The 115,343-nt window shown below is 65.6% G+C and carries 89 protein-coding genes, 1 rRNA gene and 1 riboswitch (1 of these 91 running past the window's edge); of the genes, 65 read left to right on the plus strand and 25 right to left on the minus strand.

The features are described from left to right. From rrf to JFY56_RS23185, 4 genes are all read left to right on the plus strand, one after another. Positions 1-77: ribosomal RNA gene (gene rrf, locus JFY56_RS24820) — 5S ribosomal RNA — on the plus strand; the annotation flags it as partial. 188 nt (positions 78-265) lie between these two features. Then, positions 266-1,279, plus strand: coding sequence for a class 1 fructose-bisphosphatase (locus tag JFY56_RS23175; protein WP_208316632.1), 1,014 nt, complete (start codon positions 266-268; stop codon positions 1,277-1,279). After that, positions 1,279-1,887 (plus strand): DUF924 family protein, encoded by a 609-nt coding sequence (locus JFY56_RS23180; protein WP_208316633.1) that lies wholly within the window; start codon positions 1,279-1,281, stop codon positions 1,885-1,887. Before JFY56_RS23175 ends, JFY56_RS23180 begins: the two co-directional genes overlap by 1 nt. Before the next feature lie 66 nt (positions 1,888-1,953). After that, positions 1,954-2,208 (plus strand): hypothetical protein, encoded by a 255-nt coding sequence (locus tag JFY56_RS23185; RefSeq protein WP_208316634.1) that lies wholly within the window; start codon positions 1,954-1,956, stop codon positions 2,206-2,208. A gap of 65 nt (positions 2,209-2,273) precedes the next feature. Here the strand turns inward: JFY56_RS23185 and JFY56_RS23190 are convergent, their stop codons facing one another. Continuing rightward, complete coding sequence (locus tag JFY56_RS23190; RefSeq protein WP_208316635.1) at positions 2,274-3,638, minus strand: formimidoylglutamate deiminase; 1,365 nt, start codon at positions 3,636-3,638, stop codon at positions 2,274-2,276. A 103-nt stretch (positions 3,639-3,741) separates the two neighbouring features. On the opposite strand from JFY56_RS23190, the gene hutC reads away from it, so the two are divergent. Beyond that, positions 3,742-4,494: a histidine utilization repressor gene (gene hutC / locus JFY56_RS23195; RefSeq protein ID WP_208316636.1), complete on the plus strand. Its 753-nt coding sequence runs from the start codon at positions 3,742-3,744 to the stop codon at positions 4,492-4,494. Then, complete coding sequence (locus JFY56_RS23200) at positions 4,491-5,075, plus strand: HutD/Ves family protein (RefSeq protein WP_208316637.1); 585 nt, start codon at positions 4,491-4,493, stop codon at positions 5,073-5,075. The genes hutC and JFY56_RS23200 overlap by 4 nt, the downstream gene beginning before the upstream one ends. An 81-nt stretch (positions 5,076-5,156) precedes the next feature. Here JFY56_RS23200 and hutH read toward each other — a convergent pair whose 3' ends face one another. Then, entirely contained in the window at positions 5,157-6,686 is a 1,530-nt protein-coding gene (hutH, locus tag JFY56_RS23205; protein ID WP_208316638.1) for a histidine ammonia-lyase, read from the minus strand. Between the two features lie 409 nt (positions 6,687-7,095). On the opposite strand from hutH, the gene hutU reads away from it, so the two are divergent. From hutU to hutG, 6 genes are all read left to right on the plus strand, one after another. After that, complete coding sequence (gene hutU, locus JFY56_RS23210; protein ID WP_208316639.1) at positions 7,096-8,775, plus strand: urocanate hydratase; 1,680 nt, start codon at positions 7,096-7,098, stop codon at positions 8,773-8,775. A 10-nt stretch (positions 8,776-8,785) separates the two neighbouring features. Continuing rightward, on the plus strand, positions 8,786-9,958 hold the full coding sequence (locus tag JFY56_RS23215; protein ID WP_208316640.1) for a CaiB/BaiF CoA transferase family protein: 1,173 nt from the start codon (positions 8,786-8,788) through the stop codon (positions 9,956-9,958). Further along, the gene (locus tag JFY56_RS23220; protein WP_208316641.1) at positions 9,955-11,100 is read left to right on the plus strand and encodes an acyl-CoA dehydrogenase family protein; all 1,146 of its coding nucleotides are present in this window, start codon (positions 9,955-9,957) and stop codon (positions 11,098-11,100) included. The genes JFY56_RS23215 and JFY56_RS23220 overlap by 4 nt, the downstream gene beginning before the upstream one ends. 70 nt (positions 11,101-11,170) lie before the next feature. Continuing rightward, positions 11,171-12,565, plus strand: a complete 1,395-nt coding sequence (locus tag JFY56_RS23225) for a purine-cytosine permease family protein (RefSeq protein ID WP_208316642.1) — start codon at positions 11,171-11,173, stop codon at positions 12,563-12,565. A 12-nt stretch (positions 12,566-12,577) separates the two neighbouring features. Further along, the gene (gene hutI, locus JFY56_RS23230) at positions 12,578-13,786 is read left to right on the plus strand and encodes an imidazolonepropionase (protein WP_208316643.1); all 1,209 of its coding nucleotides are present in this window, start codon (positions 12,578-12,580) and stop codon (positions 13,784-13,786) included. Beyond that, positions 13,779-14,582 (plus strand): N-formylglutamate deformylase, encoded by an 804-nt coding sequence (gene hutG, locus JFY56_RS23235; protein ID WP_208316644.1) that lies wholly within the window; start codon positions 13,779-13,781, stop codon positions 14,580-14,582. The genes hutI and hutG overlap by 8 nt, the downstream gene beginning before the upstream one ends. 181 nt (positions 14,583-14,763) lie before the next feature. Here hutG and JFY56_RS23240 read toward each other — a convergent pair whose 3' ends face one another. Then, complete coding sequence (locus JFY56_RS23240; RefSeq protein WP_208316645.1) at positions 14,764-15,240, minus strand: NUDIX domain-containing protein; 477 nt, start codon at positions 15,238-15,240, stop codon at positions 14,764-14,766. 260 nt (positions 15,241-15,500) lie between these two features. On the opposite strand from JFY56_RS23240, the gene pip reads away from it, so the two are divergent. The 7 genes from pip to JFY56_RS23275 all read left to right on the plus strand — a co-directional run bounded on the left by pip (position 15,501) and on the right by JFY56_RS23275 (position 24,017). After that, the gene (gene pip, locus JFY56_RS23245) at positions 15,501-16,472 is read left to right on the plus strand and encodes a prolyl aminopeptidase (protein WP_208316646.1); all 972 of its coding nucleotides are present in this window, start codon (positions 15,501-15,503) and stop codon (positions 16,470-16,472) included. Further along, entirely contained in the window at positions 16,469-16,906 is a 438-nt protein-coding gene (gene dtd / locus JFY56_RS23250) for a D-aminoacyl-tRNA deacylase (RefSeq protein WP_208316647.1), read from the plus strand. The genes pip and dtd overlap by 4 nt, the downstream gene beginning before the upstream one ends. 191 nt (positions 16,907-17,097) lie before the next feature. Then, positions 17,098-18,669 (plus strand): glucan biosynthesis protein G, encoded by a 1,572-nt coding sequence (locus JFY56_RS23255; protein WP_208316648.1) that lies wholly within the window; start codon positions 17,098-17,100, stop codon positions 18,667-18,669. After that, the gene (gene mdoH, locus JFY56_RS23260) at positions 18,662-21,232 is read left to right on the plus strand and encodes a glucans biosynthesis glucosyltransferase MdoH (RefSeq protein ID WP_208316649.1); all 2,571 of its coding nucleotides are present in this window, start codon (positions 18,662-18,664) and stop codon (positions 21,230-21,232) included. Before JFY56_RS23255 ends, mdoH begins: the two co-directional genes overlap by 8 nt. A 224-nt stretch (positions 21,233-21,456) precedes the next feature. Further along, positions 21,457-22,254, plus strand: a complete 798-nt coding sequence (locus JFY56_RS23265; RefSeq protein ID WP_208316650.1) for a transporter substrate-binding domain-containing protein — start codon at positions 21,457-21,459, stop codon at positions 22,252-22,254. A gap of 73 nt (positions 22,255-22,327) precedes the next feature. After that, entirely contained in the window at positions 22,328-23,290 is a 963-nt protein-coding gene (locus tag JFY56_RS23270) for an amino acid ABC transporter permease (protein ID WP_208316651.1), read from the plus strand. Beyond that, positions 23,283-24,017: an amino acid ABC transporter ATP-binding protein gene (locus tag JFY56_RS23275; protein WP_208316652.1), complete on the plus strand. Its 735-nt coding sequence runs from the start codon at positions 23,283-23,285 to the stop codon at positions 24,015-24,017. Before JFY56_RS23270 ends, JFY56_RS23275 begins: the two co-directional genes overlap by 8 nt. A 185-nt stretch (positions 24,018-24,202) precedes the next feature. Here JFY56_RS23275 and JFY56_RS23280 read toward each other — a convergent pair whose 3' ends face one another. The 3 genes from JFY56_RS23280 to ahcY all read right to left on the minus strand — a co-directional run bounded on the left by JFY56_RS23280 (position 24,203) and on the right by ahcY (position 28,730). Beyond that, positions 24,203-26,221, minus strand: coding sequence for a DEAD/DEAH box helicase (locus tag JFY56_RS23280; RefSeq protein WP_208316653.1), 2,019 nt, complete (start codon positions 26,219-26,221; stop codon positions 24,203-24,205). Between the two features lie 153 nt (positions 26,222-26,374). Then, entirely contained in the window at positions 26,375-27,220 is an 846-nt protein-coding gene (gene metF / locus JFY56_RS23285) for a methylenetetrahydrofolate reductase [NAD(P)H] (RefSeq protein ID WP_208316654.1), read from the minus strand. A gap of 100 nt (positions 27,221-27,320) precedes the next feature. Beyond that, a complete protein-coding gene (gene ahcY, locus JFY56_RS23290; protein WP_208316655.1) occupies positions 27,321-28,730 on the minus strand; it encodes an adenosylhomocysteinase in 1,410 nt (469 codons plus the stop codon). Positions 28,731-28,755: 25 nt separating this feature from the next. After that, positions 28,756-28,862: riboswitch (S-adenosyl-L-homocysteine riboswitch) on the minus strand. Between the two features lie 281 nt (positions 28,863-29,143). Here ahcY and JFY56_RS23295 point away from each other — a divergent pair. The 3 genes from JFY56_RS23295 to JFY56_RS23305 all read left to right on the plus strand — a co-directional run bounded on the left by JFY56_RS23295 (position 29,144) and on the right by JFY56_RS23305 (position 33,205). Then, complete coding sequence (locus tag JFY56_RS23295) at positions 29,144-29,650, plus strand: sigma-70 family RNA polymerase sigma factor (protein ID WP_208316656.1); 507 nt, start codon at positions 29,144-29,146, stop codon at positions 29,648-29,650. Next, entirely contained in the window at positions 29,637-30,617 is a 981-nt protein-coding gene (locus JFY56_RS23300; protein ID WP_208316657.1) for a FecR domain-containing protein, read from the plus strand. The genes JFY56_RS23295 and JFY56_RS23300 overlap by 14 nt, the downstream gene beginning before the upstream one ends. Before the next feature lie 128 nt (positions 30,618-30,745). Continuing rightward, on the plus strand, positions 30,746-33,205 hold the full coding sequence (locus JFY56_RS23305) for a TonB-dependent siderophore receptor (RefSeq protein ID WP_208316658.1): 2,460 nt from the start codon (positions 30,746-30,748) through the stop codon (positions 33,203-33,205). 123 nt (positions 33,206-33,328) lie between these two features. Here JFY56_RS23305 and JFY56_RS23310 read toward each other — a convergent pair whose 3' ends face one another. Together JFY56_RS23310 and JFY56_RS23315 are read right to left on the minus strand one after the other, a co-directional pair. After that, positions 33,329-34,552: a CaiB/BaiF CoA transferase family protein gene (locus JFY56_RS23310; RefSeq protein ID WP_208316659.1), complete on the minus strand. Its 1,224-nt coding sequence runs from the start codon at positions 34,550-34,552 to the stop codon at positions 33,329-33,331. 114 nt (positions 34,553-34,666) lie between these two features. Beyond that, entirely contained in the window at positions 34,667-35,848 is a 1,182-nt protein-coding gene (locus JFY56_RS23315; protein WP_208316660.1) for an acyl-CoA dehydrogenase, read from the minus strand. A gap of 230 nt (positions 35,849-36,078) precedes the next feature. On the opposite strand from JFY56_RS23315, the gene JFY56_RS23320 reads away from it, so the two are divergent. From JFY56_RS23320 to JFY56_RS23345, 6 genes are all read left to right on the plus strand, one after another. Then, positions 36,079-36,987: a LysR family transcriptional regulator gene (locus JFY56_RS23320; protein WP_208316661.1), complete on the plus strand. Its 909-nt coding sequence runs from the start codon at positions 36,079-36,081 to the stop codon at positions 36,985-36,987. Between the two features lie 57 nt (positions 36,988-37,044). After that, positions 37,045-37,452: an acyl-CoA thioesterase gene (locus tag JFY56_RS23325; protein ID WP_208316662.1), complete on the plus strand. Its 408-nt coding sequence runs from the start codon at positions 37,045-37,047 to the stop codon at positions 37,450-37,452. Between the two features lie 78 nt (positions 37,453-37,530). Then, positions 37,531-38,361 (plus strand): EamA family transporter, encoded by an 831-nt coding sequence (locus JFY56_RS23330; RefSeq protein WP_208316663.1) that lies wholly within the window; start codon positions 37,531-37,533, stop codon positions 38,359-38,361. Between the two features lie 60 nt (positions 38,362-38,421). Then, positions 38,422-38,808, plus strand: coding sequence for an MAPEG family protein (locus JFY56_RS23335; RefSeq protein ID WP_208316664.1), 387 nt, complete (start codon positions 38,422-38,424; stop codon positions 38,806-38,808). A 117-nt stretch (positions 38,809-38,925) separates the two neighbouring features. After that, a complete protein-coding gene (locus tag JFY56_RS23340) occupies positions 38,926-39,387 on the plus strand; it encodes a c-type cytochrome (protein ID WP_208316665.1) in 462 nt (153 codons plus the stop codon). A 197-nt stretch (positions 39,388-39,584) separates the two neighbouring features. Then, positions 39,585-40,547: an alpha/beta hydrolase family esterase gene (locus JFY56_RS23345; RefSeq protein WP_208316666.1), complete on the plus strand. Its 963-nt coding sequence runs from the start codon at positions 39,585-39,587 to the stop codon at positions 40,545-40,547. Between the two features lie 102 nt (positions 40,548-40,649). Here the strand turns inward: JFY56_RS23345 and JFY56_RS23350 are convergent, their stop codons facing one another. The 4 genes from JFY56_RS23350 to JFY56_RS23365 form a co-directional block, all read right to left on the minus strand. Next, positions 40,650-41,393 carry a metallophosphoesterase gene (locus JFY56_RS23350; protein ID WP_208316733.1) on the minus strand — a complete coding sequence of 248 codons (744 nt, stop codon included), beginning with the start codon at positions 41,391-41,393 and terminating at the stop codon, positions 40,650-40,652. A 60-nt stretch (positions 41,394-41,453) separates the two neighbouring features. Continuing rightward, positions 41,454-43,127 (minus strand): NAD-dependent DNA ligase LigB, encoded by a 1,674-nt coding sequence (gene ligB, locus JFY56_RS23355; protein WP_208316667.1) that lies wholly within the window; start codon positions 43,125-43,127, stop codon positions 41,454-41,456. Between the two features lie 135 nt (positions 43,128-43,262). Then, positions 43,263-44,453, minus strand: a complete 1,191-nt coding sequence (metK, locus tag JFY56_RS23360; RefSeq protein WP_208316668.1) for a methionine adenosyltransferase — start codon at positions 44,451-44,453, stop codon at positions 43,263-43,265. Between the two features lie 16 nt (positions 44,454-44,469). Further along, positions 44,470-45,471 carry a metalloregulator ArsR/SmtB family transcription factor gene (locus tag JFY56_RS23365; RefSeq protein WP_208316669.1) on the minus strand — a complete coding sequence of 334 codons (1,002 nt, stop codon included), beginning with the start codon at positions 45,469-45,471 and terminating at the stop codon, positions 44,470-44,472. 238 nt (positions 45,472-45,709) lie between these two features. Between JFY56_RS23365 and tkt the strand changes: the two genes are divergently transcribed. The 6 genes from tkt (at position 45,710) to JFY56_RS23395 (ending at position 52,470) form a co-directional block, all read left to right on the plus strand. Then, the gene (gene tkt, locus JFY56_RS23370; protein WP_208316670.1) at positions 45,710-47,707 is read left to right on the plus strand and encodes a transketolase; all 1,998 of its coding nucleotides are present in this window, start codon (positions 45,710-45,712) and stop codon (positions 47,705-47,707) included. A 108-nt stretch (positions 47,708-47,815) separates the two neighbouring features. Then, entirely contained in the window at positions 47,816-48,862 is a 1,047-nt protein-coding gene (gene epd, locus JFY56_RS23375; protein WP_208316671.1) for an erythrose-4-phosphate dehydrogenase, read from the plus strand. A 30-nt stretch (positions 48,863-48,892) separates the two neighbouring features. Continuing rightward, entirely contained in the window at positions 48,893-50,056 is a 1,164-nt protein-coding gene (locus tag JFY56_RS23380) for a phosphoglycerate kinase (RefSeq protein WP_208316672.1), read from the plus strand. A gap of 346 nt (positions 50,057-50,402) precedes the next feature. Continuing rightward, on the plus strand, positions 50,403-50,732 hold the full coding sequence (locus tag JFY56_RS23385; protein ID WP_208316673.1) for an MliC family protein: 330 nt from the start codon (positions 50,403-50,405) through the stop codon (positions 50,730-50,732). 110 nt (positions 50,733-50,842) lie between these two features. After that, positions 50,843-51,907: a class II fructose-bisphosphate aldolase gene (gene fba, locus JFY56_RS23390; protein WP_208316674.1), complete on the plus strand. Its 1,065-nt coding sequence runs from the start codon at positions 50,843-50,845 to the stop codon at positions 51,905-51,907. 71 nt (positions 51,908-51,978) lie between these two features. Continuing rightward, positions 51,979-52,470 (plus strand): M48 metallopeptidase family protein, encoded by a 492-nt coding sequence (locus JFY56_RS23395; protein ID WP_208316675.1) that lies wholly within the window; start codon positions 51,979-51,981, stop codon positions 52,468-52,470. Between the two features lie 188 nt (positions 52,471-52,658). Here the strand turns inward: JFY56_RS23395 and JFY56_RS23400 are convergent, their stop codons facing one another. Next, positions 52,659-55,094 (minus strand): penicillin-binding protein 1A, encoded by a 2,436-nt coding sequence (locus JFY56_RS23400; protein ID WP_208316676.1) that lies wholly within the window; start codon positions 55,092-55,094, stop codon positions 52,659-52,661. A gap of 185 nt (positions 55,095-55,279) precedes the next feature. Here JFY56_RS23400 and JFY56_RS23405 point away from each other — a divergent pair, with 185 nt between their 5' ends. From JFY56_RS23405 to hemE, 11 genes are all read left to right on the plus strand, one after another. Further along, positions 55,280-56,344 carry a pilus assembly protein PilM gene (locus JFY56_RS23405; protein ID WP_208316677.1) on the plus strand — a complete coding sequence of 355 codons (1,065 nt, stop codon included), beginning with the start codon at positions 55,280-55,282 and terminating at the stop codon, positions 56,342-56,344. Continuing rightward, positions 56,344-56,937, plus strand: coding sequence for a type 4a pilus biogenesis protein PilN (gene pilN / locus JFY56_RS23410; RefSeq protein WP_208316678.1), 594 nt, complete (start codon positions 56,344-56,346; stop codon positions 56,935-56,937). The genes JFY56_RS23405 and pilN overlap by 1 nt, the downstream gene beginning before the upstream one ends. Next, positions 56,934-57,581, plus strand: a complete 648-nt coding sequence (gene pilO, locus JFY56_RS23415; RefSeq protein WP_208316679.1) for a type 4a pilus biogenesis protein PilO — start codon at positions 56,934-56,936, stop codon at positions 57,579-57,581. Before pilN ends, pilO begins: the two co-directional genes overlap by 4 nt. Next, positions 57,578-58,102, plus strand: coding sequence for a type 4a pilus biogenesis lipoprotein PilP (pilP, locus tag JFY56_RS23420; protein WP_208316680.1), 525 nt, complete (start codon positions 57,578-57,580; stop codon positions 58,100-58,102). Before pilO ends, pilP begins: the two co-directional genes overlap by 4 nt. Before the next feature lie 52 nt (positions 58,103-58,154). Continuing rightward, entirely contained in the window at positions 58,155-60,284 is a 2,130-nt protein-coding gene (gene pilQ / locus JFY56_RS23425) for a type IV pilus secretin PilQ (protein ID WP_208316681.1), read from the plus strand. Continuing rightward, positions 60,284-60,811 carry a shikimate kinase AroK gene (aroK, locus tag JFY56_RS23430; protein WP_236033072.1) on the plus strand — a complete coding sequence of 176 codons (528 nt, stop codon included), beginning with the start codon at positions 60,284-60,286 and terminating at the stop codon, positions 60,809-60,811. The genes pilQ and aroK overlap by 1 nt, the downstream gene beginning before the upstream one ends. Positions 60,812-60,861: 50 nt before the next feature. Continuing rightward, complete coding sequence (gene aroB, locus JFY56_RS23435) at positions 60,862-61,968, plus strand: 3-dehydroquinate synthase (protein WP_208316683.1); 1,107 nt, start codon at positions 60,862-60,864, stop codon at positions 61,966-61,968. A 7-nt stretch (positions 61,969-61,975) separates the two neighbouring features. After that, entirely contained in the window at positions 61,976-63,631 is a 1,656-nt protein-coding gene (locus tag JFY56_RS23440; protein WP_208316684.1) for an AAA family ATPase, read from the plus strand. Between the two features lie 220 nt (positions 63,632-63,851). Next, positions 63,852-68,297: a glutamate synthase large subunit gene (gene gltB, locus JFY56_RS23445; RefSeq protein ID WP_208316685.1), complete on the plus strand. Its 4,446-nt coding sequence runs from the start codon at positions 63,852-63,854 to the stop codon at positions 68,295-68,297. 30 nt (positions 68,298-68,327) lie between these two features. Beyond that, positions 68,328-69,746, plus strand: a complete 1,419-nt coding sequence (locus JFY56_RS23450) for an FAD-dependent oxidoreductase (protein ID WP_208316686.1) — start codon at positions 68,328-68,330, stop codon at positions 69,744-69,746. A 272-nt stretch (positions 69,747-70,018) separates the two neighbouring features. Then, positions 70,019-71,086 carry a uroporphyrinogen decarboxylase gene (hemE, locus tag JFY56_RS23455; RefSeq protein ID WP_208316687.1) on the plus strand — a complete coding sequence of 356 codons (1,068 nt, stop codon included), beginning with the start codon at positions 70,019-70,021 and terminating at the stop codon, positions 71,084-71,086. A 182-nt stretch (positions 71,087-71,268) separates the two neighbouring features. Here the strand turns inward: hemE and gabP are convergent, their stop codons facing one another. Continuing rightward, entirely contained in the window at positions 71,269-72,663 is a 1,395-nt protein-coding gene (gene gabP / locus JFY56_RS23460; protein ID WP_208316688.1) for a GABA permease, read from the minus strand. Positions 72,664-72,841: 178 nt separating this feature from the next. After that, positions 72,842-74,158 (minus strand): MFS transporter, encoded by a 1,317-nt coding sequence (locus JFY56_RS23465; protein ID WP_208316689.1) that lies wholly within the window; start codon positions 74,156-74,158, stop codon positions 72,842-72,844. Positions 74,159-74,323: 165 nt separating this feature from the next. Here JFY56_RS23465 and JFY56_RS23470 point away from each other — a divergent pair, with 165 nt between their 5' ends. Both JFY56_RS23470 and JFY56_RS23475 read left to right on the plus strand, forming a co-directional pair. Further along, a complete protein-coding gene (locus tag JFY56_RS23470; RefSeq protein ID WP_208316690.1) occupies positions 74,324-75,232 on the plus strand; it encodes a LysR family transcriptional regulator in 909 nt (302 codons plus the stop codon). Positions 75,233-75,317: 85 nt separating this feature from the next. Beyond that, positions 75,318-76,088: a ParA family protein gene (locus JFY56_RS23475; RefSeq protein WP_208316691.1), complete on the plus strand. Its 771-nt coding sequence runs from the start codon at positions 75,318-75,320 to the stop codon at positions 76,086-76,088. A 36-nt stretch (positions 76,089-76,124) separates the two neighbouring features. On the opposite strand, the gene trxC is transcribed toward JFY56_RS23475, so the two are convergent. Continuing rightward, positions 76,125-76,559 (minus strand): thioredoxin TrxC, encoded by a 435-nt coding sequence (gene trxC / locus JFY56_RS23480; protein ID WP_208316692.1) that lies wholly within the window; start codon positions 76,557-76,559, stop codon positions 76,125-76,127. A gap of 129 nt (positions 76,560-76,688) precedes the next feature. Next, positions 76,689-77,966 carry a bifunctional O-acetylhomoserine aminocarboxypropyltransferase/cysteine synthase gene (locus JFY56_RS23485; protein WP_208316693.1) on the minus strand — a complete coding sequence of 426 codons (1,278 nt, stop codon included), beginning with the start codon at positions 77,964-77,966 and terminating at the stop codon, positions 76,689-76,691. Between the two features lie 231 nt (positions 77,967-78,197). Here JFY56_RS23485 and JFY56_RS24560 point away from each other — a divergent pair, with 231 nt between their 5' ends. Further along, positions 78,198-78,872 (plus strand): hypothetical protein, encoded by a 675-nt coding sequence (locus JFY56_RS24560; protein WP_208316734.1) that lies wholly within the window; start codon positions 78,198-78,200, stop codon positions 78,870-78,872. 19 nt (positions 78,873-78,891) lie between these two features. Here JFY56_RS24560 and selO read toward each other — a convergent pair whose 3' ends face one another. From selO to JFY56_RS23510, 4 genes are all read right to left on the minus strand, one after another. Next, positions 78,892-80,352, minus strand: coding sequence for a protein adenylyltransferase SelO (selO, locus tag JFY56_RS23495; RefSeq protein ID WP_208316694.1), 1,461 nt, complete (start codon positions 80,350-80,352; stop codon positions 78,892-78,894). 73 nt (positions 80,353-80,425) lie between these two features. Then, positions 80,426-83,791 carry a mechanosensitive channel MscK gene (mscK, locus tag JFY56_RS23500; protein WP_208316695.1) on the minus strand — a complete coding sequence of 1,122 codons (3,366 nt, stop codon included), beginning with the start codon at positions 83,789-83,791 and terminating at the stop codon, positions 80,426-80,428. Positions 83,792-83,910: 119 nt separating this feature from the next. Next, entirely contained in the window at positions 83,911-85,653 is a 1,743-nt protein-coding gene (locus tag JFY56_RS23505; protein ID WP_208316696.1) for a potassium/proton antiporter, read from the minus strand. Positions 85,654-86,197: 544 nt separating this feature from the next. Further along, positions 86,198-88,015 (minus strand): acyl-CoA dehydrogenase, encoded by a 1,818-nt coding sequence (locus JFY56_RS23510; RefSeq protein ID WP_208316697.1) that lies wholly within the window; start codon positions 88,013-88,015, stop codon positions 86,198-86,200. 135 nt (positions 88,016-88,150) lie between these two features. Between JFY56_RS23510 and JFY56_RS23515 the strand changes: the two genes are divergently transcribed. The 8 genes from JFY56_RS23515 (at position 88,151) to JFY56_RS23550 (ending at position 96,440) form a co-directional block, all read left to right on the plus strand. Further along, on the plus strand, positions 88,151-88,996 hold the full coding sequence (locus JFY56_RS23515; protein WP_208316698.1) for a 23S rRNA (adenine(2030)-N(6))-methyltransferase RlmJ: 846 nt from the start codon (positions 88,151-88,153) through the stop codon (positions 88,994-88,996). Between the two features lie 215 nt (positions 88,997-89,211). Continuing rightward, the gene (locus tag JFY56_RS23520) at positions 89,212-90,027 is read left to right on the plus strand and encodes a DUF364 domain-containing protein (RefSeq protein WP_208316699.1); all 816 of its coding nucleotides are present in this window, start codon (positions 89,212-89,214) and stop codon (positions 90,025-90,027) included. Between the two features lie 137 nt (positions 90,028-90,164). Further along, complete coding sequence (locus tag JFY56_RS23525; RefSeq protein ID WP_236033074.1) at positions 90,165-92,090, plus strand: TonB-dependent receptor plug domain-containing protein; 1,926 nt, start codon at positions 90,165-90,167, stop codon at positions 92,088-92,090. A 182-nt stretch (positions 92,091-92,272) separates the two neighbouring features. Further along, positions 92,273-92,803, plus strand: a complete 531-nt coding sequence (locus JFY56_RS23530; RefSeq protein ID WP_208316701.1) for a DUF2478 domain-containing protein — start codon at positions 92,273-92,275, stop codon at positions 92,801-92,803. Positions 92,804-92,835: 32 nt separating this feature from the next. Beyond that, positions 92,836-93,861 carry an ABC transporter substrate-binding protein gene (locus JFY56_RS23535; protein WP_208316702.1) on the plus strand — a complete coding sequence of 342 codons (1,026 nt, stop codon included), beginning with the start codon at positions 92,836-92,838 and terminating at the stop codon, positions 93,859-93,861. Positions 93,862-93,899: 38 nt separating this feature from the next. Then, positions 93,900-94,880: a FecCD family ABC transporter permease gene (locus tag JFY56_RS23540; RefSeq protein WP_208316703.1), complete on the plus strand. Its 981-nt coding sequence runs from the start codon at positions 93,900-93,902 to the stop codon at positions 94,878-94,880. Further along, the gene (locus tag JFY56_RS23545; RefSeq protein ID WP_208316704.1) at positions 94,877-95,656 is read left to right on the plus strand and encodes an ABC transporter ATP-binding protein; all 780 of its coding nucleotides are present in this window, start codon (positions 94,877-94,879) and stop codon (positions 95,654-95,656) included. The genes JFY56_RS23540 and JFY56_RS23545 overlap by 4 nt, the downstream gene beginning before the upstream one ends. Further along, the gene (locus JFY56_RS23550; RefSeq protein ID WP_208316705.1) at positions 95,643-96,440 is read left to right on the plus strand and encodes a class I SAM-dependent methyltransferase; all 798 of its coding nucleotides are present in this window, start codon (positions 95,643-95,645) and stop codon (positions 96,438-96,440) included. The genes JFY56_RS23545 and JFY56_RS23550 overlap by 14 nt, the downstream gene beginning before the upstream one ends. Before the next feature lie 20 nt (positions 96,441-96,460). Here JFY56_RS23550 and msrA read toward each other — a convergent pair whose 3' ends face one another. From msrA to aceE, 4 genes are all read right to left on the minus strand, one after another. Next, complete coding sequence (msrA, locus tag JFY56_RS23555) at positions 96,461-97,108, minus strand: peptide-methionine (S)-S-oxide reductase MsrA (protein WP_208316706.1); 648 nt, start codon at positions 97,106-97,108, stop codon at positions 96,461-96,463. A gap of 83 nt (positions 97,109-97,191) precedes the next feature. Beyond that, positions 97,192-99,891, minus strand: coding sequence for a sensor domain-containing protein (locus JFY56_RS23560; protein ID WP_208316707.1), 2,700 nt, complete (start codon positions 99,889-99,891; stop codon positions 97,192-97,194). A gap of 357 nt (positions 99,892-100,248) precedes the next feature. Further along, a complete protein-coding gene (gene aceF, locus JFY56_RS23565) occupies positions 100,249-101,889 on the minus strand; it encodes a dihydrolipoyllysine-residue acetyltransferase (RefSeq protein WP_208316708.1) in 1,641 nt (546 codons plus the stop codon). 11 nt (positions 101,890-101,900) lie between these two features. Beyond that, positions 101,901-104,549 carry a pyruvate dehydrogenase (acetyl-transferring), homodimeric type gene (gene aceE, locus JFY56_RS23570; protein ID WP_208316709.1) on the minus strand — a complete coding sequence of 883 codons (2,649 nt, stop codon included), beginning with the start codon at positions 104,547-104,549 and terminating at the stop codon, positions 101,901-101,903. Positions 104,550-104,794: 245 nt separating this feature from the next. On the opposite strand from aceE, the gene glnE reads away from it, so the two are divergent. From glnE to JFY56_RS23615, 9 genes are all read left to right on the plus strand, one after another. After that, positions 104,795-107,743 carry a bifunctional [glutamate--ammonia ligase]-adenylyl-L-tyrosine phosphorylase/[glutamate--ammonia-ligase] adenylyltransferase gene (glnE, locus tag JFY56_RS23575; protein ID WP_208316710.1) on the plus strand — a complete coding sequence of 983 codons (2,949 nt, stop codon included), beginning with the start codon at positions 104,795-104,797 and terminating at the stop codon, positions 107,741-107,743. Positions 107,744-107,776: 33 nt separating this feature from the next. Next, entirely contained in the window at positions 107,777-108,700 is a 924-nt protein-coding gene (gene ilvE / locus JFY56_RS23580) for a branched-chain-amino-acid transaminase (RefSeq protein ID WP_208316711.1), read from the plus strand. 110 nt (positions 108,701-108,810) lie between these two features. Then, on the plus strand, positions 108,811-109,851 hold the full coding sequence (gene waaF / locus JFY56_RS23585; protein WP_208316712.1) for a lipopolysaccharide heptosyltransferase II: 1,041 nt from the start codon (positions 108,811-108,813) through the stop codon (positions 109,849-109,851). A 1-nt stretch (position 109,852) separates the two neighbouring features. Further along, entirely contained in the window at positions 109,853-110,923 is a 1,071-nt protein-coding gene (waaC, locus tag JFY56_RS23590) for a lipopolysaccharide heptosyltransferase I (protein ID WP_208316713.1), read from the plus strand. Continuing rightward, positions 110,920-112,041 (plus strand): glycosyltransferase family 4 protein, encoded by a 1,122-nt coding sequence (locus JFY56_RS23595; protein ID WP_208316714.1) that lies wholly within the window; start codon positions 110,920-110,922, stop codon positions 112,039-112,041. The genes waaC and JFY56_RS23595 overlap by 4 nt, the downstream gene beginning before the upstream one ends. Continuing rightward, positions 112,038-112,859, plus strand: a complete 822-nt coding sequence (gene rfaP / locus JFY56_RS23600) for a lipopolysaccharide core heptose(I) kinase RfaP (protein ID WP_208316715.1) — start codon at positions 112,038-112,040, stop codon at positions 112,857-112,859. The genes JFY56_RS23595 and rfaP overlap by 4 nt, the downstream gene beginning before the upstream one ends. After that, positions 112,859-113,593, plus strand: a complete 735-nt coding sequence (locus JFY56_RS23605) for a lipopolysaccharide kinase InaA family protein (protein WP_208316716.1) — start codon at positions 112,859-112,861, stop codon at positions 113,591-113,593. The genes rfaP and JFY56_RS23605 overlap by 1 nt, the downstream gene beginning before the upstream one ends. Continuing rightward, positions 113,590-114,345, plus strand: a complete 756-nt coding sequence (locus tag JFY56_RS23610; protein ID WP_208316717.1) for a lipopolysaccharide kinase InaA family protein — start codon at positions 113,590-113,592, stop codon at positions 114,343-114,345. Before JFY56_RS23605 ends, JFY56_RS23610 begins: the two co-directional genes overlap by 4 nt. Next, on the plus strand, positions 114,342-115,343 hold the 5' portion of the coding sequence (locus JFY56_RS23615; protein ID WP_208316718.1) for a lipopolysaccharide kinase InaA family protein. The gene runs 471 nt beyond the window's last position; the window shows 1,002 of its 1,473 coding nt (coding positions 1-1,002); its start codon is at positions 114,342-114,344; its stop codon lies off the right edge, out of view. Before JFY56_RS23610 ends, JFY56_RS23615 begins: the two co-directional genes overlap by 4 nt.

Raw genomic sequence — 115,343 nt, forward strand, 5'->3', positions numbered from 1 at the left:
CCGAACTCAGCAGTGAAACGACGCATCGCCGATGGTAGTGTGGGGTCTCCCCATGTGAGAGTAGGTCATCGTCAAGCACCTATCCCGAAACCCCTGGTCAGCAATGACCGGGGGTTTTGCTTTTGCGTGCGGAAAAAGCCAATTTGGTGGAACTGCCCGTGGTGCAAGAGCATCAAAGCGAGTGGCGATGCTACGTACCCTTACAGCGCAGGCGCAGATTCCACGCTAGAATGCGCCCAGTTTTTTCCTTGTTCCGGAGCCTTCCATGTCCCGTGTTACCCTGAGCCGCTACCTGATCGAGCAGACCCGCAGCCACAACACCCCGGCCGACCTGCGCTTCCTCGTCGAGGTAGTAGCGCGCGCCTGCAAGGAAATCAGCCATGCGGTGTCCAAGGGCGCGCTCGGCGGTGTGCTTGGCAGCATGGACACCGAGAACGTGCAGGGTGAGGTGCAGAAGAAGCTGGACGTGATGTCCAACGAGATCCTTCTGGAAGCCAACGAATGGGCCGGCAACCTGGCTGGCATGGCCTCCGAGGAAATGGATCATCCCTACCAGATTCCCGGCCGCTATCCGAAAGGCGCCTACCTGCTGGTATTCGATCCGCTGGACGGTTCCAGCAACATCGACGTCAACGTCTCGGTCGGGACCATCTTCTCGGTGCTGCGCTGCCCGCAGGAGTACCTGAGCCAGAACGACAGCCTGCATGAGAAAGCCTTCCTTCAGCCGGGCACTACCCAGGTCGCCGCTGGCTATGCCATCTACGGCCCGCAGACCATGCTGATGCTGACTCTCGGCAACGGCGTCAAGGGTTTCACCCTGGATCGTGAACTGGGCAGCTTCGTGCTCACCCACGAGAACGTCACCGTGCCGGAAAGCACCGCAGAGTTCGCCATCAACATGTCCAACCAGCGTCACTGGGAAGAGCCGGTGAAGCGCTATGTCAGCGAACTGCTGGCCGGCAAGGAAGGCCCGCTGGGCAAGAACTACAACATGCGCTGGATCGCCTCGATGGTGGCCGACGTGCATCGTATCCTCACTCGCGGCGGTGTCTTCATGTACCCGCGCGATGCCCGTGAGCCGGAGAAGCCCGGCAAGCTGCGCCTGATGTACGAGGCCAACCCGATGTCCTTCATCATCGAGCAGGCCGGCGGCGCCGCCACCAACGGTCATCAGCGCATCCTCGACATCCAGCCGGAGAACCTGCACCAGCGCGTGGCCGTGTTCCTCGGTTCCAAGGAAGAAGTCGAGCGCGCCACTGCCTACCATCGCGAGGCCTGATGAGCGAAGCGACGCCCTGGCAGCCACTGCTGGACTGGTGGTTCGGCGATGAGCTCGGTGCGACCGAGGTAGCCGCGCAACGCGGCCGCCTCTGGTTTGGCAAGAATGCCTGCCAGGATGTCGATGCCGACAACCGTTTCGGCGCTCTGGTACGCCAGGCGCTGGATGGTGGTCTGGATGAGTGGAGCCAGTCGGCTGATGGCTGGCTCGCGCTGATCCTGCTGCTCGACCAGTTGCCGCGCATGATCTTCCGCGACACGCCACGCGCCTATGCCGGTGATGCTCGCGCGCAGCTACTGGTTCGCCGTGGATTGGCCGAGGGACTGGACCGAAAGCTGCGGCGAATCGAGCGGGTGTTCGTCTCTCTCGTCCTGGAACATGCCGAAGATATCCACAGCCAGGCACTCAGCGTGAAGTTGCACCAGGAGCTGTGCGACGAGGCTCCAGAGGATGAGCGGGCGCTGTTCGACGACTATCTGGACTGGGCGCAGCGGCACCAACGGGTGATCGAACGCTTTGGCCGTTTCCCCCATCGCAACGCGATTCTCCAGCGCGCATCGACCGAAGCGGAACTGCGTTTCCTCACGGAACCCGGCTCGCGTTTCTGACTCCAAGGCTGCATTCTTCTGCCTGGTGCCAATATGGCATGGGCTGCCCCGCACAAGGAGTTTCCAATGTCTTTCCGTCGTATCGCACTGGTTGCGCTGTGTATTGTCCTGGCCGCCTGCAGCAAGGTGAACCAGGAGAACTTCTCCAAGCTGAAGACCGGCATGCTCAAGAGCGAAGTGGAAGACCTGCTCGGCAAGCCGGCTGAGTGCTCCGGTGCGCTCGGCTTTTCCAGCTGTACCTGGGGTGACGACAAGGTATTCATCAGCGTGCAGTACGCCGGGGACAAGGTGCTGCTGTTCTCCGGCCAGGGGCTGAAGTAAGAAGTGGATGCCTGAATGCAGCGAGGCCCAACATCATCGTTGGGCCTCGCTGCATTCGGACCTGATCAGTTCAGCAATTGCCGCAGCACTCCGGCGAACTCCGCCGCGCTGCGTTCCTCCAGGTCATGGCGACCGTCGCGGACCTGCCACTTCCCGCCCACCATCACATCCCGTACCTGACGATCACCGCCAGCGAACAGCCAGCGGTTGAGAGTCGCATCGCCCTCGGCGGTTGCCAGGTAGGGATCGCGGCCATCGAGCACCAGCAGGTCGGCACGCTTGCCGACTTCCAGCGCTCCGGTCGGCTGGCCGAGCGCCTGGGCGCCGCCAATCAGCGCGGAGTCATACAAGGTGCGGCCAACCATTGGCTGATCGCTGCCATACAGCCGATTGCGCCGCTGGTCTCGCAGCCGCTGGCCGTATTCCAGCCAGCGCAGTTCCTCGACCACGCTGAGAGATACGTGACTGTCCGAGCCGATGCCGAAGCGTCCGCCCTGGGCCAGGTAGTCCACCGCGGGGAAGATACCGTCGCCGAGGTTGGCTTCGGTGGTCAGGCAGAGTCCGGCCACCGCCCTGCTTCGAGCCATCGCCGTCACTTCGTCCGCTTCGGCATGGGTGGCGTGGACCAGGCACCAGCGCGAGTCCACCTCCACGTTTTCGTACAGCCATTGCAGCGGACGGCGGCCGCTCCAGGCCAGGCAGTCGTCGACTTCCTTCTGTTGCTCGGCGATATGGATGTGGACCGGGCAGTCGCTGCGGTCGCTGACCAGCACCTCGGCGATCTGCTGCGGAGTGACCGCGCGCAGCGAGTGGAAGCACAGACCCACGTCCTGCAACGGCTGGCCGGAGAACTGCGCGCGCAGACGTTCGATCAGCGCGAGGTAGGCATCGGTGCCGTTGATGAAGCGGCGCTGTCCTTCGTTCGGCGCCTGTCCGCCAAAGCCGGAGTGGGAATACAGCACCGGCAGCAGGGTCAGGCCGATTCCGCTGTCGGCGGCAGCCTGGCTGATACGCAGGGACAGCTCGGCCGGGTCGGCATAGGGCTTGCCGTCGCGATCATGGTGCACGTAGTGGAATTCGGCGACGCCGGTGTAGCCGGCCTTGAGCATCTCGATGTAGAGCTGGCGGGCGATGATGCCGACCTGCTCCGGATCGAGCCGGCCGACCAGGCGGTACATCAGCTCGCGCCAGGTCCAGAAGCTGTCGTTGGGATTGCCGGCGACTTCGGCCAGGCCAGCCATCGCACGCTGGAACGCATGCGAGTGGAGGTTGGGCATGCCCGGCAGCACCGGACCGGACAGGCGTTCGGCACCTTCCGCGGAGCCATCGATCTCTACTGAGCTCAGCAGGCCTTCGGGAGAAACCTCGAAACGAACATTCCGCTCCCAGCCCGTGGGGAGGAGGGCGCGTTCGGCGTAATAGGCGGGCATAATCTATGCTCCTGCACGCATGGACTTATTTGTATATACATATACAGATGTTCATGGGGTGCGTAAACTGCTGTTCAGCGCCATCTCGCCAAGGAGCGCCCAGATGCCGAAACCTCAGTCCACGCCAACGCCGCTGGCGGCGCAGCTCGGGGAAATGCCTGCGCCGCTCTATGCGCGGGTCAAGCAGATGATCACCCAGCAGATCGCCAGCGGCGCCTGGCCACCGCATTACCGCGTGCCGTCGGAGAGCGAACTGGTCAGCGAACTGGGTTTCAGCCGCATGACCATCAACCGCGCGCTGCGGGAGCTGACTGCCGATGGCCTGCTGGTGCGCATGCAGGGCGTCGGCACCTTCGTCGCCGAGCCCAAGGGCCAGTCGGCGCTGTTCGAAGTGCACAACATCGCCGACGAGATCGCCAGTCGTGGTCATGTCCATCGCTCCGAGGTGATCGTCCTCGACGAGGTCAAGGCCACGCCTGAGCGCGCCATGGCCATGGATCTGCGCGAAGGCCAGCGGCTGTTCCACTCGCAGGTCGTGCATTTCGAGAACGAAGTGCCGGTGCAGATCGAGGAACGCTACGTGAATCCCCAGGTGGCGCCGGACTACCTGAAGCAGGACTTCACCCGGATCACGCCGAATGCCTACCTCACCGCCCTTGCGCCGATGACCGAGGGCGAGCATGTGGTCGAGGCGGTGCTTGGCTCTGCCAGCGAATGCAAGTTGCTGAAGATCGAGCGCGGCGAACCCTGCCTGCTGATCCGCCGGCGCACCTGGGCCGGTCGCGTGGTGGTGGCGAGTACCCGGCTGCTCTACCCGGGCTCGCGTTACCGACTGGAGGGAAAATTCCACTCATGATTCGTTTGCTCCGCGCCGCGGACTACCCGCGCATGCCCTGGAAGAACGGGGCCGGCACCACCCTGGAAATCACCCGTGACGCCGGCGACGGGCTGGACGGCTTCGGCTGGCGGCTGTCGATCGCCGATGTCGGCGAGTCCGGCGGATTTTCCGCGTTCAACGGCTACCAGCGGATCATCACCGTGCTGGAAGGCGAAGGTATGAGCCTGACGGTCGATGGCGTGGAGTCGCGGCCGCTGCATGCGCTCGATCCGTTCGCCTTTTCCGGCGATAGAGCCGTGCAGTGCCGGTTGCTGGGTGGCGCGATCCGCGATTTCAACCTGATCTATGCGCCGAAGCGCTACAGCGCGCGCCTGCAATGGCTGCGTGTCGACGGCACGCAACGGTTGTTTTCCTCGGCGCCGACCGTGCTGCTGTTCAGTGCAGGGAATGGCCTGGCGGTGCGGCTGGATGGTCAGGAATGTGGCGCCCTTGAGCGTCACGATTGCCTGCAGGTCGAGCGTGGGGATGGGTTGGCGGAGCTGGTTCTGAGCTCCATACAGCCATCCGATTGCTGCCTTATCGAATTGACACCTACGTAGGTTGGCGCTGAGCTTGCGAAGCCCAACATCACCATAGCCGGATGTTGGGCTTCACTTCGTTCAGCGCCAACCTACGTGAGCTCAGGCATGCAGCCGGGAGTACGGCACCCAGCGCTCGAACGTCCCTTCCTCCACCCACGCCCGCGCCGCAGCGATATCCGGGGCGAAGTAGCGATCCTGCTCGTAGTGCGGGACCTGGCTGCGAATCAGCGCGATCACATCATTCAACTGCGGCGAACTCTGTAGCGGCCGATGGAATTCCACGCCCTGCGCAGCCGCCAGCAATTCGATGGCGACCACTGCCGAGCTGTTGCCGGCCATGTCCAGCAGGCGGCGGGCAGCGAAGGTGGCCATCGATACGTGGTCTTCCTGGTTGGCCGAGGTCGGCAGGCTGTCCACCGAGGCCGGATGGGCCAGGGTCTTGTTCTCCGAGGCCAGCGCCGCCGAGGTGACCTGGGCGATCATGAAGCCGGAGTTCAGGCCGCCTTCCTTGACCAGGAACGCCGGCAGGCCGGACAGCGCCGGATCGACCAACTGCGCAATGCGTCGCTCCGATAGCGCGCCAACTTCCGCGATTACAAGCGCCAGCACATCCGCCGCCATCGCCACCGGCTCGGCGTGGAAGTTGCCGCCGGACAGCACGTCGCCGTCGGCGCTGAACACCAGCGGGTTGTCCGACACCGCGTTGGCCTCGCGCAGGAACACCCCGGCGGCGAAGCGCAGGTGGTCGAGGCAGGCGCCCATCACCTGCGGCTGGCAGCGAAGCGAGTACGGGTCCTGCACGCGCTTGCAGTCGATGTGCGACTTGTTGATCTCGCTGTCGTGCAACAGCTCGCGGTAAAGCGCGGCGACGTCGATCTGCCCCGGCTGGCCGCGCACCGCCTGGATGCGCGGGTCGAACGGAGCATAGGAGCCCTTCAGCGCTTCCACCGTCAGGCTGCCGGCCACCACGGCTGAGACGAACAGCTTCTCGGTGGCGAACAGCCCGCGCAGGGCGAGTGCGGTGGATACCTGGGTGCCGTTGATCAGCGCCAGGCCTTCCTTCGGCCCTAGCGTCATCGGTTCGAGACCGGCAATGGCCAGGCCTTCGACGGCATCCATCACCCGCCCCTCGTGGCGCACCTCGCCGACGCCGATCAGCACGGCCGACATGTGTGCCAGTGGCGCCAGGTCGCCGGATGCTCCGACCGAACCCTGGGACGGAATGCACGGATAGACCCGCGCCTGATGGAGCTTGTGCAGCGCCTCGATAACCTCCCAGCGCACGCCGGAGAAGCCGCGCGCCAGCGAGGTCATTTTCAGCGCCAGGATCAGGCCGACGGTGGCATCGTCCAGCAGCGGACCGGTGCCGGTGCAGTGCGACAGCAGCAGGTTACGCTGCAAGGTGACCAGTTGGTCATCCGGAATCGAGGTGCGCGCCAGCAGGCCGAAGCCGGTGTTGATGCCATAGACGGTGCGCTGGCTGGCGATGATCTCGTTCACCGTGCGGGCACTGGCCTCGATCGCGGCGCGGCAGGCCGGGTCGAGCTGGATGTCGGCGGATCGCTGGTGGATGGCGCGAAGCTGGTCGAGAGTCAGTTGGCCGGGAGTGATGAGCAGGGAGTGGGTCATGGGTACATCCTGGAAAACGCAAATGGATAGATACATTCCTGTATAGACAGGATAGGCAATATCCAGACCACTCGGTCACAGCACGGTCGCCGGCCGTTCCCCGGCGAGACCTGGCAACAGGTCGAGCGCTTCCTGCAAATGTGTTACCGCGTGCCCTGGAACAGTGCCGCGTGCTGCAAAAAGTGGCAGCCATGTCCGTTTTGGTAACACTAGCCTCACTTTCCCCTATCCCGTTCCGCCATTCGTCCGCACCGGCGAAAAGCTCCGGAAAACGCGCGCTTCCTTATATGCACAGGCGTTTTTTCAAGCCCATCGGCAAGGTTGGCCCTCATCATGCATATGCTTGTATGTACAAGTTAATACGTGTGCAGAAATTCCTCCCTGCCACCCCCAGTCAGGAGCCGCTTCCATGAACAACCCGAGCAACAAATTCCGTGACGTCGAGATCCGCGCCCCGCGTGGCACCCAGCTGAGCGCCAAGAGCTGGCTGACCGAAGCGCCGCTGCGCATGCTGATGAACAACCTCGATCCGGAAGTGGCCGAGAACCCGAAGGAACTGGTGGTCTACGGCGGCATCGGCCGCGCCGCGCGCAACTGGGAGTGCTACGACAAGATCGTCGCCACCCTCAAGGAACTGAACGACGACGAAACCCTGCTGGTGCAGTCCGGCAAGCCGGTCGGCGTGTTCAAGACCCACGCCAACGCACCGCGCGTGCTGATCGCCAACTCCAACCTGGTACCGCACTGGGCGACCTGGGAGCACTTCAACGAACTGGACGCCAAGGGCCTGGCCATGTACGGCCAGATGACCGCCGGCAGCTGGATCTACATCGGCAGCCAGGGCATCGTCCAGGGCACCTATGAAACCTTCGTCGAGGCGGGCCGCCAGCACTACGACGGCAACCTCGCCGGCCGCTGGGTACTGACCGCCGGCCTCGGCGGCATGGGCGGCGCCCAGCCGCTGGCCGCGACCCTGGCCGGTGCCTGCTCGCTGAACATCGAATGCCAGCAGAGCCGCATCGACTTCCGCCTGAAGACCCGCTACGTCGACGAGCAGGCCAAGGACCTGGATGACGCCCTGGCGCGCATCGCCAAATACACCGCCGAAGGCAAGGCGATCTCCATCGCCCTGCACGGCAACGCCGCGGAAATCCTGCCGGAACTGGTACGTCGCGGCGTGCGCCCGGACATGGTCACCGACCAGACCAGCGCCCACGACCCGCTCAACGGCTACCTGCCGATCGGCTGGACCTGGGAACAGTATCGCGACCGCGCGCAGTCCGAGCCGGCCGCCGTGGTGAAGGCCGCCAAGCAGTCCATGGCCGTGCACGTGAAGGCCATGCTGGACTTCCAGAAGCAGGGCATCCCGACCTTCGACTACGGCAACAACATCCGCCAGATGGCCAAGGAAGAGGGTGTGGATAACGCCTTCGACTTCCCCGGCTTCGTCCCGGCCTACATCCGCCCGCTGTTCTGCCGTGGCATCGGCCCGTTCCGCTGGGCCGCGCTGTCCGGCGATGCCGAGGACATCTACAAGACCGACGCCAAGGTCAAGGAGCTGATCCCGGACGACGCCCACCTGCACCGCTGGCTGGACATGGCCCGCGAACGCATCAGCTTCCAGGGCCTGCCGGCGCGTATCTGCTGGGTCGGCCTGGGCCAGCGCGCCAGGCTCGGCCTGGCGTTCAACGAGATGGTCCGCAGCGGCGAGCTGAAGGCACCGATCGTGATCGGCCGCGACCACCTCGACTCCGGCTCGGTTTCCAGCCCGAACCGCGAGACCGAAGCCATGCAGGACGGCTCCGACGCCGTGTCCGACTGGCCGCTGCTGAACGCCCTGCTGAACACCGCCAGCGGCGCGACCTGGGTTTCGCTGCACCACGGCGGCGGCGTGGGCATGGGCTTCTCCCAGCACTCCGGGATGGTGATCGTCTGTGACGGCACCGACGAAGCCGCCGCGCGTATCGCCCGCGTACTGACCAACGACCCAGGCACCGGCGTGATGCGCCACGCCGACGCCGGCTACCAGATCGCCATCGATTGCGCGAAAGAGCAGGGCCTGAATCTGCCGATGGTCACCGGCAAGTGAGGGGGCAGGAATGAGCACAGTGACTGAAATGCCCTCTGCCCGGCCGCTGCTTGGCGTGCGCGTGCTGGACCTGAGCCGCGTGTTGGCCGGTCCGCACTGCACCGCCATGCTCGCCGACCTGGGCGCCGAGGTGATCAAGTTCGAAGTGCCGGGGCATGGCGACGACAGCCGCCATCTCGGCCCGTTCAAGGACGGCGAAAGCGTCTACTTCGGCCTGATCAACCGCGGCAAGCGCAGCGTCGAGTTGGACTTCAAGGCGCCCGCCGACCTAGCTCGCTTCCAGCAGATGGTCGCCGACGCCGACGTGGTGGTGGAGAACTTCCGCCCCGGCGTCACCCAGCGCCTGGGCATCGACTTCGACAGCCTCAAACAGCACAACCCGAAGCTGATCTACGCGAGCATTTCCGGCTTCGGCCAGAACGGCCCACTGTCGCGCCGCCCGGCCTACGACATCGTCGCCCAGGCGATGTCCGGGCTGATGAGCGTGAGCGGCTTCCCCGAAACCGGCCCAACCCGCAGCGGCGAGGCGCTCGGCGATCTCTGCGCCGGCGTCTACGCGGCCTGGGCGATCAGCAGCGCGCTGTTCGCCCGCGAGCATCAGGGCAGCAGCGCGCAGTACATCGACGTCGCCATGTTCGACGTGCTGGTGAGCATGCAGATGACCGGGCTTTCCAACCTGTTCGCCAACGGCGTCGCGCCGGGACTGGTGGGCAACCGTCACCCGGTATCCACGCCGTTCGACACCTATCGCGCCGCCGACGGGCTGGTGGTGATCGCCGTGGCCAGCGACAAGCTGTTCCGCCGCTTCTGCGAAAGCATCGGCCGCTCCGAACTGGCCGACGATCCGCGCTTCGCCGACGACCCCTCGCGCACCCGCAACGAGCAGGCCCTGCGCGCCGAGCTCGAGGCATGGACCGGCCAGCGCAGCGTGGAACAGGCCTGCGACCTGCTGCTGGATGCCGGCGTGCCCGCTTCGCCGGTGTGGAACCTCGCCGAGGCCACCGGCAGCGAGCAGGCGCAGGTGCGCCAGCTGCTGTTGCAACAGGACGACGGCGAGCCACCGCTGGTGCCGCAGCCGGTGTTCTTCAACGGGCGCAAGCCTCACGCAACGACGCGCGCGCCCCGCCTGGGCGAAGCCAATGCCGCGTTCGGTCTCGATCACGCAGTTGGAGCAGTGCAATGAATTTCACCATCGACGCCACCGAGCAGGCGATCATCGACTCCGCCGAGCGCGTCTGCCGCGACGTGCTGGCCGCCAATGCGCAGCGCTACGACGAAAGCGAAAGCTTCTGCGCCGAGAGCATGCAGGCGCTCGGCGAGCTTGGCTTCATGGGCATCAACCTGCCGGAGACCTACGGCGGCTTCGGCATCGGCAGCCTGGCGATGAGCGCGGTGGTCGAGGCGGTCTCCGCCGCCTGTGCCTCCACCGCATCGGCGCTGACCGCGCACTTCCTCGCCACCGATTCGATCCTCATCGGCGGCACCGAGGAACAGCGCCAGGAGCTGCTGCCGCGCTGCGCCAGCGGCGAACTGCTCGGCGCCTTCGGCCTGACCGAGCCGGCCGCCGGCTCCAATCCGGCGGACATGCGCACCCGCGCCGTGCGCGAGGAAGGCGGCTGGCGCATCCGTGGCAGCAAGCACTACATCACCAACGCCCGCGAAGCCGACTTCATCGTGCTCTACGCCAAGACCGACGCTGACGCCGGCGCCCGCGGCATCAGCGCCTTCGTCATCCCGAAGGGCACCGCCGGCGTGACCTTCGCCAACCCGGAAAAGACCATGGGCCTGCGCGGCAGCACCATCTACGAGCTGGCGCTGGACTGCTGGCTGCCGGCATCGGCGCTGCTCGGCGAGGAAGGCAAGGGTTTCCACACCGCCATGGAAGTGCTGGATCGCGGCCGCGTGGAAGTCGCCGCCATGTCCCTCGGCATCGCCCGTGCGGCCATGGAATACGCGTTGAAATGGGTGGACGAGCGGCAGATCGGTCCGAAACCGCTGGCCGCCTACCAGGGCACCCAGTGGCGCATCGCCGATATGCACGCCCAGCTGGAAGCCGCGCGCATGCTGACCATGAAGGCCGCAGCCCGGCGCGACAGCGGCGAACGCTTCAGCCTGGAATCGGCCACCGCCAAGCTGTTCGCCGCCGAAGCCTGCGGCTTCATCACCGATGCCGCGCTGCAACTGCATGGCGGATACGGCTACATCCGCGACCTGCCGCTGGAGCGCTTCGTCCGCGACGCCCGCATCCTGCGGATCTTCGAGGGAACTTCGGAAGTACAGAAGATCATCATCTCCCGCGCCGTACTGGAGGCCGCCCGCCAGTAATGGCGTGCATACGACTCGGATAACTACAACAGGCGCGGCCGCACGCCGGCCGCGCACGAGGAGAGCGTCAATGGCTGGCAATTCACTGATCGAAACCCGCTCGATCGACTACATCCCCGAAGGCGAACGGCACGGCAGCCTGTTCAGCCAGTTCACCCTGTGGTTCGGCGCCAACCTGCAGATCACCGCCATCGTCACCGGCGCGCTGGCGGTGGTCCTCGGCGGCGACGTGTTCTGGTCGCTGATCGGCCTACTGATCGGGCAGATCTTCGGCGGCGCGGTGATGGCCCTGCACGGCGCCCAGGGGCCGAAGCTCGGCTTGCCGCAGATGATTTCCAGCCGCGTGCAGTTCGGCGTGTTCGGCGCGGTGATCCCGCTGGTGCTGGTGTGCATCATGTACGTCGGCTTCAACGCCACCGGCACGGTGCTCGCCGGCCAGGCCATCGGCCAGCTGGCGCATGTCAGCGACACCGCCGGCATCCTGATCTTCGCCGCCGTGATCGTGATCCTCACGGTGTGCGGCTACCGGGTCATCCACATCCTCGGCAAGGCGGCCAGCGTGCTCGGCATCCTCGCCTTCGCCTACCTGTTCGTGCGCCTGCTGTCGGTCAACGACATCGGCGCGCTGCTGGACAACCGCCACTTCTCCTGGAGCACCTTCCTCCTCGCGGTATCGCTGGCGGCGTCCTGGCAGATCGCCTTCGGCCCGTACGTGGCCGACTACTCGCGCTACCTGCCGAGCGCCACGTCGGCGCCGAAGACCTTCTTCGCCGTCGGCCTCGGCTCGGTGATCGGCTCCCAGGCCTCGATGGTGCTCGGCGTGTTCGCCGCGGCGCTGGCCGGCAAGGAGTTCTCCGGGCAACCGGTGGCCTATGTGGTCGGCCTCGGCGCCAGCGGGCTGATGGCGGCGGCACTGTTCTTCAGCGTGGCATTCGGCAAGGTCACCATCGCCACCCTCAATGCCTACGGCAGCTTCATGTGCATCGCCACCATCATCAGCGGCTTCCGCGGCCACCTGACCATCACCCGCCTGCAGCGCCTGGTGTTCGTGCTCGGCATCGTCGGCCTGTCCACCGCGCTGGCGCTGGCCGGGCAGCATTCGTTCCTCGCCGCGTTCAAGTCGTTCCTGCTGTTCCTGCTGGCGTTCTTCACGCCGTGGAGCGCGATCAACCTGGTCGACTACTACTGCATCACCCGCGAGCGCTACGACATTCCGGCGCTGAGCGATCCGGACGGGCGCTACGGGCGCTGGAACTGGACCGGCATCGGTGTCTACCTGTTCGGCGTGCTGGTGCAGATGCCGTTCATCGATACGGCCTTCTATGCAGGCCCGCTGGTGGCTCAACTGGGAGGTGTGGATATCTCCTGGCTGGTCGGCCTGCTGCTGCCGGCGCTGATCTACTACCCGCTGGCGCGCCGCGACGCCCGCCACGTACCGGCGCGGCTGGTACTGCCGACCGCCTGAGTGGAGGAACCGATGAAACAGCTCTGGCAGAACTGCCACGCGGCGACCATGGCCGGTGGCAAGTACTCGATCATCGAGGACGCGGCGATTCTCACCGACGGCGCGAAGATCGCCTGGATCGGCCCGCGCGCGGAAATGCCCCTGCATGAAGTGCAGCGCAGTCATGACCTCGGCGGCGCCTGGGTCACGCCGGGGCTGATTGACTGCCACACGCACCTGGTGTTCGGCGGCGACCGCAGCGGCGAGTTCGAACAGCGTCTGGAAGGCGTCAGCTATGCGGAGATCGCCGCCCAGGGCGGCGGCATCGCCAGCACCGTGCGTGCGACCCGCGAGGCCGGCGAGGACGAACTGCTGGCCAGTGCGGTCAGACGCGCCCGTTCGTTGCTGGCCGATGGCGTGACGGTGCTGGAGGTGAAATCCGGCTACGGCCTCGACCTCGCCAGCGAGCGCAAGATGCTGCGCGTCACCCGCCGGCTCGGCGAGGCGCTGCCGGTGACGGTGCGCGCCACCTGCCTGGCGGCCCATGCATTGCCGCCGGAGTATGCCGGTCGCGCCGACGACTACATCGAGCTGGTCTGCCGGGAAATCCTCCCGGCGCTGGCCAGTGAAGGGCTGATCGACGCGGTGGATGCCTTCTGCGAGCACCTGGCGTTCTCGCCGGCACAGGTGGAGAAGGTGTTCCAGACAGCTCAGCGCCTTGGCCTGCCGGTCAAGCTGCATGCCGAGCAGCTGTCCTCGCTGCACGGTTCCAGTCTCGCCGCGCGCTACCACGCGCTGTCCGCCGACCATCTGGAATTCATGACCGAGGAAGACGCCATCGCCATGGCCACCGCCGGCACCGTCGCCGTGCTGCTGCCGGGCGCCTTCTTCGTCCTGCGCGAGACCCAGCTGCCGCCGATGGATGCCCTGCGCAAGCACGGCGTGGCCATCGCCGTGGCCAGCGACCTCAACCCCGGCACCTCGCCGGCGCTGTCGCTGCGCCTGATGCTGAACATGGCCTGCACCGCCTTCCGCCTCACGCCGGAAGAGGCGCTGGCCGGCGTCACCCTGAATGCGGCGAAGGCCCTCGGCATGGGCGACAGCTATGGCAGCCTGGAAGCCGGCAAGGTCGCCGACTTCGTCGCCTGGGACATCCAGCGCCCGGCGGAGCTGGCCTACTGGCTCGGCGGCGATCTGCCGAAACGCATCATCCGACACGCAGAGGAAGTCACCTGTGGATAACGTATTGAGCTTCAGCCGCGGTCGCGTGCCGCTGCTGATCAGCATGCCGCACCCCGGCACCCGCCTGACTCCGGCGGTGGAAGCCGGCCTGGTGGACGAGGCGCGCGAGCTGGCCGATACCGACTGGCACATCCCGCGCCTCTACGACTTCGCCGTCGAAATGGGCGCCAGCGTGCTGGCCGCGCAGTATTCGCGCTATGTGGTCGACCTCAACCGGCCTTCCGACGACAAGCCGCTGTACGCCACCGCCACCACCGGTCTTTATCCGGACACCCTGTTCGACGGCCGTCCGCTGTACCGCGAGGGCATGACGCCGTCGAAGGAGGAGAGGGCGCGCTACCTGGCCGAAGTGTGGACGCCCTATCACCGCACGCTGAGCGAGGAGCTGGCGCGGATGAAGGCGGAGTTCGGCTATGCGTTGCTGTGGGATGCGCATTCCATCCGCTCGCTGATTCCGCACCTGTTCGAAGGCCGCCTGCCGGACTTCAACCTGGGCACCAACGCCGGCGCAAGCTGCGCGCCGGAACTGGCCGAGCGCCTGCAGGCGGTGTGCGCCGGGGTGTCGAACTACAGCCATGTGCTCAACGGCCGTTTCAAGGGCGGCCATATCACCCGCCACTACGGCCAGCCGGAGCAGGACGTGCATGCGGTGCAACTGGAGCTGGCGCAGTGCAACTACATGGATGAAAGCGCGCCGTTCGGTTATCGGGAGGATCTCGCAGGGCCGACGCGGGAGGTGATCCGCCAGTTGTTGCAGGCATTCATCGATTGGGGGCGGGAGCGGTACGGGCGTTGATCGCGGCTACGCCGCATGGGTATCGCTGCGCTCAACCCATCCTACGAAACCTCGTCGTGGCCGATCCGTAGGTTGGGTTGAGGAGCGAAGCGACGAAGCCCAACGAGAGGAGCCCGGCGCTACATCGTCGCCGGGTAGTTGGGCTTCGCTGCGCTCAGCGCCAACCTACGCGGCGCACCCGTCAGGCTTGCAACCCTAGATGCCGTATCACCGGCTCCGCCGTCGCCAACCTGTCCCAGACATCGTCAAGCAACTCCGCCGGGTAGAACGACTCCAGCCGCGGCAGCTCCGCGCGCGGCACCCAGGCCACGTCGAGGATTTCGAACTCGTCGCCGCCCAGGCCGAGCAGGTTGCGCATGCCCAGTTCGCCACGCCAGGCGTCCACGCGATAAAACAATTCCATGTGGAAGCGCCCGGCCAGCGGCTCGGCGAATTCGCGGACGTACACCAGCGGGCCGACTTCCACCTCCAGGCCGGTTTCCTCCATGCACTCGCGCTGCACCGTGTCCCGCGTCGAACGGTCGCTGACGGATTCGAAGCCGCCGCCCGGTGGAATCCAGTAGATGTCGTCGCGCAGCCGGTGCTTGACCAGCAGGATGCGATCATCCTGCAGCAGCAGGCCGGCGGCGCGGATACGGTGTTGCAGGGCGGGATTCATCGCTGGTCGGGCCTCATCGGTTGCCGGGCGTCATGTCGGGCGCGAAAGGCGATTCGTGGCGCCTTTCCCTCTATATAGAGCGTCGCGTTCCATCTGGCCTGGTCCGGAGTCCCACTGAACCGAAAAAAAGAATCAACTTCTTTTGCAGAGTGCACGAACTCCTTTATCGGTTTTGCTCCGGCCCTAGTATCATGCCCGGCAGAGCCAGGGATGGGCATCCGGTCGAGGGACGACCGCACGCACTGATTCGGGAGCGCGCCATGCAATCTTTGTATCCGGAAATCAAGCCTTACGCCCGGCACGAGCTGCCTGTCGAGGAACCGCACGTCCTGTATGTGGACGAGAGCGGCAGCCCCGACGGCCTGCCCGTGCTGTTCGTCCATGGTGGCCCGGGTGCAGGCTGCGATGCCATGTCGCGGCGCTTCTTCGATCCCAACATCTACCGCATCGTCACCTTCGACCAGCGCGGCTGCGGCCGTTCCACCCCGCACGCCAGCCTGGAGAAGAACACCACCTGGGACCTGGTGGCGGACATGGAGCGCATCCGCGAGCGGCTCGGCATCGACAAGTGGGTGCTGTTCGGCGGCTCGTGGGGCTCGACCCTGTCGCTGGCCTACGCGCAGACGCATCCGGAGCGCGTCCATGCGCTGATCCTGCGCGGCATCTTCCTGTGCCGTCCGCAGGACTTCCTCTGGTTCTACCAGGAGGGCGCCAGCCGCCTGTTCCCGGACTACTGGGAGGACTACCTGGCGCCGATCCCGGCGGACGAGCATGGCGACCTGATGAAGGCCTTCCACAAGCGCCTGACCGGCGCCGACCAGATCGCCCAGATGCACGCCGCACGCGCCTGGTCCACCTGGGAAGGGCGCACCGCCACGCTGCGGCCGAACCCGGACCTCGTCGACCGCTTCGCCGACCCGCACCGTGCGCTGTCGATCGCGCGCATCGAGAACGACTACTTCGTCAACGGCGGCTACCTCGAACCGGACCAACTGCTGCGCGACATGCACAAGATCGCCCACCTGCCGGGCGTCATCGTGCACGGCCGCTATGATGTGGTCTGCCCGCTGGACAACGCCTGGGCACTGCACAAGGCCTGGCCGAACAGCGAGCTGCAGATCGTCCGCGACGCCGGCCACGCGGCGGCGGAACCGGGGATCACCGATGCGCTGGTGCGCGCCACCAGCGAGATCGGCCGGCGCCTGCTGAACGTGCCGCCGGAGGCCGAATGAAAGGTCTGATCCAGCGCGTGCGCGGCGCGCGGGTGGAAGTGGCGGGGGAAGTCGTCGGTGCCATCGATCATGGCCTGCTGGCGCTGGTCGCTGTCGAACCTCGGGACGATGAGGAGTCTGCGGCGAAATTGCTGCATAAGCTGCTCAATTATCGGGTGTTCGCCGACGATGAAGGTAAAATGAATCTTTCGTTGAGCGATGTCGGCGGCGGCCTGCTGCTGGTTTCGCAGTTCACCCTGGCTGCCGATACCCGCAAGGGGCTGCGGCCGAGCTTTTCCAGTGCGGCGTCGCCGGAGCGGGGCGCCGAACTGTTCGATCATCTCGTTGAACAGGCGCGAGTCCGTCATCCGCTGGTCGCTACCGGACGTTTCGGCGCCGACATGCAGGTTCACCTGGTCAACGACGGGCCGGTCACCTTCCTGCTGGAGGTCTGAGCGAACGGTTGTTTGTCATCGAACCGTAGGACGATGGTCATGCGCTTGCACGCAAAACAATGGTTCCCCGGGAGGACGCCGTCACGCACGGTGAATCATTCCTGCCGACCGGGGTCGGAACTCAATAGCCGGCATCCTGGCACTGCCTTTGCTGGCCTCAGAAATTTTTCGTACACGGACGAGGGGGACTCGTGATTTTCCGTTCCGTTCAGTTAACCGCTTCTCGCACTTTCTTCGGGGGGCTGTTGCTCGGCTCCGCACTCCTGGCGTTGAGCGCCGGCCAGGCGTGGGCATTCAACCTGGACGACGTCGGCGAGAAGGCAAAGAAACTCGCCGGCGAGCAGTACAAGGCTCCCAGCAGCAATCTGCCGTCGGAGTTCAGCGAGATGAAGTTCGCCGACTACCAGCAGATCCGCCTGCGCCTGGAGAAGGCCTACTGGACCGACCAGAAGACACCGTTCAAGCTCGGCTTCTATCACCAGGGCATGCACTTCGACACGCCGGTGAAGATCAATGAAGTGACCAGCACAGCCGTGAAGGAGATCAAGTACGATCCCTCGCAGTTCGACTTCGGTTCGCTGAAATTCGACGAGAGTGCCACCAAGGATCTCGGCTACGCCGGCTTCCGCATCCTCTACCCGATCAACCAGGCCGACAAGCAGGACGAGATCGCTTCGTTCCTCGGCGCCAGCTATTTCCGCATCGTCGGCAAGGGCCACGCCTGGGGGCTTTCCGCCCGCGGCCTGGCGCTGGACACCGCGCTGCCGTCCGGCGAGGAATTCCCGCGCTTCCGCGAATTCTGGATCGAACGGCCGAAGGCGAAGGACAAGCACCTGGTGATCTTCGCCCTGCTCGATTCGCCGCGCGCCACCGGCGCCTACCGCTTCATCCTGCGCCCGGGCGTCGAGACCGTGGTCGACGTGAAGGCGCGCGTCTACCTGCGCGACAACGTGACCAAGCTGGGCCTGGCGCCGCTCACCAGCATGTTCCTGTTCGGCTCCAACCAGCCGTCCGAACAGCACAACTTCCGCCCCGAGCTGCATGATTCCACCGGCCTGCAGATCCACTCCGGCAACGGCGAGTGGATCTGGCGTCCGCTGAACAATCCGAAACACCTCTCGGTCAGCGCCTACAGCGTGGAGAATCCGAAGGGCTTCGGCCTGCTCCAGCGCGGCCGCGAATTCTCCCGCTACGAAGACCTCGACGACCGCTACGAGCTGCGTCCGAGCGCCTGGGTGGAGCCGCAGGGCGACTGGGGCAAGGGCACCGTCGAACTGGTGGAAATCCCCACGCCGGACGAGACCAACGACAACATCGTCGCCTTCTGGAATCCGGAGAAGCGCCCGGCCGCCGGCGAGCCGCTGGACTTCGCCTATCGCATGCACTGGACCCTGGACGAAGCCGGCCTGCATGACCCGCAGTCGGCCTGGGTCATGCAGACCCTGCGCTCGATCGGCGACGTCAAGCAGAAGAACCTGATCCGCCAGCCCGACGGCACCACCGCGCTGGTCGTCGATTTCGTCGGCCCGTCGCTGAAGGCCCTGCCGCCGGACGCGCCGGTGAGCAGCCAGGTCAGCACCGACAAGAATTCCGAGGTGAAGGAAAACAGCCTGCGCTACAACCCGGTCACCCAGGGCTGGCGCCTGACCCTGCGGGTCAAGGTCAAGGACCCGAAGAAGCCGGTCGAGATGCGCGCTGCGCTGGTCAACGGCGAGAAAACCCTGTCTGAAACCTGGAGCTACCAGCTGCCTGCCGATGAATAACCCGACGCCCATCAAGTCCCCGCTGAGCGAGTATCTCGAACATCTGCCGATGACGGCGGATGAGCGGGAGGAACTGGCGCGCGCCGGTTCGTTCAGCGAAATGCACCAGCGCCTGGCCGGCGAGGAGGGCACCGCCGAAGGTGCCATGGCATCGGTCGGTTCGCGCCTGGTCCACGGTTTCGGCCGCGAGCTGGACGACGCCGACATGCTCGGCCTGGACGACAACGGCCGCGCCTACCTGAAGGCCGCGCCGCCGATCCAGCGTACCAAGGTGCTGCCCGAGCCCTGGCGCACCAACCTGCTGGTGCGCGGCTGGCGCCGGCTGTTCGGCCGCAGCAATCCGCCCAAGCCGACCCGGGACCTGCCGAAGGCGCGCTGGCAGCGGGTCGGCTCGCTGCGCCGGTTCATCCTGGTGCTGCTGATGCTCGGCCAGACCACCATCGCCACCTACTACATGAAAGGCATCCTGCCGTACCAGGGCTGGGCCTTCGTCGACTTCGACGAGATCATGCAGCAGTCCTGGCTGGCCAGCCTGCAGCAGGTGCTGCCGTACCTGATCCAGTTCGGCGTGCTGTTCCTCTTCGCCGTGCTGTTCTGCTGGGTGTCGGCGGGCTTCTGGACCGCGCTGATGGGCTTCCTCGAACTGCTCACCGGCCGCGACCGTTACCGCATCTCCGGCAGCAGCGCGGGCAGCGAGCCGATCGCCGCCGAGGCGCGCACCGCCATCGTCATGCCGATCTGCAACGAGGATGTGCCGCGCGTCTTCGCCGGCCTGCGGGCGACCTACGAATCGGTGGCCGCCACCGGCGAGCTGGACCGCTTCGACTTCTTCGTCCTCAGCGATACCAACCAGCCGGACGTCGCCGTGGCCGAGGAGAACTCCTGGCTCGAGCTGTGCCGCGAGGCCGGCGCCTTCGGCCGCCTGTTCTACCGCCGCCGTCGGCGCCGGGTGAAGCGCAAGAGCGGCAACATCGACGACTTCTGCCGCCGCTGGGGCAGCCAGTACAAGTACATGGTGGTGCTGGACGCCGACAGCGTGATGAGCGGCGAGTGCCTGACCAGCCTGGTGCGCCTGATGGAGGCCAACCCCGAGGCGGGCATCATCCAGACCGCGCCCAAGGCGTCGGGCATGGACACCCTCTATGCGCGCATCCAGCAGTTCGCCACCCGCGTCTACGGCCCGCTGTTCACCGCCGGCCTGCACTTCTGGCAGCTCGGCGAATCGCACTACTGGGGCCATAACGCGATCATCCGGGTGAAGCCCTTCATCGAGCATTGCGCGTTGGCGCCGCTGCCGGGCAAGGGCTCGTTCGCCGGGGCGATCCTCTCCCACGACTTCGTCGAGGCCGCGCTGATGCGCCGCGCCGGCTGGGGCGTGTGGATCGCCTACGACCTGCCGGGCAGCTACGAGGAACTGCCGCCGAACCTGCTCGACGAGCTCAAGCGCGATCGCCGCTGGTGCCACGGCAACCTGATGAACTTCCGCCTGTTCCTGGTCAAGGGCATGCACCCGGTACACCGCGCGGTATTCCTCACCGGCGTGATGTCCTACCTGTCGGCGCCGCTGTGGTTCACCTTCCTGGTGCTGTCCACCGCGCTGCTGGCGGTGCATTCGCTGATGGAGCCGCAGTACTTCATGGAGCCGGGGCAGTTGTTCCCGATCTGGCCGCAGTGGCACCCGGAGAAGGCCATCGCGCTGTTCTCCACCACCCTGACCCTGCTGTTCCTGCCCAAGCTGCTCAGCGTCATGCTGATCTGGGCGAAGGGCGCCAGGGGCTACGGCGGCGTGATCAAGGTGACCCTGAGCATGCTCCTGGAAATGCTTTTCTCGGTGCTGCTGGCGCCGGTGCGCATGCTCTTCCACACACGCTTCGTGCTGGCCGCGTTCCTCGGCTGGGAGGCGGTATGGAAGTCGCCGCAGCGCGACGACGACGCCACGCCGTGGAGCGAGGCGGTGCGCCGCCACGGCCCGCAGACGCTGCTCGGCGTGGCCTGGGCTGCGCTGGTGGCCTGGCTCGACCCGCTGTTCCTCTGGTGGCTGTCGCCCATCGTTGGCTCGCTGCTGCTGTCGATCCCGGTGTCGGTGATCACCAGCCGCGTCAGGCTGGGGCTGGGTGCGCGCGACAACGCGCTGTTCCTGATCCCCGAGGAATACGACACGCCGCGCGAACTGCGCGCCACCGACGAGTACAACTACCAGAACCGCTGGCAGGCGCTGAAGGATGGCTTCCTCCGTGCGGCGGTCGATCCGCAGCTGAATGCCCTGGCCTGCGCCATGGGCACCGCGCGCCATGGTCAGGCGGACGTGATCGAAGCACTGCGCAGCGAGCGCGTGCGCCGCGCCCTGGAGACGGGACCGGAACCGCTCGATGGCCCGACCAAGCTGGCGCTGCTCAGCGACCCGGTAGCGCTGTCGCGCCTGCACCTGCAGGTGTGGGAAGGCGGCCGCGACAACTGGCTGGCGCCCTGGCGCCAGTCGCTGCAGGCCGATGCCCATGCGCCGGCCGTGCCGCTGGCGCCGCTGCCGGGCAGCGAAGCCGTCCCGCTGGCTTCCCAGGCCTGATGCCGCCGCCCCCGCCAATGTCTGGCGGGGGCGGCGCGTTTGCCTTTCACGGCGCTGCTGTTAACCTTCAGCCTTCGATCCACAAAGTCTTGTGATGTCCGGCGAATTGGGTAGCATCTGCACCCTTTCGCGCCCGGCGAGGCTTTGCACGGGATACGCCGGATGCAGGCAACGGAAACCGCCGCATCGGCAACGGAACTCATTGACTATTAGGGGTATGGGGAATGAAGAAACTTCTGGCATCGCTGGTGATGGGCGTCTGCGCCCTGGTCGGCGTGAGCGCGGCCAACGCCGGCGCGGTGGACGAGGCGGTCAAGCGCGGCACGCTGCGCGTGGGCATGGACCCGACCTACATGCCGTTCGAGATGACCAACAAGCGCGGGCAGATCGTCGGCTTCGAGGTGGACGTGCTGAAAGCCATGGCCAAGGCCATGGGCGTCAAGCTGGAACTGGTCTCCACCGGCTATGACGGCATCATCCCGGCGCTGCTGACCGACAAGTTCGACATGATCGGCTCGGGCATGACCCTGACCCAGGAACGCAACCTGCGCATCAACTTCACCGATCCCTTCATCGTCGTCGGCCAGACCCTGCTGATCCGCAAGGAACTGGAAGGCACCATCAAGTCCTACAAGGACCTGAACGATGCGAAGTACAGCATCACCTCGAAGATCGGCACCACCGGCGAATTCGTCGCCAAGAAGCAGCTGAGCAAGGCCCAGTACCACGGCTTCGACAACGAGCCGGAAGCGGTGATGGACGTGGTCAACGGCAAGGCCGACGCGTTCATCTACGACTCGCCGTACAACGTCGTCGCGGTCAGCAAGTTCGGCGCCGGCAAGCTGGTCTACCTCGACCAGCCGTTCACCTACGAGCCGCTGGCCTTCGGCCTGCGCAAGGGCGACCACGACAGCATCAACTGGATCAACAACTACCTGAAGCAGATCCGCGAGGACGGCACCTACGCCCGCCTGCATGACAAGTGGTTCAAGAACACCGACTGGCTGAAGGACATGGAATAACCCGCGTCCCAAGGTACGTCCACCCGACGCGCAGGCCTGGCCTGCGCGTTCGCTTTTTATACGGTATGGATTCGTGGCAAAAACCAAACGCGCAACCTGGCCCTGGCACGGGCTGACCGGGCTGATCATCCTGCTGATCGGCGTGGGCATCTGGTATTCCACTTCGCTGATCTCCTACGAGTGGCGCTGGAACCGCGTGCCGCAGTACTTCGCCTACCAGGCGGAGGAACCGCAGCGGGCGGACAACATCTCCCGCGTCGAGAAGATCGAGGAGAGCGGCAAGGACGTCCGCGTCACCCTGGTCGATGACGATGGCAGGCAGCAGGTGCTCAGCGTCGCCAGCGACAGCCTGCAGTTCTCCGAGAACGACGACGTGGCCGAAGGCGACGTGGTCGGCGTGCAGCGCCACTGGGCGGCCGGCCCGCTGGCCTGGGGTCTGTGGACCACGCTGTGGATTTCCTTCGTCTCCGGCGCCGTCGGCCTGGTGATCGGCCTGTTCACCGGGCTTTGCCGGCTGTCGAAGAACCCGACCCTGCACGACCTGTCGACGCTGTATGTCGAGCTGGTACGCGGCACGCCGCTGCTGGTGCAGATATTCATCTTCTACTTCTTCATCGGCACCGTGCTGAACCTGTCCCGCGAATTCGCCGGGGTCGCCGCGCTGGCGCTGTTCACCGGCGCCTACGTGGCCGAGATCGTCCGCGCCGGCGTGCAGTCCATCGCCCGCGGGCAGAACGAGGCGGCCCGCTCGCTGGGCCTGAACGCCGCCCAGTCGATGCGCCACGTGATCCTGCCGCAGGCCTTCAAGCGCGTGCTGCCGCCGCTGGCCGGGCAGTTCATCAGCCTGGTCAAGGACACCTCGCTGGTCTCGGTGATCGCCATCACCGAACTGACCAAGAGCGGCCGCGAGGCGATCACCACCTCGTTCTCCACCTTCGAGATCTGGTTCTGTGTCGCCGCGCTCTATCTCGTGATCAACCTGCCGCTGTCGCACATGGCCAGCCGGCTGGAACGGAGGCTCGGGCAAAGTGATTGAAGTCCGCAACCTGACGAAAGTGTTCGATACCCGTGGCCAGGTGGTGCGTGCTGTCGACGACGTCACCACCAATGTCACGCGCGGCGAGGTGGTGGTGGTGATCGGGCCTTCCGGCTCGGGCAAGTCCACCTTCCTGCGCTGCCTGAACGGCCTGGAGGAGTTCGACTCCGGCTCGGTGAGCATCGACGGCGTCGACCTCGCCAACCCGAAGACCGACATCAACGCCTACCGCCGCGAAGTCGGCATGGTGTTCCAGCACTTCAACCTGTTCCCGCACATGACCGTGCTGGAAAACCTCTGCCTGGCGCAGAAGGTCGTGCGCAAGCGCGGCAAGGCCGAGCGCGAGGAGAAGGCGCGGGCGTTGCTGGCCAAGGTCGGCATCAGCCAGAAGGCCGACGAGTATCCGTCGCGCCTGTCCGGCGGCCAGCAGCAGCGCGTGGCCATCGCCCGTGCGCTGTGCATGGAACCGAAGGTGATGCTGTTCGACGAGCCGACCTCGGCGCTCGACCCGGAAATGGTCGGCGAAGTGCTCGATGTGATGAAGGCGCTGGCCGTGGAAGGCATGACCATGGTCTGCGTCACCCACGAAATGGGCTTCGCCCGCGAAGTGGCCGACCGCGTGCTGTTCTTCGATCACGGCAAGCTGCTGGAAGACGCGCCGCCCGCGCAGTTCTTCGACCAGCCCCAGGACCCACGCGCGCAGACCTTCCTGCGGCAGGTGCTGTAACGTAGGTTGGCGCTGAACGCAGTGAAGCCCAACATTGCCGGGCCGGACGTTGGGCTTCGCAAGCTCAGCGCCAACCTACGGGGTGCATCTCCGCGGTAGGTTGGGTTGAGTCGCGAAGCGACGAAGCCCAACGAGAGGAACCTGGAAACAAGAACGCCGCTCTTTCGGAGCGGCGTTCTTGTTTGTCAGCGATTGCGCGTCAGCAGCGCCGGGCGTTCGCCCTTGCGGCGCGGTTCCAGCTCTTCCAGCTGCTCCGCCGTCGGGAAGCGATCGCCGCGGATCAGGTCGCGCTTGTTGATCACCACCGGCTGGCGGGTCGGCTTGTTCACGTTGTACTCGGACGGCTCGCGCAGGGGAGCGTCGCTCATCCGCGAGATGTCGCTGCGACCCTGGCCGCCGCGCTTGCTCTTCGCGGCGCGCTGCTTGCCCTGGCCTTGGCCCTGCTGGCCGCTGCGCGCGGAACCGGAGCCGGAGCCCTTGCCGCGTCCGCCGCCCTGACCGCCACGAGCCTGGCCCTGCTGCTGGCCTTGGCCTTGGCCCTGACCCTGTCCGCGGGCGCGCGGCTGCTGGCCACCCTGGCCCTTGCCCTGGGCTTGGCCTTGACCTTGGCGCTGCCGCTGTCCGCGCGCTTTGTCCTTGTCCGGGAACGGGCTGACGTAATCGGCGCGGTTGCCGAAGTTGTCGTAATCGTCGTCGAGGAACTCTTCGGGATCACGGTCCGTGTTGGGCGCCGGCGGGCGAGCCGGTTTCTGCGGCTTGGCGGCGTGCGGCTGCTGCTGGCGCGGCTGACGCTGCTCCTGCTGCTGAGCTTGCTGGCCTTCGGGCTTGTTCTTGCCCTTGCCGCCGCGACGACGACGCTTGCCGGCGGGCTTTTCGCCCTGGGGCGTGTCGGCTACGGCTTCGCCTTCGGCGGTGACAGCGGCGGCCTGTGCCGGCTGCTGTTCCCTGTTGCGCTCCTTGCGCTCGCCGCGCTCACCACGCTTTTCCTTGTTCTTGCGCGGCTGCCGTTGCGGGGCTTCCCGGGTTTCCGGCTGGGCGACTTCCGGCAGCACCATGTCCGGGTCGAAGCCCTGCATGTCGCCGTCGGGAATGCGTTGCTTGGTCAGGCGCTCGATGGCCTTGAGCAGCTTCTCTTCGTCCGGGGCGACCAGCGAGATGGCCTCGCCGCTGCGTCCGGCGCGGCCGGTGCGGCCGATGCGGTGGACGTAGTCTTCCTCGACGTTAGGCAGCTCGTAGTTGACCACGTGGGGCAACTGGTCGATATCCAGGCCGCGCGCGGCGATATCGGTGGCGACCAGGATGCGCACGTCATTGGCCTTGAAGTCGGCCAGCGCCTTGGTGCGCGCGTTCTGGCTCTTGTTGCCGTGGATCGCGGCGGCCGGCAGGCCGTGCTTGGTCAGGTATTCGGCCAGGCGGTTGGCGCCGTGCTTGGTGCGGGTGAACACCAGCACCTGTTCCCAGGCGCCGAGGGTGACCAGATGCGCCAGCAGCACGCGCTTCTGTACCGCGGGCACGCGGAATACGCGTTGCTCGATGCGCTCGACGGTGGTGTTCGGCGGGGTGACCTCGATGCGCTCCGGGTTGTGCAGCAGCTTGTTGGCGAGGTCGGTGATGTCTTTCGAGAAGGTCGCCGAGAACAGCAGGTTCTGGCGCTTCGGCGGCAGCTTGGCGAGGACCTTCTTGACGTCGTGGATGAAGCCCATGTCGAGCATGCGGTCGGCTTCGTCGAGGACGAGGATTTCCACGTGGGACAGGTCGATGCTGCCCTGGCCGGCAAGATCGAGCAGGCGGCCGGGGCAGGCGACCAGAATATCGACGCCCTTGGATACGGCCTGGACCTGCGGGTTCATGCCGACGCCGCCGAAGATGCAGGCGCTTTTCAGCGGCAGATCGCGGGCGTAGACCTTGAAGCTCTCATGCACCTGGGCAGCCAGCTCGCGGGTCGGGGTCAGTACCAGGACGCGGGCCTGGCGCGGGCCGTGGCGATGCTCACGGTCGGGGTGGCCGGCGGGGAACAGGCGTTCCAGGATCGGCAGGGCGAAACCGCCCGTCTTGCCGGTGCCGGTCTGGGCGGCAACCATCAGGTCGCGGCCTTGCAGTACGGCGGGAATGGCCCGTTGCTGGACGGGCGTAGGGTGCGCGTAGCCGGCAGCTTCTACTGCATTGGCCAGGGCCTCGGAGAGACCGAGGGAAATAAAGGACATGCGGGGTTCCTGTATGTCGGCAACCTGCCGACTCTAGGGCGCGTGATTATCGCTCGGGGCGAGTGCCTGGCCGGGAGGCCAGCAGCACCCCGCCCACGATTCACCGGCTCTGCGCTGGCCGGGAATCTGGGCGGTGAGCCCGGAGCAGTGACCTCAGCGTGGAAGCTTGAGGTTGTTCCAGATTGCCAGGCTGGGTTCAGCCTGGTTCAGTGTATAGAAATGCAAACCCGGTGCGCCGCCAGCCAGCAGGCGTTCGCACATCTCGGTGATCACTTGCTCACCGAAGGACTGGATGCTGCCGACATCGTCGCCATAGGCTTCCAGTTGCTTGCGGATCCAGCGCGGAATTTCCGCACCGCAGGCATCCGAGAAGCGCGCCAGCTTGGTGTAGTTGGTGATCGGCATGATCCCCGGCACTACCGGGATATCAACGCCAAGCTTTTCCACACGGTCGATGAAGTGGAAATAGCTGTCGGCGTTGAAGAAGTACTGGGTGATGGCACTGTCTGCGCCGGCCTTGGCCTTGCGCACGAAGTTAGCCAGATCATCCTCGAAGTTGCGGGCTTGCGGGTGAACTTCCGGATAAGCGGCAACTTCGATGTGGAAATGATCACCGGTTTCGTTGCGGATGAACTCTACCAGTTCGTTGGCATAACGCAACTCGCCACTGGCCATGCCCATGCCCGAAGGCAGGTCGCCGCGCAGTGCAACGATGCGGCGGATGCCGGCTTCCTTGTACTGGGCGAGGAGGGTGCGCAGTTCTTCGCGGGAGTCGCCAACGCAGGACAGGTGCGGTGCGGTGGAAACCTTCACCTCGCCATCCAGCTGCAGCACGGTGGTCAGGGTGCGGTCGCGGGTGGAACCACCGGCGCCGTAGGTGCAGGAGAAGAAGTCCGGCTTGTAGCTGGCCAGCTGGCGTGCAGTGGCCAGGAGTTTTTCATGCCCGGCTTCGGTCTTCGCGGGGAAGAATTCGAAGCTGTAGCGGCGTTCTTGGGACATTTCGAAAGTCCTTCTTGGCGTAGGGTGGAAAACGGGCCTTTCCCACCGTCAGGCTGAGTGACGGTGGGAAAGCGCTACGCGCGTTTCCCACCCTACGGTATCAGTAGCGATAGGTGTCCGGCTTGAACGGGCCTTCCACGGTGACGCCGATGTATTCGGCCTGTTTCGGGGTCAACTGGGTGACGACACCGCCAAAGCCCTTGACCATTTCCAGGGCGACTTCCTCGTCGAGCTTCTTCGGCAGCACTTCGACGGAGAGGTGCTTGGCCTTCTCGGCGGCCGGCAGGTCGGCGAACTTGCGCTCGAACAGGTGGATCTGCGCCAGCACCTGGTTGGCGAAGGAGCCATCCATGATACGCGACGGGTGGCCGGTGGCGTTGCCCAGGTTCACCAGGCGGCCCTCGGCGAGCAGGATCAGGTAGTCGTCGTTGTGCGGATCGAAGCCGTCGTTGCCGGTGCGGTGGATCTTGTGCACCTGCGGCTTCACCTCTTCCCATGCCCAGGTCTTGCGCATGAAGGCGGTGTCGATCTCGTTGTCGAAGTGGCCGATGTTGCACACCACGGCGCGCTTCTTCAGCGCCTTCAGCATGTTGGCGTCGCAGACGTTGACGTTGCCGGTGGTGGTGACGATCAGGTCGATCTTGCCCAGCAGCGCGGCGTCGACGCTGGCTTCAGTGCCATCGTTCAGGCCGTTCTTGTACGGCGAGACGACTTCGAAGCCGTCCATGCAGGCCTGCATGGCGCAGATCGGGTCGACTTCCGAAACCTTGACGATCATGCCTTCCTGGCGCAGCGACTGCGCGGAGCCCTTGCCCACGTCGCCGTAGCCGATCACCAGCGCCTGCTTGCCCGACAGCAGGTGGTCGGTGCCGCGCTTGATGGCGTCGTTCAGGCTGTGGCGGCAGCCGTACTTGTTGTCGTTCTTGCTCTTGGTCACCGAGTCGTTGACGTTGACCGCCGGGACTTTCAGGGTGCCGGCCTTGAGCATGTCGAGCAGGCGGTGCACACCGGTGGTGGTCTCTTCGGTGATGCCGTGGATCTTGTCCAGCATCGCCGGGTATTTCTTGTGCAGGATCTCGGTCAGGTCACCGCCGTCGTCCAGCACCATGTTGGCGTCCCACGGCTGGCCGTCCTTGAGGATGGTCTGCTCGATGCACCACTCGTACTCTTCCTCGGTTTCGCCCTTCCAGGCGAATACCGGGACGCCGGCGGCGGCGATGGCGGCAGCGGCCTGGTCCTGGGTGGAGAAGATGTTGCAGGAGGACCAGCGCACTTCGGCGCCCAGGGCGACCAGGGTCTCGATCAGCACGCCGGTCTGGATGGTCATGTGGATGCAGCCGAGGATCTTGGCGCCTTTCAGCGGTTGCTGGCCGGCGTACTTGCGGCGCAGGCCCATCAGCGCGGGCATTTCCGACTCGGCGATGATCAGCTCGCGGCGGCCCCAGGCGGCCAGGGAAATGTCGGCAACTTTGAAATCTTTGAAACCGGCAGGCGTCATGACAGCGCTCATTAAATGAGATCTCCATTCGTATTGGTGCGAATGGGCGCCGTTGGTGCGTTGACAGGGCGGCGAGACTGCCCTGTGAGCGCGCTCCATTCGAGCCTGACTGGTTTGCTACCAGCTGCAGCGCCCCTCGAACGGAAGGCGGGAGCGACCGGACGGCCGCTTGAGTTGGCGATTATAGCGGCGCCGCCGGGATCGCCCAAGCATGACGTGCGCCGCCCGGCGGTCGGAACGGTAAATTTTGTTCTTCGCGGAGCTCCGGGAGGGGGCGGGTAGGGCGGGTGCAACCCGCCAGCCCAGGAGTGTCATGGCGGGTTGCACCCGCCCTGCTGCGTTCGAATCCTGTGAGCTCTACCGGAAACCGTACTCTCTTTGTTAAAATAAGAAGTATTATCAATTGCAATTGATCGGGGGCCGTCATGCCAAGCGATCAGGACAGCGCCATCGGCCTCCTCTACAGCGGCCACCATAGCTGGCTGCACAACTGGTTGAACCGCCGTCTCGGCTGCCGGGAGAGTGCCGCCGATCTGGCCCAGGACGTTTTCGTCCGCCTGCTGCGCAGCCGCCAGCCGCTCTCGCTGCATGAGCCCCGCGCCTACCTGAGCAGCATCGCCCGCGGTCTGCTGATCGACCACTACCGGCGCCGCGCCATCGAACAGGCGTATCTGGAAAGCATCGCGCTGCTGCCTCCGCCGGAGGTGCCCTCGGAAGAGGAGCGGCGACTGATCCTCGATACCCTCGAACGCCTCGACCAATTGCTCGACCGGCTCAAGCCACGGGTGCGCCAGGCCTTCCTGCTGGCACAGCTCGACGGCCTGAGCTGCCCGCAGATCGCCGAACGGCTCAGCGTGTCGCGCGCCACCGTGGAGCGCGACCTGGCCAAGGCCCTGCACGCCTGTTACCGACTTCGTTATGCCGACGCCTGATTCCCGCCCCCTCGACCCGGCCATCGTCGACCAGGCCATCCACTGGCTGGTGCGCCTGCGCTTCAATCCGGCCGACGCCGAAACCAGCCATGCCTTCGAACACTGGCATTGCCAGCACCCCGAGCACGCCCTGGCCTGGCAGCGGGTGGCAGGGCTGGGGGACGACTTCGCCAGGCTGCCGCCGGCCCTTGCCCGCGACACCCTGCAAGGCGCCCGGCGGCGCATGAGCCGCCGCGACAGCCTGAAAGTGCTCGGCTTGCTGCTCGGTTCCGGCAGCCTGGCCTGGCTGGGACGCGAACACACGCCGCTGCCCGAACTGTTCGCCGAGCAGCGCACCGGCACCGGCGAGCGGCGCCGGGTAACGCTGGACGACGGCTCCCGCCTGCAACTCAACAGCGGCAGCGCCGTGGACCGGGAGTTCGACGACGCGCGACGGCTGCTGGTATTGCGCCGTGGCGAGCTCATCGTCGAGACCGGGGCCGACCCGCGCAGCAGTCATTTGCGGCCGCTGTGGGTGCGCACCCGCGACGGCTACCTGCGCGCCCTCGGCACGCACTTCCTGGTCCGCGAGCGGCAGGACGGCACCCTGCTTTCCGTGCGCGAGGGGGCGGTCGCGGTATTTCCCGGCCAGGGGCAGCGACAGCCCGCACAGGTGATCCGCGCGGGCCAGTCGATCCTCTTCGACGAACGGGGAATGCACTCGCCGCCCGACCTGGGCCTCGATCCCTGGTCCTGGAGCGACGAGGTGCTCAGTGCCCGCAACGCCCGCCTCGCGGATTTCCTCGCCGAGCTTGCCCGTCACCGTCCCGGCCTGCTGCGTTGCAGTGCCGCGGCGGCCGACCTGCGGGTGTCCGGCGTCTACCAGTTGGCCGACACCGGCCAGGTGCTGGCGCTGCTGGCCCGCGCCCTGCCGATCCGGGTCGACACCTTCACGCCCTACTGGGTCAGCGTCGACTCATTGGCTTGAGCGCCTTCCTGGGGCTGCCGGAATCTGCCGAAAAATAAATGAGGGGGTTTCTCATTCTTATCCGACCTGTAGAGGAAGGCCGCACGACAGGCCCATCGCCATCCCTATCGAAAGAGCATCTACAGGCAATGAGAACCCTTTCCGCCACACCCTTGAGCAGTGCCATCGGCGCCGTGCTGCTCGGTCTGTCCCTGAGCGCCAGCATGCTGCCCCTTGCCGTCCAGGCCCGGGAGGCCACCGGTCTTGGCCAGGTACGGAGCTGGAGCATCCCGGCCGGCGAGCTGGCCGCCGTGCTCGACATCTATGCTCGCCAGTCCGGCGTCAGCCTGTCCTATGAGGCCGCTGCCGTGGCGGGCAAGCGCAGTGCGGGAGTTTCCGGCAGCTACGACAACCGGCAGGCGCTCGATATCCTGCTAAGCGGCTCGGGGCTGGAGGTGCTGCCGCAGACGGCCAACAGCTTCCTGCTGGCTCCGAAAAGGGACAGTGCCGAAGTCCTGGAACTCAGCGCCACCGACATCACCGGCCAGCGGCTTGGCGAAGTCACCGAAGGCAGCGGCTCCTACACCACCGGGCTGATCTCGATCGGCAAGACGCCGCAGTCGCTGCGGCGCACGCCCCAGTCGGTGACGGTGCTGACCGAGCAACGCCTGCAGGACCAGAACCTCACCAACCTGACCCAGGTGCTCGAACAGACGCCCGGCATCGCCGTCAACTACACCGACAGCGAGCGGGTCAACTACTACTCGCGCGGCTATGCGATCGATGCCGTGCAGTTCGATGGCGCGACCGTAGCCCAGAGCACCGGCAACGGAAACTTCATCCAGCCCGACTCGGCGCTCCTCGACCATGTCGAAGTCCTTCGCGGCGCCAGCGGCATGCTGCGTGGTTCGGGCAACCCGTCCGGTACGGTGAACCTGGTGCGCAAGCGGCCGACCCGCGAGGCCCATGGCTCCGTCAGCGCCACCGCCGGACGCTGGGACGCCCAGCGCTACGTGGCCGACATTTCCGGCCCGCTGGCCGCCGACGGCGCCATCCGTGGCCGCATGATCGCCGTGCACGACGACCGCGACCTGTTCCAGGACGGCCGCTCGGAGCGCAAGAGCGTGCTGTATTCGGTGCTCTCCGCCGACCTGGGCGACAGCACCACGCTGACCGGCGGCCTGGAATACACCGATCTGGACGCCACCGGCGCCTGGGGCGGGCTGCCGGCCGACTTCGACGGTTCGCCGCTGGGCCTGTCGCGCGACACCTTCCTCGGCGCCGACTGGGCGCGCTGGGATCGCAGCAATTTCCAGATGTTCGGCGATCTGGAGCATCTCTTCGACAACGACTGGCGGCTCAAGCTTTCCGCCTCCCGCACCCGCTTCGCCTACAACGACCGCGGCTTCTACCAGACCTTCATCTCCCGGGCCAGCACCACCAATCCCTACCTGATGAACATGTCGGTAACCCGCAGCGACGGCGGCAGCAAGACCGCCCACACCAACCTCGGCGCCGTGCTCGACGGGCCGTTCAGCCTGCTCGGCCGCGAGCATCACCTGACGGTCGGTGCCGAGCGCATCAAGGTCGACAGCACCGCCCTGCAGACCAACTTCCTCAATAACGTGCTGACCAACGTGGATGTGCGCAACTGGGACCCGTCGAACATCCCGCTGCCGTTCTTCACGGTCCCCAACAGCTCGACCGACACGGTGACCACGCAGAACGCCGTCTACGGCTCGTGGAACATCTCCCTGGCCGACCCGTTGACGGCGATCGTCGGTGCCCGCCTGAACTGGTTCGACTTCGAGCAGAACACCACCGCTACCGGCGACTACAGCGTCGACCGCGAAGTCGTGCCGTACGCCGCGCTGATCTACGACCTGACCGAGCAGATCAGCGCCTACGCCAGCTACAGCGAGATATTCTCCCCGCAGGCCGCCTACGACTCGTCCGGTTCGCTGCTCGATCCGCTGACCGGCGAGGTCTACGAGCTGGGCCTGAAGGGCGAGTTCTATGAAGGGCGCCTGAACAGCTCCATCGCCGTGTTCCGCACCAACCAGGTGGGCAAGGCGCTGGACGATCCGGACGCCACCGGCGGCGTCCAGTCCTGCCCGCCGTATTACCCGACCGGCTACTGCAAGACGGCCTCCGGCAAGACCCGCAGCGAGGGTGTGGAAATCGAGCTGTCGGGCGAAGTCCTGCCCGATTGGCAGGTTGGCGGCGGCTACACCTACACCACCACCGAATACCTGAAGGACACCCTCAGCAATACCGGCAACCCGCTGCGTACCGGCGATCCCGAGCACATGTTCAAGCTGTTCACTTCCTACCGCCTACCGGGTGCCTATTCGGCCTGGACGGTGGGTGGCGGCGTCCAGGCGCAGAGCGACATCTACGAACGCAGCGGCGCGGCCGAAGCCCGCCAGGGCGGCTATGCGGTGTACAACGCCATGCTCGGCTACCGCGTCGATGAGCACTATTCGCTGCAGCTCAACGCCAGCAACCTGTTCGACAGGCACTACTACCGACAGGTCCGGCCGACCGCCACGGGCTACTACTGGGGCGAGCCGCGCAATATCGCCCTGACCCTGCGCGGCGAGTTCTGAGCGAACGGCTGCCGTTGCGATGGGCTGCGCAAAAAAAACGCCACGGGGCCGTGACAGCCCGTGGCGTGAATTCCAGCCCCTGGGGGAGGGACCGGCCGCCCGCCGCTCGACGGGCGGGGTGCTTCAGATGACCTTGCTTTCGCGCAGCTTCGCCTGTGCGGCGTCGTCCAGGCCGAGCACGTCGGCGAGGATCTGCGCGGTGTGCTGGCCGAGGGTCGGCGGCGCGTTGCGGTATTCCACCGGAGTCTCGGACAGGCGGATCGGACTGGCGACCTGCGGCACGCTGCCGGCCAGCGGGTGCGGCAGGTCAATGCGCAGCTGGCGGGCGATCACCTGCGGATCGGCGAACACCTGCGACAGGTCGTTGATCGGTCCGCACGGCACGCTGGCGCGTTCGAGGATCTCGATCCACTCGGCGGTGGTGCGCATCACCGTGGACTGGCGGATCAGCGGGATCAGCACCTCACGGTTGGCGACGCGCGCCTTGTTGGTGGCGAAGCGCGGGTCGTCGGCCCATTCGGCGTGGCCGGCGAGTTCGGCGAACTTGCGGAACTGACCGTCGTTGCCGACGGTGAGGATGAAGTCGCCATCGGCGGTCGGGAAGTCCTGGTACGGCACGATGTTCGGGTGCGCGTTGCCCAGCCGGCGCGGCGGGTTGCCGGTGGTCAGGTAGTTCAGGGTCTGGTTGGCCAGGCAGGCGACCTGCACGTCGAGCAGGGCCATGTCGATGTGCTGGCCGATGCCGCTGACATCGCGGTGCGCCAGGGCGGCGAGCACGGCGGTGGCGGAGTACAGGCCGGTGAGGATGTCGGTCAGTGCCACGCCGACCTTCACCGGGCCGGCACCGACTTCCTGGTCGGAGCGCCCGGTAATGCTCATCAGGCCGCCGAGGCCCTGGATCATGAAGTCATAGCCCGGACGCTTGGCGTAGGGGCCGGACTGGCCGAAACCGGTGATCGAGCAGTAGATCAGCTTTGGATTGATCTTCTTCAGCGATGCGTAGTCGAGGCCGTACGCCTCAAGTCCGCCGACCTTGAAGTTTTCCAGCAGGATGTCGGATTTCGCCGCCAGTTCGCGGACGATGCGCTGGCCTTCCGGCTGGGTGAAGTCGAGGGTGACGGATTTCTTGTTGCGGTTGGCCGAGAGGAAATAGGCCGCCTCGCTGGTGTCGCGGCCCTCGGCGTCCTTGAGGAACGGCGGTCCCCAGTGGCGGGTGTCGTCGCCGACTTCCGGGCGCTCGATCTTGATCACTTCGGCGCCGAGGTCGGCGAGGATCTGCCCGGCCCAGGGGCCAGCGAGTACGCGGGAAAGGTCGAGGACGCGAATGTGCGAGAGAGCGCCGGACATCGCTGGACTCCTTTGGTAAGGGGCGGGCGCTCTTGTAGGAGCGAGCTTGCTCGCGAAGCAGGCGATATGGGGATCGCCAGCAAGCTCGCTCCTGCAGGGAGCGTGGCGTTCGAGTTAGAAGAACGCCTGGATGCCGGTCTGGGCGCGGCCGAGGATCAGCGCGTGGACGTCGTGGGTACCTTCGTAGGTATTCACCACTTCCAGGTTGACCAGGTGGCGGGCCACGCCGAACTCGTCGGAGATACCGTTGCCGCCCAGCATGTCACGGGCCATGCGCGCGATATCCAGCGACTTGCCGCAGCTGTTGCGCTTCATGATGGAAGTGATTTCCACAGCGGCGGTGCCTTCGTCCTTCATCCGGCCGAGGCGCAGGCAGCCTTGCAGGGCCAGGGTGATCTCGGTCTGCATGTCGGCCAGTTTCTTCTGGATCAGTTGGTTGGCAGCCAGCGGACGGCCGAACTGCTTGCGGTCCAGGGTGTACTGGCGGGCGGTGTGCCAGCAGGCTTCGGCGGCACCCAGGGCGCCCCAGGAGATGCCGTAGCGGGCGGAGTTCAGGCAGGTGAACGGACCACGCAGGCCACGCACTTCAGGGAAGGCGTTCTCTTCCGGACAGAACACGTTGTCCATCACGATCTCGCCGGTGATCGAGGCGCGCAGGCCGACCTTGCCGTGGATGACCGGGGCGGACAGGCCTTCCCAGCCTTTCTCCAGCACGAAGCCGCGAATCTGGCCTTCGTCATCCTTGGCCCAGACCACGAAGACGTCGGCGATCGGGCTGTTGGTGATCCACATCTTGTTGCCGGTCAGGCGGTAGCCGCCGTCGACCTTCTTCGCGCGGGTGATCAGCGAGCCCGGGTCGGAACCGTGGTTCGGCTCGGTCAGGCCGAAGCAGCCGATCCACTCGCCGGAGGCCAGCTTCGGCAGGTATTTCTGCTTGGTGGCTTCGTTGCCGAATTCGTTGATCGGCACCATCACCAGCGAGGACTGCACGCTCATCATCGAGCGGTAGCCGGAGTCGACGCGCTCGACTTCGCGGGCGATCAGACCGTAGCACACGTAGTTCAGGCCGCTGCCGCCGTACTGGGTGGGGATGGTCGCGCCGAGCAGGCCGACTTCGCCCATCTCGCGGAAGATCGCCGGGTCGGTCTGTTCATGGCGGAAGGCTTCCAGCACGCGCGGGGCCAGCTTGTCCTGGGCGAACTGCCGGGCGCTGTCGCGCACCATGCGCTCTTCTTCGGTGAGTTGCTGATCCAGCAGCAGCGGATCTTCCCAGTTGAAGCTTGCTTTGGTGGCCATGGATGGATACCTCGGGGTACAGGCAGGGAGGAGCCCACTCAAGTGTAGGTGGGTGCATTGGCGGCCATCCTAGTCAGCCGTCGGGAAACCCGGCAAACGAATAATTCGCACGCTGCTGTGCTATTTTCTCACTCCGTGATCTTCGCGAATCGAACTGGTGGCGTCTGATGCCGATGCGCTGCCGGTTTTCGCCATGAATTGCGTGTTACGAAATTCCGGAGAGGCATTCGATGCGACGCAAGATTCCCACCACGGCGGCGCTGGTCAGTTTCGAATCGGCCGCCCGTCACGAGAGCTTCACCAAGGCCGCGGAAGAGCTGGCGCTGACCCAGAGCGCCATCTGTCGGCAGATCGCCGGGCTGGAGGAATTCCTCGGCGTAGAGCTGTTCCGCCGCTCGCGGCGCGGGGTGAAGCTCACCGAGGCGGGGCTCAGCTACAGCCGGAGGGTCGCCGCGCGGCTCGATGCGGTGGAGCGCGACACCCTGGCCGTCATGGGCCAGCAGGGCGGCGGCACCATCGAACTCGCTGTGGTCCCGACCTTCGCCACGCGCTGGCTGTTGCCGCGGCTGAAGACCTTCAAGCAGCTGCATCCGGAAGTGACGGTCAACCTGACCAACCGCACCCGGCCATTCCTCTTCGCCGATACCGAGTTCGATGCCGCGCTGTATTTCGGCGATGGCGTCTGGTCGGGCACCTCCGCGCACTTCCTGATGCGCGAGAACCCGGTGCCGGTGTGCAGCCCGGAGCTGACCGCCGGCCGCACGCAGTTGAGCGCGGGGGAAATCGCCGAGCTGCCGCTGATGCAGCAGACCACCCGGCCGTACGCCTGGCGCCAGTGGTTCGGCTCGCTGGGGCTGAACGTCGCCCATGACATGAGCGGCACGCGCTACGAGCTGTTTTCCATGCTCGCCCAGGCCGCCATCCACGGCATGGGCGTGGCGCTGATTCCGCCGATGCTGATCCAGCGGGAACTGGAGGAGGGCAGGCTGATCGTACCGATGCAGCATGCCTATTTGAGCGAAAACGCCTATTACCTGATGATTCCCGAGCGCCGGGTGGAGTCGGCGGCGGTGGGGGCTTTCCGCGACTGGCTGGTGGAAGAGGCCCGTATCTACCGTACCGAGGCCGGCCTCGAATAACGCCTATCGGCGAAACCCGCGCATCCCGCCCACAAGGCGATACCGCAAGGAGCCCATATGAATTTCCACACCCGTAAATGGGTCAAGCCCGAAGACCTCAACCCGAACGGCACCCTGTTCGGCGGCAGCCTGCTGAAGTGGATCGACGAGGAGGCGGCGATCTACGCCATCATCCAGCTCGGCAACCAGCGCGTGGTCACCAAGTTCATGTCGGAGATCAACTTCGTCAGCTCGGCGCGCCAGGGCGACATCATCGAACTGGGCATCACCGCCACCGAGTTCGGCCGCACCTCGATCACCCTGACCTGCGAAGTGCGCAACAAGATCACCCGCAAGAGCATCCTCACGGTCGACAGGATGGTCTTCGTCAACATGGGGCCGGATGGTCTGCCGGCGCCACACGGACGCACGGAAATCCTCTACATCAAGGACCAGTTCAAGGACGAGGCGATGTCCGACGCCTGAGCGCGTCGCGGCGGGCTTGCGGGAGGAGGGGCATGACGGGATAGAATCCGGTTTGGTCTATACCAGATGGGGATTCCCGTGTTCGCTACCGCCCTGGTGCTTCTTGCAGCCGTCCTGCACGCGGCCTGGAACACGCTCGTCAAATTCAGCAGCGACCGCCTGCTGGTCGTTGCCTGCATGGACGTGGTCGGAGTGCTCGTCGCCCTCGTTCTGCTGCCCTGGATCGACACGCCGCCGGCCGAAGTCTGGCCCTGGCTGCTAGCCGCCACCGCCCTGCAACTGGTCTATCGGGTGCTGCTGATCGAGGCCTACAAGGTCGGCGACCTCGGCCTGGTCTATCCGCTGATGCGCGGGCTGTCGCCGCTGGTGGTGCTGGCGCTGACTTTGTATTTCGGCGGCGAAACCCTGAGCGACCGGCAGATCTTCGGCATCCTGCTGATCCCCGTGGGCATGCTCTGCCTGCTCAAGGGTGGCGGCGGTGCGCGCCTGCCCTGGGTGGCCTATCCGGTCGTGCTGCTGATGGGGCTGTGCATCGGCAGCTACACCTGGACCGACGGCAACGCCCTGAAGCGCTGGCCGCAGCCGCTGGACTACCTGGTCTGGCTGACGCTGCTCTCCGGCGGACCGTTCCCGCTGCTGGCGATGTTCGCCCGCACCCGCGCCTTCGCGCGCTTCTGGATCAACGAATGGCGAGTCGGCATCACCGTTGGAGTCTGCGTGGTGGCCAGCTACGGGCTGGTGCTGTGGGCCATGCAGCTCGGTTCGATCGCCGAAGCTGCCGCCCTGCGCGAAACCAGCGTGCTGCTGGCGGTGCTGTTCGGCATGCGCTTCCTCAAGGAGCCCTTCGGCCTGCCGCGTCTGCTGGCCTGTGCGCTGGTGCTGGCGGGCATGCTGTTGATGAAGCTGTGAGATGGACGAGCGCAGCCCGATGTTGCAGGCTGGCGGCTTCATCCTCACTGAGACATCGACATGACCATCGCCTTCTGGTGTGTGCTGATCGCTTTGTGCCTGCCTTATCTGGGCGCCTGGACTGCCAAGTTCGGCGGCCGTGGCTTCGGCCTTCAGGAAAACCACGACGCGCGCAGCTTCCTCGCCGGGCTCGAAGGGTTCCGGAAGCGCGCGCATTACTTCCAGCTGAACAGCTTCGAAGCGACGCCGGCGTTTGCTGTCGCCGTCATCGTCGCCTACGTGGTGGACAACGCCGATCCGGCGCTGGTGGATACCCTGGCGATCGGCTGGGTCACCAGCCGCCTGCTGTATTTCATCTTCTACCTCGCCGACCTGGCGATTCTGCGTTCGCTGGTGTGGTTCGTCGGCATGGCGATTGTTATCGCGCTGTTCGTCATCTCGGCCTGAGTTGCCGATCACGGGTTGCGGCAGATGGCCGCAACCCGGTCGACTGGCTATGGATCAATCAGGGAGTCGGGCGGATAATCCGCCGCTCCGTGATTGACCAGCCCCAGAAGCATTCCCATGAAGTTGAAGACATTGCTCGTCCTGCTGTTGGCCGGCTCGGCCCTGGCCGGCTGTAACCGCCTCGATCCGAATTCCCCGCTGGCCAAGCGCCAGGTGATCTTCAAGGACATGCTGCGCACCAGCGAAGACATGGGTGGGATGCTGCGCGACCGCATTCCGTTCGATGCGGACAAGTTCCGCGCCGGCTCGGTGAAGCTCAGCGAACTGGCCGACAAGCCCTGGCAGTTCTTCCCGAGCACCAAGCCGGCCGAGATGGACAGCGACGACACCCGGGCGAAAGAGGAAATCTGGCAGCGCCAACTGGAGTTCCAGGCCGATGCGAAGACTTTCCAGCAGGCGGTCGCAACGCTGGAAGCCAACACCCGCCAGGCGGCGCCGACGCCGGACAAGGTGCGCAAGGACTTCGCCGCGGTGGAAGACGCCTGCGAAGGCTGCCACAAGAAATTCCGCGCCCTGTAATCCCACTTCATCGGCAATGCGGAACTGCCACGAGCATGCTGGTCTGAAATCAGACAAGGCTCGGGAACATCCGCATTTTCCCCTGCCTGCCGTCCCGTCGAGCGACTAGAGTTGCCCATGGGGCGACCGGTTATGCGCTGTTCCGCGAGATGTGCTCCATTCATCGGGCCCGAGTGGCCAGTGGAGAGGAGGGCACCATGCGCGTGGTCATCCGCTTGCTGCAATTTTTCATCGGTGCACTGGCAGCGTTGCTGCTGGTTGGCGTCTGGTGGTACGTGCCGAGCGAAATGCTCAGGCGCCCGGCGTTGACCGGCACCAGCGAGGACTCCACCCTGCGCGTGGCCGGGCTGCGGCGCAACTACGTCCTCTATGTGCCGCGCCAGTTGTCGGAAAATCCGGCGTTGCTGGTGGTGCTGCACAGCGCGCGCAGCAACGGCGAGCAGATGCGCCGGGACAGCGGCTACGGCTTCGACACGCTGGCCGACCGCGAGGGCTTTCTGGTGCTCTACCCGGATGGCGTCGGTGGCCGCTGGAACGATTGCCGCAAGGCCTCCAGCCACGACGCGCGGCGCCGGCAGATCGACGACGTACGCTTCCTTTCCCGGCTGATCGAGCAGGTGCGCAGCGAACGCAATGTCGATCCGCGCCGCATCTATGTCACCGGCTACTCCAACGGAGGGCAGATGGCCTTCCGCATGGCGGCGGAGGCGCCGCAACTGCTCAGCGGGATCGCCACGGTCGCGGCCAGTCTGCCGACGGCCCAGGACTACAGCTGCCCTCCGCCGGCACAGCCCATCGCCGCCCTGTTGATGAACGGCACCCAGGACCCGATCAACCCGTACCGGGGCGGCGCGGTGACTCTGTTCGGCTTCGGTGACAGCGGCAGAGTGCTGTCGACGGAGCAGACCGCAATGTTCCTCGCGCGCCTTAACGGCATCGAGAGCGAGGCCAGCCCCGAGCGTCTGACCACGTGGGGACCGGTCTGGTCGGAACGCCAGCTCTGGCAGGCGCCCGGTACGCCTCCGGTGGAGCTGGTGAGCGTGCACGGCGGCGGCCACCTGCTACCGCAGCAGGGCTACCGCCCGCCACGCCTGCTCGGGCGAGTCGATCCGGAGCTGGATGGACCGGAGGTGATTTGGCGGTTCTTCAGCCAGTTGTAGGGGCTGCTGTCACGTGGCTGGACCAGAACTCGCGTAGGTTGGTGCTGAACGCAGTGAAGCCCAACGATGGCGATGTTGGGCTTCGCGTTGCTCAGCGCCAACCTACAGTTCGATGACCCAATACGGATCGAACCCACCGTCCTCGCCCGGATAGGCGCCGGGGTTGGCGACGATACGCGCCTTGCCGATGCGGTAGTCCATGCGGTCGTGCACGTGGCCGTGAATCCACAGGTCGCAGCGTGCGGCGAGCGCTTCGAGGTCGGAAGCGAAGGCCGGGGAAAGACTGTCACCGACATACTGCTGCGGGATCGAACGGGCGCTCGGCGCGTGGTGGGTGACGACCACGGTGCGCCCGGCGAAGGGCTCGTCCAGCCGTTCCGCCAGCCAGTCGCGGGAGGCCTGGAACAGGCTGCTGCTGAGTTCCGGCGTATAGGGCGCGCCGAAGTAGTCCACGCAATGGAAGTCCGGCATCAGGCGCAGCGCCTTCTGGTGCGCCAGCACGGCGGCCTCGCTGCCGTAGAGCTGGAAGTCGGTCCACAGCGTCGCGCCGAGGAAGCGCACGTCGCCGAGCACTACCGCGTCGTTCTCCAGGAAGTGGATTTCCAGCGCGCGGGCGAGGTTGCGCATGGACTGGGTCAACTCGGGCAGGTCCGAGTTGTAGAATTCGTGATTGCCGGAGACATAGACGATGGGCGTGTCGGGAAAGGCCTCCCGCGCCCAGTGCAGGCCCTGCAGGTGTTCGTGGATATCGCCGGCGAGCACCACCACGTCGGCCTCCACTTCGGGCAGCGGGCGCAGGCCGCCGAAGTGTTCGTGATGCAGGTCGGAAAGGATGCGGATGCGCATGGTGGCTCGGGCTTCGGCGAAGGGATGGGACATTCTGCGCACAAGTGTCCGTCGGCGCCATCAGAAGCCTTGCACGCGGGCTTCCCGCAGTTGCTGGCGCAGGTGCAGGACCTCGGCATCCCTGAAGAACGCGGCGAGTTGGACCGCGCGGCTGGCGCCGATGCCGGGGAGCTCCTGCCATTGCGCTTCGCTGCGGGCGGCGAGGGTGTCCCAGTCTTCGCCAGTGGGCAGCGAGTCGGCGGCGGGAGCGCCAAGGGCATTCATCCAGCGGCGGAAGGACTGCTGGCGGGCGAGCTGGAATTGCTCGACCAGCTTGCCGGCGCTGCGTTCGCCGAAGCCGGGTGTCTTCGTCAGGGTCTCCGCCGGCAGTTGTAGCCAGTCGAGCAGTCCGTCCAGTTGACCGGCATCCAGCAGCTTCTGCCAGGTGCCGGGGCCGACGCCGCGCATGCCCAGGCCCTGTCTGCCGCTCAGCCATTGCAGACGAGCGAGGAACTGACCCGCGCAGCCGGGCGTCGGGTGCCAGCAACTCAGGGCGTGGAAGTCTTCGGCACGGGGCGCATCGATGGACGTGCGTTCGGGTGAGTGCCAGACGACTCCGTCCAGGCGCGGAATGGTCAGGCCGGCGAGGGCGATGGCAACCTGATCGCCGGGGCGGATGTCCAGCGCCTGCCAGCGTTGCAGCGAACCGACGCTGACGCGCTGGATATTCCGGCCGTCCAGCACCACCGATTGCAGTTGCAGCACCGGCGTGATGCGCCCGCTGCGGCCGATGTTGAACGCCACGGCGCGCACCTCGGCGAGCGCCTGGGCGAAGGGATATTTCCAGGCTTTGGCCCAGGATGGCGGCTGCGCCTGCCAGCTTTCTCCAGTGGGGCGGCTGCCTTGGCGGATGACGATGCCATCGCTGGCGAATGGCAGGGGACTGCGATACCAGTGCTCGCGCCAGCGCTGCACATCGGCGAAATCGTGTACCGGTTCAGTGAGCCCGGCGCTGTCGCTGAAGCCCAGCTCCTTCAGGCGTTGCAGGCGGCCAGGCATGTCCGTTGGACCGAGCGGCAGTTCCCAGACGAACAGGCCGATATTTTCCGCATCCCGACCAATGTCTTCCCGCGCCATGGCTCCGGCGACTTTTCCACGGGCGCCGAGGCTGCCCTGCCGGACCTGCACATGCCCGGTCAGGCGCCAGTGCAGCTCGCCCTGGATCACCAGCCTTCCATGCTCCCCCGGCAGTTTTGCGGGAATCGCCGGCACCTTGCGCGCATTGGCCGTCCAGTCCTGGCCGCGCAGACCGTCGCCACGGCTGATGGCCTGCTGCAGCACTCCATCCCGATAGACCAGGCTGACTGCCACGCCATCCACCTTCGGCTGCACCCATAGATCGCTGCGACCGCGCAGCCATTCCTGCACGGCGGTGGCGCTGGCGAGTTTGTCGAGCCCGGTATGGGCAATCGGGTGGCGCACCGTTCCGGCGCTGCTGTCCAGCGGGGCGGGGAGGTCAGGCGCCTGCTGGGGGAAGCAATGGCTCCATTGCTCGAAGCGAGCACGGGCCTGGTCGTAGAGTTCGTCAGCGACCGGCGAGGCGCCCTGTCGGTGATAGGCGTCATTCCAGCTTTCCAGTTGCTGTGCCAGGGTGGAAAGCTCCGTGCGGGAGCGCTCGGGGGTCCAGTCGGGGCAGGTTGCGGCGAGCGTCGGGCCGACAACGAAACAGAGAATGAGGGCGAGGCGATAGCGCATGGCGGCTTCCTTGCTGCGATGGAAAGCCGTCAGCCTATGGGCGGGCCGGGCAGGAAGCGGCCGTGAGGCGTGGGGGAAGACTCCGGAAAACAAAAAGCCCCGCCGAAGCGGGGCTCTCTGTCGAGGTCTGGAAGCTTACAGACCGGCAGCGTCGCGCAGGGCGGCAGCTTTGTCGGTTTTTTCCCAGGTAAAGGCGGTGAAGGTGTCGCCGTCGTAGGTCATCTCGTACGGGTTGCGACCGAAGTGGCCGTAGGCCGCGGTCGGCTGGTACATCGGGTGCAGCAGGTCGAGCATCTTGGTGATCGCGTACGGACGCAGGTCGAAGTGCTCGCGGACCAGTTGGACGATCTTGTCGTCGCTGATCTTGCCGGTGCCGAAGGTGTTCAGCGAGATGGAAGTCGGCTGGGCCACGCCGATGGCGTAGGAAACCTGGATCTCGCAACGCTCGGCCAGGCCGGCGGCGACGATGTTCTTCGCCACGTAGCGACCGGCGTAGGCAGCGGAACGGTCGACCTTGGACGGGTCCTTGCCGGAGAACGCGCCGCCGCCGTGACGGGCCATGCCGCCGTAGGAGTCGACGATGATCTTGCGGCCGGTCAGGCCGCAGTCGCCCACCGGGCCGCCGATCACGAAGTTGCCGGTCGGGTTGATGTGGAACTGGGTGTCCTTGTGCAGCAGTTCGGCCGGCAGCACGTGCTTGACGATCAGCTCCATCACGCCTTCGCGCAGGTCGTTGTAGGAAACGTCAGGGTTGTGCTGGGTGGACAGCACGACCGCGTCGATGCCGACGACCTTGCCGCCTTCGTAGCGGCAGGTGACCTGGGACTTGGCGTCCGGACGCAGCCACGGCAGCAGGCCGGACTTGCGCGCTTCGGCCTGGCGCTCGACCAGACGGTGGGAGAAGCAGATCGGCGCCGGCATCAGCACGTCGGTTTCGTTGCTGGCGTAGCCGAACATCAGGCCCTGGTCGCCAGCGCCCTGGTCTTCCGGCTTGGCGCGGTCGACGCCCTGGTTGATGTCCACGGACTGCTTGCCGATGATGTTCAGCACGCCGCAGGTGGCACCGTCGAAGCCGACGTCGGAGCTGTTGTAGCCGATGTCGATGATGACCTTGCGCACCAGATCTTCCAGGTCGACCCAGGCGGAGGTGGTGACTTCACCGGCGATGATCGCGACACCGGTCTTCACCAGGGTTTCGCAGGCCACGCGGGCGTATTTGTCCTTGGCGATGATGGCGTCGAGCACTGCATCGGAAATCTGGTCCGCGATCTTGTCCGGATGGCCTTCGGATACGGATTCGGAGGTGAAAAGAGAGTATTCGCTCATCTAGCGGTTCCTGTCATTACCGGTGGGTGAGGACGCTTTGCGGACCCGGCTTGGCGAAGTGCCGCACCTGAATCTGAAAGCCATTTCTTAAACCAATGTAAACACTTTCGCCGGGCTCCAGCCCGGCGGCGTCGGCCCAGCGCGCCAGGTCTTCCTGGTCGAAGCCGAGCCAGAGATCGCCGCAGGCTTCCCGGGCCCAGCCCTGGTCGTGACTGCAGAGATCGGTTACCAGCAGGCTGCCGCCCGGGCGAACCAGGCGTGCCAGCTGTTTCAAGGCATCCGCCGGGGTCGCGAAGTGGTGCAGCACCATGTTCAGCACCACGCAATCGGCGACCTCGGCGCTGTCGTGCAGGGCATCGGCCAGCGTCAGCCGGACATTGCCCAGTCCTTCCTCGGCGCAACGGGCCTGCGCCAGTTCCAGCATCGCCGCGCTGTTGTCCAGCGCTGTGACCTGGCTGAAGCGGCGCGCCAGCTCGGGGAGGAATCCACCGTCGCCGGGGCCGACCTCCAGCGCCGTGGCGCCGGGGGCGAAGCTCAATGCGTCGAGCACTGCCAGTACGCTCTCGCGATACTGTGGCAGTCCTGCGATCAGGTCCTGCTGGGCGCGCAGTTTTTCTGCGCTGCGGGTGAAGTAGTCGCGGCTCACCGCGGCCCGCTGGGCGTGCACGGCGGCGATACGCGCGCCGACTGCCTCGGGCAGCTCCAGTCCGTCTACCTCTTCGAGCAACGCGCCATGCAGCGTGCCGCCCAGCGAGTCGCTGTGGGGCAGGGCGCGGCGATAGAAGATCGCATTGCCTTCGCGGCGGGTCGCTACCAGTCCGGCCTGGGACAGCACCTTCAGGTGGTGGCTCATGCCCGACTGGCCGATATCGAAGATCTGCGCCAGCTCCAGCACGCCGAACGAGTCGTTGGCCAGTGCGCGCAGCACGTTCAGCCGCAGCGGATCGCCGCCGGCCTTGCACAGGGCGGCCAGTTCGTCGCAATCGTCGTGGCGGATCGAGGGCATGCGCAGACTCATAAGGTGCGCAGTCTAGTCGCCACTATTGGGTGGGGCAACACCTGTATCAAAAAGTTTTGATATTGCCTGATAAGTGGCCACCCACAGCCCTCTCGCCGTTGACTCGCGACGGCCGAAGAGCGGTTCGCACGGAACGCTCGCCGATCTGTCATTGCCCCGAAGGCGTCGGCTGGGCGAAAATAACCGCCTTTTTTCCATACCCTTCGTTACAGAAGCAGCCCCCGCAGGAGATTCAGCGATGCCCAGCCGTCGTGAGCGAGCCAATGCCATCCGTGCACTGAGCATGGATGCCGTGCAGAAAGCCAACAGCGGCCATCCCGGTGCCCCCATGGGCATGGCGGACATCGCCGAAGTGCTGTGGCGCGACTACCTGCAGCACAACCCGGTCAACCCGGAGTGGGCCAACCGCGACCGCTTCGTGCTGTCCAACGGCCACGGCTCGATGCTGATCTATTCGCTGCTGCACCTGACCGGCTACGACCTCGGCATCGAAGACCTGAAGAACTTCCGCCAGATGAACTCGCGCACTCCGGGTCACCCGGAGTACGGCTACACCGCCGGCGTCGAGACCACCACCGGCCCGCTCGGCCAGGGTCTCGCCAACGCCGTTGGCATGGCGCTGGCGGAGAAGGTGCTGGCGGCGCAGTTCAACCGCGACGGCCATGACATCGTCGACCACTACACCTACGTTTTCCTCGGCGATGGCTGCATGATGGAAGGCATTTCCCATGAAGTCTGCGCCCTGGCCGGTACCCAGCGCCTGAACAAGCTGATCGCCTTCTACGACGACAACGGCATCTCCATCGACGGCGAAGTCCACGGCTGGTTCACCGACGACACGCCGAAGCGCTTCGAAGCCTACGGCTGGCAGGTGATCCGCAATGTCGACGGCCACGACGCCGACGAGATCAAGACCGCCATCGAGACCGCGCGCAAGAGCGACGTGCCGACCCTGATCTGCTGCAAGACCGTGATCGGCTTCGGTTCGCCGAACAAGTCCGGCAAGGAAGAGTGCCACGGCGCGCCGCTGGGCAACGACGAAATCGTCGCCACCCGCGCCGCCCTCGGCTGGAACCATGGCCCGTTCGAAGTGCCGGCCGATATCTACGCCGAGTGGGATGCCAAGGCTGCCGGCGCCCAGCGTGAAGCTGCCTGGAACGAGAAGTTCGCCGCCTACGCCGCTGCCTATCCGGAACTGGCTGCCGAATTCCAGCGCCGCATCAAGGGTCAGCTGCCGGCCGACTTCGTGGCCAAGGCCGAAGCCTATATCGCCGAAGTCGCCGCCAAGGGCGAGACCATCGCCAGCCGCAAGGCCAGCCAGAACACCCTGAACGCCTTCGGCCCGCTGCTGCCGGAATTCCTCGGCGGTTCCGCCGACCTCGCCGGCTCCAACCTGACCCTGTGGAAAGGCTGCAAGGGCGTGGACCCGGAAGACGCTGCCGGCAACTACATGTATTACGGCGTCCGTGAGTTCGGCATGAGCGCCATCATGAACGGCGTGGCCCTGCATGGCGGCTTCATCCCCTACGGCGCGACCTTCCTGGTGTTCATGGAGTACGCCTGCAACGCGGTGCGCATGGCCGCCCTGATGAAGCAGCGCGTGCTGTTCGTCTATACCCACGACTCCATCGGCCTCGGCGAAGACGGCCCGACCCACCAGCCGATCGAACAGCTGGCCAGCCTGCGCATGACCCCGAACCTGGACACCTGGCGCCCGGCCGATGCCGTGGAATCCGCGGTGGCCTGGAAATCCGCGATCCAGCGCAACGACGGCCCGTCGGCGCTGATCTTCTCCCGCCAGAACCTGCCGCACCAGGCGCGCGATGCTGCCCAGTTGGCCGACGTCGCCCGCGGCGGCTACGTGCTGAAGGACTGCGCCGGCGAGCCGGAGCTGATCCTGATCGCCACCGGTTCGGAAGTCGGCCTGGCCGTGCAGGCCTTCGACAAGCTGACCGAGCAGGGCCACAAGGTGCGCGTGGTTTCCATGCCGTCGACCAGCGTGTTCGACCAGCAGGACGCCGGCTACAAGCAATCCGTACTGCCGGTGCAGGTCGGTGCGCGTATCGCCATCGAAGCCGCCCATGCCGACTACTGGTACAAGTACGTGGGCCTGGAAGGCCGCGTGATCGGCATGACCACCTTCGGCGAATCGGCCCCGGCCGCGGCGCTGTTCGAGCACTTCGGCTTCACCGTCGACAACGTGCTGGAAGTGGCCGCCGAGCTGCTCGACGCCTGAGAGGGTGTTCTTTCGTAGGATGGGTTGAGCGAAGCGATACCCATCGAAGCCTGATGCAGCGTGGGTATCGCAGGCTCAACCCATCCTACGGTCCACCAAGGGATAACAATGTCCAATCGCCCTTACAGAGTTGCCTTGAACGGCTACGGCCGCATCGGCCGCTGCGTCTTCCGTGCCTTGCATGAACGCGGAGCGCGCGCCGGTTTCTCCATCGTCGCGCTGAACGATCTCGCCGACATGGCGAGCCTGGAATACCTGACCCGCTTCGACTCCACCCACGGCCGCTTCCCTGGCGAAGTCAGTGTCGCCGATGGCTGTCTGCAGGTGGACGGCGCCAGCGTGCAGGTGCTGCGCCAGGCCGAACCCGAGGCGATCGACTGGGCGGCGTTGGGTGTCGATCTGGTGCTGGAATGCTCCGGCGTCTATCACAGCCGTGCCGATGGCGAGCGCTTCCTGGCTGCCGGCGCGCCGCGCGTGCTGTTCTCCCAGCCGATGGCCAGCGAAGCGGCGGTCGATGCCACGGTGGTCTACGGCATCAACCAGGCCTGCCTGACCGGCGCCGAACGCCTGGTGTCCAACGCATCGTGCACTACCAACTGCAGCGTGCCGCTGCTCAAGCTGCTGAACGACGCGGTGGGCATCGACTACGTGTCGATCACCACCATCCACTCGGCGATGAACGACCAGCCGGTGATCGACGCCTATCACCACGAAGACCTGCGCCGCACGCGCTCGGCCTTCCAGTCGGTGATCCCTGTTTCGACGGGGCTCGCGCGGGGTATCGAGCGCCTGCTGCCGGAACTCTCCGGGCGCATCCAGGCCAAAGCCATACGCGTGCCCACGGTGAACGTCTCGGCGCTGGACATCACGCTGCAGACGTCCCGCGATACCTCCGCCGAGGAAATCAACCGCGTACTGCGCGAGGCCGCTGCCAGCGGCCCGCTGCACAAGCTGCTCGCCTATACCGAGCTGCCCCACGCCAGTTGCGATTTCAACCACGACCCGCATTCGGCCATCGTCGACGGCAGCCAGACCCGGGTTTCCGGCCCGCGGCTGGTGAACCTGCTGGCCTGGTTCGACAACGAATGGGGCTTCGCCAACCGCATGATCGACGTCGCCGGACACTACCTGCGCGTCGCCGCATCCAACCGCTGATTCGACCAGCCCACAACAGGACTGAACACCATGACCGTGTTGAAGATGACCGACCTCGACCTCCAGGGTAAGCGCGTACTGATCCGCGAGGATCTCAACGTGCCCGTGAAGGATGGCGTGGTGAAAAGCGACGCGCGCATCCTCGCCTCGCTGCCGACCATCAAGCTGGCCCTGGAGAAAGGCGCCGCGGTGATGGTCTGCTCGCACCTGGGCCGCCCGACCGAAGGCGAATACTCCGAGGAGAACAGCCTGAAGCCGGTCGCCGACTACCTGAGCAAGGCCCTCGGCCGCGAAGTCCCGCTGGTCAGGGATTACCTCGACGGCGTCGAAGTGAAGGCCGGTGAAGTCGTGCTGTTCGAGAACGTGCGCTTCAACAAGGGCGAGAAGAAGAGCGCCGACGAGCTGGCGCAGAAGTATGCCGCGCTGTGCGACGTGTTCGTCATGGACGCTTTCGGCACCGCCCACCGCGCCGAGGGTTCGACCCATGGCGTGGCGAAGTTCGCCAAGGTCGCTGCCGCCGGCCCGCTGCTGGCCGCCGAGCTGGACGCCCTGGGCAAGGCGCTGGGCAACCCGGCCCGTCCGATGGCTGCCATCGTCGCCGGCTCCAAGGTTTCCACCAAGCTCGACGTGCTGAACAGCCTGGCGCAGATCTGCGACCAGCTGATCGTCGGCGGCGGCATCGCCAACACCTTCCTCGCCGCGGCCGGCTACAAGGTCGGCAAGTCGCTGTACGAGGCTGATCTAGTCGACACCGCCAAGGCCATCGCCGCCAAGGTCAGCGTGCCGCTGCCGGTCGACGTGGTGGTCGCCAAGGAATTCGCCGAAAGCGCCGCCGCTACCGTCAAGGCCATCGCCGACGTCGCCGACGACGACATGATCCTCGATATCGGTCCGAAGACCGCCGCGCAGTTTGCCGAGCTGCTGAAGTCGTCGAAGACCATCCTGTGGAACGGCCCGGTCGGCGTGTTCGAATTCGACCAGTTCGGCGAAGGCACCAAGGTGCTGGCCAAGGCCATCGCCGAGAGCCCGGCATTCTCCATTGCCGGCGGTGGCGACACCCTGGCGGCAATCGACAAATACGGCATCGGCGAGCAAATCTCCTACATTTCCACTGGTGGCGGCGCCTTCCTCGAATTCGTCGAGGGCAAGGTCCTGCCGGCGGTGGAGGTTCTGGAACAGCGCGCCAAGGCCTGATCCGGCGCAGCGCAGGCCTCTCCGTCATCCCGACTGGATGGATATGGAGAATGCTCATGCGCTATGCCGCCCTTGTGTTGCCGCTTTGCCTGGTAGTGGTCGGATGCAGTAGTGAAGGCGGTCCGACCAGTACCTGCGAAGTCTTCAGTTCGTCGTTGCCCGCATCGCCCAGCGACCAGAACAGTGAGCGGGTGGCGATGCAGGCCAGCGGCGATCCGGTTCCGGAAAGGGACCCGGTACGTTGCCGGGACCTGCCATGAGCCAGTGGCCGGGCTGAGCGATTCGCGGGTGGATTCGAAATGGATGATGTGAGCTGCGGTCGACCCGCGCAGAAGGAGATTGCCCGATGAAGCCATTGTTCGCCCTGGGCCTGGCGTTGCTGCTGGCAGGGTGTTCCAGCCAGCCTTCCGGCTCTGCCGGCAAGTCCGGCGGCTGGAACCACTGGGTCTGCGACAGCAAGGCCGAGGTGCTCTGGCGCTATGTCGATGGTAGCAAGTCGGTGGTCGACCTGCGCCTCGGCGAGGGCGATGTGGTGCATCACCTCGAAGAGGAACCCGGCGGCTCCGGCGCTTTCTACAGTGACGGACTGGTCGGCTTCAGCATCACAGGCGAGCAGGGGCTGATCTACTGGGTCGAGAGCAATGACCTGATCGGCCGGGGCTGCAAGACCCTGTGAAGCGCGGCGGCCGTATGTCCGCCGGTGAGAGAGATACTTGAACATGGCCTGCCCCTCCGGCAGGCTTTTGGATTACTGAACGAGCCCGACTTCTGGGAGAAGCGAAAACCATGGCACTCATCAGCATGCGCCAAATGCTGGATCACGCCGCCGAATTCGGCTACGGCGTTCCGGCTTTCAACGTCAACAACCTCGAGCAGATGCGCGCCATCATGGAAGCGGCCGACAAGACCGACTCCCCGGTGATCGTGCAGGCCTCCGCCGGTGCCCGCAAATACGCCGGTGCGCCCTTCCTGCGCCACCTGATCCTCGCGGCCATCGAAGAATTCCCGCACATCCCGGTGTGCATGCACCAGGACCACGGCACCAGCCCTGACGTCTGCCAGCGCTCGATCCAGCTGGGCTTCAGCTCGGTGATGATGGACGGCTCGCTGAAGGAAGACGGCAAGACTCCGGCCGACTACGACTACAACGTCCGCGTGACCCAGCAGACCGTGGCCTTCGCCCATGCCTGCGGCGTGTCCGTGGAAGGTGAGCTGGGCTGCCTGGGTTCCCTGGAAACCGGCATGGCCGGCGAAGAAGATGGCGTCGGTGCCGAAGGCGTGCTGGATCACAGCCAACTGCTGACCGACCCGGAAGAAGCCGCCGACTTCGTCAAGAAAACCAAGGTCGACGCCCTGGCCATCGCCATCGGCACCAGCCACGGCGCCTACAAGTTCACCAAGCCGCCGACCGGCGACATCCTCGCCATCGACCGCATCAAGGCGATTCACGCGCGCATTCCGGGTACTCACCTGGTGATGCACGGTTCGTCCTCCGTCCCGCAGGACTGGCTGGCGATCATCAACGAGTTCGGCGGCGAGATCCCGGAAACCTACGGCGTGCCGGTCGAGGAAATCGTCGAAGGCATCAAGTACGGCGTGCGCAAGGTGAATATCGACACCGACCTGCGCCTGGCTTCCACTGGCGCCATCCGTCGCTTCCTGGCGCAGAACAAGAGCGAGTTCGACCCGCGCAAATATTTCGCCAAGACCATCGAAGCCATGCGCGATGTCTGCATCGCCCGTTACGAAGCCTTCGGCACCGCCGGCCATGCCTCGAAGATCAAGCCGATCTCCCTGGAAGGCATGTTCCAGCGCTACGCCAAGGGTGAGCTGGAGCCGAAGGTCAACTGATCTTCGACCCTCCCCGAAGAGCCCCGCCGCCGTGCGGGGCTCTTGCTTTACTCTGTCGTGATTCTTCCCATATGACTCCACTCCGCTATCTCCAGGCCTATCCCGCGTCCTTGCAGGATCAGGTTCGCCAGCTCATCGCCGAGAACCGCCTGGGCGACTATCTGCAGCGCCGCTACCCCGAGCGGCATGAAGTGCAGAGCGACAAGGCCCTGTATGCCTATGCCATGGGGTTGAAGCAGGAGCGCATGCGCAATGCGCCGGCCGTCGACAAGGTGCTCTATGACAGCAAGCTCGATGTGGTGCACCGGGCGCTCGGCCTGAATACGGCGATATCCCGCGTGCAGGGCGGCAAGCTCAAGGCGAAGAAGGAGATTCGCGTGGCCTCGCTGTTCAAGGATGCCGCGCCGGAATTTCTCAGGATGATCGTGGTGCATGAGCTCGCCCACTTGCGCGAGCGGGACCACAGCAAGGCGTTCTACCAGCTGTGCGAATACATGCTGCCGGGTTACCACCAGCTGGAATTCGATCTGCGGGTCTATCTGATCTGGCGCGAACTGGCCTGATACGGAATCGGCCGGGAGGGGAGTTGCCGCGGGTGACTCCTGTCGAGCCGGATGGGGTTCGGCTCGACAGGAGTCATACCCCGCCGCGAACTGAAGATTAATCAATGAATTGGCGGATTGCCATCATTTGCTCGGATTTTTCCTGCGCCAATAAGCGAAAGCCCCTCGGCTGAGGGGCTTTCGCTGGTTCAGAACAGATCGATCGGCGCGACGTCGTCGGCCGGCATTCCACCACCCGGCGAGCTGCCGGGCGACAGTTCGCTTATCGACGGCGGCGTCTCTTCGTTCTTGAACAGTTCGAAGTAGGCGCCCGGCGTACCCGGCGGTGCGGCCCGGCCGGTGTACGGATCGATGCGCAGGCTGACCATGCCGGCCGGCTCCGGCAGCAGGTGGGACGGTTTGTCCTTCAGTGCGGAGCCCATGTAGCGCATCCAGATCGGCAGCGCGACGTTGCCGCCGTACTCGCTGCGGCCGAGGGTGTCCGGCTGGTCGAAGCCGACCCAGACGGTGGTCATGTAGTCGGCGTTGTAGCCGGAGAACCAGGCGTCCTTCGATTCGTTGGTGGTACCGGTCTTGCCGGCGATGTCGTCGCGCTTGAGCGCCAGGGCGCGGCGGCCGGTGCCGCGCTTGATCACGTCCTGCAGCATGCTGGTCATGATGTAGGCGGTGCGCGCGTCGAGGATGCGCTCGGCGGCAGCCGGCTCGATGGTCGGGCCGGCCTGCGGATCGGCGTCGCTCGGGGTGCTGGTCGTGACTGGCTGCACGGGGGTGGTGGAGGCGGTCAGCAACGGCTCGTCATGCGGTACGCGCGCCGGGTTGGCCTGGTAGAGCAGCTGGCCGTCGCGGCTTTCGATGCGCTCGATGACGTACGGGGTGATCTTGTAGCCGCCATTGGCGAAGGTGCTCCAGGCGCCGGCGATTTCCAGCGGCGTCAGGGTCGCAGTACCGAGCGCCATGGAGAGGTTGGGCGGCAGTTCATGCAGGTCGAAGCCGAAGCGGCTGATGTACTTGCGCGCCCGCTCCACGCCGAGATCCATCAGAATCCGGATCGACACCATGTTGCGCGACTTGTACAGCGCCTCGCGCATGGGGATCGGGCCGAGGAAGGTGTTGGTGTCGTTCTTCGGCCGCCAGACCTTGTCCAGGTATTCGTCGTAGAACACCACCGGCGCGTCGTTGACCAGGCTGGCGGCGGTGAAGCCGTTGTCCAGCGCCGCGCTGTAGATGAACGGCTTGAAGCTCGAACCGGGCTGGCGCTTGGCCTGGGTGGCGCGGTTGTAGTTGCTCTGGTCGAAGGAGAAGCCGCCGATCAGCGCCTTGATCGCGCCATCCTGCGGATCGAGGGAAACCAGCGCGCTCTGCGCCGCCGGTACCTGGGTAAGACGCAGGGCGCCGTCTTCCTTGCGCTGGATGCGGATCACGTCGCCGGCCTGCACGACATCGCCGGGTTGCCGCGGCAGCGGGCCCATGCTGTTGTTGCCGAGATAGGGGCGGGCCCACTTCATGTTGTCCCAGGCGATGGTTTCTTCGTTGCCGTCGCGGGTCATGACCATGATCCCGCTTTTCTCCACCTGGGTGACGATGGCCGGCTCCAGTCCGCCCAGCGGGCGCTGCTGGACAATCGCCTGGTGCCAGGCATCGCGCGTCTTGCCCGGCAGGCGGGTTTCCGGACCACGATAGCCATGCCGCTGGTCGTATTCCTGCAGGCCCTTCTGCACGGCATCGTTGGCGGCCTCCTGGAGGTCGCTGCGCACCGTGGTGAACACGCGATAGCCCTCGGTATAGGCGTCGCTGCCGTAGCGGCCGACCATTTCCGCACGGGCCATTTCGGCGATGTACGGGGCGATCAGCTCGGGACTCTGTACGTGGTAGGAGGCGGCGACGGGTTCGCTGACCGCTGCGTCGTATTTGGCCTGGTCGATGAGGCCCAGCTTGAGCATGCGCTCGAGAATCCAGTTACGCCGCTCCAGGCTGCGCGCCGGGTTGGCCAGCGGGTTGTAGCGCGAGGGCGCCTTGGGCAGGCCGGCGATCATCGCCATCTGCGCCAGGCTGAGCTCGTTGATCGACTTGCCGTAGTAGACCTGGGCCGCGGCCTCGATGCCGTAGGCGCGGTTGCCCAGGTAGATCTTGTTCACGTACAGCTCGAGGATCTCGTTCTTGGTCAGTTCCCGTTCGATCTGCAGGGCGAGCAGAATCTCGTTGGCCTTGCGCGAGAAGCTACGCTCATTGGTAAGGAAGTAGTTTTTCGCCACCTGCATGGTGATCGTGCTGCCGCCGGTCTGGATGTGTCCGGTCTTCAATAATTGCGCGGCAGCACGCATCAGGCTCTTGACGTCCACGCCATAATGATTCGCGAAATTGTCGTCTTCAGCCGAGAGCAGCGCGTTGATGAAGTCCTGGGGGATATCGCTGAAGCGAATAGGAGTGCGGCGCATCTCGCCAAATTCTGCTATCAGTTTGCTATCGCTGCTATAAACCCTTAAAGGCATCTGCAGGCGAACGTTACGCAGCGCATCGACGGACGGCAGGCTGGGGCTGAGATACAGGTAAGCGCCGCTGAAACTGAGCAGCAATCCACAGAAGATGGTGACGCATGTCCACCACAAAAACTTCAGCAAGCGCATGGAATATTTCGGATTTCCAAGGAAAAGAAAGAGTTAAGCGAGAGGCGCGGCGCATAAGGGAAAAGCTGGTCACATTATAAGCAGTTTTTGGGGTGGCTAGCCATTTGCGCGCCTGTCAAGTGTGGTATCTAATGTCAAAAAACATAAATCGACCGTAAGTGTCGGATGCTGATAGGAAATCAGTCGTGCTAGGGCTCTTCAATAAGAAAGCGAACACGCTGCTGGGGATAGACGTCAGTTCGACTTCGGTCAAACTTCTCGAGTTGAGCCGTTCGGGCGGGCGCTACAAGGTAGAGGCCTACGCCGTCGAGCCGCTTCCGCCCAACGCAGTGGTAGAAAAGAACATCACCGAGCTGGAGGGGGTTGGCCAGGCGCTCGCGCGCGTGGTGGCCAAGGCGCGCACTGGTGTGAGAACTGCGGCGGTGGCGGTAGCCGGGTCCGCGGTCATCACCAAGAGCATCGAGATGGATGCCGGCCTTTCCGAGGACGAACTGGAAAACCAGCTGAAGATCGAGGCTGACCAGTACATCCCCTATCCCCTCGAGGAAGTGGCCATCGACTTCGAAGTCCAGGGCGTCTCCGTGCGAAATCCGGATCGCGTGGACGTGCTGCTGGCGGCCTGCCGCAAGGAGAACGTCGAAGTACGCGAAGCCGTGCTGGCGCTGGCGGGACTGACGGCCAAGGTGGTCGATGTCGAGGCCTATGCCCTTGAGCGTGCGTTCGGCCTGCTCGGCGACCAGCTCGGCGGCAACGCCGACGACCTGACCGTCGCGGTCGTCGATATCGGCGCCACCATGACCACCCTCAGCGTGCTGCACCACGGGCGCACCATCTACACCCGCGAGCAGCTGTTCGGCGGCCGCCAGCTCACCGAGGAAATCCAGCGCCGCTACGGCCTTTCCATGGAAGAAGCCGGTCTCGCCAAGAAGCAGGGCGGGCTGCCGGACGACTACGAAAGCGAAGTGCTGCAGCCGTTCAAGGATGCCGTGGTCCAGCAGGTTTCCCGCTCGCTGCAGTTCTTCTTCGCGGCCGGGCAGTACAACGATGTCGACTACATCCTGCTGGCCGGCGGCACCGCATCGATTCCCGGCCTCGACCGCCTGATCCAGCAGAAGGTCGGTACTCCGACCCTAGTCGCCAACCCGTTCGCCAATATGGTGCTCAGTGCGAAGGTCAATGCGGGGGCGCTCGCCAGCGATGCGCCTGCGCTGATGATTGCCTGCGGTCTGGCGATGAGGAGTTTCGACTGATGGCACGCATCAACCTGTTACCGTGGCGCGAGCAGCTTCGCGAAGAGCGCAAGCAGCGCTTCCTGGTTACCCTGGGTGGCGTCTTCCTGGCATCGGCCGGACTGGTTTTTCTCGGCGACCAGTACCTCGATTCGGCCGTCGAGAACCAGAACGCGCGCAATGATTTCCTGCGCAAGGAAATCTCCGTGCTGGATGCCCGCATCAAGGAAATCAGCGAGCTCAAGACCCGCCGCCAGCAACTGCTCGAACGGATGAAGATCATCCAGGACCTGCAGGGCAACCGGCCGATCATCGGGCGGGTATTCGACCAGTTGGTGCGCACGCTGCCCGATGGCGTGTATTTCACCGATCTGAAGATGAACGGCAAGAGCATTTCCATTGCGGGGGCTGCCGAGTCCAACAACCGCGTCTCCAACCTGATGCGCAATCTCGACTCCTCGGAGTGGCTGACTGCGCCGAACCTCACCGAGGTCAAGGCGGTGACGCAGGGGGCCCTGGACCAGGCGAACATATTCCAGCTGACCGTCCAGCAGACCCAGCCGGGCGATCCTGAACAGAACAAGAGCCCCAATGCGCAAGGAGCCAAGAAATGAGTCTGGCCAGTTCCTTGGAAAGCCTGCGCAAGATCGACATCAACGATCTTGATTTCAACAACATCGGCTCCTGGCCGGTGGCGGTCAAGGTGATCGCCTGCATCCTGCTGATGGCCGTGGTACTGGCCCTTGGCTACAACTTCCAGTTGAGGGACCTGCAGGACTCGCTCGATCGGCAGCGCAGCGAAGAAGAAACCCTCAAGCAGCAGTTCTCCTCCAAGGCGTTCCAGGCGGCGAACCTGGAAGCCTACAAGGACCAGATGAAGGAGATGGAAGAATCCTTCGGCGCCTTGCTGCGCCAATTGCCGAGCGACACCGAGGTGCCGGGGCTGCTGGAGGACATCACGCGTACCGGCCTGGGCAGCGGACTCGAATTCGAAGAGATCAAGCTGCTTCCGGAGGTCACCCAGCAGTTCTATATCGAGCTGCCGATCCAGATCAGCGTGGTGGGTGGCTATCACGACCTGGCGACTTTCGTCAGCGGTGTCTCGAGCCTGCCGCGCATCGTGACCCTGCACGACTTCGAGATCAAACCCGCCAGTGCCGACAGCACTTCCAAACTGCGGATGAGCATTCTGGCCAGGACCTATCGCTATAACGACAAGGGACTGACAGCCAATCCCAAGACGGGAGCGAAGAAATGAAGGAGCGCCTGATCATCTGCAGCCTTGTGCTCCTGAGTCTTGCCGGTTGTGGGGCGAACAACGATTTCGGCGACCTGCAGGCCTTCATGGACGAGGTTCGCGCGCGCCCGAAAGGCAACATCGAACCGTTGCCGAAGTTCCAGCCGTACGAGGCGTTCACCTACAGCGCTTCCGCGATGCGCAGCCCGTTCCAGCCGCCGGTGAAGATCGACCTGACCATCCGGCAGAAGGGGACGAAAGTCATCAAGCCGGACGAAACCCGGGTCAAGCAGTTCCTCGAAGGCTTCAATATCGAGACTTTCGAGATGGTCGGCACCCTGGCCAACCAGCAAGGCGTGTTCGCCCTGGTGCGCGGTGCGGGAGGGGTACACCGCGTTAGGGTGGGGGATTACCTGGGGCGCAACGATGGCAAGATCATCGCCATCAACCAGGGTCAGGTTGACGTGATCGAGATTGTTCCCGATGGTGAGGGCGGGTGGCTCGAACGTCCGCGCAGTCTGACTCTCAAGGAACGCCAATAAGAGCGGGATGGAAATGGATAAAAAACAGCAGTCTCCACGACGGATTCAGACGATGAACAGAACTCTTTCCCGCTTGAGCGCTTCGCTGCTGGCAACGATTTTCGCTTCCAGCGCGCTGGCAGCCGACCTGCAGAAAGTCGACGTGGCGGCTCTGCCCGGCGATCGCGTTGAGCTGAAGCTGAGTTTCGACGAGCCGGTTTCCGCGCCGCGGGGCTACACCATCGAGCAGCCGGCGCGTATCGCCCTCGACCTGCCGGGTGTGCAGAACAAGCTGGGGAGCCGGAACCGCGAGCTGGGTGTCGGTAACGCGCGCAGTCTGACGGTCGTCGAGGCCAAGGATCGTACTCGCCTGATCATCAACCTCACCTCGCTGGTGCCGTATTCCACCCGTACCGAAGGCAACAACCTGTTCGTCGTGGTCGGTGGCGCAGCCGCCGCCGGCAGCAGCGCGATGGCCGCGACTCCGGTGGCCGCGCCGGCCGCCCGTCCGGCTGCACCCAAGCCGTACATCCCGATGGGCAAGGCGATCCGCAATATCGACTTCCAGCGCGGTGAAAAAGGCGAGGGCAACGTCGTCATCGACCTTTCCGATCCGACCATCAGCCCGGATGTGCAGGAACAGGGCGGCAAGATCCGTCTCGACTTCCCGCGCACCCAGTTGCCGGACAACCTGCGCGTACGCCTGGACGTGAAGGACTTCGCCACGCCGGTGCAGTTCGTCAATGCCAGCGCCGCGGGTGATCGGGCCAGCATCTCGATCGAGCCGACCGGGCTGTACGACTACCTCGTGTACCAGACCGACAACCGCATGACCGTCAGCATCAAGCCGCTGACCCAGGGCGATGCGGAGCGGCGCAAGAAGGATTCCTTCACCTATACCGGCGAGAAGCTGTCGCTGAACTTCCAGGACATCGACGTCCGTTCCGTCCTGCAGTTGATCGCCGACTTCACCGACCTCAACCTGGTGGCGAGCGATACCGTGCAGGGCAACATCACCCTGCGCCTGCAGAACGTTCCGTGGGACCAGGCGCTGGACCTGGTGCTGAAAACCAAGGGGCTGGACAAGCGCCAGGTCGGCAACGTGCTGCTGGTGGCGCCGGCTGACGAGATCGCCGCGCGCGAGCGCCAGGAGCTGGAGTCGCAGAAGCAGATTTCCGAGCTGGCACCTCTGCGTCGTGAGCTGATCCAGGTGAACTACGCCAAGGCTTCCGATATCGCCCGGCTGTTCCAGTCGGTGACCGGCTCGGGCGATCCGGCGGCAGGAAAGGCCGATGAGCGCGGTTCCATCACTGTCGATGACCGCACCAACAGCATCATCGCCTACCAGACCCAGGACCGCCTGGACGAACTGCGCCGGATCGTCGCTCAGCTGGATATTCCGGTACGTCAGGTGATGATCGAGGCGCGCATCGTCGAGGCCAACGTCGACTACAGCAAGAGCCTCGGTGTGCGCTGGGGTGGCGCTGCCACCTTCGGCAACTGGGTGAGCTACGGCAAGGATGGCAACATCGGCGTGGGCGGCGACAACGGCCCCAGCTGCGGACCGTTTGCTGGTGGCTGTACCTTGCCGACCGTGGCCAACATTCCGACGCCGTCGGTCGATCTTGGTGCGACCTCCAGCACCTCCGGCCTCGGCATCGGCTTCGTGACCAACAACGTCCTGCTCGACCTGCAGCTTTCCGCGATGGAGAAGGGCGGCAACGGCGAGATCGTTTCCCAGCCCAAGGTCGTCACCTCGGACAAGGAAACCGCGAAGATCCTCAAGGGCTCGGAAATTCCCTATCAGGAAGCCAGCTCCAGCGGCGCCACCTCGGTGTCGTTCAAGGAGGCGGCGCTGTCCCTGGAAGTGACTCCGCAGATCACTCCGGACAACCGCATCATCATGGAAGTGAAGGTCAACAAGGATGCCCCGGACTTCGCCAACGCCCTCAACGGCGTGCCGCCGATCAACAAGAACGAGGTGAACGCCAAGGTCCTGGTGAACGACGGCGAAACCATCGTTATCGGCGGGGTGTTCTCCAATACGCAGAACAAGGCTGTGGACAAGGTGCCCTTCCTCGGTGACCTGCCGTTCCTCGGCCGCTTGTTCCGGCGTGACACGGTAACCGACAGCAAGGCTGAACTGCTGGTTTTCCTTACCCCGCGGATCATGAATAATCAGGCCATTGCAATCGGCCGTTGATGAATTCCGTGTCCAACATGATTCTGGTAGGCCCGATGGGAGCTGGAAAGAGCACCATCGGGCGTCTTCTTGCGAAAGAACTACACCTCGTTTTCAAAGATTCCGACAAAGAGATCGAACAGCGCTGCGGAGCCAACATCCCCTGGATTTTCGATGTGGAAGGGGAATTGGGCTTTCGTGAGCGCGAGCAGGCGATGATCGCCGAGTTGTGTTCCGAATCCGGCCTGGTGATCGCCACCGGTGGCGGGGCCGTGCTGCGCGAGGCCAATCGCGTTGCGCTGAAAGGCGGCGGGCGGGTGATTTACCTGCACGCCTCGGTCGAGCAGCAGATCGCCCGGACGGCTAGGGACAAGGGGCGGCCGTTGCTGCAGAAGCCGAATCCGGGGCAGGTCCTGCGCGATCTGATGGAAGTCCGCGACCCTCTCTATCGGGAAATCGCCGATGTGGTGGTCGAAACCGACGAACGGCCGCCGCGAATGGTCGTGCAGGAAATTCTGGAACGCTTGCGCAGACTGGAGCGCCATTAACGGCGCACCGTTCTGCGTTATGCTAGCCACCTTTCTTGCCTGGGGGTTTCATGCGCACGCTCAACGTCGATCTTGGTGACCGCAGCTATCCGATCTATATCGGCGAAGGGCTGCTGGATGATCCGCGCTACTTCGAGCCACACATCCGTGGTCGCCAGGTGGCGATCGTCACCAATGAGACGGTTGCTCCGCTCTATCTCGAACGCCTGCAGAAAACGCTTTCCGCCTACGCGGTGACTACCGTCGTGCTGCCCGATGGCGAGGCCTTCAAGAACTGGGAAACCCTGCAACTGATCTTCGATGCGCTGCTCCAGGCGCGCCATGACCGCAAGACCACGCTGATCGCCTTGGGCGGCGGGGTCATCGGCGACATGACCGGTTTCGCCGCGGCCTGCTATCAGCGCGGCGTCGATTTCATCCAGGTGCCGACCACGCTGCTGTCCCAGGTGGACTCCTCGGTTGGCGGCAAGACCGGCATCAACCACCCACTCGGCAAGAACATGGTCGGCGCGTTCTACCAGCCACGGGCGGTGGTGATCGATGCCGCATCCCTGCGCACCCTGCCGGCGCGCGAGCTGTCGGCCGGGCTGGCCGAGGTGATCAAGTACGGTTTCATCTGCGACGAGCCCTTCCTCACCTGGCTCGAACAGCATGTCGACGATCTGCGTGCGCTGGAACCGGCTGCCCTGATCGAGGCCATCGAGCGTTCCTGCGCCGCCAAGGCGCGCGTGGTCGGCGCCGACGAGCGCGAGTCCGGCGTGCGCGCCACCCTCAATCTCGGTCATACCTTCGGCCATGCCATCGAAACCCACATGGGCTATGGCGAATGGCTGCATGGCGAGGCGGTGGGGGCGGGAACCGTGATGGCACTGGAGATGTCGCATCGTTTGGGGTGGCTGACAGTTGCCGAGCGCGATCGCGGCATTCGTCTGTTGCGCCGCGCCGGGCTGCCGATCGTGCCGCCGCGGGAAATGACCGCGGAACACTTCCTAGAGCACATGGCAGTCGACAAGAAGGTTCTCGACGGGCGCTTGCGCCTCGTTCTGCTTCAAGGGCTGGGGGCTGCGGTGGTAACTGCCGACTTCCCGCGTGAAGCGTTGGACGACACGCTGCGTGCCGATTTCCAGGCTTTGGCCGATCTGTCAGGAGAACATTGAGGTTCCCATGTCCAGTTTGCATGCCGACGAGGCCTTCCTGGCCCACTACCAGTTCAGTCACGATCCCTTCGCCCCCCGCGTGCCCGGCTTCAAGTTCTTCCCGGCGCAACGCAAACCGGTGCTGGGCCAACTTCATCACCTGGCGCGCTACAGCAACCTGCTGCTGGCGGTGACCGGGCCGTTGGGCAGCGGCAAGACCCTGCTGCGCCAGGCCCTGGTAGCCAGTACCAACAAGGACGTGGTGTCCAGCGTGGTGATCTCCGGTCGTTCCGCGGCCGACGAGGCGACGCTGCTACGCCAGCTCGCGCAGGGTCTGGGCATCACCCAGACGGGCGTCGAGGCGATCCTGACCAAGGTCGCCCAGTTGGCCATCACCGGCCACGATGTCTACCTGCTGGTGGACGATGCCGAGCAGTTGCGCGACGGCGCCCTGGAGGTGCTGCTGCGCCTGGCGGCCGGCAACAGCGAAGCGCGTCTGCATGTCTTCCTGTTCGGCGAGGCGGAGCTGCTGGAGCGGCTGGAAGCGTTGTCCGAAGGGGAAGAGCGCTACCACGCGATCGAGCTGCAGCCCTACAGCGAGGAGGAAACCCGCGAGTACCTGGCGCAGCGCCTGGAGGGCGCCGGGCAGGATGGCGCGCTGATTTCCGACGATCTGCTGGGCGATATCCACGAGCAGTCCGGTGGCTGGCCGGGAGCGATCAACCAGGTGGCCCGCGACGCGCTGATCGAAGCGATGCTCGCTGAGCGTGGCAAGGCGCGCAAGGCTCCGGCTGGCGCTGGTTTCAGCCTGCCGAAGAAGCATCTGGCGATACTGGCGGTGGTTGCCGTCGGTGTGATCGCCGCCTGGTTCATGCAGGGGCGCAGCGGCAAGACCGAGGCGACCGCGCCTGCTACCGCGCAATCGCCGGCTGCGCCGCAGGCGGATGGGCAGAAGCCTGCCGATGGTTCGGCGCCTGCCGTGGAATTCGCCGGCTCCAATCAGCCGCTGCCGTTGCCCCTGGTCGGCGAGGCCCAGCCGGTCATTCGCGAGCCCATGGCTCAGGCGGGCGGGCAGGACGACCCCGATGAAGGTGCGCTGCCGTCGGCGATGATTCCGCCTACCGTATCCACTTCGGCGCCGCCGGTGACGCCGCTGGCCAATACCGGCCCGGCTCCGCTGCATCCGGTGCCGAACGCTCCGGTTTCCTCCGCTGCGCAACCGGTCGCCCAGGCTCCGGCGCCGGCTCCGCAGGTCGAACCGGTCCGTCCGGCCGAGCCGGCGGCTGCCAAGCCTGCTCCGGCCAAACCGGTAGCCAAGCCGGCCGCTCCTGCGGTAGCTTCCGCCAAACCGGCACCTGCCAAACCTGCTGCGGTGGCTGCGGGCGGCGGCGCCGGCTCCGAGTGGTATCGCTCGCAAGGGGGCAGCCGCTATGCGGTCCAGGTGCTCGGGACCGGCTCGGAAGCCAGCGCCCAGGCGTTCATCCGCCAGCAGGGCGGCAGCGGCTACCGCTACTTCCGCAAGAGCCTGCAAGGCAAGCCATTCTTCGTGGTCACCTACGGCAGCTTCGCCGATCGCGCTTCGGCAGTGGCCGCCATCAAGAGCCTCCCGGCCAAGATTCAGGCGTCCAAGCCGTGGCCGCGGACCTTCGCCAGCATCCAGCAGGACATCGCGACCACGCGCTGATCCGCTCTCTGCAATGACGAAACCCGGCAGTCGTTAACACGGCTTCCGGGTTTTTCATTTCATCATTGCGACATGAATTTACAGGGGTTCGTCGCAAAATTTGTCGCGCGGGAATCGCCTGTGTACAATGGCTTCCCTTTGCCTGTCGGAAACTCGCCGCATGAGCGGGTAGACAGGCGATGTATATGAATTAAAAAAGTTTTGCCGGTGAGAGTTCCCTATGAAAGCAGGTCTTTACCATCCTGAAACGTTCAAGGATAACTGCGGATTCGGCTTGATCGCCCATATGCAGGGCGAGGCAAGTCACGAACTTCTGCAAACAGCCATCGAAGCGCTGACCTGCATGACCCACCGAGGTGGGATCAACGCGGACGGTAAAACGGGTGACGGTTGCGGCTTGCTGATCCAGAAGCCCGATCTGTTCCTGCGCGCAGTGGCCAAGGAAGAGTTTTCGGTCGAGTTGCCCGAGCAGTACGCGGTGGGCATGGTCTTCTTCAACCGGGACCCGGTGAAGGCCGAGGCCGCTCGCGAGAACATGAATCGCGAGATCATCGCCGCCGGCCTGCAGCTGATCGGCTGGCGCAAGGTGCCGATCGACACCAGCGTCCTCGGCCGCCTGGCCCTGGAGCGCCTGCCGCAGATCGAGCAGGTGTTCGTCGGCGGTGCCGGTCTGAATGACCAGGAATTCGCCATCAAGCTGTTCAGTTCGCGTCGTCGCTCCTCGGTCGCCAATGCCGCCGATGCCGACCACTACATCTGCAGCTTCTCGCACAAGACCATCATCTATAAGGGCCTGATGATGCCCGCCGACCTGGCGGCCTTCTATCCGGACCTCGGTGACGAGCGCCTGCAGACCGCGATCTGCGTGTTCCACCAGCGCTTCTCCACCAACACCATGCCGAAGTGGCCGCTGGCCCAGCCGTTCCGCCTGCTGGCGCACAACGGCGAGATCAACACCATCACCGGCAACCGCAACTGGGCCCAGGCCCGTCGCAACAAGTTCACCAACGAGCTGATCCCCGATCTGGAAGAGCTCGGCCCGCTGGTCAACCGCGTCGGTTCCGACTCCTCGAGCATGGACAACATGCTGGAGCTGATGGTCACCGGCGGCATGGACCTGTTCCGCGGCCTGCGCATGATCATTCCGCCGGCCTGGCAGAACGTCGAGACCATGGACGCCGATCTGCGCGCGTTCTATGAGTACAACTCGCTGCACATGGAGCCGTGGGACGGCCCGGCTGGCGTGGTGCTGACCGATGGTCGCTACGCCGTCTGCCTGCTCGACCGCAACGGCCTGCGTCCGGCGCGCTGGGTGACCACCAAGAACGGCTACATCACCCTCGCCTCGGAAATCGGCGTGTGGGACTACAAGCCGGAAGACGTGATCGCCAAGGGCCGTGTCGGTCCGGGGCAGATCCTCGCCGTGGACACCGAGACCGGCCAGGTCCTGCACACCGACGAGATCGACAACCGCCTGAAGTCGCGCCACCCGTACAAGCAGTGGCTGCGCCAGAGCGCGCTGCGCATCCAGGCGACCCTGGACGACGACCATGGCGTGGCCAGCTACGACAGCGACCAGCTCAAGCAGTACATGAAGATGTTCCAGGTCACCTTCGAGGAGCGTGACCAGGTGCTGCGTCCGCTGGCCGAACAGGGCCAGGAAGCGGTCGGCTCGATGGGCGACGACACCCCGATGGCGGTGCTGTCCAAGCGCATCCGTGCGCCGTACGACTACTTCCGCCAGGTCTTCGCGCAGGTGACCAACCCGCCGATCGACCCGCTGCGCGAAGCCATCGTGATGTCCCTGGAAACCTGCCTGGGCGTCGAGCGCAACATCTTCGAAGAAACCGCCGATCACGCCAGCCAGGCTATCCTCACCACTCCGGTGATCTCGCCGGCCAAGTGGCGGACCCTGATGACGCTCGACCGTCCGGGCTTCGATCGTCACCACATCGACCTGAACTACGACGAGTCGACCGGCCTCGAAGCCGCGGTGCGCAACATCGCCGACCAGGCCGAGGAAGCCGTGCGTGCGGGCAAGGTCCTGCTGGTCCTCAGCGACCGCCACCTCGCTCCCGGCAAGCTGCCGGTGCATGCTTCCCTGGCGGTCGGTGCGGTGCACCATCGCCTGGTCAAGACCGGCCTGCGCTGCGACTGCAACATCCTGGTGGAAACCGGTACAGCCCGCGATCCGCACCACTTCGCGGTGCTGATCGGCTTCGGCGCCTCGGCGGTCTACCCGTACCTGGCCTACGAAGTGCTGGCCGACCTGATCCGTACCGGTGAAGTGCTGGGCGACCTCTACGAGGTGTTCAAGTACTACCGCAAGGGCATCTCCAAGGGCCTGCTGAAGATCCTGTCGAAGATGGGCATCTCCACCGTCGCGTCCTATCGCGGTGCGCAGCTGTTCGAGGCCGTGGGCCTGTCCGACGAAGTCACCGAACTGTGCTTCCCGGGCGTCTCCAGCCGCATCCAGGGCGCGCGGTTCGTCGACATCGAGAACGAGCAGAAGCTGCTCGCCGCCGAAGCCTGGAGCAGCCGCAAGCCGATCCAGCAGGGCGGCCTGCTGAAGTTCGTCTACGGCGGCGAATACCACGCCTACAACCCGGACGTGGTGAACACCCTGCAGGCTGCCGTGCAGCAGGGCAATTTCGAGCTGTTCAAGGAATACACCGCGCTGGTGGACAACCGCCCGGTGTCGATGATCCGCGACCTGCTGAAGGTCAAGGAAGCTCCGCAGCCGCTGAGCCTGGACGAAGTCGAGCCGCTGGAGACCATCTTCAAGCGCTTCGACGCCGCCGGTATCTCCCTCGGCGCGCTGTCGCCGGAGGCCCACGAGGCGCTGGCCGAGGCGATGAACCGCCTGGGCGGCCGCTCCAACTCCGGTGAGGGTGGCGAAGACCCGGCGCGCTACGGCACGCTGAAAAGCTCGAAGATCAAGCAGGTGGCCACCGGCCGCTTCGGTGTGACCCCGGAATACCTGGTCAACGCGGAAGTCCTGCAGATCAAGGTGGCCCAAGGCGCCAAGCCCGGCGAGGGCGGCCAGCTGCCGGGCGGCAAGGTCAACGGCCTGATCGCCCGCCTGCGCTACGCGGTCCCCGGCGTGACCCTGATCTCGCCGCCGCCGCACCACGACATCTACTCCATCGAAGACCTGGCCCAGCTGATCTTCGACCTCAAGCAGGTCAACCCGCAGGCGCTGGTTTCGGTGAAGCTGGTTTCCGAGCCGGGCGTCGGCACCATCGCCGCTGGCGTGGCCAAGGCCTACGCGGACCTGATCACCATCTCCGGTTACGACGGCGGCACCGGCGCTTCGCCGATCACCTCGATCAAGTACGCCGGTTCGCCGTGGGAACTCGGCCTCGCCGAAACCCACCAGACCCTGCGCGGCAACGACCTGCGCGGCAAGGTCCGGGTGCAGACCGACGGCGGCCTGAAGACCGGCCTCGACGTGATCAAGGCGGCCATCCTCGGCGCCGAAAGCTTCGGCTTCGGCACCGCGCCGATGATCGCGCTGGGCTGCAAATACCTGCGCATCTGCCATCTGAACAACTGCGCCACCGGCGTCGCCACCCAGAACGACAAGCTGCGCAAGGACCACTTCATCGGCACTACCGAGATGGTGATCAACTTCTTCACCTTCATCGCTTCGGAAACCCGCGAGTGGCTGGCCAAGCTGGGCGTACGCAGCCTGGGCGAGCTGATCGGCCGTACCGATCTGCTGGAAATCCTGCCGGGCGAGACCGCCAAGCAGCAGAACCTCGACCTCACTCCGCTGCTCGGCAGCGACCTGATCCCGGCCGACAAGCCGCAGTTCTGCGAAGTCGAGAAGAACCCGCCGTTCGACCAGGGCCTGCTGGCCGAGAAGATGGTCGAGCTGGCGCGCGATGCCATCAAGAACGGCAGCGGCGGCGAGTTCGAACTGGACGTCTGCAACTGCGACCGTTCCATCGGCGCGCGGATTTCCGGCGAGATCGCCAAGGTCCACGGCAACCAGGGCATGGCCAAGTCGCCGATCACCTTCCGCTTCAAGGGCACCGCGGGTCAGAGCTTCGGCGTGTGGAACGCCGGCGGCCTGCACCTGTACCTGGAAGGCGACGCCAACGACTACGTGGGCAAGGGCATGACCGGCGGCAAGCTGGTGGTCACCCCGCCGAAAGGCAGCCCGTTCAAGACCCAGGAGTCGGCCATCGTCGGCAACACCTGCCTGTACGGCGCCACCGGCGGCAAGCTGTTCGCCGCGGGCACCGCGGGCGAGCGTTTCGCCGTGCGCAACTCGGGCGCCCATGCCGTCGTTGAAGGTACTGGCGACCACTGCTGCGAATACATGACCGGCGGTTTCGTCTGCGTACTGGGCCGCACCGGCTACAACTTCGGCTCCGGCATGACTGGCGGCTTCGCCTACGTACTGGACATGGACAACACCTTCGTCGACCGCGTGAACCACGAGCTGGTGGAAATGCAGCGGATCAGCGGCGAGGCGATGGAGGCTTATCGCAGCCACCTGCGCCAGGTCCTGGTCGAGTACGTGGAAGAGAGCGCGAGCGAGTGGGGCAGGAACATCCTGGAAAACCTGGATGACTACCTGCGTCGCTTCTGGCTGGTGAAACCGAAGGCCACAAGCCTCGGTTCCCTGCTCAGCAGCACCCGTGCCAACCCGCAATAAGCGCCTGAAGAAGTTTGATGAGGTTTTGAAATGTCTGAACGTCTGAATAACGACTTCCAGTTCATCGAGGTCGGGCGCAAGGATCCGAAGAAAAAGCTGCTGCGTCAGCGCAAGCGTGAATTCGTCGAAATCTACGACCTGTTCAAGCCGGCGCAGGCAGCCGACCAGGCGCATCGCTGCCTGGGCTGCGGCAACCCGTACTGCGAGTGGAAGTGCCCGGTGCACAACTTCATTCCGAACTGGCTGAAGCTGGTTTCGGAAGGCAACATCCTGGCCGCCGCCGAGCTGTCGCACCAGACCAACACCCTGCCGGAAGTCTGCGGCCGGGTGTGCCCGCAGGACCGCCTGTGCGAGGGTGCCTGCACCCTCAACGACGGCTTCGGCGCGGTGACCATCGGTTCGGTGGAGAAGTACATCACCGATACCGCCTTCGCCATGGGCTGGCGCCCGGACATGTCGCGGGTCAAGCCGACCGGCAAGCGCGTCGCGGTGATCGGCGCCGGCCCGGCCGGCCTCGGCTGCGCCGATGTGCTGGTGCGTAACGGCGTGACTCCGGTGGTGTTCGACAAGAACCCGGAAATCGGCGGCCTGCTGACCTTCGGCATCCCCGAGTTCAAGCTGGAAAAGAGCGTGCTGAGCCGTCGGCGCGAAGTGTTCACCGGCATGGGCATCGAGTTCCGCCTGAACACCGAGATCGGCAAGGACGTGACCATGGAACAGCTGCTCGACGAGTACGATGCAGTGTTCATGGGCATGGGCACCTACACCTACATGAAGGGTGGCTTCCCGGGTGAGGACCTGCCGGGCGTGCACGACGCGCTGGACTTCCTGATCGCCAACGTCAACCGCAACCTCGGCTTCGAGAAGTCCCCGGAAGACTTCATCGACATGAAGGGCAAGCGCGTGGTGGTACTGGGCGGTGGCGACACCGCGATGGACTGCAACCGCACCTCGATCCGCCAGGGCGCCAAGAGCGTGACCTGCGCCTATCGCCGTGACGAAGAGAACATGCCGGGTTCGCGCCGCGAGGTGAAGAACGCCAAGGAAGAGGGCGTGAAGTTCCTCTTCAACCGCCAGCCCATCGCCATCGTCGGCGAGGACCGGGTGGAAGGCGTGAAAGTGGTCGAGACCCGTCTCGGCGAGCCGGACGCCCGTGGTCGTCGCAGCCCCGAGCCGATCCCGGGCTCCGAGGAGATCATCCCGGCGGAAGCCGTGCTGATCGCCTTCGGTTTCCGCCCGAGCCCGGCGCCGTGGTTCGACCAGCACCAGGTGCAGATCGACAGCCAGGGCCGCGTCATCGCCCCGGCCGCCGCGCAGTTCAAGCACCAGACCAGCAACCCGAAGATCTTCGCCGGCGGCGACATGGTCCGTGGTTCCGACCTGGTGGTGACGGCGATCTTCGAGGGCCGTACGGCTGCCGAAGGCATCCTGGACTACCTCGGCGTCTGATCGCTCGACCGTTCGATGGGTATCGCCTCCGGCTCAACCCATCCTGCGGCGCTGCGTAGGTTGGTGCTGAGCGCAGCGAAGCCCAACAGTTGGTGTACCGACCGTTGGGCTGCGTCGCGAGCTCCTTAGCCCAACCTACGTGGCGGATGTAGGTTGGCGCTGAGCGTAGAAGCCCAACAGTCGGTGCGACAAAAGATGGAAGGCACGGCGCAAGCCGTGCCTTTTCTTTTGGGCTTTGCGAAAATGCCCGCACTTTTTCTCCGGATGCCACCATGACTGCCCTGAAGAATGATCGCTTCCTTCGCGCCCTGCTCAAGCAGCCCGTCGATGTCACCCCTGTCTGGATGATGCGCCAGGCCGGCCGCTACCTGCCGGAATACCGCGCCACCCGCGCCAAGGCCGGTGACTTCATGAGCCTGTGCATGAACCCGCAACTGGCCTGCGAAGTCACCCTGCAGCCGCTGGACCGCTACCCGCAGCTGGACGCGGCGATCCTCTTCTCCGACATCCTCACCGTCCCCGACGCCATGGGCCTCGGCCTTTACTTCGAAACCGGCGAAGGCCCGCGCTTCAAGAAGGTCGTGCGCACCGCCGCGGATATCGATGCGCTGCCGATCCCCGATCCGGAAAAGGACCTCGGCTACGTGATGGACGCCGTGCGCACCATCCGCCGCGAGCTGAATGGCCGCGTGCCGCTGATCGGCTTCTCCGGCAGCCCCTGGACCCTGGCGACCTACATGGTCGAGGGCGGGTCGTCGAAGGACTTCCGCAAGTCCAAGGCGATGCTCTACGACAACCCGCAGGCCATGCATGCGCTGCTGGACAAGCTGGCGCAGTCGGTCACCAGCTACCTGAACGGCCAGATCCTCGCCGGCGCCCAGGCGGTACAGATCTTCGATTCCTGGGGAGGCAGCCTGTCCGCCGCGGCCTATCAGGAGTTCTCCCTGGCCTACATGAAGAAGATCATCGACGGCCTGATCCGCGAACACGACGGCCGCCGCGTGCCGGTGATTCTCTTCACCAAGGGCGGCGGCCTGTGGCTGGAATCCATGGCTGATAGCGGCGCCGAGGCGCTGGGCCTGGACTGGACCTGCGACATCGGCAGCGCCCGCACTCGCGTCGGCGACAAGGTCGCCCTGCAGGGCAACATGGACCCGTCGGTGCTCTACGCCAACCCGGCGGCGATCCGCGCCGAAGTGGGGCGCATCCTGGCGGCCTACGGCAACGGCAGCGGCCACGTGTTCAACCTCGGCCACGGCATCACCCCGGAAGTCGACCCGGCCCACGCCGGCGCCTTCTTCGAGGCGGTGCACGAGTTGTCGGCGCAATACCACGGCTGATCGGAGCCTTTCCGTAAGGTCCGTAGAAACGAAAAAGCCCTGCCAGATGGCGGGGCTTTTTCATGTTTGTAGGAGCGAGCTCTGCTCGCGAACATTGGCCCCGCAAAAGCTTCGCGAGCAGAGCTCGCTCCTACAGGGGCGTTCCACGGCGGGCTGCAGGAGCGGGCCATGCCCGCGATGGGTCAGGCGGCGTCGGCCACGATTCCGGCCGCGCGTTGAGCTTTCCGGCGCTGGGACACCAGCAGCCCGGAGCAGACCACCACGATGGTCAGCAGGGCAGTCGCCACGACCTCCATGCGATGGTCCGGGCGGATCATCATGATCGCCAGGGCGCCGACGATGAACAGGATCACCGCCCAGGTCAGCCAGGGGAACAGCCACATCTTCAGTTTCAGCTGATGGCCGCTGGCGAGCAGCTTCTGGCGCATGCGCAGCTGGGAAATGGCGATCACCAGGTACACCAGCAGGGCGATGGCGCCGGAGCTGGCCAGCAGGAAGTTGAAGACCTCGGCCGGCGCCAGGTAGTTGGCGAAGGTGCAGAGGAAGGCCATGGCGGTGGACAGCAGCACGGCGAACACCGGGGTGCGGCTGACGTTGGTCACCTGGGCGATGCGCGGGGCGTCGCCGCGTTTGCTGAGGGAGAACAGCATGCGCGAGGCGGTGTACAGCGCCGAGTTCAGGCAACTGGTCACGGACACCAGGACGATGATGTCGACGATCAGCTTGGCGTACGGCACGTTCAGGCTTTCCAGCACGGTCTGGTAGGAGCCCATGCTCACCAGGCGCGGGTCGTTCCATGGCACCAGGCAGACCACGATGAGGATCGACAGCAGGTAGAACAGCGCGATACGCCAGATCACCGAGTTGGTCGCGCGGGTGATCTGTTGCGCCGGGTCCTTCGACTCGGTGGCGGCGATGGTGACGATCTCCGAGCCCATGAAGGAGAACATGGTGGTCAGCAGCGCGGCCAGCACGGCGCCCCAGCCCTTGGGCATGAAGCCGCCCTCGGCGTACAGGTGGCTGATGCCGCCGGCCTGCGGATTCAGCGAGAAGCCGAAGATCGCCGCGCAGCCGAGGAAGATGAAGGCGATGATCGAGCAGACCTTGATCAGCGCCAGCCAGAATTCGAACTCGCCGTAGTTCTTCACGCTGAACAGGTTGGTGACGGTCAGCGCCGAGGTAATGACGAAGGCCAGCACCCAGATCGGCGCGCCGGGGAACCAGGCGTGGATGATCGCGGCGGCGGCGTTGGCTTCCAGCGGGATCACCAGCACCCAGAACCACCAGTACAGCCAGCCGATGGTGAAGCCGGCCCAGTGGCCGATGGATCGGTCGGCATAGGTGGAGAAGGAGCCGCTGTCGGGCTGGGCGACCGCCATTTCGGCGAGCATGCGCATCACCAGTACCACCAGGGCACCGGCGACCAGATAGGAAATCAGCACCGCCGGGCCGGCTTCGGCGATGGCGTGGCCGGAGCCCACGAACAGGCCGGCACCGATGGCGCCGGCGATGGAGAGCATGGTGACGTGACGATTTTTCAGGCCCTGCGAGAGCCCGGAGGAAGGGGTACTACTCATGCTTTACCTATACAGCGGGGAGGGAGTGTGCAGCGGGGGCAAGCGGTGCTTGTTCTTGGAATCCAACGCGGCGTGCGCAATATTTTACACAATTTGCGCGTCATATTTTGTTACGACCTAAGTCGTAAGGCGAAATAGAGGGCTCCAGCGCCCAGGCGGGCGCTGGAAAAAGTGCGGATCAGCCTTTCACCGGGGCGATCGCATTGCCCGGCAGCGCCGGTACCCGCGCCAGGTGCAGTGCGGCGGCGACGGCCAGCGACAGCAGCGCGGCGATGAACAGGCCGACGCCCATCCAGCCGTAGTGATGCCAGAACACCCCGCCGACGGTGCCGGCGACGCTGGAGCCGAGGTAGTAGGTGAACAGGTACAGAGACGACGCCTGGCCTTTGGACTTCAGCGCGCGGCGGCCGATCCAGCTGCTGGCCACCGAATGGGCGGCGAAGAAGCCGAAGGTGAACAGCAGCAGGCCGGTGACGATCAGCGGCAGGGCGCTGAACAGGGTCAGCAGCAGGCCGCCGAGCATCAGCAGGATCACTGTCCACAGCACCTTGCGCCGGCCCAGGCGGTCGGCCAGCGAGCCGACCCAGGCGGAGCTGTAGATGCCGACCAGATAGACCAGCGACAGCACGCCGACGATGGCCTGGCTCATGTGGTAGGGCTCGGCCAGCAGGCGATAGCCGATGTAGTTGAACAGCGTGACGAAGCCGCCCATCAGCAGGAAGCCGATCAGGAACAGCCACGGCAGTCCCGCATCGCGCAGATGGCCGGCGAAGCCGTCGGCCAGTTGCCGGACGTTCAGCGACGCCGCACGGAAATTCCGCGACTCCGGCAGGATGCGCCAGAACACCACGGCGGCGACCAGCGCGATGCCGCCCAGCGCTGCCAGCGCGGCATGCCAGGAGACGAAGTCCACCAGCACCCCGCTGATCAGCCGCCCGCTCATCCCGCCGATGGCGTTGCCACCGATGTACAGCCCCATGGACAGGCCGATGTGCTGCGGATGGATTTCCTCGCTCAGGTAGGTCATGCCCACCGCCGCCAGCCCGCTCAGGGCCAGGCCGAGCAGCGCGCGCATCGCCAGCACGCCGTGCCAGGTCGGCATCAGTGCGCTGCCGATGGTGAACAGGGCGGCGAGAAACAGCGAGGCGACCATGATCGACTTGCGGCCGATGGCGTCGGAAATCGGTCCGGTGACCAGCAGGCCGATGGCCATGGTGATGGTCGAGATCGACAGCACCAGGCTGCTCTGCGCGGCCGTCAGGGCGAATGCCTTGGACAGCACCGGCATCATCGGCTGCACGCAGTAGAGCAGGGCGAAGGTGGCGAAACCGCCGGAGAACAGCGCCAGCGAGGTGCGGCGGAATTCGGGGGTGCCTTTCTCGATGTAGCTTTCGATTTCCCTGGCGGCGCCGACGACCGACAGGTTCGCCGCGCTGGCGGCTTGCAGCAGGGGAGGCTCGCTATCCGTGGAAGCCCGCAAAGCAGATTGACTCACAACTCACCTCGAGTGCGATGCGACTGCCCGGGGCGGCGCGTAAGGTCGGGCGGTCAGGATGGAGGTTGTTATTGGGCTTGTGTGGAAAGAATACGGAGCAGAATTTATTATTTCCAATATATTGATCGACACATTTGATATGTATTTCGAATCAATTGGTGAGAGATGGAACTGAGACACCTGCGCTACTTCGTCGCCGTCGCCGAGGAGCTGCATTTCGGCCGCGCCGCCGAACAACTGGGCATTTCCCAGCCGCCGCTGAGCCAGCAGATCCAGGCGCTGGAAGAGGAAATCGGCGCCCGACTGCTGGACCGCACCAATCGCCGCGTGAGCCTGACCGAAGCCGGCCGGCTGTTCCTCGACGAGGCGCGGCAGATCCTCCAGCAGGTCGACAAGGCCGTGCTGCTGGCGCGGCGGGCGCACCAGGGCGAGGTCGGCGAGCTGAAGATCGGCTTCACCGCGTCGGCGCCGTTCACTTCCAGCATTCCGCGCAGCATCCTGGCGTTCCGCCGGGCCTATCCCGCGGTCCATCTCGACCTCCGCGAGCTGAACAGCAGCGAGGTCGTCCAGGCGCTGCTCGACGAGCGGGTGCAGGTCGGGGTGATCCGCCCGATCGAACTGCCGGACATCCTGGAGATGGTCGAGCTGTTCAGCGAGCCGCTCGTCGCCGTCCTGCGTGCAGGCCATCCCCTCGCCGGGGGAGGCGACAGCCTGTCGATCGCCGAGCTGGCCGAGGAGCCCTTCGTGTTCTTCCCGCGCACCTTCGGCACGAGGCTCTACGGCAAGCTGATGGAGCTGTCGCGCCAGGCGGGATTCACCCCGACCATCGCCCAGGAAGCGGGCGAGGCGATGACCATCATCGGCCTGGTGGCGGCGGGGCTTGGCGTGTCGATCCTGCCGGCATCGTTCCGTCGTACGCGGGTGGATGGCGTGGTCTACCGCACGCTGAGCGACCCCGGCGCCACCACCTCGGTATGGCTGGTGCGCCGGCGCAACGAAGGATCGCCGCTGGCGCATTCCTTCATCGAACTGGTCACCCGCGAGGTGGTGATGATGCATTCGTCGGGGGCATAAGGGGCGATTGGGCGGAAGTTCTCGCGGTGCCTATGTGCATTGCATAGAATCCAGGCTCACTCGAAAGGCTCCGGGAGAGAGACTCATGCGGCGTGTGGTGTTCAATCAGAAGGGCGGGGTGGGCAAGTCCAGCATTGCCTGTAACTTGGCGGCAGTCAGCGCGGCGGAGGGCTATCGGACCCTGCTGGTGGACCTGGATGCGCAGGCCAACTCATCGCATTACCTGACCGGCCTCACCGGCGACGAACTGCCGGCCGGCATCGCCGATTTCTTCAAGCACGTGCTGTCTTCCGGGCCGTTCGGCCGCAACGGCAGCGTGGATATCTACGAAACGCCGTTCGACAACCTCCATGTGGTGACCGCCAGCCCCGAGCTGAAGGACCTGCAGCCGAAGCTGGAGTCGAAGCACAAGATCAACAAGCTGCGCAAACTGCTCGACTCGCTGGACGGCGAGTACGACCGGATCTACCTGGATACCCCGCCGGCGCTGAACTTCTATACGGTTTCCGCCCTGATCGCGGCGGATCGCTGCCTGATTCCCTTCGACTGCGACAGCTTTTCCCGCCAGGCGCTGTACGGCCTGCTGGGCGAGATCGAGGAACTGAAGGAAGACCATAACGAAGACCTCGAAGTCGAGGGCATCGTGGTCAACCAGTTCCAGCCGCGCGCGACCCTGCCGCAGCAGATGCTCGACGAGATGGTCGGCGAGGAACTGCCGGTACTGCCGGTGTACCTGATGAGTTCGGTGAAGATGCGTGAATCCCACGAAGCCTGCACACCGCTGATCTTCATGGACCCGCGCCACAAGCTGACCCAGCAGTTCGTCGAACTGCACGGCCTGCTCGAAGCGGAGTAATCCATCCCATGCGCGGCGGTTATCCCGCCGCGCTCCTCACACGCTTTGCCGCGCCAGCCAGTCGAGCAGCTGCGGCAATGGCATCGCGCCACTCTGGCGCGCCACCTCACGGCCATCGCGGAACAGGATCAGGCTGGGAATCGAGCGGATACCCAGTTGCGCCGACAGCCCGCGGTTGGCCTCGCTGTCCAGCTTGCCCAGACGGCAGCGCCCGACCAGACGTGCGGCAGCCTGCTCGAAGACCGGCGCGAAGGCCTTGCACGGCCCGCACCAGTCGGCCCAGACATCCAGCAGCAGCGGCAGGTCGCCCCTGACCTGTGCGGCAAAACCGGCTTCATCGATCTCGAACGGACGGGACGGCAGGACATCGCCCCGGCAGCGGCCGCACCGCGGCTGGTCGGCGAGGCGGTCGGCGGGAAGGCGGTTGAGACCACCGCATTGCGGGCAGGGAACGAGCAGGGTTTCGGACATGGTGGGATTCCTGATGCTAAGGAGCGCAACCAATGTTGTGCCGCGGCAGCCCGATTGCAATGGGGACGGGGTGGTCCGGATCGAATCGGGATGCCTGCGACGGTTGCCAGTCCGGGTCAGCCTTGTCCGCTATCGGGCGGCGGCCTGCAGAGCCTGGGTCAGGTCGGCGAGGATGTCGTCGATGTGCTCGATGCCGATCGACAGGCGCACCATGTCCTGGCTAACCCCGGCGCGCGCCAGTTCCTCCGCGTTGAGCTGACGGTGGGTGGTGGATGCCGGGTGGCAGGCCAGCGACTTGGCGTCGCCGATATTCACCAGGCGCACCACCAGTTGTAGGGCGTCGATGAAGCGCGCGCCGGCTTCGCTGCCACCCTTGATGCCGAACGAGAGGATCGCCGCCGGCCGGCCGTCCATGTAGCGCCGGGCCAGGGCGTTTTCCGGGTGATCGGCCAGGCCGGCGTATTTCACCCAGGCCACCTGTGGATGGTTTTGCAGGAACCCGGCGACCTTCAGCGCGTTGTCGCAATGCCGCTCCATGCGCAGGGCCAGGGTTTCCAGGCCCTGCAGGATGAGGAAGGCATTGAATGGCGAGAGCGCCGCCCCGGTATTGCGCAGCGGCACCACGCGGCAGCGGCCGATGAAGGCGGCGGGGCCGAAGGCTTCGGTGTAGGTCACGCCGTGGTAGGACGGGTCGGGCGTATTGAGCAGCGGGAAGCGCGCCTGGTGCTGCGCCCAGGGGAACTTGCCGGAGTCGACGACCATGCCGCCGATGCTGGTGCCGTGGCCGCCGATGTATTTGGTCAGCGAGTGTACGACGATGTCCGCGCCGTGCTCGAACGGCCGGCACAGCACCGGCGTCGCCACGGTGTTGTCGACGATCAGCGGCACGCCGTGGCGGTGCGCGGCATCGGCCAGGGCCTGCAGGTCGACGATGTTGCCGGCCGGGTTGCCGATGGACTCGCAGAACACCGCCTTGGTGCGCTCGTCGATCAGCGCTTCCAGTGCGGGGATGTCGTCATGGGCGGCGAAGCGCGTCTGGATGCCGAAGCGCGGCAGGGTGTGCGCCAGCAGGTTGTAGGTGCCGCCATACAGCTTGGCCACCGAGACGATGTTGTCGCCGGCCTCGGCGACGGTCTGGATCGCATAGGTGATCGCCGCCATGCCCGAGGCCACCGCCAGCGCGCCGACGCCGCCTTCCAGCGCGGCGACGCGTTCCTCCAGCACGGCGTTGGTCGGGTTCATGATCCGCGTATAGATGTTGCCGGCCACCTTCAGGTCGAACAGGTCGGCGCCGTGCTGGGTGTCGTCGAATGCGTAGGAGGTGGTCTGGTAGATCGGCACGGCCACCGCCCTGGTGGTCGGATCGGGGCTGTAGCCGGCGTGGACGGCGAGGGTTTCCAGTTTCATGCGACGCTCCTTCGTATGGGATGGCGGGCATGCCAGCATGGGGATGCACCGGTAACCGGTCAATGTCGCAGGGCAATGAATCAGGGCAGGCCGGCGCCTGGCCGATTCCTGCCTACCGCCGGTCGTCATGGGGCCTGCATCGCGAACGAAATAGTTACGAAAAATGTCTAGTCTCCTGTGTTAAGCACGCGTTCCACCACCACCGATATCCAAGAACAATCGAGGTGTCCCATGAGACAGCGCAAGACACTGATCGCCGCGGCAATCTGTGCGGCCCTGTATGCCGGAGCGGCGGTGACCCCGCTGATCGATCACCTGGTTTCTTCGGCTCACGCCGCTAGCGGTTCGGGTAGCGGCGGTGGAGGCGGAGGTGGCCATGGCGGCGGTGGTGGAGGTGGTTCCGGCGGGGGCGGTGGTGGCTCCGGTGGCGGCGGGGGCGGTGGCTCCGGCGGCGGAGGTGGTGGCGGCTCGGGTGGCGGCGGTTCCGGCGGCGGTCACGGCGGCTCGGGCAGCGGCCATGGCGGTGATGGTGGCAGCGACGGCGGTGGACGGGGCGCCAACAGTGGTCATGGCGGCGCCAACAGCGGACCGGGGAATGCGCATGGTTCCTCTGGCCATGGGGTTTCCGGCAATTCCGGACCGGGCCGTGGCGAGGCGGAGGCGGGTGATACCCGTGGCCGTGACGGTGAAAGCGAAGCGCGCGGACGTGAGGCCGAAGGCGAAGCGCCACGCGGCCAGGACGGCGTCGGCGACGTGGCGGAAGCCCGTGGCCGTGAAGCCGAAGGCGAGGCTCCACGTGGCCAGGATGGCGTGGGGGATGTCGGCGAAGCCAGGGGCCGCGAGGCCGAAGGCGAGGCCCCGCGTGGTCAGGACGGCATCGGCGACGACGGCCGGGTCAGCAACTGAGTGAGCGTTCGCGCCGGAGTCAGGACGAGCAGCTGATTTCCAGATGCTTGCCCCACTCCGGCGGGCGTTCCGCATAACGCTCGCGTCCGGGCTGTTCGTCGAACGGCCGCATCAGCACTTCATACAACTCGCGAACCGGGGCGTAGTCGCCCTGTTCCGCGGCAGTGATCGCTTCCTGGGCCAGATAGTTGCGCAGCACATAGCGCGGGTTGACCGCGTGCATGCGTTCGCGCCGCTGCTGCTGGTCGCCGCCATCGCGTTCGACACGGGCGCTGTACTCGGTGGCCCAGGCATCGAAACCGGCCAGATCGACGAATTCCTCGCGCAGCCGCGCCAGCGCCTCGGCGGGCGCGCTGTCGCCCAGTTCGCGGAAGAAGCGGCTGTAATCCACGCCGCCGCTCTGCATCAGTTGCAGCAGACGCTGCACCAGCTCCTCGTCACCATCCTCGGCGCTGGTCAGGCCGAGCCGGCGGCGCATCAGGTCGAGGTAGTGCGCCTGGTACAGCGGCAGGAACAGGCCGAGGCTGGCGCGCAGTTCGTCCACCTCGACGAGGGGCGTCAGCGCCTGGCCCAGCGCCGCGAGGTTCCAGTGGGCAATCGGCACCTGGTTGCTGAAGGAGTAGCGCCCGGCATCGTCCGAGTGGTTGCAGATGTGCCGCGCATCGAAGTCGTCAAGGAAGGCGTAGGGGCCGTAGTCGAAGGTGATGCCGAGGATCGACATGTTGTCGGTGTTCATCACCCCGTGGCAGAAGCCGTAGGCCTGCCACAGCGCGATCAGCTCGGCGTTGCGCTCCACCACTTCGCGGAAGAACGCGGCGTAGGGCTGCTCCTGTTCCAGGCAGTGGGGGAAATGGCAGCGCAGCACGTGCTCGCCGAGCTCCTTCAGGCGCTCGGGTTGCTGGGTGTAATAGAAGTATTCGAAGTGGCCGAAGCGCACGTGGCTCTGCGCCAGGCGCAGCAGCATCGCGCCGGTTTCGCGGGTTTCCCGCCATACCGTGGTGCTCGATCCCGTTACGCACAGGGCGCGGCTGGTGGGGATGCCGAGGGCATTGAGGTATTCGCTGGCGAGGAATTCGCGGATCGACGAGCGCAACACCGCGCGGCCGTCGCCCATGCGCGAATAAGGCGTCTGGCCGGCGCCCTTCAGGTGCAGGTCCCAGTGCTCGCCGGCGTCGTTGACCACCTCGCCCAGCAGCAGGCCGCGGCCGTCGCCGAGGCGTGGGTTGTAGGCGCCGAACTGGTGGCCGGAATAGACCATCGCCCGCGGCTCGGCTTCCGCCCACAGCTTGTGCCCGGCGAACAGCTCGGCGAACACCGGGTTGTCCGCTTCCGCCGGATCGAGGTCGAGCAGCGCCATCGCCGCCGGGCTGGCGACCACCAGGCGCGGTTCGGCGATGGGGTCGGGCAGCACTTCGGTGGAGAAGGCATCGCCCAGGCGGGCATAGCGGTTGTCGAAAACCAGGTCGTCGAGCTTCTTCAAGTTGGGACTTTTCCACATGGAAAACGAGACAAGTCCGAGCATTGTGCTCGGACTTGTCCGAAGGCGTCCAGATTCAGGACTTCTCGGCGCCCGGTTTGAGCTGCTGCAGTTGCACGGGCTGGGCCTGGACCTGCGGCTGGCTCTGCGTCTTGCCGATGATCAGCTGGGCTTCCTGGCCCTGCAGGTTCTTGACGAACACATCGACCTGGTTGAACGCCATCTCGACGTTGTTCTCGCGGAACGCCACGGCAATCTTCGAGAGGATTTCGTCCACCGCCGGGTTGCGGTCGCCCAGCTCGCGCACGTGGAAGCGCAGTTCGTGGTCGAAGGTGCTGGGGCCGATATTGAGGAAGTACAGCAGCGGTTCCGGATCGCGCAGCACACGCGGGTTGTCGAGGCAGGCCTGCATCATCAGCTTGCGCGCCAGCGGCAGGTCGGTCTCGTAGGCCAGGCCGATCTTGATGGTCACGCGGGTGACGGTGTCGCTCAGCGACCAGTTCACCAGTTGGCCGGTGATGAAGGTCTGGTTCGGGACGATGATTTCCTTGCGGTCGAAGTCGGTGATGGTGGTGGCGCGGATGCGAATCCGGCTGACCGTGCCGGACAGGTTGCCGATGGTCACCACGTCGCCGATCCGCACCGGGCGTTCGAAGAGGATGATCAGGCCGGAGACGAAGTTGGAGAAGATCGCCTGCAGGCCGAAGCCGAGGCCCACGGAGAGCGCGGCGACCAGCCATTGCAGCTTGTCCCAGCTGACCCCCAAGGTGGACAGCGCGCTGACGATGCCGATGCCGCTGATCGAGTAGGACAGCAGCGTGGTCATGGCGTAGGCGCTGCCCTGGGCCAGGGTCAGGCGCTGCAGCACCAGTACTTCCAGCAGGCCCGGCAGGTTGCGCGCCAGGGCCACGGTGACGCCGGCGATGACCGCCGCGGTGAGCAGGTCGCCAAGGCTGATCGGCGAGCTGGAGGCGGTGTCGCCGCTGCCGCTGGTGAACTGGTACAGGGTGACGTTATCCAGGTAGGACACCACGCTGATCAGGTCGGCCCACACCCAGTACAGGGCGATGACGAAGCCGATCAGCAGGCCGAGGCGGATCAGGCGCATCGACTGCTCGTTGATCTGCTCGATGCCGAGGGTCGGTTCCTCCACCGTTTCGCCGCCTTCCGGGCCTTCCCTGGGCTGGGTCTGGCGCTTCGCCAGGGCGCGCTGGTAGGCCAGGCGGCGGGCGGCCACGCCCATGCCGCGGACGAAGGTCGCCTCGATGATGACCCAGAACAGCAGCAGGTACAGCGTATCGATCAGGCGGTCGGTGAGCTTCAGCGCGGTGTAGTAGTAGCCGAAGCTGACGGCCAGGAAGAGCGCGATCGGCAGGGCGGTGAAGGCCAGGCCGACGATCATCTTGATCATCGACGGCCGTTCGGTGGAGGGGCGGTTGAACAGCAGCTGGGCCAGCAGCCAGGTCATGGCGGCATAGCCGAACAGCACCACGGCGATCCCGATCACGTCGTCGGCCAGGCTGGCCGGCTGGTGTTCGGCGACCGTCACCACCGCGACCAGGAACAGCACGACGATGCCCAGCCGGCGCAGCAGCTTCCTGAGGAACTGCACCTGCGCCGGACTCCAGTGGAAGTGCCGCTCGGCGATGCCGCCCGGACTGAGGATGCGCAGGGCGGTGTAGAACACCAGCCAGACCTGGGCCATTTCCAGCAGGGCGCTGCCGAGGGTGGCGTTCTGTCCGCGGGCGTCGAGCACCAGCGCCAGGCCGCCGATGGCCAGGGCCAGGGTGCCGGGCATGGCCAGCGAGATGGCGACCAGCAGGGCCAGCGGCGTGTGCATCTGGCTGTCGCGCTTGAAGTGGCCGATATCGTCGTTCAGCGAATCCAGCTTGTCGTAGAGGTAGCGGCGCTTCCACAACAGCACGGCGATCATCAGCAGCAGCGGCAGGAACAGCAGCGGCCGCTCGATCAGTCCCTCGCCCAGTTCGCGCACGCCGGAGCCCCACGGCACCTCGGAAAGCTGGTGCTGCAGCAGCAGCGGTGAAATCTTGAACCAGGACAGGTCCAGCGGACGGTTGCTGGGAATCCAGAACATCTGCTCGTCCAGCGTGGCGCGCAGCTTCTGGCTGGTTTCCTGGAGCTGCGTCTGGTTCAGCTGCAGGGTGATCGCCTCGCTGAGCAGGGCATTCAGTTCGTGATTGAGGCGATCGGCCAGCTCGATGCGCGTGTTGACGACCTCGGTCAGGCCCTGGCGCAGTTCCGGCGTGAGGGTTTCCTGGGGATTCTCCGCGAGCAGCTTGTCGATGTAGAGCTGCACGTCGCCCAGTTCGTCGCGCTTCTGGTTCAGCTCGAACTGGTAGAGACGCAGGTCGGCGATTTCGTCGGCCAGCTTCCGGTCGGCCTTGATGATCGGCAGCGACTGCTTTTGCTGATAGAGGATCTTCGACAGCAGCAGGCTGCCGCGCAGGACGCCGACCTGCTGGTCGAGGGCCTGTTCGCCCTGGGTCAGGGCGTCCAGTTGCTGCTTGCTTTCCAGGTTGGCGCGGGTGAGCTGGTTGAGGCGGTCGGTGGTGCGCAGCAGGTAGTCGGAAAGACGCACGTTGTTGGCGTTTTCCTTGCTCAGCAGGGTATCCACGCTGGCTGCCGCGCCGGCCTCCTTGGACAGCTCGGCGACGGTCTTTTCCGACTGCTCGCGGCGCTTCTCGCTGATCATCGCCTGCAGATCGAGAATCTGCCGCTCCTGGCGCGAGATGCGCTCGCTGAGCAGGTCGCGCTGGCTGTTGGCAAGGTCCAGCAGCAGGTTGTTGCCGGCCAGTTCCTGGCGCAGCAGCTGGGCCTTGGCGTTCAGCGCGGCCTGTTCGGCCAGCAGTTCGTCATGCTGCTCGGTGCTCAGCGGCTTGCCGCCTTCCTTGCCGGCCTTGAGCGCCGTGGCGATTTCCAGCAGGCGGGTCTGGTTGGCGCTGATATCGGCCTGGGCGCGTTCCGGGCGGGTCTGCGCGGTGATGATCTGGCCCTTGGCTTCTATCAGCGTCTTCTGCCAGGCGGCCAACTGGCTGCTCTGCTCGTTCAGCAGCATTTCCAGCTGGGTGGCGCTGTAGCTGCCGTACGCCTGGCGGGCGGGCTTCTCGATCTCGCCGCGCAGGCGGGTCAGCACGCGCTGGTTCTCGTTGATCTGGCGCGGCGCGTCGGCCAACTGGCCTTTCAGCTCGGCGATCTGCTTGTCGCTGTCGTCCCTGGCCCGGAGCAGCCTGAGGGTGTTTTCCAGGCTGGCCTTGACCACTTTCTGGTCGGCTTCGGCCAGCTTGCGGTCGGCCAGGCCGTCCAGGCTCTTCTGCACTTCCCCGGCCTTGGGCACGTCGGTGTCGGCAGCGATAGCGGGCAGGCTGGAGAGAGTCGCGCCGAGCAGCACGACGGTAAGGAGGGAGCGCAACAGGAATGACATGATCGGGGAGGGACGCTCTCGATGCGATGGGAAAAGGGTAGTGTGCGGTTGCCGGAGCCTGCAAGGCTCCGACCGATGGTCAGACCGCGTCGTACGCGGTCTGTAGGACGAGGCGGGGATTACAGGAAGAGGCCCGGACCGGGACGACCTTCGGGGAATTTGACCCCCACCTTGCGAATCTTGTTCCCTTCCAGCGCGGCGACCGTCCAGGTCAGGCCATTCCACTCGACCTGGTCGCCGACGATCGCCTGGCCGCCGATCTCGTGAGCGATGAAGCGGCCGAGGCTCTGGCTGCCGTCGAGGTCGTCCAGCTTCAGGCCGTAGAGCGCCGCCACCGCGGACAGCTGCGCATCGCCTTCCAGCACGAAGTCGCCGAAGAAGCGTGCGCTGAGGCCGCGGTCCGGCGCCTGGCTGAACAGCTTGCCGAGGGCGGGCAGGTCATGCTCGTGGCCGATCACGCAGAGGATATCGTCGGCTTCGAGGATGGTGCTGCCCGACGGGTGGAGCAGCTGGGTGCCGCGGAACAGCGCGGCGATCCGCGTGCCTTCGGGCATCTTCAGCTCGCGCAGGGCGGCGCCGATGCACCACTTTTCCTTGCTCAGGTGGTAGACGAACAGCTCCCACTCGCTGGTCGGATGGACTTCCAGGCCGGCGCGGGAAATCGGCGCCGGGTCCGGCGGCACCACCACCCGCAGCAGCTTCGCCGCCCACGGCAGGCTGGTGCCCTGCACCAGCAGCGATACCAGCACGATGAAGAAGGCCACGTTGAAGAACAGCTGCGCGTTCGGCAGGCCGGCCATCAGCGGGAACACCGCGAGAATGATCGGTACCGCGCCGCGCAGGCCGACCCAGGAGATGAACAGCTTCTCGCGGCCGTGGAAGGCGCGGAACGGGATCAGTCCGACCAGCACCGACAGCGGCCGCGCGATGAGGATCATCCACAGCGCCAGGCCCAGCGCCGGCAGGACGATCGGCCAGAGGTCGTGCGGCGTGACCAGCAGGCCGAGGACCAGGAACATGCCGATCTGCGCCAGCCAGGCCATGCCGTCGAGCATGTGCAGGATGCCGTGGCGTGAGCGGATCGGCTGGTTGCCGAGCACCAGGCCGCACAGGTAGATGGCCAGGAAGCCGCTGCCGTGCACCGTGTTGGCCAGGGAGAAGATCACCAGGCCGCCGCTGATCAGCAGCAGCGGGTAGAGGCCGCTGGCCAGGTTCATGCGGTTGATCAGGTGCAGCAGCACCCAGCCGCCGCCGAGGCCGAGCAGCGCGCCGATGCTGAACTCGCGCAGCAGGTGGCCGAGGAACTCCAGGCCCAGCTCGCTCTCACCGTGGGCGAGCATGCTGATCAGGGTGGCGGTGAGGAACACCGCCATCGGGTCGTTGCTGCCGGATTCGATTTCCAGGGTGGCGGTGACCCGTTCGTTCAGGCCCTTGCCGCCGAGCAGCGAGAACACCGCCGCGGCATCGGTGGAGCCGACGATGGCGCCGATCAGCAGGCCTTCCATCCAGGTCAGGTTGAACAGCCAGGCAGCGGCCATGCCGGTCAGCCCGGCGGTGATCAGCACACCCACCGTGGCCAGCGACAGCGCCGGCCAGAGCGCCACGCGGAAACTGGCGACGCGCGTGCGCAGGCCGCCGTCGAGAAGGATCACGGCGAGCGCCAGGTTGCCCACCAGATAGGCCACGGGATAGTTGTTGAAGCCGATGCCGCCGGGGCCGTCGGTGCCTGCGACCATGCCGACGGCGAGGAAGATGACGAGGATGGGGATGCCGAGACGCGAGGAGAGGGAGCTGACCAGGATGCTCATGCCAACCAGCACCGCACCGATCAGGAAGTAGGTATTGACGGCTACGGCATCCAAGGCGGCGGTCTCCGGGCGGCGGACTCTTGAGGGGAAGCGGCTGCCGGGAATGATGCAGACCGTGTGCCGGGCGATTCTAACCTGCGGATTTACAAGGCTGTCAAAGGTTGTTACAGGGCTTCATTCTGGTGGCGGTCAGCGTAACGTTGTGGGCTTCGCAAGTTCGTAGGGTGGACAACGCGAAGCTTGTCCACCGCCCCGTCATTCCGCGCTTGATGGTGGAAAAGGCTTCGCCGTTTTCCACCCTACGCTCTTGCCATACCTGTAGGAGCAACTGTCTTGCATCGTCATGATGCTTCCCCCTCTCCCTCAGGGAGAGGGGACTGTCCGGAGTTGCCGGCTGGCATGGTGTACCACCTCACACCGTCGCGCCCCCTCTCCCTCCGGGAGAGGGTTAGGGTGAGGGAACCGGCAACGCGAGAGCATCTTCGTAGGAGCGGGCCATGCCCGCGAATCGCGCGCATGGCGCGCTCCTGCAAGGGATGGTGGCTTTCCGGAACAAAAAAGCCCCGGTGCGTGGCCGGGGCGGGAAAGACATGCGGAACTAGAACCACCCATCCTGCATGTCGAGACAGGTCTCGTCGCGACTTTCGAGCAGCGCCAGCTCATGGTGACAACCCGGCACCTCCCAGGTCAGGAAGTAACGCGCCGCCTGCAGCTTGCCGCGATAGAAGTCGGCGTCGGCCGGGTTGCCGCCTTCCTTCTCCAGGCGGACGAGGCCCTGTTCGGCGCGGATCGCCTGTTCCAGCCAGCGCCAGCCGATCACCAGGTGGCCGAACACCTTGAGGTACAGCGCCGAGTTGGCCAGCGTCTGGCTGACCTTGCCCTGCAGCAGGTCGCCGAGCAGCCCCAGAGTGACCGCCGACAGGTGCTCCAGGAGTTTTTCCAGCGGCTGGCGTAGTTCGTCCAGTGCCGGATAGCCGCTGGCGCGATCGCAGGCGGTGTGGATCAGCCGGGTCAGTTGCTTGAGGCCGGCGCCGCCGTTCTGGCTGAGCTTGCGGCCGAGCAGGTCGAGCGACTGGATGCCGTGGGTGCCTTCGTGGATCGGGTTCAGGCGGTTGTCGCGGTAGTACTGCTCCACCGGGTATTCGCGGGTGTAGCCGTGGCCGCCGAGAATCTGGATCGCCAGCTCGTTGGCCTTCAGGCAGAACTCCGAGGGCCAGGACTTGACGATCGGGGTGAGCAGGTCGAGCAGTTCATGGGCCTGTTTGCGTTCTTCCTCGCTTTCCAGCGTCTCGCAGTCGTCCATCAGCCGCGCGGCGTACAGGCCGAGGTCGAAGGAGCCCTCGACGTAGGCCTTCTGCGTCAGCAGCATGCGCCGCACGTCGGTGTGCTGAATGATCGACACCTGCGCCGAGGCCGGGTCCTTGGCGTCCGGCAGGCGGCCCTGCGGGCGCTGGCGGGCGTACTCCAGCGAGTACAGGTAGCCGGCGTAGCCGAGCATCACCGCGCCCATGCCGACGCCGATGCGCGCCTCGTTCATCATCTGGAACATGTAGGCCAGGCCGTGGTGCGGCTTGCCCACCAGGTAGCCGACGCACCCGCCGTTATCGCCGAAATTCAAGGCAGTGGAGGTGGTGCCGCGCCAGCCCATCTTGTGGAACAGCCCGGCCAGGGTCACGTCGTTGCGCGGGCCGAGGCTGCCGTCGTCGTTGACCAGGAACTTCGGCACGATGAACAGGCTGATGCCCTTCACCCCGGCCGGCGCGTCCGGCAGCTTGGCCAGCACCATGTGCACGATGTTCTCCGACAGCGGATGGTCGCCGCCGGAGATGAAGATCTTGTTGCCCCTGATCCGGTAGCTGCCGTCGGCGGCCGGTTCGGCGCGGGTGCGGATGTCCGCCAGGGACGAGCCGGCATGCGGTTCGGTCAGGCACATGGTGCCGAAGAAGCGGCCGTCGATCATCGGCTGCAGGAAGCGCTGCTTCTGCTCGTCGCTGCCGAACGCTTCGATCAGGTTGCCCGCGCCCATGGTCAGCAGCGGATAGGACGAGGTGGCGATGTTGGCCGACTGGAAGTGGGCGAAGCAGGCGCGCGACAGCAGGTTGGGCAACTGCATGCCGCCCTGCTCGAAATCGCGGGTGGCGTTCTGGAAACCGGCGCCGATGAAGGCGTCCAGCGCCGGCTTGATCTCCGGGATCAGCTTCGCGGCGCCGTCCACGTACTCGGGCTCGTTCTCGTCGTTCTTGCGGTTGTGCGGGGCGAACAGCTCCTCGGCGATGCCACGGGCGGTGGCGATGGCGGCGTCGAACGTGTCGCGGCTGTGGTCGGCGAAGCGTTCTCGGCGGGTGAGCGCTTCGGCGTCGAGGACTTCGTAGAGCTCGAAGGCGAGGTTGCGGGAGCTGAGCAGGGTTTCGGACATGGTTGGGGTCTCCACGGTAGTCGCCGCAGTCTAGGCTGGTGGGTACGGCCCGCCCAGCAACATTAACCGACGTGATAAGGGGTCAAAGTCCTGCGCGAGCGGCTAGAATGCGCGGCCCAAGGAGCCAGCCCGTCCATGAACTATCGCCACGCCTACCACGCCGGCAACCACGCCGACATGCTCAAACACATCGTCCTCGCCCGCCTGTTCGCCCTGATGGCGCGCAAGGACACGCCGTTCGCCTATCTCGACAGCCATTCCGGCGTCGGCCTCTACGACCTGCAGGGCGACGAGGCCAGTCGCACCGGCGAGTGGGAGCAGGGCATCGCCCGCCTGTGGGATCGCGACGACCTGCCGGAGCTGATGGCGGACTACCTGGACGTGGTGTGCGCGCTCAACCCGGACGGCGAACTGCGCTACTACCCGGGCTCGCCGGAGCTGGCGCGGCGCCTGACCCGTTCGCAGGATCGCCTGCTGCTCAACGAACTGCACCCGGAAGACGGCCGCCTGCTCAAGGCCAACATGGCCGGCGAACGGCGCATCGCCGTGCACCAGGGCGACGGCTGGCTGCTGCCGCGCGCCTTCCTGCCGGCGCCGGAGAAGCGCGCGGTGATGCTGATCGACCCGCCGTTCGAACAGGGCGACGAACTGGAGCGCTGCGTCACTGCGCTGAACGAGGCGATCAGTCGGATGCGCCAGACGGTTGTGGCGATCTGGTACCCGATCAAGGACGAACGCCAGCTCAAGCGCTTCTACCAGAACCTGCAGAAGAGCGATGCGCCCAAGCTGCTGCGCGCCGAACTGCTCATCCACCCCGCCGACAGCGCCGACCGCCTGAACGGCTCCGGCCTGGCCATCGCCAACCCGCCGTGGCCGCTGGAAGACGAACTGCGCAGTCTGCTGCCGTGGCTGGCGGAAAACCTGGCGCACAGCGAGGGCAGCTGGCGGCTGGATTGGCTGGTCGAAGAGAGCGGAAGGTAAAACACGTAGGTTGGTGCTGAGCAACGCGAAGCCCAACGCCACGCCGGGCCTGATGTTGGGCTTCGCTGCGCTCAGCACCAACCTACGGCTGTTGCCATAGCTGGCAGCACATAAGCCTTCAACCAATATTTTGAAGAACTTGATTCCAATCAATTCGCTCATCGCTGTATAGCAATGAATATAGCGCCCCGACATACCAGGGAGCGCCATATCTCATGCTCAACGATTTGCGGGCAGAGCTCGAATTTCAGCTGCAGGACGAACTGAGGCATCTGCGTCTGCAATCGGCGGTAGTTGGAATCTTCTTTACCGGTGTCCAGCTTGAGAACGGCGCTGCCGGGTTGTGCGCAACGCCGATCAAGTCGATACCGGAGGCGGTGTGTTGTCCCAGTTCGGCGAAAGCCCTGCCGTTCGCCGGCAAGCTGAAGGGCAAGCCCATCAGGTCCGTGTTGCACGACCTCGACCATCCCGCTGCCTTGCGCCGCACGCTGGCCCTGGCCACGCTCAACGCCCTGGTGGAAACCCTGTGGCGGCGCAACGGCGTTCCCTCCTGCGAGTACAGGGAGGCTGGCGACATATTCAGCGAGCTGGACCTGCAGCCGGCCGACAGGGTCGTTGTGATTGGTGCCTTCGCGCCCTATCTGCGCGAGCTGCGCAGGCGCGAGCAGGACTTTCGCGTACTGGAGAAGTACCCCTCCACCCTCAAGCCTGGCGAGCTGCGGCATTACGTTCCCGCTGACGATGCCTACCGGGTGATCCCGTGGGCCGATGTCGTGATCGCTACGGGCACCACGCTCCTCGACGGCAGCCTCGATCAGTTGTTGAGCTGGACCCGCCCCGGCTCGCGGGTCGCCCTGGTCGGTCCCAGCGTTCCCCTGTTGCCCGGTCCCTTCATCAAGCGCGGCGTCACGCTGCTGGGCGGCGTTCGCATACGCCAGCCGCAAGCGCTGCTCGAACTGCTCACCGAAGGGGCCTCCGGCTACCACTTCTTCGACGATCTCGCCCAGCGCGTCACTTTGCGGCTGGCTTGAGCGAGCCCGTAACGGATCTACATATCAGTCACCCTATAAAGGACTAGCTCATGTTGTACTCAGGTTCGCTGCCGTTTCCCCGGCTCCGTTTGCGCAGTGTCGTTCGCAGTATCTGGTTGGGCGGCACGGTGGCGGGCATGGCTGTTCTCTCGCTGCCCGATGCGCTGGCGGAGGAAAGCGTTTTCGAACTGGGCAGCGTGGTAGTCCGTGGCGACCGCATGTCGACGACCAGCGAAGAAGTGATGGGGGAGGAGGCCATGCGCGCGTTCAATCGCGACACGGTCAGCAGCGCGGTCAACACGCTGCCGGGGGTCAACCTCTCTCGCAACAGCCGCAATGAGGACATTGTCTATGTCCGGGGTTTCGATGCCCGCCAGGTGCCGCTGTTCCTGGATGGCATTCCACAGTACGTGCCCTATGACGGCTATGTGGACTTCGGTCGCTTCACCACTTTCGATCTTGCCGAAATCCGCGTAGCCAAAGGCGCGGCCTCGTTGCTCTATGGTCCGAACATCATGGGCGGCGCGATCAACCTGGTTACCCGCAAGCCCTCGCGGGAACTGGAGGGCAATGTCCGCATCGGCGCCGCCACCGGCAGCGAGCGCAAGGTGGCCGCCAACCTGGGCTCCAACCAGGGGCTGTGGTACTTCCAGCTGGGCGCTTCGTACCTGGACGCCGACAGCTTCGCCCTGGGCCGCAGTTTCACCGACCACAAGCCAAAGCCCACCGATACCGACGACCGTCGGGAGAACGCCTATCGCACCGACAAGAAAGGCTCGCTGAAGATCGGTTTCACGCCCAACGATACTGACGAATATGCGCTCGCCTACAGCAAGCAGGAGGGCGAGAAAGGCAACCCGGTCTATACCGGCCGAGGGAAAGGTGCCCGCTACTGGCAGTGGCCCTACTGGGACAAGGAAAGCCTGTACTTCCTCAGCTCCACCGACCTGAACGATGAGCTGACCCTGAAGTTCCGCCTGTACGCGGACAAGTACACGAACGGTCTGGATATGTTCAAGGACGCCAGCTACACGACCCTGGATGGCCCGCGCAGCATCTACGACGACAAGACCTACGGTTCGGCGGTGGAACTGGTCAGTCGCCATTTCGACGGCCACGAGCTGCACCTGGCGCTGCATTACAAGGACGACCGGCATGTCGACAAGGCGGAAGGCTCGCCGGACAAGAAGTACCGCGACGTGACCCGTTCGGCCGCTGTCGAGGACATCATCGAGCTGGCCAGCGATTGGCGCCTGCGCCTGGGCGTCGATCATGAGGAGCGCGAGGCCCGCCAGGTCTATTACTGGCCCACCGGCACGACCCAGGCCACCAATGCCCTGGCCGAGCTGGCGCACGACCTGCGCCCAGGCCTGGAGGCCTATGCCAGCGTGGCGCGCAAGTCACGCCTGCCGACGATCAAGGATCGCTACTCGGCGCGCATGGGCAGTGCCTTGCCCAATCCGGACCTGAAGCCCGAAAAGGCCCGCCACGCCGAGCTGGGCCTGCGTGGGGAGCCCTGGGACGGCAGCTATGCGGAAGCCGCGCTGTTCTACAGCGGCATTGACGATCTCATCCAGAGCGCCATCGTTCCCGGCTCGTCGTGCAGCGGCGGGAAGGAGTGCAACCAGGCGCAGAACATCAGCAAGGCGCGACACCGCGGCCTGGAGCTGTCCCTTGAGCAGGCGCTGGCGGATCGGTGGAAGATGGGCGCCGCCTACACTTATCTGGACCGCGACAACCTGAGCGACCGGGACATACCGCTCACCGACTCCCCGACGCACAAGCTCTTCGCCCATCTGAGCTGGTTCCCCAGCGAGCGCTGGGAGTTGCAGACCACCCTGGATGCGGAAGAGGGCCGGGAGGTCAGTTCTTCTGCCTCTGCATCGCGCTACGAGACCCTTGGCGGCTTCGCCATCCTCGGTGCCAAAGGCGTATGGAAGCCCCGTCCGGATCTGGCGTTGGAACTGGGCGTGAGCAACCTGGGCGACAAGGACTACGAATTCAGCGAGGGCTTCCCCATGCCCGGTCGTACCCTGTTCGCCAACGCCAGCTTCGATTTCTAGATGTACCCGGATTGCGGCGCTGGTCCGTGGCTCGCCTGTGCTCATCCAGCAAACCGCTGGATGCCTGCGCGGGCCAGTCGTGAGTTGATGCCGGCTCCAGCGTGCGTTTCCAGAGAGGCGCACACCCCCGTCCTGGAGCCGGCTTCACCTCGCAATCCCGTGGGTCGACAGGAGAGTTCCCTATGACGAGTTTCCCTTTCGCCGCCGTTCTCCATGCCGGTCGGGGCGAAGGCAATGAGCTGCTTTGGCAGTTCTGCAAGCGCCTGCAACTGGCCGGCTGGCGTGTGCGCGGCTTGCTCACGACCCGGGGCAAGGACCCGGATGGGCGTCTGCCGATGCTGATTCGCGATGTTCATGACGGGCACAGCTACGCCATATCCCAGCCGCTTGGGCCGGGCTCGCTGGCATGCAGCCTCGACCCTGGCGGTCTTGCGCAGGCCAGCGCGGTCTTGCGTCGATCGCTCGCGGAATCGCCGGACCTCGTGCTGGTCAATCGCTTCGGTGCAATGGAAGCCAGCGGTCGAGGGTTCGCCCAGGAGATGCTGGCCCTGATGAGCGAAGGCATTCCCCTGCTGACCCTGGTAAGCCCGCAATATCAGGCCGATTGGCAGCGCTTCACCGGCACTCCGGATGCGATCCTGCCATTCGAGGAAAGCGCCTTGCTCGACTGGGCCAACGCTCTGCCCAATCGTCCCGGGGAGCCGCTGGCATGAGGCGTCGACAATTTCTGCAGGCACTGGGTTGCATGCCCTGGCTGCTGCCTGGATTGCTGCAGGCTGGCGATGGCTCCCTGGCTGCCGTCTTCGGACAGCAGCCCGCTGCGGGACGGGTGCGGCGGATCTTTGCCGCCGGACCTCCCGCCGCGGTGCTGGTCTATTGCCTGGCTCCGGACAAGCTGCTCGGCTGGCCATGGCCATTGACGGAGGAAAAACGTTCCCTGATCGCCCCGGCGCAACGGGATCTGCCCGTGCTGGGCGGTCTGGCCGGCCGTGCCAGCACCATCTCCATGGAGACCCTGGTCAGGCTGGCGCCGGATCTGATCGTCGATGCCGGTACGGCCGACGCCACCTTTCGCTCAGCGAACGCCAGGGCCAGCGAGCAGACCGGGATTCCCTGCGTGAGCTTCGCGGGCCGTCTGGCGGACTCGCCGTTGTTGTTGCGTGAAGCTTCCGCGCGGTTTGGCGTCGAGGCGCGTGGCGAGCGGCTGGCAAACCATGCGCAAGCGATATTGGAGCGCAGCAGGAATGGCTCGCATCGTCTCGGTACGGTTTACCTGGCACGGGGCCCGGATGGGCTGGAAACCGGCCTTGGCGGTTCCATCCATAGCGAGGCGGTCGAGCTGGCCGGCCTGGAGAATGTCGCCGCGCGGCTTGGCTCCGGCGGCCTGGCGCGGGTTTCGCTGGAGCAGTTGCTGGATTGGCAGCCAGATATCGTGCTCTGCCAGGATGCCGGATTGCAGCAGTACATTCGCCAATCCGCGCTTTGGCGGAACTTGCCGGCTGTGCGCGCCAACCGCGTTTACCGGGCACCGGCGCTCCCCTTCGGCTGGCTGGATGGTCCTCCCGGGCTCAATCGCCTGCTCGGCCTGGAATGGTTGCTGGCCCTGACCGACCCGAGCCAGGTGGCAGCGCTACCACAGCGCGTTCGGGAGTTCTTCTCGCTGTTCTACTCCATGGAGCCCAGCGAAATGCAGATTCGCCAGTTGCTCTCCAGCCACCCGAACAACCCGTACGCGGCCGTTCCCGGGACAGCTTTCGGGGCGCTGCAATGAGGCCCTCTCAGGCAACCAGCCATACCGGTATCTGGGTCATGCTGACGGGCGCGCTGCTGGCCTGCCTGCTCATCGCCCTGCTGGCCGGCAAGTATCCGCTGCACCCCGCCGATCTCTGGCAGTCGCTGGCCGCGCACCTTGGCGGCGATCCCGGGGACGTACCCGAGCAGATCGAGACCGTGTTGTGGAACCTCCGTCTGCCGCGCATTCTCGCTGCCCTGGCGGTTGGCGCCAGCCTGTCCGCGGCCGGGGCCGCGTACCAGAGCATGTTCCGCAATCCGCTGGTGTCGCCCGATATCCTCGGCGTTTCGGCTGGTGCCGGGTTGGGCGCGGTCCTCGCCATCTTCCTTGGCCTGTCGTTGCCATGGGTGCAGTTGTCGGCCTTCTGCGGCGGCTTGCTGGCCGTGGCCCTGGTCTATCTGCTCGCAAGCCGGGTCAGGCGGCATGATCCGGTACTGGTCCTGGTGCTCGCCGGGGTGGCGCTGTCGGCGCTGCTGGGGGCGGGGATTTCCCTGCTGAAGGTGCTTTCCGATCCCTATACCCAGTTGGCCAGCATTACCTTCTGGCTGCTGGGCGGCCTCAATGGCGTCAGCCGGGAGGACCTGCTGGGCGCTGCGCCGCTCATGCTGCTCGGCATGCTGCCGCTGGTCCTGCTGCGCTGGCGCATCAACCTGCTCAGCCTGAGCGACGAAGAGGCCGCCGCGCTGGGCCTGAATATCGTTCGTACCCGCCGTCTGCTGATAGTGGCGGCCACCCTGATGACCGCCAGCGCCGTGTCCATCACGGGCATCATTGGCTGGATCGGACTGGTCGTGCCGCATATGGCGCGACTGCTGGTCGGCGCCGAGTTTTCCCGTCTGCTGCCCGCCAGCCTGTTGCTGGGAGGTGGCTTCCTGCTGCTCACCGATACCCTGGCGCGTACCGTGACGACCATGGAGCTGCCGCTGGGCATTCTCACCGCGCTGGTCGGCGCACCCTTCTTCCTGGTGCTGCTGGCGCGTGGCGGGCGCAGCGCATGAGCCGGCTGGAAGCGCGGCAACTGGCTATCGGCTACCCCGGCCGGCTACTTGGCCAGGGCATGGATCTGCACCTGGAGCGTGGCGAAGTGCTCTGCCTGCTGGGGCCCAACGGCAGCGGCAAGTCCACCTTGTTCAAGACCCTGCTCGGCCTGCTGGCTCCCCGGGCCGGTACTGTCCTGCTGGACGGGCGGCCGTTGCCGCAGTGGTCCCGGCGAACGCTGGCCGGGCGCATCGGCTATGTGCCGCAGGCCCAGGACCGGGGCTTTCCGTTCAGCGTCGAGGAAATGGTCCTGCTGGGGCGCAGTGCGCACCTCGGGGCTTTCTCCAGTCCTTCGCCGCATGATCGGGACGTGGCACATGCCTGCCTGGAACGACTCGGCATCGTGCACCTGCGGCAACGTATCTACACCACCCTGAGCGGCGGAGAACAGCAACTGGTGCTGATCTCCCGCGCGCTGGCACAGGAGCCATCCCTTCTGGTGCTGGATGAGCCCACCGCCAGCCTGGATTTCGGCAACCAGATCCGCGTGCTGGAGCATATCCAGGCGCTGCGCGGACAGGGGCTGGGTATCCTGCTTTGCACTCACCAGCCGGAGCATGCCTTACGTGTGGCCGACCGTATTGCGCTGTTCAAGCAGGGTGGCCTTTTCCATTGCGGGGATGCGCTCAGCGTGGAGCGTCTGGCCTGGCTGTATGACCTGCCGGCGCAGCAGATCCGCACCCAATTGCAACTGTTTTCCGGATTGATCCGCGGGAGTGGCCATGAGCCTGGATGATATCGACTTCGCCGAACGCTACCGCCAGCAAATGCGGCTTGCCGCGCACCAGCCCAAGCCAGCCGGCGCCTGGGACAGGCGAGCCAGGGAGATGAGCCGCAAGAGCCTGGGCGGCCCCTACAGCGAAGCCTTCATCGGGCGTATGGATCTCACGGGAGCCCGCAGCCTGCTGGATGTCGGCTGCGGCCCCGGGGCCATCTGCCTGCCGCTGGCCGGGCGCCTGGAGCGGGTCTATGGCCTGGACTACAGTCCGGCGATGCTCGAATGCCTGGAGGACAACGCCCGCCAACTCGAACTGGACAACGTGCAGCCGATCCTGCGCGCCTGGGAGGACGACTGGAGCGACGTGCCGGTCTGCGACATCCTGGTGGCCTCGCGTTCGGCCATGGTCGCCGATCTGGATGCGATCCTCGACAGGATCAATCGCCATGCCCGCCTGCGCGTCTATCTGACCCAACTGGTCGGCGGGCGCTTCATCGACAGCGAGATCGCCTCTGTGCTGGGGCGCGAGCTTCCGCCAGCGTTTCCCGACTACATCTATACGATCAATCTGCTGCACCGGCGGGGCATCCATCCTCGCCTGGACTATATCCAGACGCCCAGCCGACTGGCCGGTTGCAGCCGTTTCGAGGAGTTCGCCGACAAGATTGCCTGGTCGTTCGGGAGCCTCTCCGACGACGAGCGGGCAGCCCTTCAGGCCTGGTTTGCCGCCGACCCTGAACGCACCCGGCGCGGTGGTGCGCCGATGCGCTGGGCTTTCGTCAGTTGGGATATCCCGGGCTGAGCGATGTCATCTCCCGCCGGCTATGCCGGCAGGCAGACCCCGGTGCCGCCCAGGCCGCAGTAACCGTTGGGATTCTTCGCCAGGTACTGCTGGTGATACGCCTCGGCGTAGTAGAACGGCGGCACTTCGCGGATTTCCGTGGTGATCGCACCGTAGCCATTGCGTGCCAGTTCGGCCTGGAAGGCCGCGTGGCTGGCGTCGATGGCGGCCTTCTGGGCGTGGTCGAACCAGTAGATCGCCGAGCGGTACTGGGTGCCGGTGTCGCCACCCTGGCGCATGCCCTGGGTCGGGTCGTGGGATTCCCAGAACACCTTGAGCAACTGCTCGATGCTGGTTTCGCGCGGGTCGTAGACCACCAGCACGACTTCGGTGTGCCCGGTCAGGCCGGAGCAGACTTCGTCGTAGGTCGGGTTCGGCGTCAGGCCGCCGGCGTAGCCGACCGCGGTGACCCACACTCCCGGCTGTTGCCAGAAGCGCCGCTCGGCGCCCCAGAAGCAGCCGAGGCCGAGGACGATCTGCTGCAGGCCGGCGGGGAACGGCGCCTCCAGCGGCCGGCCGTTGACGTAATGCGCTTCCGGTACCGGCATCGGGCTTTCCCGGCCCGGCAGGGCCTGGGCGGCGCTGGGCAGTTCCAGCTTTTGGGTCAGTATTTGCGAGCGCAGGACCATGGCATTCGTCTCCTCTGCGAAAAATACTCCGGTGGACCGCAGAGATTACAGGTTTTTCCCGGCCTGGCGACGCTTCGATTCTGTCAGGCTTTTACGCTGCTGCGTGACGGGTAGCGCTGCAGGCGGGTGGCCAGTTCGTCGGCGGGGATCGGCTTGTCAAACAGGAAGCCCTGGCCGATATCGCAGCGGTTGCGCCGCAGGAAGGCCAACTGCGCGGCCGTCTCGACACCTTCGGCGACCACCTGCAGCTTGAGGTTGTGGGCCATGGCGATCACCGCCGAGGTGATCTCCATGTCGTCCTGGTTGTCCGGGATGTCCTTGATGAAGCTGCGATCGATCTTGATCACGTCGATGGGGAATTTCTTCAGGTAGCTCAGCGACGAATAGCCAGTGCCGAAGTCGTCCATCGCCAGGCTCAGCCCCAGTTTCTTCAGGCGCTCCAGTTGCTGGCGGGTATCGTCGGTGGCATCCAGCAGCAGGCTTTCGGTCAGCTCCAGTTCCAGTTGTCCGGCGGAAATGCGCTCTTCGACGAGGATCGCGGCGATGGCGTCGACCAGTTCGGGGTCGCCGAACTGCCGGGGCGACAGGTTGATCGCGATGCGCAGGTAGCCGAGCCCCTCGCTGGCGAGCGTACGGACCTGGCGGCAGGCCTGGCGGATCACCCACAGGCCGATCTGCACGATCAGCCCGGTTTCCTCCGCCACGCTGATGAACTGCTCCGGGCCGATCATGCCTTTCACCGGGTGCTGCCAGCGCAGCAGGGCTTCCAGGCCGAGCAGCTGGCCGCTGCGCAGGCACAGCTTGGGCTGGTAGTGCACGGCCAGTTCGTCCTGGGCCAGGGCGCGGCGCAGGTTGCTCTCGACGAACAGCTTGTAGCTGGCCTCGGCGGTTAGTTCCTCGGTGAAGGTCTGCAGGCGGTCCTTGCCGTTGGCCTTGGCCTTGTGCAGCGCCAGGCCGGCGTTCTTCAGCAGCGTGTGCGGATCGCGACCGTCGCGCGGCGCGCAGGCCAGTCCGATGGAACCGGTGATGTTGATCAGCTGGTTATCGACGAACAGCGGCTTGTTGAGGATGTCGAGGATCTGCTCGGCGACGTGTTCGCCGCGCCGCTGGCTCGACTCGTCCAAGAACACGGCGAATTCGTTGCTGGCGAAGCGGGCCAGGGTGACGCTGTCGCCGAGGCTGCCGCTCAGGCGGCGGGCCAGGCGGGTGAGCAGCTTGTCGCCGGTCTGGTGGCCGAGGCTGTCGTTGATCCGCTTGAAGTTGTCGATATCCACCAGCAGCAGGCTCAGCGGCCGCTCGCCGCCGCTGTGCAGGCGCTCGGTGAGGGCGTTGATGAAGAAGTTGCGGTTGGCCAGGCCGGTAAGGTTGTCGCGGTAGGCGAGCTTCTCGATGTGCTGCTGGGTCAGTTTGCTGCGCGTGATGTCTTCGTAGATGCCGATGTAGTGGGTCGGCTCGCCGTTCTCCGCGCAGACCTTGGTCAGCGAGAGCTGCGCCCAGTACGGGTCGAGGTCCTTGCGCCGGCTGCGGAACTCGCCCTGCCAGCTGTTCTGGGTGGCCAGGGTGGTGCGCGCCTCGCGCAGCAGCTCGCCGATGTCGACCAGCGCCGGCAGCTCCGCCAGGGCATGGCCGCGGACTTCCTCGGCGGCGTACTGGGTGATGGCGGTGAAGCTGGGATTGACGTATTCCACCCGGCCGTCGCGGTCGATCAGCAGGAAGGCGCTGGCGCTCTGTTCGATGGCCCGCTGGAACAGGTGCAGGGCGCTGGAGGCGCTGCGCCGCTCGTGGTTCATCAGGACGTGGGCGTACTGGTCGGCCAGCTCGCCGGCGAACGCCACTTCGTCGCTGCGCCACTGGCGCTCGCCGCCGGTGTGCTCCAGGCAGAGCACACCGACCACTTCGCCGCCGACGCGGATGCTGGCGTCGAGCAGCGAACCGATGTCCCGGGGGCGCAGATACTGGCTGGCCAGCTCGCGGGTGCGCGGGTCGTGCTGTGCGTCGTGCGCGTCGATGGCGCGACCGCTGTTGAGTGCTTCGAGGTAGTAGGGGAACTGGTCGGCGTCGATGTCAGGTGGTTTTTCGTACGCGCCGCTCTCGCGGCAATAGACGATCACGGACTCCAGGCGGTTGCCGGCATGCAGGCGCCAGATGCCGGCGCGCGCCACCGCATAGGTTTCGCAGGCGGCCTGGGCGATCAGGCGGGCGGCTTCCAGCAGCGGATCGTCCGAGCGGTAGCGGTGCCGCGCCAGGCGCACGATCAGGTTCTGCTGGGTGCGCGAGCGCACCAGATGCTGCAGATGCTCGTCCTGGCCGCGCTGGTACAGCTCCAGCGCCTGCTGCAGGCGGGCGTTCTGTTCTTCCAGATCGAGCAGACGGGTCTCGTCGGCCGCCGCCGGTTCGTCCTGCAGCAGGTAGCCGTGCAGCAACTGCCGGCCATTGCGCTGGAAGGCCTCGCCGAACTCCAGCAGGTGCAGGCGACCGTTCGGGCTGTGCAGGTTGTAGCTGACCCGGTAGCGGCCGTTCTGCAGCAACTGTTGCTGGATCTGTTCGTGCAGGCGATGCCGGGCCTCGGGTTCCATCAGGCTGGCGAACGGGGTTTCGACGAAGTCGCAGAGCTCCGGCGCGGACACGCCGAACAGGCGCTCGCAGCCGGGATCGAGGAACAGCATGGTCCAGCTGTGTTCGTTCAACCGCTCGAAGCGCAGCATCCCCAGTCGCGAGGGGATGGGTAACTGCGTGACAACCTCGGTAGCCGTCCGGTTGACGGCATCCGGATGATTCTTCATTCGCGACGGGTTCCTGGGCGGAGGGGTCTGCCTCGGCCTGCTTCCATGGTTGAGGCAAGGGTGCATGATGTGGAATGGTCTGACAAGTAAGGGGTTTGTCGGCTGTCGGAAAGATGGAATGGGGCCGTGCGACGGCCTTCTGCGGCAAAGAATTTTCAAGCGCAGAAAAGAGGTTTTTCGCGGGGAGGTAGTGTGGGTGCAACCCGCCAAACCGGAGGCGTCATGGCGGGTTTCACCCGCCCTACGGAACGGGCACGCAAAAAAATACCCCGCCATCCGGCGGGGTTGGAGAGAACGAGCGTGGCGTGCTCGTCAGAGAGAGTGCGCGGCGCCGGGTGGGCGCCGCGAGGGTAGTGCCTACAGCAGCAGGGCGCGGATGTCGCCGAGCAGGTCGCCGAGACGCTTGGTGAAGCGTGCGGCGGCGGCGCCGTTGATTACCCGGTGGTCGTAGGACAGCGACAGCGGCAGCATCAGGCGCGGCTGGAAGCCCTTGCCGTCCCATACCGGCTGCATGGTCGCCTTGGACACGCCGAGGATCGCCACTTCCGGCGCATTGACGATCGGCGTGAAGCCGGTGCCGCCAATGTGGCCGAGGCTGGAGATGGTGAAGCAGGCGCCCTGCATGGCGTCGGCCGAGAGCTTCTTGGTCCGTGCCTTCTCCGCCAGTTCGGCGGCTTCGGCGGCCAGTTGCAGCAGGCTCTTCTGGTCGACGTTGCGGATCACCGGCACCAGCAGGCCGTCCGGAGTGTCCACGGCAAAGCCGAGGTGCACATACTTCTTGCGGATCAGCGCCTTGCCGCTGGGGGCCAGGGAGCTGTTGAAGTCCGGCATTTCCTTCAGCACATGGGCGCAGGCCTTGAGCAGGATCGGCAGCACGGTCAGCTTGACGCCAGCCTTCTCGGCAGCGGCCTTCTGCGCAGCGCGGAAGGCTTCCACCTCGGTGATGTCGGCGTTGTCGAACTGGGTCACGTGCGGCACGTTCAGCCAGCTGCGATGCAGGTTGGCGGCGCCGACCTGCATCAGGCGGGTCATCGCCACTTCCTCGACCTCGCCGAAGCGGCTGAAGTCGACTTCCGGCACCGGCGGGATGCCCGCGCCACCGGTAGCACCGGCGGCCGGCGCTTCCTTGGCCTTCTGCATCATCGCCTTGACGTAGACCTGCACGTCTTCCTTGAGGATACGGCCTTTCGGACCGGTACCCGGGACCGCGCCGAGCTCGACGCCGAACTCACGGGCCAGCATGCGCACTGCCGGACCTGCATGGACCTTGGCGCCGTCGCGGCTGGGCGCGCCGACCGGAGCCGGGGTGGCAGCAGGTGCCGGGGCAGCGGCTTGCGTAGCCGGGGCGGGCGCTGCAGCGGCAGACGCCGGAGCGGCAGCCGGTTGTTCCACGGCAGCCGGAGCAGCAGCGCCGGCCACCTTGAGCTTGAGGATCAGGTCGCCGGTGCCGACTTCGTCACCGATCTTGACCGACACGCTTTCCACCACGCCGGCGGCCGGCGAGGGGATTTCCATGCTCGCCTTGTCCGACTCCAGGGTGATCAGCGACTGGTCGGCTTCCACCGTGTCGCCGGCCTGGACCATCACTTCGATGACGCTGGCCTTGCCAGCCGAGCCGATGTCCGGAACGTGGATGTCCTGCACGCTGGCAGCCGCCGCCGGAGCGGGGGCCGCAGCCTGCGGGGCTGGCGCAGGCGCTGCGGCAGCCGGAGCCGGTGCCGGCGCTTCGGCCTTGGCAGCCGGCGCTTCGGCGGCAGCGGCGCCACCCTCGGCTTCCAGCTCGAGGATTTCGTCGCCTTCCTTCAGCTTGTCGCCGAGCTTGACCTTGATGCTCTTGATGACCCCGGCCTTCGGGCTGGGGATTTCCATGCTGGCCTTGTCCGACTCCAGGGTCAGCAGGCTCTGGTCAGCCTCGACCTTGTCGCCGACCTTGACCAGCAGTTCGATCACTTCACCTTCGCCGCTGCCGATATCGGGTACGCGAATCAACTCACTCATCGTGCCTCTCCTCAGCAGTCCAGCGGGTTGCGTTTTTCAGGGTCGATGCCGAGCTTGACGATGGCTTCGGCCACTACTTTCGGCTCGATGTCGCCACGGTCGGCCAGCGCTTCCAGCGCGGCCAGCACGACCCAGTTGCGGTCCACTTCGAAGAAGTGGCGCAGCTTGCGGCGGGTGTCGCTGCGGCCGAAGCCGTCGGTGCCGAGGACCTTGTACTCCTTGCTCGGGACCCACTGGCGGATCTGCTCGGCGTACAGCTTCATGTAGTCGGTGGAGGCGATCACCGGGCCCTGGCGGCCGGTGAGGCACTGCTCGACGTAGCTCTGCTTCGGCTTCTGTTCCGGATGCAGGCGGTTCCAGCGTTCCACGGCCAGGCCGTCGCGGCGCAGCTCGTTGAAGCTCGGCACGCTCCACACGTCGGCGCCGATGCCGAACTGCTCGCGCAGGATCTTCGCGGCTTCCTCGACCTCGCGCAGGATGGTGCCGGAGCCCAGCAGTTGCACGTGGTGCGCGGCTTCCTTCTTGTCTTCCTTGAGCAGGTACATGCCCTTGATGATGCCTTCCTCGACGCCGGCGGGCAGAGCCGGCTGCTGGTAGGCCTCGTTCATCACGGTGAGGTAATAGAAGACGTCCTTCTGCTCCTCGATCATCTCGTGGATGCCGTGGCGGATGATCACGGCCAGCTCGTAGCCGTAGGTCGGGTCGTAGGTGCGGCAGTTCGGGATGGTGCTGGCCAGCAGGTGGCTGTGACCGTCCTCGTGCTGCAGGCCTTCGCCGTTCAGCGTGGTACGACCGGCGGTGCCGCCGACCAGGAAGCCGTGCGCGCGGCTGTCGCCGGCGGCCCAGGCCAGGTCGCCGATACGCTGGAAGCCGAACATCGAATAGAAGATGTAGAACGGCAGCATCGGCTGGTTGTGCGTGGAGTACGAGGTACCCGCGGCGATCCAGCTGGACATGGCGCCGGCTTCGTTGATGCCTTCCTCGAGGATCTGACCTTTCTTGTCCTCGCGGTAGAACATCACCTGGTCCTTGTCGACCGGCTCGTAGAGCTGGCCCACGGAGGAATAGATGCCGAGCTGGCGGAACATGCCTTCCATGCCGAAGGTACGCGCTTCGTCAGGCACGATCGGCACGATGCGCGGGCCGAGTTCCTTGTCCTTGACCAGCTGCGAGAGGATCCGCACGAAGGCCATGGTGGTGGAGATTTCGCGGTCGCCGGTGCCGTCGAGGATCGCCTTGAGTGTTTCCAGCGGCGGAGTCGGCACGCTGAAGCTCTTGGCGCGGCGCACCGGCATCACGCCACCGAGGGAGGCGCGACGCTCGGCGAGGAACTTGGCTTCGGGGCTGTCCGGGTCCGGACGGTAGAACGGCAGGTTCTCCAGTTCGGAGTCCTTGATCGGGATGTCGAAGTTGTCGCGGAATTTGCGCAGGCTGTCGACGTCGACCTTCTTCACGTTGTGCGCGATGTTCTTCGCTTCGCCCGAGCCGGTGCCATAGCCCTTGATGGTCTTGGCCAGGATGACGGTCGGCTGGCCCTTGTGGTTGACCGCCTGGTGGTAGGCCGCATAGACCTTGTAGGGGTCGTGGCCGCCACGGTTGAGCTTCCAGATTTCCTCGTCGGAGAGGTCCTTGACCATCTCCAGCAGCTCCGGACGCGAGCCGAAGAAGTGCTCACGCACGTAGGCACCGTCTTTCGCCTTGTAGTTCTGGTATTCGCCGTCGATGACCTCGTCCATGCGCGCCTGCAGCAGGCCGGCGGTGTCCTTGGCGAACAGCGGGTCCCAGAAGCGGCCCCAGATAACCTTGTTGACGTTCCACTCGGCGCCGCGGAAGACCCCTTCCAGTTCCTGGATGATCTTGCCGTTGCCGCGCACCGGGCCGTCCAGGCGCTGCAGGTTGCAGTTGATCACGAAGATCAGGTTGTCCAGCTTCTCGCGGCCGGCCAGGGAGATGGCGCCGAGGGATTCCGGCTCGTCGCACTCGCCGTCGCCCATGAAGCACCAGACCTTCTGCTTGCCGGCGGGGATGAAGCCGCGGCTTTCCAGGTACTTCATGAAGCGTGCCTGGTAGATCGCCTGGATCGGGCCGAGGCCCATGGATACGGTGGGGAACTGCCAGAAGTCCGGCATCAGCCACGGGTGCGGGTAGGAGGACAGGCCATTGCCATCGACTTCCTGGCGGAAGTTCAGCATCTGCTCTTCGGTGATGCGGCCTTCGAGGAAGGCGCGGGCATAGACGCCGGGGGAGGCGTGGCCCTGGAAGAACACCAGGTCGCCGCCGTGCTCGTCGGTCGGGGCCTGGAAGAAGTAGTTGAAGCCGATGTCATAAAGAGTCGCCGAGGAGGCGAAGGTGGAGATGTGACCGCCCAGGTCCGGGTCCTGCTGGTTGGCGCGCATCACCATGGCCAGTGCGTTCCAGCGCACCAGCGAGCGGATGCGCCGCTCCATGAACAGGTCGCCCGGCATGCGTGCCTCGTGGGTAACCGGAATGGTGTTGCGATACGGCGTGGTGATCGCGTAGGGCAGCTGGGTCCCGGTGCGGGTGGCCAGCTCGCCCATGCGGGTCATCAGATAGTGAGCGCGGTCTTCACCCTCATGCTCGAGGACGGATTCCAGGGCGTCCAGCCATTCCTGGGTTTCGACGGGATCGAGGTCTTGCATGGCTTGCTCCAGGGCGGAAAGGCTTCCAGAATCGAAAGCCAGTAGATCGTTGCCGATAGCAGCGCCGGCCTCGTGGGCGACGCCGCGAATTCTTGGAATTGCACCGGGGGTGGCTCCCGGGCGGGTTGTAGTTTTACTACAAACTGCCGCTTTTGACAGCCCTCCGCTACAAAAAAATAGTAGTAAAACTACATCGTTCGTCGGTTCGCGGGTGGCGCGGCGACGACGACCCTTCAGGATAGACCATGAGCCTGCCCTCCCTGGCCGCGCTGCCGGCCACTCTCAAGCCCCTCGCCGAGCGCGCGGAGCAGAACTTCCAGAACGCCGTAGCCGATCTTCCCGCCGAGTTCCTGGCCCTGTTCGAGACCTGGCCCGACGAACGGCGCGCGCACTTCCTGCGCGTGACCGCCGGCAGCGACTTCGTCGCCGAGCAGGCCGTGCGCGATCCGCAGATGCTCCTGGAACTGGCCGCCGCCGGCGAACTGGAGCGGGGGCTGGCGCGCGGCGAACTGCGCGGCCAGCTGGAGCGCGAACTGGCCGATTGCGCGGACGAAGACGAGCTGGCCCGCCGCCTGCGCCGCTTCCGCCGGCGCCAGCAGGTGCGCATCATCTGGCGCGACCTGACCCGCCAGGCCGATCTGGCCGAAACCTGCCGCGACCTCTCGGACCTCGCCGACACCTGCATCGACCTTGCCTATCAATGGCTGTACGTGCGCCATTGCCAGCAGTTCGGCACGCCGATGGGGCGCCGTTCGAACCTGCCGCAGCATCTGATCGTGCTCGGCATGGGCAAGCTCGGCGCCGGCGAGCTGAACCTGTCGTCGGACATCGACCTGATCTTCGGCTACCCGGAAGGCGGCGAGACCGAAGGCGCCAAGCGCTCGCTGGACAACCAGGAGTTCTTCACCCGGCTCGGCCAGAAGCTGATCAAGGCGCTCGACTCGATCACCGTCGACGGCTTCGTCTTCCGCGTCGACATGCGCCTGCGTCCTTATGGATCGAGCGGCCCGCTGGTGCACAGCTTCGCCGCGCTGGAGCAGTACTACCAGGACCAGGGGCGCGACTGGGAACGCTACGCGATGATCAAGGCGCGGGTGGTCGGCGGCGACCAGGATGCCGGCCAGCGTCTGCTCGAACTGCTGCGGCCCTTCGTCTACCGGCGCTACCTGGACTTCTCCGCCATCGAGGCGCTGCGCAACATGAAGCAGCTGATCCAGCAGGAAGTGCGGCGCAAGGGCATGGCGGAGAACATCAAGCTCGGCGCCGGCGGCATCCGCGAGGTGGAGTTCATCGCCCAGGCCTTCCAGCTGATCCACGGCGGGCGCGACCTCAGCCTGCAGCAGCGGCCGCTGCTGCGCGTGCTGGCGATCCTCGAAGGGCAGGGCTACCTGCCGCCGGCGGTGGTCGGCGAACTGCGCGAGGGCTACGAATTCCTCCGCTATGCCGAGCATGCGCTGCAGGCCATTGCCGACCGGCAGACGCAGATGCTGCCGCAGGATGAAGTGGAGCGGGTCCGCGTCGCCTTCATCATGGGCTTCGCCAACTGGTCGGCCTTCCATGAGCGCATCAGCCACTGGCGCGAGCGCATCGACTGGCATTTCCGCCAGGTCATCGCCGACCCGGACGAGGATGGAAGCGGCGAGGCCGACGACGGCTGCATCGGCGGCGAGTGGCTGCCTTTATGGGAAGAGGCGGTGGACGAGGAGTCGGCCTGCCGCCAACTGGCCGATGCCGGCTTCGCCAATCCGCAACTGGCGTGGAAGCGCCTGACCGACCTGCGCAACGGCACCCAAGTGCGCGCCATGCAGCGTATCGGTCGCGAGCGGCTGGATGCCTTCATGCCGCGCCTGATCAACATGATGGTCGAGCGCGGCCAGCCGGACCTGGTGCTGGAGCGCGTGCTGCCGCTGGTCGAGGCGGTGGCGCGGCGTTCGGCCTACCTGGTGCTGCTGACCGAGAACCCCGGCGCCCTGGAGCGTCTGCTGACCCTCTGCGCAGCCAGCCCGATGGTGGCCGAGCAGATCGCCAAATTCCCGATCCTGCTCGACGAGCTGCTCAACGAAGGCCGGCTGTTCCGCCCGCCGCAGGCGCCGGAGCTGGCCGCCGAGCTGCGCGAGCGGCTGGCGCGGATTCCCGAGGACGACCTGGAGCAGCAGATGGAGGCGCTGCGCCACTTCAAGCTGGCCCACGGCCTGCGTGTGGTGGCTTCGGAGATCGCCGGAACCCTGCCGCTGATGAAGGTCAGCGACTACCTGACCTGGCTCGCCGAGGCGATCCTCGAACAGGTGCTGGCGCTGGCCTGGCGCCAACTGGTGCAGCGCCACGGTACGCCGCTGCGGGCCGATGGCACGCCGTGCGATCCGGATTTCATCATCGTCGGTTACGGCAAGGTCGGCGGCCTGGAACTCGGCCACGGCTCGGACCTCGACCTGGTGTTCATCCACGATGGCGATCCGCAGTGCGAGACCGACGGCGCCAAGCCGATCGACGGGGCACAGTTCTTCACCCGCCTGGGCCAGCGCATCATTCATTTCCTCACCACGCAGACCACTTCCGGCGCGCTCTACGAGGTGGACATGCGTCTGCGTCCGAGCGGCGCTTCGGGCCTGCTGGTCAGCTCGCTGAAGGCTTTCCTCGCCTACCAGCAGGGCGATGCCTGGACCTGGGAGCACCAGGCGCTGGTGCGCGCCCGCGTGCTGGCAGGCTGCAAGCGGGTGGCCGCGGCCTTCGAGGAAATCCGCGCGCAGGTGATCGGCCAGCAGCGCGATCTCGCCGAGCTGCGCCGCGAAGTCAGCAAGATGCGCGCGAAGATGCGCGACAACCTCGGAACTGCATCGACTGCCGCCGGAACTGCGCCGAACGCCTTCGAAGCCGCGTCCCCGTTCGATCTCAAGCAGGACGCCGGTGGTATCGTCGATATCGAATTTATGGTGCAATATGCGGCCCTGGCGTGGTCGTGGCAGTACCCTGATCTGCCGCACTTCACCGACAACATCCGCATCCTGGAAGCGTTGGAGCGGGCTGGCCTGATCGCCAGCGAGGATGTCCGTTTCCTGCAGGAGGCCTACAAGGCCTATCGCGCGGCCGCCCACCGCCTGGCATTGCAGAAGCAGCCGGGCGTCGTGAGCGGTGACCATTTCCATGACGAACGACGCGGAGTGATGCGGATCTGGCGTGAGTTCGAACTCAGCTGATCCGGTTTCAAACTATTTGAGGAGCTGGCAAGTATGTCGATGGCCGATCGTGATGGCGTGATCTGGTATGACGGCGAACTGGTGCAGTGGCGCGACGCGACCACCCATGTACTGACCCACACCCTGCATTACGGGATGGGCGTATTCGAAGGCGTGCGTGCCTACGACACTCCCCAGGGCACGGCGATCTTCCGCCTGCAGGCGCACACCGACCGCCTGTTCGATTCCGCGCACATCATGAACATGAAGATCCCGTACACCAAGGACGAGATCAACGAAGCCACCCGCGCCGCCGTTCGCGAGAACAACCTGGAAAGCGCCTACATCCGCCCGATGGTGTTCTACGGAAGCGAAGGCATGGGCCTGCGCGCCACCGGCCTGAAGGTCCACGTGATCGTCGCCGCCTGGAACTGGGGCGCGTACATGGGCGAGGAAGCGCTGCAGCAGGGCATCAAGGTCCGCACCAGCTCCTTCACCCGCCACCACGTGAACATCTCGATGACCCGCGCCAAGTCCAACGGCGCCTACATCAACTCGATGCTGGCCCTGCAGGAAGCCATTTCCGGCGGCGCCGACGAAGCCATGATGCTCGACCCGGAAGGCTACGTGGCCGAAGGCTCCGGCGAGAACATCTTCATCATCAAGGATGGCGTGATCTACACCCCGGAAGTCACTGCCTGCCTCAACGGCATCACCCGCAACACCGTGCTGGTGCTGGCCAACGAGCTGGGCGTCAAGGTGGTCGAGAAGCGCATCACCCGTGACGAGGTGTACATCGCCGACGAAGCCTTCTTCACCGGCACTGCCGCCGAAGTCACCCCGATCCGCGAAGTCGACGGCCGCCAGATCGGCGCCGGCCGCCGTGGCCCGGTGACCGAGAAGCTGCAGAAGGCCTACTTCGACCTGGTGTCTGGCAAGTCCAGCAGCCATCCCGAGTGGCGTACCCTGGTCAAGTAAGGGGTAGGTTGGGCTGAGCGCAGCGAAGCCCAACGATATATGGCGGCGCGGCTGCCGCCCATCGTTGGGCTTCGTCGCTGCGCTCCTCAACCCAACCTACATCGAGCGTTATGAATATCCTGATTATCGGTCCCTCCTGGGTCGGCGACATGGTAATGGCGCAGACGCTGTTCCATTGCCTGAAGCAGCGCCATCCGGGTTGCGAAATCGACGTGCTGGCGCCCGAATGGAGCCGGCCGATCCTCGAACGCATGCCGGAAGTCCGCCAGGCCCTGAGCTTCCCGCTCGGCCACGGCGTGCTGGATATCGCCGCGCGGCGGCGCATCGGCAAGTCGCTGGCGGGCCAGTACGACCAGGCGATCCTCCTGCCCAATTCGCTGAAATCGGCGCTGGTGCCGTATTTCGCGCGGATTCCCAAGCGCACCGGCTGGAAAGGCGAGATGCGCTACGGCCTGCTCAACGACATCCGCAAGCTCGACAAGCAGCATTACCCGCTGATGATCGAGCGCTTCATGGCGCTGGCCTACGAGTCGGGCACCGAACTGACCAAGCCCTATCCGCAGCCGCGCCTGCGCATCGATCCGCAGAGCCGCGACGCCGCGCTGGCCAAGTTCGGCCTGGCGCTGGACCGGCCGGTGCTGGCGCTGTGCCCGGGCGCCGAGTTCGGCGAGGCCAAGCGCTGGCCGGCGGAGTACTACGCGCAGGTCGCCGAGGCGAAGATCCGCAACGGCTGGCAGGTGTGGATCTTCGGCTCGAAGAACGACCACCCCGGCGGCGAGGATATTCGTGCGCGCCTGATTCCCGGCCTGCGCGAAGAGTCGGTGAACCTCGCCGGCGAAACCGCACTGGCCGAGGCCATCGACCTGATGTCCTGCGCCAGCGCCGTGGTCACCAACGATTCCGGCCTGATGCACGTGGCCGCGGCGCTCAACCGCCCGTTGGTGGCGGTGTACGGTTCCACTTCGCCGCAGTTCACCCCGCCGCTGGCCGACCAGGTGGAAATCGTCCGCCTCGGCCTGGAGTGCAGCCCGTGCTTCGACCGCGTGTGCCGCTTCGGCCACTACAACTGCCTGCGCGAGTTGAAGCCTGCTCCGGTGCTCGAAGCCCTCGGCCGGCTGGTGGCCGATCCGGTCGATCTGGACGAGCTCTAGCATGCGGGTCCTGCTGATCAAGACGTCGTCCCTGGGCGACGTCATCCATACCTTGCCCGCGCTGACCGACGCCGCCCGTGCCATTCCCGGCATCCAGTTCGACTGGGTGGTGGAGGAAGGCTTCGCCGAGATTCCGGCCTGGCATCCGGCGGTGGCGCAGGTCATTCCGGTGGCGATCCGCCGCTGGCGCAAGAATCTCTGGCAGACCATCAGGAGCGGCGAATGGAGCCGCTTCAAGAAGCGCCTGCGCGAGGTCGACTACGACCTGGTGATCGACGCCCAGGGCCTGTTCAAGAGCGCCTGGCTGACCCGCTACGCGAAGCGCCGCACGCCGGTCGCCGGGCTGGATAAACAGTCGGCGCGCGAGCCGGTTTCCAGCCGCTTCTACGATCGTCCCTATCCGGTGGCCTGGGGACAGCACGCGGTCGAACGCGTGCGTCAGTTGTTCGCCCAGGCGCTGGACTACCCGCTGCCGAAAGGCGTCGGCGACTATGGGCTGGATCGCGCCCTCCTGCTCGATGAGGGCACCGCGGGGCCGTACCTGGTGTTCCTGCACGGCACCACCTGGGTCACCAAGCACTGGCCCGAGGCGTACTGGCGCGAACTCGCCGAGCGCATGGGCGAGCGCGGCTGGTCGGTGCGCCTGCCGTGGGGCAACGCTGCCGAGCGCGAGCGTGCCGAGCGCGTGGCGCAAGGCTTGGAAAACGTCTCGGTGCTCCCCAAGTTATCCCTGGCAGGCATGGCCAAGGTGCTGGCCGGCGCTTCCGCCTGCGTAGCGGTGGACACCGGTCTTGGCCATCTGGCCGCCGCGCTGGACGTGCCGACGCTGTCGCTGTTCGGCCCGACCAATCCCGGCCTGACCGGCGCCTACGGTCGCTCCCAGGTACACCTGGCCAGCGACTGGCCGTGCGCGCCGTGCCTGCTGAAATCCTGCACCTACCAGCCGACGGACGAAGACCGCCGCCAGTTCGACCTGCGCGAGGAACAGCCTCTATGCTTCACCCGGCTGAATCCGCAGCGCGTGTCGACCCAACTGGAAGCCCTGCTGCTGGCTCCGGAGACGCTTCGATGACCCTGGCTTTCATCCTCTACAAGTACTTCCCGTTCGGCGGGCTGCAACGCGACTTCATGCGCATCGCGCTGGAGTGCCAGCGCCGCGGACACTCGATCCGCGTCTATACGCTGATCTGGGAAGGCGACGTGCCGCCGGGCTTCGAAGTGCTGGTGGCGCCGGTCAAGGCGCTGTTCAATCACCGCCGCAACGAGAAATTCACCGCCTGGGTCGCCTCCGACCTGGCGAAGCGCCCGGTGCAACGGGTGATCGGCTTCAACAAGATGCCGGGGCTGGACGTCTACTACGCCGCCGACCCGTGCTTCGAGGACAAGGCGCAGACCCTGCGCAATCCGCTGTATCGCCAGTGGGGACGCTATCGCCACTTCTCGTCCTACGAGCGCGCCGTGTTCGACCCGCAGTCGAAGACCGAGATCCTGATGATCTCCGAGGTGCAGCAGCCGCTGTTCGTCAAGCATTACGCCACCCCGGCGCAGCGCTTCCACCTGCTGCCGCCGGGCATCGCCCAGGACCGCCGCGCGCCGCCGAATGCCGCGGAGGTCCGCGCCGACTTCCGCCGCGAATTCAAGCTCGCCGACGATGACCTGCTGCTGGTGCAGATCGGCTCCGGCTTCAAGACCAAGGGCCTGGACCGCAGCCTGAAGGCCGTCGCCGCGCTGCCGCGCAAGCTGCGCAAACGCACGCGGCTGATCGTCATCGGCCAGGACGATCCCAAGCCGTTCCTGCTGCAGGTGAAGACGCTGGGCATCTCCGACAACGTGCAGATCCTCAAGGGGCGCAGCGACATCCCGCGCTTCCTGCTCGGCGCCGACCTGCTGATCCACCCGGCCTACAACGAGAACACCGGCACCGTGCTGCTGGAGGCGCTGGTCGCCGGCCTGCCGGTGCTGGTCACCGATGTCTGCGGCTACGCCCACTACATCGCCGAGGCCGACGCCGGCCGCGTGGTGCCGACGCCGTTCGAGCAGGACACCCTGAACGCCATGCTGGTGCAGATGCTCGAAGACGACGCGGCGCGCGCCGCCTGGTCGCGCAACGGGCTGGCCTTCGCCGACAGCGCCGACCTGTATTCCATGCCGCAGCACGCGGCGGACGTGATCCTGCAGGAGCGCCCGTGAAGCTGGAGCTGCACGAACCCTTCAAGACCCTCTGGGCCGGCAAGGACCCCTTCGTCGAGGTCGAGCGCCTGCAGGGCAAGGTCTACCGCGAACTGGAAGGCCGCCGCACCCTGCGCACCGAGGTCGACGGACGCGGTTACTTCGTCAAGATCCATCGCGGCATCGGCTGGGGCGAAATCATCAAGAACCTGACCACCGCCAAGCTCCCGGTGCTTGGCGCGGGGCAGGAGATGCGCGCCCTGCAGCGCCTGCACCAGATTGCGGTGCCGAGCATGACCGCCGTGGCCTACGGCGAGCGCGGCATCGATCCGGCGCACCAGCACTCGTTCATTATCACCGAGGAACTGGCGCCGACCACCGACCTGGAAGTCTTCACCCAGAACTGGCGCCAGCAGCCTCCGCCGCCGCGCCTGAAGTGGGCGCTGATCGATGAGGTGGCGACCATGGCCGGCAACATGCACCGCGCCGGGGTCAATCACCGCGACTGCTACATCTGTCATTTCCTGGTGCATACCGAGCGGCCGGTGACGGCCGATGACTTCCGTCTGTCGCTGATCGACCTGCACCGCGCGCAGGTCCGCGATCACACGCCGACGCGCTGGCGCAACAAGGATCTCGCCGGGCTGTACTTCTCCGTCCTGGATATCGGTCTGACGCAGCGCGACAAGCTGCGCTTCCTCAAGGCCTATTTCACCGCGGCCGAGGGCAAGTGGTCGCTGCGCGCGATCCTGCGCGACGAGGCGAAGCTGCTGCAGTGGCTGGAGCGGAGGGCAGCGAAGCTGTACGACCGCAAGCAGCGCTACGGGGGGCGGCTCTGATGGCGGGTTGGACTCTCGAAGCCGACTACCAGCACCTCGCCACCGATTTCGGCAGCCTGGATGCGGTATTCGCTCTCGAAGGCGAGCAACTGACCCACGACCCGCTGTCGGAGGTGGTCCGCGTGGAGCGTGGCGGCGTGCGCTACTACGTCAAGCGCTACCGCAGCGCCGGCAAGGTCTACCATCGCTACCTGCCGCGTCCGCGGATCAAGGCCGAGTGGCAGAACCTCAAGCAGTTCGCCAAGTGGGGCATTCCCACCGCCGAGGTGGTGGCCTGGGGGCTGGAGCGCAGGCATGGAGCTTTCGTTCGTGGCGCCATGATCACCCGCGAACTGCCCGGCACCCGGGATCTGGCGCTGCTGGCCCGCGACAACGACTCGCGCCTGCGCGACCGCGCCTGGGTCGACCATGTCAGTCGCCAGCTCGCCGCGCATACGCGAACGCTGCATGATCACCACTTTGCCCACAACGACCTGAAGTGGCGCAACCTGCTGGTGGACCCGCAGGGCACGGTGTATTTCATCGACTGCCCGAGCGGCAGTTACTGGGGCGGCTTCATGCTGCGCTACCGCATCACCAAGGACCTGGCCTGCCTGGACAAGGTCGCCAAGTATCATCTTTCCAATACCCAGCGGCTGCGCTTTTATCTGCAGTACCGCCGGCGCGAGCGGCTGAACGCTGCGGACAAGAAGCGCGTTCGCCACATCGCCCGTTTCTTCGAGGGGCGCGAGTGAAGGATTTCATCGCCAATACCGATCAGGAACTGCTCGAACGCCACAAGCTGGCTGACTTCGATGCGCTGTGGGGACTGGACCTGCAAGCCGTGGACGAACCGAACAAGGAGCGCGGCGGCTGGAGCAGCGTCCATCGCCTGGAACTGGACGGCAACGTCTACTACCTGAAGCGGCAGAGCAACCATCTGACCCGCAGTCTGCTGCGCCCCCTCGGCGAGCCGACCTTCGCCCGTGAGTTCCGCAACATCCAGCGTTATCGGCAACTGGATATCCCGGCGTTGGATGCGGTGTTCTTCGGCCAGCGCGAGGTCGGTGGAGAGCGCCGCGCCATCCTGTTGACCCGCGCGCTGGAAGGCTGGCGCCCGCTGGATTCCTGGCTGAAAGACTGGTCGAGCCTCGGCGCCGAGCGCCGCCAGGCGATCCTGCGAGCCTGCGGCATGCTGGCCCGCCGCCTGCACGAGGCTGGGCAGATGCATGGCTGCTTCTATCCCAAGCACATCTTCCTGCGGGAGGCGGGCGAGGAATTCGAGTCCCGCCTGATCGACCTGGAGAAAACCCGCCCGTTGCTGCTCGGCACCCGTGACCGGGTCAAGGACCTGGAGCCGCTGCTGCGCCGGGCTCCGGACTGGAGTGAGGCGGATGTGCGCCAGCTGCTTTCCGCCTATCTGGGCAGTTCGGTCAGCGGCCTCGATGTCGATGGCTGGTACCAGCGCCTGACCGCGCGCCGCCGTCGCAAGGAGGCGCGCGCGTGAAGCTGTCGGAACTGCGGGGGGCGGGACGGCAGCCGGAACTGCCGCTGCGAATCGAACTGGCCGATGGCGCCGGCAGCGCCGAGTTGCGTCTGGACAGCCTGCTGCGCGTTCTGCCGGGCCAGCGTTATGTCGGCGCCGGCGAATGGCGCGGCACGCGCGTGCTGGCCAAGCTGCTGGTCGGCGGCAAGGCGGCACGGCATTTCCAGCGCGAGCTGGAGGGCGCGCGACTGTTGGCCGAACAGGGGCTGGTCACGCCGCAGTTGCTGGTCGACGGGCTGCAGGAAGGCGAGGGCGGCTGGCTGCTGTTCGAATACCTCGACGATGCCGAGAGTTTGTGGGACGCCTGGCGTGTGGTGGAAGGCGAGGCGCCGCTGTCCGATGGCCAGCAGGCGGTGATCGGCGAAGCGCTGGGCGCCATCGCCACGCTGCATGCCAGGGGCCTCTGGCAGGAAGACCTGCATCTGGACAACCTGCTGCGCCATGCTGGCCGCCTGTACCTGATCGACGGCGCCGGCATCCGCGCGGAAACGCCGGGACAACCGCTGTCGCGCAAGCACGTGCTGGAAAACCTTGGCATGTTCTTCGCCCAGCTGCCGCACAGCCTCGATCCTTATCTCGAAGAATTGCTGGTGCACTATCTGCTGGCCAATAGCGAGCACGCCCTGCCGCTGGAAGCCTTGCAGAAGGAGATCGCCCGGGTGCGGCGCTGGCGCCTTGGCGACTACATGAAAAAGATCGCCCGCGATTGCAGCCTGTTCAGCGTCATGCGCGGCGCCTTTGGCCTGCGCGCGGTGCGTCGGGAGGCGGAAGCTGGCCTGGACACCTTGCTGCAGGCGCCGGATGCTGCGCTGGAGCAGGGGCGCCCGCTGAAGGAAGGCGCCACGGCCACCGTGGCCGAGGTCACGCTCGACGACCGCAAGCTGCTGCTCAAGCGCTACAACATCAAGGGCCTGCTGCACTGGCTGACGCGCTTCTGGCGTCCCAGTCGCGCCTGGCAC

Source organism: Pseudomonas schmalbachii (assembly GCF_017589465.1).
In the GTDB taxonomy this organism is placed as follows: Bacteria; Pseudomonadota; Gammaproteobacteria; order Pseudomonadales; family Pseudomonadaceae; genus Pseudomonas; species Pseudomonas schmalbachii.

Coding starts and splice junctions, on each gene's coding strand:
- JFY56_RS23185 (WP_208316634.1), top strand. CDS start 1,954: ATGTCTTTCCGTCGTATCGCACTGGTTGCGCTGTGTATTGTCCTGGCC.
- JFY56_RS23510 (WP_208316697.1), bottom strand. CDS start 88,015: ATGTCCGAAACCCTGCTCAGCTCCCGCAACCTCGCCTTCGAGCTCTAC.
- JFY56_RS23315 (WP_208316660.1), bottom strand. CDS start 35,848: ATGGCCACCAAAGCAAGCTTCAACTGGGAAGATCCGCTGCTGCTGGAT.
- hemE (WP_208316687.1), top strand. CDS start 70,019: ATGACTGCCCTGAAGAATGATCGCTTCCTTCGCGCCCTGCTCAAGCAG.
- JFY56_RS23305 (WP_208316658.1), top strand. CDS start 30,746: ATGAGAACCCTTTCCGCCACACCCTTGAGCAGTGCCATCGGCGCCGTG.
- JFY56_RS23545 (WP_208316704.1), top strand. CDS start 94,877: ATGAGCCGGCTGGAAGCGCGGCAACTGGCTATCGGCTACCCCGGCCGG.
- hutI (WP_208316643.1), top strand. CDS start 12,578: ATGAAACAGCTCTGGCAGAACTGCCACGCGGCGACCATGGCCGGTGGC.
- JFY56_RS23475 (WP_208316691.1), top strand. CDS start 75,318: ATGCGGCGTGTGGTGTTCAATCAGAAGGGCGGGGTGGGCAAGTCCAGC.
- ilvE (WP_208316711.1), top strand. CDS start 107,777: ATGTCGATGGCCGATCGTGATGGCGTGATCTGGTATGACGGCGAACTG.
- JFY56_RS24560 (WP_208316734.1), top strand. CDS start 78,198: ATGAGACAGCGCAAGACACTGATCGCCGCGGCAATCTGTGCGGCCCTG.
- JFY56_RS23380 (WP_208316672.1), top strand. CDS start 48,893: ATGACCGTGTTGAAGATGACCGACCTCGACCTCCAGGGTAAGCGCGTA.
- tkt (WP_208316670.1), top strand. CDS start 45,710: ATGCCCAGCCGTCGTGAGCGAGCCAATGCCATCCGTGCACTGAGCATG.
- JFY56_RS23515 (WP_208316698.1), top strand. CDS start 88,151: ATGAACTATCGCCACGCCTACCACGCCGGCAACCACGCCGACATGCTC.
- JFY56_RS23225 (WP_208316642.1), top strand. CDS start 11,171: ATGGCTGGCAATTCACTGATCGAAACCCGCTCGATCGACTACATCCCC.
- metF (WP_208316654.1), bottom strand. CDS start 27,220: ATGTCCCAAGAACGCCGCTACAGCTTCGAATTCTTCCCCGCGAAGACC.
- hutU (WP_208316639.1), top strand. CDS start 7,096: ATGAACAACCCGAGCAACAAATTCCGTGACGTCGAGATCCGCGCCCCG.
- trxC (WP_208316692.1), bottom strand. CDS start 76,559: ATGTCCGAAACCCTGCTCGTTCCCTGCCCGCAATGCGGTGGTCTCAAC.
- JFY56_RS23470 (WP_208316690.1), top strand. CDS start 74,324: ATGGAACTGAGACACCTGCGCTACTTCGTCGCCGTCGCCGAGGAGCTG.
- JFY56_RS23265 (WP_208316650.1), top strand. CDS start 21,457: ATGAAGAAACTTCTGGCATCGCTGGTGATGGGCGTCTGCGCCCTGGTC.
- glnE (WP_208316710.1), top strand. CDS start 104,795: ATGAGCCTGCCCTCCCTGGCCGCGCTGCCGGCCACTCTCAAGCCCCTC.
- JFY56_RS23520 (WP_208316699.1), top strand. CDS start 89,212: ATGCTCAACGATTTGCGGGCAGAGCTCGAATTTCAGCTGCAGGACGAA.
- JFY56_RS23365 (WP_208316669.1), bottom strand. CDS start 45,471: ATGAGTCTGCGCATGCCCTCGATCCGCCACGACGATTGCGACGAACTG.
- JFY56_RS23350 (WP_208316733.1), bottom strand. CDS start 41,393: ATGCGCATCCGCATCCTTTCCGACCTGCATCACGAACACTTCGGCGGC.
- JFY56_RS23535 (WP_208316702.1), top strand. CDS start 92,836: ATGCCCTGGCTGCTGCCTGGATTGCTGCAGGCTGGCGATGGCTCCCTG.
- JFY56_RS23295 (WP_208316656.1), top strand. CDS start 29,144: ATGCCAAGCGATCAGGACAGCGCCATCGGCCTCCTCTACAGCGGCCAC.
- JFY56_RS23200 (WP_208316637.1), top strand. CDS start 4,491: ATGATTCGTTTGCTCCGCGCCGCGGACTACCCGCGCATGCCCTGGAAG.
- JFY56_RS23310 (WP_208316659.1), bottom strand. CDS start 34,552: ATGTCCGGCGCTCTCTCGCACATTCGCGTCCTCGACCTTTCCCGCGTA.
- JFY56_RS23325 (WP_208316662.1), top strand. CDS start 37,045: ATGAATTTCCACACCCGTAAATGGGTCAAGCCCGAAGACCTCAACCCG.
- JFY56_RS23595 (WP_208316714.1), top strand. CDS start 110,920: ATGACCCTGGCTTTCATCCTCTACAAGTACTTCCCGTTCGGCGGGCTG.
- dtd (WP_208316647.1), top strand. CDS start 16,469: ATGAAAGGTCTGATCCAGCGCGTGCGCGGCGCGCGGGTGGAAGTGGCG.
- JFY56_RS23280 (WP_208316653.1), bottom strand. CDS start 26,221: ATGTCCTTTATTTCCCTCGGTCTCTCCGAGGCCCTGGCCAATGCAGTA.
- JFY56_RS23550 (WP_208316705.1), top strand. CDS start 95,643: ATGAGCCTGGATGATATCGACTTCGCCGAACGCTACCGCCAGCAAATG.
- epd (WP_208316671.1), top strand. CDS start 47,816: ATGTCCAATCGCCCTTACAGAGTTGCCTTGAACGGCTACGGCCGCATC.
- gabP (WP_208316688.1), bottom strand. CDS start 72,663: ATGAGTAGTACCCCTTCCTCCGGGCTCTCGCAGGGCCTGAAAAATCGT.
- waaF (WP_208316712.1), top strand. CDS start 108,811: ATGAATATCCTGATTATCGGTCCCTCCTGGGTCGGCGACATGGTAATG.
- JFY56_RS23485 (WP_208316693.1), bottom strand. CDS start 77,966: ATGAAACTGGAAACCCTCGCCGTCCACGCCGGCTACAGCCCCGATCCG.
- hutC (WP_208316636.1), top strand. CDS start 3,742: ATGCCGAAACCTCAGTCCACGCCAACGCCGCTGGCGGCGCAGCTCGGG.
- JFY56_RS23320 (WP_208316661.1), top strand. CDS start 36,079: ATGCGACGCAAGATTCCCACCACGGCGGCGCTGGTCAGTTTCGAATCG.
- JFY56_RS23605 (WP_208316716.1), top strand. CDS start 112,859: ATGGCGGGTTGGACTCTCGAAGCCGACTACCAGCACCTCGCCACCGAT.
- pilP (WP_208316680.1), top strand. CDS start 57,578: ATGAAGGAGCGCCTGATCATCTGCAGCCTTGTGCTCCTGAGTCTTGCC.
- JFY56_RS23220 (WP_208316641.1), top strand. CDS start 9,955: ATGAATTTCACCATCGACGCCACCGAGCAGGCGATCATCGACTCCGCC.
- mscK (WP_208316695.1), bottom strand. CDS start 83,791: ATGTCATTCCTGTTGCGCTCCCTCCTTACCGTCGTGCTGCTCGGCGCG.
- ligB (WP_208316667.1), bottom strand. CDS start 43,127: ATGCGCTATCGCCTCGCCCTCATTCTCTGTTTCGTTGTCGGCCCGACG.
- JFY56_RS23180 (WP_208316633.1), top strand. CDS start 1,279: ATGAGCGAAGCGACGCCCTGGCAGCCACTGCTGGACTGGTGGTTCGGC.
- msrA (WP_208316706.1), bottom strand. CDS start 97,108: ATGGTCCTGCGCTCGCAAATACTGACCCAAAAGCTGGAACTGCCCAGC.
- JFY56_RS23525 (WP_236033074.1), top strand. CDS start 90,165: ATGGCTGTTCTCTCGCTGCCCGATGCGCTGGCGGAGGAAAGCGTTTTC.
- aceF (WP_208316708.1), bottom strand. CDS start 101,889: ATGAGTGAGTTGATTCGCGTACCCGATATCGGCAGCGGCGAAGGTGAA.
- JFY56_RS23395 (WP_208316675.1), top strand. CDS start 51,979: ATGACTCCACTCCGCTATCTCCAGGCCTATCCCGCGTCCTTGCAGGAT.
- pip (WP_208316646.1), top strand. CDS start 15,501: ATGCAATCTTTGTATCCGGAAATCAAGCCTTACGCCCGGCACGAGCTG.
- JFY56_RS23215 (WP_208316640.1), top strand. CDS start 8,786: ATGAGCACAGTGACTGAAATGCCCTCTGCCCGGCCGCTGCTTGGCGTG.
- JFY56_RS23175 (WP_208316632.1), top strand. CDS start 266: ATGTCCCGTGTTACCCTGAGCCGCTACCTGATCGAGCAGACCCGCAGC.
- mdoH (WP_208316649.1), top strand. CDS start 18,662: ATGAATAACCCGACGCCCATCAAGTCCCCGCTGAGCGAGTATCTCGAA.
- JFY56_RS23190 (WP_208316635.1), bottom strand. CDS start 3,638: ATGCCCGCCTATTACGCCGAACGCGCCCTCCTCCCCACGGGCTGGGAG.
- JFY56_RS23540 (WP_208316703.1), top strand. CDS start 93,900: ATGCTGACGGGCGCGCTGCTGGCCTGCCTGCTCATCGCCCTGCTGGCC.
- waaC (WP_208316713.1), top strand. CDS start 109,853: ATGCGGGTCCTGCTGATCAAGACGTCGTCCCTGGGCGACGTCATCCAT.
- JFY56_RS23335 (WP_208316664.1), top strand. CDS start 38,422: ATGACCATCGCCTTCTGGTGTGTGCTGATCGCTTTGTGCCTGCCTTAT.
- hutH (WP_208316638.1), bottom strand. CDS start 6,686: ATGACCCACTCCCTGCTCATCACTCCCGGCCAACTGACTCTCGACCAG.
- JFY56_RS23340 (WP_208316665.1), top strand. CDS start 38,926: ATGAAGTTGAAGACATTGCTCGTCCTGCTGTTGGCCGGCTCGGCCCTG.
- fba (WP_208316674.1), top strand. CDS start 50,843: ATGGCACTCATCAGCATGCGCCAAATGCTGGATCACGCCGCCGAATTC.
- aroK (WP_236033072.1), top strand. CDS start 60,284: ATGAATTCCGTGTCCAACATGATTCTGGTAGGCCCGATGGGAGCTGGA.
- JFY56_RS23400 (WP_208316676.1), bottom strand. CDS start 55,094: ATGCGCTTGCTGAAGTTTTTGTGGTGGACATGCGTCACCATCTTCTGT.
- JFY56_RS23440 (WP_208316684.1), top strand. CDS start 61,976: ATGTCCAGTTTGCATGCCGACGAGGCCTTCCTGGCCCACTACCAGTTC.
- metK (WP_208316668.1), bottom strand. CDS start 44,453: ATGAGCGAATACTCTCTTTTCACCTCCGAATCCGTATCCGAAGGCCAT.
- JFY56_RS23300 (WP_208316657.1), top strand. CDS start 29,637: ATGCCGACGCCTGATTCCCGCCCCCTCGACCCGGCCATCGTCGACCAG.
- pilQ (WP_208316681.1), top strand. CDS start 58,155: ATGAACAGAACTCTTTCCCGCTTGAGCGCTTCGCTGCTGGCAACGATT.
- JFY56_RS23240 (WP_208316645.1), bottom strand. CDS start 15,240: ATGAATCCCGCCCTGCAACACCGTATCCGCGCCGCCGGCCTGCTGCTG.
- aroB (WP_208316683.1), top strand. CDS start 60,862: ATGCGCACGCTCAACGTCGATCTTGGTGACCGCAGCTATCCGATCTAT.
- JFY56_RS23450 (WP_208316686.1), top strand. CDS start 68,328: ATGTCTGAACGTCTGAATAACGACTTCCAGTTCATCGAGGTCGGGCGC.
- JFY56_RS23345 (WP_208316666.1), top strand. CDS start 39,585: ATGCGCGTGGTCATCCGCTTGCTGCAATTTTTCATCGGTGCACTGGCA.
- JFY56_RS23385 (WP_208316673.1), top strand. CDS start 50,403: ATGAAGCCATTGTTCGCCCTGGGCCTGGCGTTGCTGCTGGCAGGGTGT.
- JFY56_RS23560 (WP_208316707.1), bottom strand. CDS start 99,891: ATGAAGAATCATCCGGATGCCGTCAACCGGACGGCTACCGAGGTTGTC.
- pilN (WP_208316678.1), top strand. CDS start 56,344: ATGGCACGCATCAACCTGTTACCGTGGCGCGAGCAGCTTCGCGAAGAG.
- gltB (WP_208316685.1), top strand. CDS start 63,852: ATGAAAGCAGGTCTTTACCATCCTGAAACGTTCAAGGATAACTGCGGA.
- JFY56_RS23530 (WP_208316701.1), top strand. CDS start 92,273: ATGACGAGTTTCCCTTTCGCCGCCGTTCTCCATGCCGGTCGGGGCGAA.
- ahcY (WP_208316655.1), bottom strand. CDS start 28,730: ATGAGCGCTGTCATGACGCCTGCCGGTTTCAAAGATTTCAAAGTTGCC.
- aceE (WP_208316709.1), bottom strand. CDS start 104,549: ATGCAAGACCTCGATCCCGTCGAAACCCAGGAATGGCTGGACGCCCTG.
- pilO (WP_208316679.1), top strand. CDS start 56,934: ATGAGTCTGGCCAGTTCCTTGGAAAGCCTGCGCAAGATCGACATCAAC.